This window comes from Pusillimonas caeni, from assembly GCF_003545815.1.
Taxonomy (GTDB): Bacteria; Pseudomonadota; Gammaproteobacteria; order Burkholderiales; family Burkholderiaceae_B; genus Pusillimonas; species Pusillimonas caeni.
Window position 1 is genome coordinate 1 of record NZ_PDUW01000012.1, and the last position, 96,250, is coordinate 96,250.

Annotated in this window: 81 protein-coding genes, 1 tRNA gene and 2 pseudogenes; 26 read left to right on the top strand and 58 right to left on the bottom strand. The window is 64.2% G+C overall.

Annotated elements, in window-relative coordinates; genetic code table 11:
- The coding region (locus CSC67_RS21475; protein WP_209304356.1) for a hypothetical protein at positions 1 to 328 on the top strand (328 nt) is incomplete at its 5' end.
- Between the two features lie 230 nt (positions 329 to 558).
- Positions 559 to 2,022 carry a ribonuclease G gene (rng, locus tag CSC67_RS19445; RefSeq protein WP_118996127.1) on the top strand — a complete coding sequence of 488 codons (1,464 nt, stop codon included), beginning with the start codon at positions 559 to 561 and terminating at the stop codon, positions 2,020 to 2,022.
- Positions 2,023 to 2,114: 92 nt separating this feature from the next.
- Here rng and CSC67_RS19450 read toward each other — a convergent pair whose 3' ends face one another.
- Positions 2,115 to 2,618: a hypothetical protein gene (locus CSC67_RS19450; protein ID WP_118996128.1), complete on the bottom strand. Its 504-nt coding sequence runs from the start codon at positions 2,616 to 2,618 to the stop codon at positions 2,115 to 2,117.
- A 70-nt stretch (positions 2,619 to 2,688) separates the two neighbouring features.
- Complete coding sequence (gene msbA / locus CSC67_RS19455; protein WP_118996129.1) at positions 2,689 to 4,413, bottom strand: lipid A export permease/ATP-binding protein MsbA; 1,725 nt, start codon at positions 4,411 to 4,413, stop codon at positions 2,689 to 2,691.
- Between the two features lie 155 nt (positions 4,414 to 4,568).
- Here msbA and CSC67_RS19460 point away from each other — a divergent pair, with 155 nt between their 5' ends.
- The 3 genes from CSC67_RS19460 to CSC67_RS19470 are packed head-to-tail and all read left to right on the top strand — an operon-like array spanning position 4,569 to position 6,571.
- Positions 4,569 to 5,537 carry a glycosyltransferase family 9 protein gene (locus tag CSC67_RS19460; protein ID WP_167752973.1) on the top strand — a complete coding sequence of 323 codons (969 nt, stop codon included), beginning with the start codon at positions 4,569 to 4,571 and terminating at the stop codon, positions 5,535 to 5,537.
- A gap of 3 nt (positions 5,538 to 5,540) precedes the next feature.
- Positions 5,541 to 6,305: a YdcF family protein gene (locus tag CSC67_RS19465; RefSeq protein WP_118996131.1), complete on the top strand. Its 765-nt coding sequence runs from the start codon at positions 5,541 to 5,543 to the stop codon at positions 6,303 to 6,305.
- Positions 6,302 to 6,571 carry a YkgJ family cysteine cluster protein gene (locus tag CSC67_RS19470; RefSeq protein ID WP_425337671.1) on the top strand — a complete coding sequence of 90 codons (270 nt, stop codon included), beginning with the start codon at positions 6,302 to 6,304 and terminating at the stop codon, positions 6,569 to 6,571. The genes CSC67_RS19465 and CSC67_RS19470 overlap by 4 nt, the downstream gene beginning before the upstream one ends.
- A gap of 64 nt (positions 6,572 to 6,635) precedes the next feature.
- On the opposite strand, the gene CSC67_RS19475 is transcribed toward CSC67_RS19470, so the two are convergent.
- The 8 genes from CSC67_RS19475 to hrpA form a co-directional block, all read right to left on the bottom strand.
- Entirely contained in the window at positions 6,636 to 7,781 is a 1,146-nt protein-coding gene (locus CSC67_RS19475; protein ID WP_118996133.1) for a glycosyltransferase family 4 protein, read from the bottom strand.
- Positions 7,782 to 7,798: 17 nt separating this feature from the next.
- Complete coding sequence (locus tag CSC67_RS19480; RefSeq protein ID WP_118996134.1) at positions 7,799 to 8,959, bottom strand: glycosyltransferase family 4 protein; 1,161 nt, start codon at positions 8,957 to 8,959, stop codon at positions 7,799 to 7,801.
- Positions 8,952 to 9,689, bottom strand: a complete 738-nt coding sequence (locus CSC67_RS19485) for a polysaccharide deacetylase family protein (protein ID WP_118996135.1) — start codon at positions 9,687 to 9,689, stop codon at positions 8,952 to 8,954. Before CSC67_RS19485 ends, CSC67_RS19480 begins: the two co-directional genes overlap by 8 nt.
- A complete protein-coding gene (locus CSC67_RS19490) occupies positions 9,686 to 10,432 on the bottom strand; it encodes a glycosyltransferase family 2 protein (RefSeq protein ID WP_118996136.1) in 747 nt (248 codons plus the stop codon). Before CSC67_RS19490 ends, CSC67_RS19485 begins: the two co-directional genes overlap by 4 nt.
- Positions 10,429 to 11,274 carry a polysaccharide deacetylase family protein gene (locus CSC67_RS19495; protein ID WP_118996137.1) on the bottom strand — a complete coding sequence of 282 codons (846 nt, stop codon included), beginning with the start codon at positions 11,272 to 11,274 and terminating at the stop codon, positions 10,429 to 10,431. The genes CSC67_RS19490 and CSC67_RS19495 overlap by 4 nt, the downstream gene beginning before the upstream one ends.
- Positions 11,271 to 12,368: a glycosyltransferase family 4 protein gene (locus CSC67_RS19500; RefSeq protein ID WP_118996138.1), complete on the bottom strand. Its 1,098-nt coding sequence runs from the start codon at positions 12,366 to 12,368 to the stop codon at positions 11,271 to 11,273. The genes CSC67_RS19495 and CSC67_RS19500 overlap by 4 nt, the downstream gene beginning before the upstream one ends.
- Entirely contained in the window at positions 12,365 to 15,838 is a 3,474-nt protein-coding gene (gene dnaE / locus CSC67_RS19505) for a DNA polymerase III subunit alpha (RefSeq protein ID WP_425337672.1), read from the bottom strand. Before dnaE ends, CSC67_RS19500 begins: the two co-directional genes overlap by 4 nt.
- A 70-nt stretch (positions 15,839 to 15,908) precedes the next feature.
- Positions 15,909 to 19,769: an ATP-dependent RNA helicase HrpA gene (hrpA, locus tag CSC67_RS19510; RefSeq protein WP_118996140.1), complete on the bottom strand. Its 3,861-nt coding sequence runs from the start codon at positions 19,767 to 19,769 to the stop codon at positions 15,909 to 15,911.
- A 54-nt stretch (positions 19,770 to 19,823) separates the two neighbouring features.
- Between hrpA and argA the strand changes: the two genes are divergently transcribed.
- Together argA and CSC67_RS19520 are read left to right on the top strand one after the other, a co-directional pair.
- Positions 19,824 to 21,203, top strand: a complete 1,380-nt coding sequence (argA, locus tag CSC67_RS19515; protein ID WP_118996141.1) for an amino-acid N-acetyltransferase — start codon at positions 19,824 to 19,826, stop codon at positions 21,201 to 21,203.
- Between the two features lie 91 nt (positions 21,204 to 21,294).
- Complete coding sequence (locus tag CSC67_RS19520; protein WP_118996142.1) at positions 21,295 to 21,567, top strand: oxidative damage protection protein; 273 nt, start codon at positions 21,295 to 21,297, stop codon at positions 21,565 to 21,567.
- 27 nt (positions 21,568 to 21,594) lie between these two features.
- Here the strand turns inward: CSC67_RS19520 and phoU are convergent, their stop codons facing one another.
- The 12 genes from phoU to alr all read right to left on the bottom strand — a co-directional run bounded on the left by phoU (position 21,595) and on the right by alr (position 34,017).
- Positions 21,595 to 22,320, bottom strand: coding sequence for a phosphate signaling complex protein PhoU (gene phoU / locus CSC67_RS19525; protein WP_118996143.1), 726 nt, complete (start codon positions 22,318 to 22,320; stop codon positions 21,595 to 21,597).
- Positions 22,321 to 22,434: 114 nt separating this feature from the next.
- Positions 22,435 to 23,124, bottom strand: a complete 690-nt coding sequence (gene rpiA, locus CSC67_RS19530) for a ribose-5-phosphate isomerase RpiA (RefSeq protein WP_118996144.1) — start codon at positions 23,122 to 23,124, stop codon at positions 22,435 to 22,437.
- Positions 23,125 to 23,127: 3 nt separating this feature from the next.
- Positions 23,128 to 23,484 carry a Spx/MgsR family RNA polymerase-binding regulatory protein gene (locus CSC67_RS19535; protein WP_118996145.1) on the bottom strand — a complete coding sequence of 119 codons (357 nt, stop codon included), beginning with the start codon at positions 23,482 to 23,484 and terminating at the stop codon, positions 23,128 to 23,130.
- Complete coding sequence (locus CSC67_RS19540; RefSeq protein ID WP_118996146.1) at positions 23,481 to 24,284, bottom strand: ABC transporter permease subunit; 804 nt, start codon at positions 24,282 to 24,284, stop codon at positions 23,481 to 23,483. The genes CSC67_RS19535 and CSC67_RS19540 overlap by 4 nt, the downstream gene beginning before the upstream one ends.
- Positions 24,271 to 25,194 (bottom strand): ABC transporter permease subunit, encoded by a 924-nt coding sequence (locus tag CSC67_RS19545; protein WP_118996147.1) that lies wholly within the window; start codon positions 25,192 to 25,194, stop codon positions 24,271 to 24,273. The genes CSC67_RS19540 and CSC67_RS19545 overlap by 14 nt, the downstream gene beginning before the upstream one ends.
- On the bottom strand, positions 25,191 to 26,318 hold the full coding sequence (locus CSC67_RS19550; RefSeq protein ID WP_118996148.1) for an ABC transporter ATP-binding protein: 1,128 nt from the start codon (positions 26,316 to 26,318) through the stop codon (positions 25,191 to 25,193). Before CSC67_RS19550 ends, CSC67_RS19545 begins: the two co-directional genes overlap by 4 nt.
- A 1-nt stretch (position 26,319) precedes the next feature.
- A complete protein-coding gene (locus tag CSC67_RS19555) occupies positions 26,320 to 27,417 on the bottom strand; it encodes a polyamine ABC transporter substrate-binding protein (protein WP_425337673.1) in 1,098 nt (365 codons plus the stop codon).
- A 75-nt stretch (positions 27,418 to 27,492) separates the two neighbouring features.
- Positions 27,493 to 28,191, bottom strand: coding sequence for a 3-deoxy-D-manno-octulosonic acid kinase (locus tag CSC67_RS19560; protein WP_167752972.1), 699 nt, complete (start codon positions 28,189 to 28,191; stop codon positions 27,493 to 27,495).
- Positions 28,188 to 30,692 carry an ABC transporter permease gene (locus CSC67_RS19565; RefSeq protein ID WP_118996150.1) on the bottom strand — a complete coding sequence of 835 codons (2,505 nt, stop codon included), beginning with the start codon at positions 30,690 to 30,692 and terminating at the stop codon, positions 28,188 to 28,190. The genes CSC67_RS19560 and CSC67_RS19565 overlap by 4 nt, the downstream gene beginning before the upstream one ends.
- Positions 30,693 to 30,702: 10 nt before the next feature.
- The gene (gene radA, locus CSC67_RS19570) at positions 30,703 to 32,058 is read right to left on the bottom strand and encodes a DNA repair protein RadA (RefSeq protein ID WP_118996204.1); all 1,356 of its coding nucleotides are present in this window, start codon (positions 32,056 to 32,058) and stop codon (positions 30,703 to 30,705) included.
- Between the two features lie 22 nt (positions 32,059 to 32,080).
- Entirely contained in the window at positions 32,081 to 32,800 is a 720-nt protein-coding gene (locus tag CSC67_RS19575) for an SDR family oxidoreductase (RefSeq protein ID WP_118996151.1), read from the bottom strand.
- An 83-nt stretch (positions 32,801 to 32,883) separates the two neighbouring features.
- The gene (gene alr, locus CSC67_RS19580) at positions 32,884 to 34,017 is read right to left on the bottom strand and encodes an alanine racemase (protein WP_118996152.1); all 1,134 of its coding nucleotides are present in this window, start codon (positions 34,015 to 34,017) and stop codon (positions 32,884 to 32,886) included.
- 30 nt (positions 34,018 to 34,047) lie between these two features.
- Here alr and hpnC point away from each other — a divergent pair, with 30 nt between their 5' ends.
- From hpnC to CSC67_RS19600, 5 genes and pseudogenes are all read left to right on the top strand, one after another.
- Positions 34,048 to 34,932, top strand: coding sequence for a squalene synthase HpnC (gene hpnC, locus CSC67_RS19585; RefSeq protein WP_118996153.1), 885 nt, complete (start codon positions 34,048 to 34,050; stop codon positions 34,930 to 34,932).
- Positions 34,929 to 35,792 (top strand): presqualene diphosphate synthase HpnD, encoded by an 864-nt coding sequence (hpnD, locus tag CSC67_RS21410; RefSeq protein ID WP_167752974.1) that lies wholly within the window; start codon positions 34,929 to 34,931, stop codon positions 35,790 to 35,792. The genes hpnC and hpnD overlap by 4 nt, the downstream gene beginning before the upstream one ends.
- On the top strand, positions 35,789 to 37,246 hold the full coding sequence (hpnE, locus tag CSC67_RS19590) for a hydroxysqualene dehydroxylase HpnE (RefSeq protein ID WP_167752975.1): 1,458 nt from the start codon (positions 35,789 to 35,791) through the stop codon (positions 37,244 to 37,246). The genes hpnD and hpnE overlap by 4 nt, the downstream gene beginning before the upstream one ends.
- A gap of 106 nt (positions 37,247 to 37,352) precedes the next feature.
- A pseudogene (locus tag CSC67_RS19595) lies at positions 37,353 to 37,742 on the top strand (type II toxin-antitoxin system HicB family antitoxin).
- A gap of 526 nt (positions 37,743 to 38,268) precedes the next feature.
- Positions 38,269 to 39,939: an ATP-dependent nuclease gene (locus CSC67_RS19600; RefSeq protein WP_118996154.1), complete on the top strand. Its 1,671-nt coding sequence runs from the start codon at positions 38,269 to 38,271 to the stop codon at positions 39,937 to 39,939.
- 267 nt (positions 39,940 to 40,206) lie between these two features.
- Here the strand turns inward: CSC67_RS19600 and CSC67_RS19605 are convergent, their stop codons facing one another.
- The 5 genes from CSC67_RS19605 to alaC all read right to left on the bottom strand — a co-directional run bounded on the left by CSC67_RS19605 (position 40,207) and on the right by alaC (position 46,231).
- The gene (locus CSC67_RS19605; protein ID WP_118996155.1) at positions 40,207 to 41,316 is read right to left on the bottom strand and encodes an HNH endonuclease; all 1,110 of its coding nucleotides are present in this window, start codon (positions 41,314 to 41,316) and stop codon (positions 40,207 to 40,209) included.
- Positions 41,317 to 41,937: 621 nt separating this feature from the next.
- Positions 41,938 to 42,321 (bottom strand): fluoride efflux transporter CrcB, encoded by a 384-nt coding sequence (crcB, locus tag CSC67_RS19615; RefSeq protein ID WP_118996156.1) that lies wholly within the window; start codon positions 42,319 to 42,321, stop codon positions 41,938 to 41,940.
- Between the two features lie 15 nt (positions 42,322 to 42,336).
- Positions 42,337 to 43,746, bottom strand: a complete 1,410-nt coding sequence (thrC, locus tag CSC67_RS19620) for a threonine synthase (RefSeq protein ID WP_118996157.1) — start codon at positions 43,744 to 43,746, stop codon at positions 42,337 to 42,339.
- Entirely contained in the window at positions 43,743 to 45,047 is a 1,305-nt protein-coding gene (locus tag CSC67_RS19625) for a homoserine dehydrogenase (RefSeq protein WP_118996158.1), read from the bottom strand. The genes thrC and CSC67_RS19625 overlap by 4 nt, the downstream gene beginning before the upstream one ends.
- Positions 45,044 to 46,231: an alanine transaminase gene (alaC, locus tag CSC67_RS19630; RefSeq protein ID WP_118996159.1), complete on the bottom strand. Its 1,188-nt coding sequence runs from the start codon at positions 46,229 to 46,231 to the stop codon at positions 45,044 to 45,046. Before alaC ends, CSC67_RS19625 begins: the two co-directional genes overlap by 4 nt.
- A 278-nt stretch (positions 46,232 to 46,509) precedes the next feature.
- On the opposite strand from alaC, the gene CSC67_RS19635 reads away from it, so the two are divergent.
- The 7 genes from CSC67_RS19635 to CSC67_RS19665 all read left to right on the top strand — a co-directional run bounded on the left by CSC67_RS19635 (position 46,510) and on the right by CSC67_RS19665 (position 52,951).
- The gene (locus tag CSC67_RS19635; RefSeq protein ID WP_118996160.1) at positions 46,510 to 46,956 is read left to right on the top strand and encodes an Mth938-like domain-containing protein; all 447 of its coding nucleotides are present in this window, start codon (positions 46,510 to 46,512) and stop codon (positions 46,954 to 46,956) included.
- Positions 46,953 to 47,423, top strand: a complete 471-nt coding sequence (locus CSC67_RS19640; RefSeq protein ID WP_118996161.1) for a peroxiredoxin — start codon at positions 46,953 to 46,955, stop codon at positions 47,421 to 47,423. Before CSC67_RS19635 ends, CSC67_RS19640 begins: the two co-directional genes overlap by 4 nt.
- Before the next feature lie 49 nt (positions 47,424 to 47,472).
- Positions 47,473 to 49,089 (top strand): PhoH family protein, encoded by a 1,617-nt coding sequence (locus tag CSC67_RS19645; RefSeq protein WP_118996162.1) that lies wholly within the window; start codon positions 47,473 to 47,475, stop codon positions 49,087 to 49,089.
- A 21-nt stretch (positions 49,090 to 49,110) separates the two neighbouring features.
- Positions 49,111 to 50,133 carry a 4-hydroxythreonine-4-phosphate dehydrogenase PdxA gene (pdxA, locus tag CSC67_RS19650; RefSeq protein WP_118996163.1) on the top strand — a complete coding sequence of 341 codons (1,023 nt, stop codon included), beginning with the start codon at positions 49,111 to 49,113 and terminating at the stop codon, positions 50,131 to 50,133.
- 17 nt (positions 50,134 to 50,150) lie between these two features.
- The gene (locus tag CSC67_RS19655; RefSeq protein ID WP_118996164.1) at positions 50,151 to 51,119 is read left to right on the top strand and encodes a bile acid:sodium symporter family protein; all 969 of its coding nucleotides are present in this window, start codon (positions 50,151 to 50,153) and stop codon (positions 51,117 to 51,119) included.
- Positions 51,120 to 51,294: 175 nt separating this feature from the next.
- Entirely contained in the window at positions 51,295 to 52,158 is an 864-nt protein-coding gene (locus CSC67_RS19660) for an MBL fold metallo-hydrolase (RefSeq protein WP_245220305.1), read from the top strand.
- 106 nt (positions 52,159 to 52,264) lie between these two features.
- On the top strand, positions 52,265 to 52,951 hold the full coding sequence (locus tag CSC67_RS19665; RefSeq protein ID WP_118996166.1) for a cysteine hydrolase family protein: 687 nt from the start codon (positions 52,265 to 52,267) through the stop codon (positions 52,949 to 52,951).
- Between the two features lie 8 nt (positions 52,952 to 52,959).
- On the opposite strand, the gene CSC67_RS19670 is transcribed toward CSC67_RS19665, so the two are convergent.
- The 9 genes from CSC67_RS19670 to CSC67_RS19710 all read right to left on the bottom strand — a co-directional run bounded on the left by CSC67_RS19670 (position 52,960) and on the right by CSC67_RS19710 (position 60,562).
- Positions 52,960 to 54,345, bottom strand: coding sequence for a replicative DNA helicase (locus CSC67_RS19670; protein WP_118996167.1), 1,386 nt, complete (start codon positions 54,343 to 54,345; stop codon positions 52,960 to 52,962).
- A gap of 130 nt (positions 54,346 to 54,475) precedes the next feature.
- On the bottom strand, positions 54,476 to 54,931 hold the full coding sequence (gene rplI / locus CSC67_RS19675; RefSeq protein WP_118996168.1) for a 50S ribosomal protein L9: 456 nt from the start codon (positions 54,929 to 54,931) through the stop codon (positions 54,476 to 54,478).
- A 15-nt stretch (positions 54,932 to 54,946) separates the two neighbouring features.
- Positions 54,947 to 55,219, bottom strand: coding sequence for a 30S ribosomal protein S18 (gene rpsR / locus CSC67_RS19680; protein ID WP_118996169.1), 273 nt, complete (start codon positions 55,217 to 55,219; stop codon positions 54,947 to 54,949).
- Positions 55,220 to 55,324: 105 nt separating this feature from the next.
- Positions 55,325 to 55,642, bottom strand: a complete 318-nt coding sequence (priB, locus tag CSC67_RS19685) for a primosomal replication protein N (protein ID WP_118996170.1) — start codon at positions 55,640 to 55,642, stop codon at positions 55,325 to 55,327.
- Positions 55,643 to 55,664: 22 nt separating this feature from the next.
- Positions 55,665 to 56,039: a 30S ribosomal protein S6 gene (gene rpsF / locus CSC67_RS19690; protein WP_118996171.1), complete on the bottom strand. Its 375-nt coding sequence runs from the start codon at positions 56,037 to 56,039 to the stop codon at positions 55,665 to 55,667.
- A 215-nt stretch (positions 56,040 to 56,254) separates the two neighbouring features.
- The gene (folE2, locus tag CSC67_RS19695; RefSeq protein ID WP_118996172.1) at positions 56,255 to 57,061 is read right to left on the bottom strand and encodes a GTP cyclohydrolase FolE2; all 807 of its coding nucleotides are present in this window, start codon (positions 57,059 to 57,061) and stop codon (positions 56,255 to 56,257) included.
- Positions 57,062 to 57,150: 89 nt separating this feature from the next.
- The gene (dxs, locus tag CSC67_RS19700; protein WP_118996173.1) at positions 57,151 to 59,052 is read right to left on the bottom strand and encodes a 1-deoxy-D-xylulose-5-phosphate synthase; all 1,902 of its coding nucleotides are present in this window, start codon (positions 59,050 to 59,052) and stop codon (positions 57,151 to 57,153) included.
- Positions 59,053 to 59,351: 299 nt separating this feature from the next.
- Positions 59,352 to 60,263 carry a polyprenyl synthetase family protein gene (locus CSC67_RS19705; RefSeq protein ID WP_118996174.1) on the bottom strand — a complete coding sequence of 304 codons (912 nt, stop codon included), beginning with the start codon at positions 60,261 to 60,263 and terminating at the stop codon, positions 59,352 to 59,354.
- 2 nt (positions 60,264 to 60,265) lie between these two features.
- The gene (locus CSC67_RS19710) at positions 60,266 to 60,562 is read right to left on the bottom strand and encodes an exodeoxyribonuclease VII small subunit (RefSeq protein WP_118996175.1); all 297 of its coding nucleotides are present in this window, start codon (positions 60,560 to 60,562) and stop codon (positions 60,266 to 60,268) included.
- A gap of 345 nt (positions 60,563 to 60,907) precedes the next feature.
- Between CSC67_RS19710 and CSC67_RS19715 the strand changes: the two genes are divergently transcribed.
- Positions 60,908 to 62,038, top strand: a complete 1,131-nt coding sequence (locus tag CSC67_RS19715; protein WP_118996176.1) for an aromatic ring-hydroxylating oxygenase subunit alpha — start codon at positions 60,908 to 60,910, stop codon at positions 62,036 to 62,038.
- Between the two features lie 178 nt (positions 62,039 to 62,216).
- Here CSC67_RS19715 and CSC67_RS19720 read toward each other — a convergent pair whose 3' ends face one another.
- Together CSC67_RS19720 and CSC67_RS19725 are read right to left on the bottom strand one after the other, a co-directional pair.
- Positions 62,217 to 63,158 (bottom strand): sulfurtransferase, encoded by a 942-nt coding sequence (locus tag CSC67_RS19720; protein WP_118996177.1) that lies wholly within the window; start codon positions 63,156 to 63,158, stop codon positions 62,217 to 62,219.
- A 51-nt stretch (positions 63,159 to 63,209) separates the two neighbouring features.
- On the bottom strand, positions 63,210 to 64,097 hold the full coding sequence (locus tag CSC67_RS19725; protein WP_118996178.1) for a DMT family transporter: 888 nt from the start codon (positions 64,095 to 64,097) through the stop codon (positions 63,210 to 63,212).
- A 183-nt stretch (positions 64,098 to 64,280) separates the two neighbouring features.
- Between CSC67_RS19725 and htpX the strand changes: the two genes are divergently transcribed.
- Positions 64,281 to 65,168 carry a protease HtpX gene (gene htpX, locus CSC67_RS19730; protein ID WP_118996179.1) on the top strand — a complete coding sequence of 296 codons (888 nt, stop codon included), beginning with the start codon at positions 64,281 to 64,283 and terminating at the stop codon, positions 65,166 to 65,168.
- Here the strand turns inward: htpX and CSC67_RS19735 are convergent, their stop codons facing one another.
- A complete protein-coding gene (locus CSC67_RS19735) occupies positions 65,169 to 65,954 on the bottom strand; it encodes a dienelactone hydrolase family protein (protein ID WP_118996180.1) in 786 nt (261 codons plus the stop codon).
- 60 nt (positions 65,955 to 66,014) lie between these two features.
- Complete coding sequence (gene polA, locus CSC67_RS19740; protein ID WP_118996181.1) at positions 66,015 to 68,735, bottom strand: DNA polymerase I; 2,721 nt, start codon at positions 68,733 to 68,735, stop codon at positions 66,015 to 66,017.
- Between polA and CSC67_RS19745 the strand changes: the two genes are divergently transcribed.
- Positions 68,734 to 69,417, top strand: a complete 684-nt coding sequence (locus tag CSC67_RS19745) for an LOG family protein (protein ID WP_483414396.1) — start codon at positions 68,734 to 68,736, stop codon at positions 69,415 to 69,417. The two genes, polA and CSC67_RS19745, sit on opposite strands and share 2 nt — an antisense overlap.
- Positions 69,418 to 69,441: 24 nt before the next feature.
- On the opposite strand, the gene CSC67_RS19750 is transcribed toward CSC67_RS19745, so the two are convergent.
- Both CSC67_RS19750 and CSC67_RS19755 read right to left on the bottom strand, forming a co-directional pair.
- The gene (locus CSC67_RS19750; protein ID WP_118996183.1) at positions 69,442 to 71,031 is read right to left on the bottom strand and encodes a phytoene desaturase family protein; all 1,590 of its coding nucleotides are present in this window, start codon (positions 71,029 to 71,031) and stop codon (positions 69,442 to 69,444) included.
- Between the two features lie 26 nt (positions 71,032 to 71,057).
- The gene (locus CSC67_RS19755) at positions 71,058 to 71,837 is read right to left on the bottom strand and encodes a cyclase family protein (protein ID WP_118996184.1); all 780 of its coding nucleotides are present in this window, start codon (positions 71,835 to 71,837) and stop codon (positions 71,058 to 71,060) included.
- Between the two features lie 184 nt (positions 71,838 to 72,021).
- On the opposite strand from CSC67_RS19755, the gene CSC67_RS19760 reads away from it, so the two are divergent.
- Positions 72,022 to 73,026: an AraC family transcriptional regulator gene (locus CSC67_RS19760; RefSeq protein ID WP_118996185.1), complete on the top strand. Its 1,005-nt coding sequence runs from the start codon at positions 72,022 to 72,024 to the stop codon at positions 73,024 to 73,026.
- A gap of 26 nt (positions 73,027 to 73,052) precedes the next feature.
- On the opposite strand, the gene CSC67_RS19765 is transcribed toward CSC67_RS19760, so the two are convergent.
- From CSC67_RS19765 to scpB, 10 genes and pseudogenes are all read right to left on the bottom strand, one after another.
- Positions 73,053 to 74,588 (bottom strand): flavin-containing monooxygenase, encoded by a 1,536-nt coding sequence (locus CSC67_RS19765; RefSeq protein WP_118996186.1) that lies wholly within the window; start codon positions 74,586 to 74,588, stop codon positions 73,053 to 73,055.
- 20 nt (positions 74,589 to 74,608) lie between these two features.
- A complete protein-coding gene (locus CSC67_RS19770) occupies positions 74,609 to 75,397 on the bottom strand; it encodes an SDR family oxidoreductase (RefSeq protein ID WP_118996187.1) in 789 nt (262 codons plus the stop codon).
- Positions 75,398 to 76,148: 751 nt separating this feature from the next.
- Complete coding sequence (gene typA / locus CSC67_RS19775; RefSeq protein ID WP_118996188.1) at positions 76,149 to 77,969, bottom strand: translational GTPase TypA; 1,821 nt, start codon at positions 77,967 to 77,969, stop codon at positions 76,149 to 76,151.
- 2 nt (positions 77,970 to 77,971) lie between these two features.
- Positions 77,972 to 78,721, bottom strand: coding sequence for a tRNA pseudouridine(55) synthase TruB (truB, locus tag CSC67_RS19780; protein ID WP_118996189.1), 750 nt, complete (start codon positions 78,719 to 78,721; stop codon positions 77,972 to 77,974).
- Positions 78,722 to 78,757: 36 nt separating this feature from the next.
- Positions 78,758 to 79,171, bottom strand: a complete 414-nt coding sequence (gene rbfA, locus CSC67_RS19785) for a 30S ribosome-binding factor RbfA (RefSeq protein WP_118996190.1) — start codon at positions 79,169 to 79,171, stop codon at positions 78,758 to 78,760.
- Between the two features lie 2 nt (positions 79,172 to 79,173).
- Positions 79,174 to 82,050, bottom strand: coding sequence for a translation initiation factor IF-2 (gene infB, locus CSC67_RS19790; RefSeq protein ID WP_118996191.1), 2,877 nt, complete (start codon positions 82,048 to 82,050; stop codon positions 79,174 to 79,176).
- A 65-nt stretch (positions 82,051 to 82,115) separates the two neighbouring features.
- Positions 82,116 to 83,600: a transcription termination factor NusA gene (gene nusA / locus CSC67_RS19795; RefSeq protein ID WP_118996192.1), complete on the bottom strand. Its 1,485-nt coding sequence runs from the start codon at positions 83,598 to 83,600 to the stop codon at positions 82,116 to 82,118.
- Positions 83,597 to 84,088 carry a ribosome maturation factor RimP gene (gene rimP, locus CSC67_RS19800; protein ID WP_118996193.1) on the bottom strand — a complete coding sequence of 164 codons (492 nt, stop codon included), beginning with the start codon at positions 84,086 to 84,088 and terminating at the stop codon, positions 83,597 to 83,599. The genes nusA and rimP overlap by 4 nt, the downstream gene beginning before the upstream one ends.
- 318 nt (positions 84,089 to 84,406) lie before the next feature.
- Positions 84,407 to 85,996 carry a pseudouridine synthase gene (locus tag CSC67_RS19805; protein WP_118996194.1) on the bottom strand — a complete coding sequence of 530 codons (1,590 nt, stop codon included), beginning with the start codon at positions 85,994 to 85,996 and terminating at the stop codon, positions 84,407 to 84,409.
- Positions 85,997 to 86,085: 89 nt separating this feature from the next.
- A pseudogene (scpB, locus tag CSC67_RS21615) lies at positions 86,086 to 86,865 on the bottom strand (SMC-Scp complex subunit ScpB); the annotation flags it as partial.
- A 70-nt stretch (positions 86,866 to 86,935) separates the two neighbouring features.
- Here scpB and CSC67_RS19815 point away from each other — a divergent pair.
- Positions 86,936 to 87,012 (top strand) — tRNA-Met (locus tag CSC67_RS19815).
- A 757-nt stretch (positions 87,013 to 87,769) separates the two neighbouring features.
- Here the strand turns inward: CSC67_RS19815 and CSC67_RS19820 are convergent.
- Entirely contained in the window at positions 87,770 to 88,810 is a 1,041-nt protein-coding gene (locus CSC67_RS19820; RefSeq protein ID WP_118996196.1) for a CobW family GTP-binding protein, read from the bottom strand.
- A 91-nt stretch (positions 88,811 to 88,901) separates the two neighbouring features.
- Here CSC67_RS19820 and CSC67_RS19825 point away from each other — a divergent pair, with 91 nt between their 5' ends.
- The gene (locus CSC67_RS19825) at positions 88,902 to 90,059 is read left to right on the top strand and encodes a GNAT family N-acetyltransferase (protein WP_245220306.1); all 1,158 of its coding nucleotides are present in this window, start codon (positions 88,902 to 88,904) and stop codon (positions 90,057 to 90,059) included.
- Between the two features lie 44 nt (positions 90,060 to 90,103).
- Here CSC67_RS19825 and phaR read toward each other — a convergent pair whose 3' ends face one another.
- The 5 genes from phaR to CSC67_RS19850 all read right to left on the bottom strand — a co-directional run bounded on the left by phaR (position 90,104) and on the right by CSC67_RS19850 (position 95,086).
- Positions 90,104 to 90,673, bottom strand: coding sequence for a polyhydroxyalkanoate synthesis repressor PhaR (phaR, locus tag CSC67_RS19830; protein ID WP_118996197.1), 570 nt, complete (start codon positions 90,671 to 90,673; stop codon positions 90,104 to 90,106).
- 92 nt (positions 90,674 to 90,765) lie between these two features.
- Complete coding sequence (gene phbB, locus CSC67_RS19835; protein WP_118996198.1) at positions 90,766 to 91,503, bottom strand: acetoacetyl-CoA reductase; 738 nt, start codon at positions 91,501 to 91,503, stop codon at positions 90,766 to 90,768.
- Positions 91,504 to 91,543: 40 nt separating this feature from the next.
- Positions 91,544 to 93,178: a class I poly(R)-hydroxyalkanoic acid synthase gene (gene phaC, locus CSC67_RS19840; protein WP_118996199.1), complete on the bottom strand. Its 1,635-nt coding sequence runs from the start codon at positions 93,176 to 93,178 to the stop codon at positions 91,544 to 91,546.
- A gap of 103 nt (positions 93,179 to 93,281) precedes the next feature.
- On the bottom strand, positions 93,282 to 94,136 hold the full coding sequence (gene pgeF / locus CSC67_RS19845; protein ID WP_118996200.1) for a peptidoglycan editing factor PgeF: 855 nt from the start codon (positions 94,134 to 94,136) through the stop codon (positions 93,282 to 93,284).
- Positions 94,124 to 95,086: an RluA family pseudouridine synthase gene (locus CSC67_RS19850; protein WP_118996201.1), complete on the bottom strand. Its 963-nt coding sequence runs from the start codon at positions 95,084 to 95,086 to the stop codon at positions 94,124 to 94,126. The genes pgeF and CSC67_RS19850 overlap by 13 nt, the downstream gene beginning before the upstream one ends.
- Positions 95,087 to 95,174: 88 nt before the next feature.
- Between CSC67_RS19850 and CSC67_RS19855 the strand changes: the two genes are divergently transcribed.
- Positions 95,175 to 95,981: an outer membrane protein assembly factor BamD gene (locus CSC67_RS19855; protein ID WP_167752978.1), complete on the top strand. Its 807-nt coding sequence runs from the start codon at positions 95,175 to 95,177 to the stop codon at positions 95,979 to 95,981.
- The last annotated feature ends 269 nt before the right edge of the window (positions 95,982 to 96,250 follow it).

Genomic DNA, 96,250 nt, shown 5'->3' on the forward strand with positions numbered 1-96,250 from the left:
ATCGGTTGTTTCGTTGTTAAAGAGCAAGTACTGCGTTACTGCAAAGAAACGAGATTATGAAGCAGTTTTTTTAGCTTGTCAAGTGAACCGGTTTTGTGTGGGACCTTCTGGTCTAGCACCGCTACCGCCTTCACCAACCTGCCCTGCCCCGCTCTCGCCGGCTTTAAAACCCAAGGCGCCAACAACACACCCTGCTTTTAAAACCGCCTTGCGGCATCGCGGCCCGAACATCACTTTCCTGAATCACGTTCCTGCATCAAACTACCCCTTGGGGTTAACCCTGATGCAGGTGGCTGCGAAAGAACGTAACTATAGCAAGCATTTTTAGCCCGTGCAACTGCAAATCCGCCCCTTCCACCCGCCTGCCCGCCCCAAAACCGCCCCCGCCGCCCTTAACCCCTTGATCGGATACAGGAAATATTTTTTTCATCGCAATGAAATATTTTTTTTGCTCCGACGATCTCTTTATGGACGCCCTTTATGGCCGGCTTTTTGTTGTATCTTGCAGGGGTCGGCTTTTACAGTGCTATTGGCCGGCAGCGCCCATAGAGAACAGACATGACCGAAGACATACTCATCAATGTAACGCCTTTTGAAACACGCGTCGCCATCGTCGAACAGGGCGCGGTGCAGGAACTGCACGTCGAGCGCAGCATACAGCGAGGCCACGTGGGCAATCTGTATCTGGGCAAAGTGGTTCGGGTGCTGCCGGGCATGCAAAGCGCCTTCGTCGACATCGGTCTGGAGCGCGCCGCCTTCATCCATGTGGCCGACCTGCGCCAGAATCGCAGCGAGCGAGCCGCCGGCATGGCGCACACCCCGATCGAAAAGCTGCTTTTCGAGGGCCAGCCGCTGATGGTCCAGGTGATCAAGGACCCCTTGGGCACCAAGGGGGCCCGGCTTTCCACGCAGATCAGCATTGCCGGGCGCATGCTGGTCTATCTGCCCCACGATCCCCATATAGGCATTTCCCAGAAGATAGACTCCGAAGAAGACCGCATTTCCCTGCGCGAGCGGGTGCAGCGCCTGCGCCCGGCCGAAGAGAACGGCGGCTTCATCGTGCGCACCCAGGCCGAAGGCGCGACCGACCAGGAGCTGGAAGCCGACATCTCTTATCTGCGCATACTCTGGAGCAGCATCCAGGGCAAGGCCAAGACGCAGCCGGCCCCCGCCCTGCTGCACAGCGACCTCACCCTGGCCCAGCGCGTACTGCGCGACATGGTCGGCCCGGAAACGGGCACCATTTTCGTGGACTCGCGCAGCACAGCCCAGAAACTCGTGGAATGGGCCGGCACCTACACCCCCTCGGTGGTGAACCGCATCAAGCACTACAGCGGCGAAAGGCCTTTGTTCGACACCGCCAACGTCGACGAGGAAATCGCCCGCGCCCTGTCGCGCCGGGTAGAGCTGAAGTCAGGCGGCTATCTCATCATCGACCAGACCGAAGCCTTGACGACGGTGGACGTGAACACCGGGGGCTACGTCGGCGGGCGCAACTTCGACGACACCATATTCAAGACCAACCTGGAAGCCGCCGTGGCCCTGGCCCGCCAGCTGCGGCTGCGCAATCTGGGCGGCATCATCATCCTGGACTTCATCGACATGGATGACGCCGAGCATCGCGAGGCTGTGCTGAGCGAGCTGAACAAGGCCTTGCGCAAGGACCGCACGCGCATGACGGTCAGCGGGTTCAGCCAGCTGGGCCTGGTGGAGATGACCCGCAAGCGAACCCGCGATTCGCTGGCGCATCAATTGTGCGAAGTCTGCCCTACCTGCGACTCGCGCGGCGTGGTCAAAACGGCTCGAACCGTGTGCTACGAGATTCTGCGCGAAATCCTGCGCGAATCGCGCCAGTTCAATCCCAAGGAATTCCGCATCCTGGCCTCGCAGGCCGTCATCGACCTTTTTCTCGAAGAAGAAAGCGCCCACCTGGCCATGCTGGGAGACTTTGTCGGCAAGCCGGTTTCGCTGGAGCTTGAGGGCTCTTACTCGCAAGAGCAATACGATATTGTGCTGATCTGAGCCACGGGTGACGACGCAGCCTGGACCTCAGGCGTTCATACCCCGCTCAAACGCTAAAGAGCTTGAACCGACACCCCACCGTCCTGACAGCGTCAGCGGTCGCGGGAACCCTCTTTTTCTTCCGGCTTCTCGGGCGGCGTCTCGCCCGGGCACAGGTCGGGATGCAACAGGGCGTTGTAGATCGCCCTGACCCGCTCTTTGCCGGGCGCGTAATAGCTGTAGAGCCGCGCCCGCGTGGACGGCTCGTCGCCCTCGCGCAAGGTGACGCCCAATATCTTGGCCGATGAATTCTGCAGCAGGGTCAGGCCCAGCACCAGCTGCTTGTCCCAGTCTTCGGGCGCGGCGCCCTCGACCAGGGGCTGGGTGACGCGCGCATAGCTGGGATGCTGCTCGTCGACCTTGAACTGCAGGGTCGAGCCGCAGCGGGCCTGCTGCTTGAACACGGCTCGCTGGATCTGGACGAAATCCATGGGCAGCTTGCGGTCTTCGCGCATGTACGGCGCGGTCTCAAGCTGGTAAAGGCCGATGCCCTGGTTCGGGCCGGCGCATCCAGCCAGCAGCAATGCCGTGGCAATCGACAGGGAGGCTTTCTTCATGGCGCGAGGTTCCTTGCTGTGTTCTGGTGACTGTGGCTGTTCGAGGAATGATTGTATCGGCGGCATCGCCTCAGGTCGCGTCCCGGAACTGCATGCGATACAAAGAAGCGTACAGGCCGCCTTGGGAAAGCAATTCGTCATGGCGGCCTTGTTCGACGATGCGCCCGCCGTCCAGCACGAGTATCTTGTCCGCCTTCTGCACCGTGGACAGCCGGTGCGCAATGACCAGCGTGGTGCGTCCGGACATCAGGCGCTCGAGCGAAGACTGCACCTGATGCTCGGATTCGCTGTCCAGAGCCGAGGTGGCCTCGTCCAGGATCAGGACGGGCGCGTTCTTGATGAGCGCCCGCGCAATCGCCAGGCGCTGGCGTTGGCCGCCCGACAGGGTATTGGCGTTTTCTCCCACCTGCGTGTCCATGCCTTCGGGAAGGCTGTCGACGAACTCGGCCAGGTTGGCGGCTTCGAGCGCCGCGCGAACCTCGTCGCGGCTGGCCTCGTGCAAGGAACCATATCCTACGTTCTCGGCCACTGTGCCGTCGAAAAGCACGACATCCTGGCTGACCAGGGACAATTGCGCGCGCAAGCTGCGCAGGGTGCATTGCTCGACGGGCACGCCGTCGAGCAGGACCTGCCCGCTGGTAGGCATGACGAAGCGCGGCAGCATGTTGACCAGCGTGGTCTTGCCGCTGCCCGAACGCCCCACCAAGGCCACCGTCTGGCCCGGCTCGGCAACGAAGGACACGTCGGAAATCGTATCCGCCTGAGCGTCGGCAAAGCGGTGGACGATGTTGCGGAATTCAACCCGGCCCTGAGCCTGACCGGTGAAGCGATGCGTGCCGCGGTCTTCTTCGGGATCGTAGTCGATCAGCGCGAAAACGCTCTCGGCGGACACCAGCATGCGCTGCATGGCCCCCGCGATGTTGGTCAGCCGCTTGAGCGGATCGAAGATCTGCCCCAGCGCGGCCATGAAGGCGGCAAAGCTGCCCACCGTCAGGCCTTCGGTATTGGCCTGGTACAAGGCCACCGCAATCACCGCCGACACCGACAGGCCCACGAAGAACTGGGTGATCGGCGACATGGCCGCATCAGCTGAAACCGCCCGCATCGCGAAGCGCCGCAGGCGGCCGTTGACGTACTGGAAGCGGCTGGACTCGCGCTCGTAGCCGTCGAACAGCTTGATGACGCGCTGACCGTCGATGGCCTCGCCCACCACCCGGGTCAGCTCGGCATTCATGTTGATGGTGTCGCGGTTGATGCGGCGCAGGCGCTTGATGAAGATGCGCGATACATGCACCGACAGCGGCAGCATGACCAGCACGATCAGCGTCAATTGCCAGGACATGTAAAGCAGCACCGCAAGCAGCGCCACCACGATCATGGTTTCCCGGATGATGACGGTGATGACTTCAGTCGCCAGGCTGGTGACGTTGTTGGCGTCGATGGTGAAGCGGTTCAGCAATCTGCCGGTGTCGCCGCGCTTGAACTCGGCATCGGGCAGGCCCAGCAGACGCTCGAACATCTCGCGCCGAATGCCCAGCAGCATGTTGTTGGCAACCCACGCCAATACATAGTTGCTGGCGAAAGTGCACAGGCCGCGCACCAGCATCAAACCGATGACGGCCAAAGGAATGGCCCAGATGTAATAGGGCTTGGCCCCTGTGAAGCCCTCGTCGAGCAAAGGCTTCATGATCACGGCCAGGCCCGGCTGCGTGGCGGCGCTGACGCTCATCAGCAAGGTGGCGACGACGGCGGCCTTCCAGTAGGGACCCAGACGGGAATAGATACGTCGCCACATCTCGAAACGAACGGGCGCCGCATGCGAGGACTGGCTGGAAGGGACTGAACTCAATGACTGACTCGCTTCTGTATGGGTAAACCAAAGAACGTATCATTTTAACGTTCTTGAAAAACGGTTAATAATAGACGCCAATCCCATTGACTGCCCGCTCCATGCCCAATTATTCCGCCCTCTACGTGCGCCTGCCCAACTGGATAGGCGATGTATGCATGAGCCTGCCCTGCCTGCACGCTCTGCTGAACACGAAGGTGCCTGTGGTGGTGTGCGCGCGCCCCTGGGCCAGAGACCTGCTCGCGGCGTTCCAGCTGGCCGGCTTCATTGAAATGAGCGGGCGCTGGCGCGAGGACCGGGCCCGCGTGGCCAGTTTCCGCAAGAAGGCCCGCCATACGCATGCGCGCGGGCTGATCCTGCCCGACTCACTGTCCAGCGCGCTGGTATTCAAGTTCGCCGGCATTCCCGGCGCGGGATATCGCGACGACGGTCGCAGCCTGCTGCTGCGCTGGCCCATTTCCAAGCCGGGCCCGGGCACGCATGCCGCCCAATCGTGGTTCCAGCTTGCCAGCCAGGCGCTCGAGCGCTGGAAGCTGCCCGTGCTGCCCGCTACCCTGCCCACCACATTGGGGCTGGAAACCACCGCGCAGCATGAAGAGCAGGCGCAGGAAGCCATCAGGGCGGCTGGCCTGACTCCGGGCGGATTCATTCTGATCGCGCCCACGGCGACGGGCCTGCATCGGGGACGCGTCAAAGTCTGGCCGCATTTCGACGCGCTGGCCCGCGAACTCCAGCAGCAAGGCCACGTCGTCGCCATGTGCCCGCCCGCATCCGAACGCGAGGCGGCGCTGCAGGCCGCCCCCACCGCGCTTTGCCTGCCGCCCTTGGGGCTGGGCGCTTTTGCTACACTGACCCGGCTGTCGGCCCTGGTGATATGCAACGACTCGGGCGTCTCGCATCTGGCGGCCGCCGCCAATGCGCGCCAGCTCACCCTTTTCGGCGTCACCGACACGCAGCGCACGGGGCCCTGGTCTCCGCACGCCACCTGCCTGGGTTCGCTCAATCGATGGCCCGGGCTGCCCGAAGTGCTGGATTGCGCGACCCGGCTCACAACAGAATCCGTCCTGTAAAGCATGTCTTTTTCGAGCTTTTTCGCCAACCTCATCATCCCGCTGAATTTGTGTGTGACGCTGCTCGTCATCGCCGTCGTCCTGCTTATGCTGGGACGGCGGCGCATCGCGGCCGCGCTGATCGCGCTCAGCGTGGCATGGGGGCTTTTCTGGTCGCTGCCGGCCTCCACACTGTGGGCCGGGGGCAGGCTCGAGCAGCTTTACCCCTATACGCCCCCTTCCGAGCTGCCGGCGGCCCAGGCCATCGTCGTGCTGGGCGGCAACACGGCGGGGGGACGCCTCAACTGGTTTCAGCCCTACGACCGCGAGAAAGCGCTGACGCGGACCGACTCGGCGGCCATCCTGTACAAGGCCGAACGCGCGCCCTTGATCCTGCTGTCGGGCGCCGCGCTGGAGGGCTCCCAGAGCGAGGCCGAATTCATGGCCAGCGCCCTGCGCAGGGACGGCGTTCCGTCCGAAGCGCTGCTGCTTGAAAAAAAGAGCTTCACCACCTATGAGAACGCGCTGTATTCGGCCCCCATCCTCAAAGAGCGCAATATTTCACGCGTGCTGCTGGTGACGTCCGCCCTGCATATGCCGCGCGCCATGGCGGTCTTCAGCAAACAGGGCCTGACCCCCATCGCCGCGCCTTCGGCGCCCCAGATCGTGGTGCCGAACGATCCGGATTTTTCCTTCTGGCTGCCGGACGAACGCACTTTTTTCGCAGCCCGCTCCATCATCAAGGAGTACGCCGGCCTGCTCGTCTATTGGCTGCGGGGCTGGATTTGAACGAAGCCGCCGCCTCGTGCCGCGAAGGCTGCGGAGCATGCTGCACCGCGCCGTCCATTTCCAGCGCGATTCCGGGCATGCCTTTCGGAAAGCCCGCCGGAATGCGCTGCGTACAGCTGGACGATAGCGAACGCTGCATGCTGTTCGGACGGCCCGAGCGACCCGCGGTGTGCGCCTCGCTGCAGCCGAGCCGGGCCATGTGCGGACCGGGGCGCGAACACGCCATGCGCTGGCTGACGCGACTGGAGCAGGAAACCCGGCCCTGAGCCCTGGGCGGCAGCCCCCTTTCGGATGCACCCCGGCGGCTTTGCGGACCCGCCTCCTTGCAACCTACCGCCGGCCGTCTCCGCCAACGGCCACCCTGCTGCGCGCCTCGCGATAGATTTCCTCCATGCGCCGCAAAAAGACGGGCACGGAAAAGGCCGCTTCGATTCTTGCCCTGGCCGACGCCCCCATGCGGGCAAGTGTCGTCTTGTCCTCGTGCAGAATCGACTCGAGGCGTTGTGTCAGCGCCGTCAGGTCTCCCGCCGGCGCGATCCATCCCTCGGCGCCTTCGCGCACCCCTTCGGGCAGTCCGCCCGCGTCGGACACCAGGCCGGGCAAGCCCATGGCCATGGCTTCGTAAAGGGCATAGGAGGCCGCCTCTTTGTACGACAGCACGAACCCCACGTCGCAGGCGCCCAGGACCGGCCGCACGTCCTTCACGAGCCCCGGGAAGACTATTTGGGCGGCATCCAGTCCGAGCCGGGCAAGCTCGGCCAGGGTGGATGCCGAAGGAGGATCGCCGGCGACCACCATGCGCACTCGCCGGCGCTGCGGCGCGGGCAGCGCCGCGACGGCCCGGGCCAGCAGCATCCAGCCTTTTTCCAGGTCGGTGCCTCCGGTACTGCCGAAGACCACGGCGTCGTCCGGTAGCGCGCCGAACAATGACCCGCGATATGCCTGGCGCTCGCCCGCGTCGGGCGGTGCGAAGAACATAGCATCCACACCATGATGCACGGCATGGACGGGACATCGGCCGTAGGCCGAGGCGCGCAGTTGCGCCGCCACGTATTCGCTGACGCCGATCGCAAGATCGGTGCCCAATCGGGCGCGCAGGCGATTGCCGACACTGTCCACCTTGTTGGTGTTGTGCTTGGTCCACACGATGGCGGGACGATGCCGCAATCCCAGGCGCGCCAGCATCACGTGGCGATGGTCCGCGCTGCCGTTGACGTGCACCACGTCGAAGCGCTCGCGCGCCAGGAAGCGCCTCAGGCGCAGCACCTCCTTGACGAGGGTCAGCGGCCGCGAAGTGTAAAGCCCCGGCAGGACCCGGATTCCCTCCATGGCCTGCGCCTGCTGGAACAGGCGACCGGTGGCAGGCGAGGCCAGCGTCAGGTCGCAATGCCCTCTCAGCCCTCGCAGCAGGCTGAGAACATAAGTGACGTGGCCCCCGCCGTTGCCATGGTGTATGTCGGTAATGAGGATTTTCATGCGAAATGACAGATGGGTCAGCCGTTCGTGGACGAAGCGGTCTCGGCCAGCACGTCGCGGTACAACGCTTCGTACTGCTGCGCCACGCGGGGCCAGCTGTGGCGCGCCACGACGCGCGCCCCGCCTTCGCGCAGGCGCCGGCGCAATGCCGGCTCGTCCATCAAGCGCCGGATGCCGGCGGCAAGCTGTCCGGCATCTTCGGGATGGTTCAGGATGAGCGCCTCGTCCCCCTGCGCCAGGTATTGCGCGAAGCCGCACCACGGCGCCGGGCTCAGCACCACCGGCAGCCCGAACGACATGGCTTCGAGCGGAGCCATGCCGAAGCTGTCGTTCAAGGTGGGATGCACGTAGACGTCGGCCGCTTCGTAGTATTGCGCCACGTGGGGCGTCTCGCCCAGCAGGCGCACCCTGGACACCAGGTCGTCCGCATTGCGCCGAGCCACATGTTCGCGCACGGCCGCATTGCCGCCGACGACCAGAAGCTTGACGTCCTGAGGCAGTTGGTCCAGCGCCTCGAGCACGGCGGGCAGGCCCTTGCGCAAGGGGTTGCGCGCCACCAGCAGACAGACGAGATCATTCTCGGCATAGTCCAGCGCCTGGCGGGTGGCTGCCCGCCTTGCCGCGTCGCCCTCGGAAGCCGGCATCACGCCGGGGGGAATGATGGGCACCGACGGCAGATCGGCGTAAGCCTGCCGCAGCTGCTCGGCAATCAGGCCCGATACCGCGACGGTACGGTGGCCGGCCCGGGGCGCGACGCGGCGCGCTTCGAGCTGCAGGTAGGTCTGGACCCGAAGACTGACGCGGGATAGTGCGCGCTTCAGCCAGGGCAGCGGCCGCACGCGCCAGTTGTAGCGCACCGGCGTGACATGGACCACCTCGATATGGCCGCACCAGCCGTTCATGTGCGAATGCACGATGTCGTAACCGCTGCGCGTGCGCCGGCGCGCCCGCACCGCGAACAGCAGCACGCGCATCCAGCTGGGCCAGTGCTTCCAGCTGCGCAGCGAGACATAAGGCAGGCGCAGGTCGCAGGCATCGTCGTATTCGCGGGCGAAAACAGTCACCTCGTGCCGCGACGAGAGCTCGCGCATCAACTCCACGCCATAGGCTTCGGCGCCGCCGAAACGGCTGCCGAAACGGTCCACGACGAAGGCGATCCGAAGGCGGCGCTCAGGCATGTCGTCTTTTTTCCTCGAGGCGGGTCAGGCATTTCTGCAGGAAACGCACGATGTGGGTGGAGCGCGCGACAGTGACTCGGGGCAGGCCGAAGAGGTCGTCCGCAGGCCCCGCCAGCCCGCCGCCGGTGGTGGTGGCGTTGAGGTAGCCGGCCTGCCTCACCATGTCGCGCAGAGCGGGGGTTTCGTGGCCATAGGGATAGCAAAACGCCGTCACCTCGGCGCCCAGGGCTTCTTGCAGCTCGTGACGCGACCGGTGGATCTGTTCGAAGGCCGCGGCCTCTGGAAGTTCGGGCAGATCCGGATGGTCGAGGGTATGCGAGCCCGCTTCCTGGCCGCCCGCCACCCACTCGCGCGCCTGCTCAAGCGACATCAGGGGCGCGGGCGGGACGCCGTTCGCACGGTCCCACTCGTTGCTGCCGCCAAAGCGATGGGCAAGGAAATAATTGGTGGAGGTGAAACCCATGTCGCGCAATATGGGCAAGGCATTGGCCAGCACATTGACATAGCCGTCGTCGAAGGTAATGCCGAATACCTTGCCCTGCCTGTGCCCTTGCAGATAAGGCATGAGGTCGCGCATGGACAGGCCGCGGTAGCCCAGCCGGCGCATCCACGCCATCTGGCGCCGGAAGCTGGCCGGATGCACGGTCAGGCCCCTGTAGGGCGTACCGCGCGGCGACGGCTGGCCGATCTGGTGATACATGAGGATGGGAATCATGTCGGCGCCCTTCATTCGCCCCTGCCCAGAAAATACAGCTTGGCGTAGCGGAAGAAGCTGCCCGCCGATGCGGTCGCCGCCAGAATGAAGCCCTCGCGGCCGTCGAGAAAGCCCCTGCGTAGCAAGTAAATGCGGATGAAGGTCCAGATTGCATGGCCCACCGCGCCCGGTACCGAACTGCGGCGCCCTTTTGCGTGCATCATGCGCGCCGCGTCGGTCGAATAGCGGTTGACCTTGGCGATGAGGGCGTCCATGTCGGCATAGGGATAATGCAGGAAATGAGCGTCGAGCGTGGCGACCGGCCCCTGGGCCTGCACACGTTCGTGGACGGCCGCGTCGGTGAAGCGGGCCGTGCCCCGCTTGAACAGCCTCAGGACATGGTCGGGCCACCAGCCGCTATGGCGGATCCATCGGCCGCAGAAATTGGACAGGCGGGCGATCTGGTAGGCCTGCGCCGCGGGCTGCCGGATGGCCTGAGCGATGGCCTGCGCCAGCTCGGGCGTGACCCGCTCGTCGGCGTCCACGGACAGCACCCAATCCTGTGTGGCCAGGTCGAGCGCACGGTTTTTTTGCGGGCCGAAACCCGGCCAATCGGTCGTCTCGACCACGCGCGCGCCCTTCTCCCGGGCGATGGCGCAGGTGCGGTCGCCGCTGCCCGAATCGACCACGATGATCTCGTCGGCAAACGCCACCGAATCGAGGCACGCGCCGATGTGCGCTTCTTCGTTCTTGGTGATGATGATGACCGAGAGCGTCATGCCCTTTGCCTGCGTGCGCGCTTCCAGAGCTTGAACCGGTTGAACACCGGCGCGATGACCGGGTGCGCGGCCACCTGGATGCGCCGCCCCACTGAATCGCCCGTGGTGTTGCGCACGGCGAAGCGATGGATGTGGGCCGGGTCCGAGCCCGCCCGGTTCTGGCCGAAGGCGTGCGTGGTGTACAGATACTTGAAGCCGGCCTGCTGGGCCGTGCGCACGTAGTCGGCGTCGAAATAGCCCTGGGGCCAGCAGAAGTGCTCGGAGACCGAACCCAGGTTCTCGAGCAGCGCCTGGCGCGATTGCTGGAGCTCTTGCGCCATGAGCGCGTTCTTTTCGTGGGCGCGTTCGCTTTTGTCCCAGCGGGTATGGGTGTGGGTATGGCTGTGAAACTCGATCAACCCGCTTTCCTGCATGGCCTTGATCTCGCTCCAGCGCAGGATCACGCTGTCGGAATCGCCTTGCGCGATGCGCCGCTCGCATTCGGCATGGCTCGGCGTGTCGGGCAGAGGCTGCCCCTGCCCCGCTATGGGGCGCACGGGGCCGTCCTTGACCCACGAGGTAACGACAAAGATCACCGCCTTGTATCCATACTTCTTGAGCAGCGGAAAGGCATGGACCCAGTTGTCCAGATAGCCGTCATCGAAAGTGATGAGTATGGATTTGTCCGGCACCGGTTCGCCGGCCAGGTGGGCGGCGAACTCGTCGGTGGTGAGCGAGCCGTAGCCGTGGCGGGAGAGCCAGGCCAGCTGGTCTTCGAAATGCTTGGGCGAGACGGTGATGGCGCCGTCGGAAGGCGACACGTGGTGGTACATCAGGACGGGAACCGTATGGGCTTTTTTCATTTTCGTTCGCTCAACCAGCGCTCGTAGCAGGACTCGACACGTTGCACCATGGCCTGGGGCGTGAACCGGCCCTCGTCCAGCACGCGGCGCTGCCCCGCGCTGCCCATGCGACGCCGCAGCCCCGGGTCTTCGATGAGGGTGCGCAACGCCTCGGTGAGGGCCTTTTGATCGTGCAGCGGAACCAGCAGGCCGGTCGTCCCATTTTCCATCATTTCGGGCACACCGTCGACGTCCGTGCCCACCACCGCCAGGCCCGCGGCGGCCGCTTCGACGAATACCGTGCCCGAGGCCTCCTGCTCGGTGGCCAGGGCAAAGAGGTCGAACCCCGCCAACAGATTGGGAACATCGCTGCGCCGTCCCAGCAGATGGATGCGCTTGCCCAGGCCTTTTTCGGCAATGTGGGCCTGGACCTCCTCGAAGACGGGCGAACCGCCTCCCACGAACACCAGGTGCAGGTTGGGCCGGCTTCGGATCAAGGGCTCCATGGCATCGATCAGCGCGCGATGGCCTTTTTTGGCCCGCATGACGGCCACGCAGCCCACGACGATGTCGTTCTGCGCCAGCTTGAGCTCATCGCGAAGCGTAGAGGGCTGGTCCCACTTGACCAGGTTCACCACGGGATAGACCGTGGCCACATGGTCGGGCGGCACGCCCCGCTCGATGAGATGGTTGCGCACGAAGTTGCTGGCGGTGGTGACGCGGTGCGGAATGACGGTATACGACAGCAGCGACCCCACCCGCTTGGCCAGGTGGCGCGTGCGGACGATGAGCGGAGTGCCCGCCAGGCGGCCGGCCGTGCCGGCCAGTATGGTGTCGCGCCGGCTATGCGTATTGAGCACGTCGAAGCGGCCTTGGCGCAGCACTTTGCGCAGCCGCGCCACGCCCTTCACGAAGTTGGCCGGTCCGTCCATCAGCAAGGTGTGCACGGTGAAGCCGTCATCGCGCAGGCGCTGGGCCAGAACGGCGTGCGGCTGGCAGATGGCTTCCATATGGTGGCCGCGCTCGCGCATGGCCGTCATCATCTGGTAGATGTATTGCTCCTGGCCGCCGAAGCTGGTCGCCGCCTCGGAGTGGACGATGCGCAAGGGCTTCATTGATAGGCGATCTCCACGCTGTCGGCGGACACCCAGCCATGCAGCTTCTCGAACATGTCGTCGGCCATGCGCACCCGCCAGTCTTCGCCCAGGCGCAGCACGCACTGATAGTCGTCGCGCTCGAGGCAGACTTCGACCCGCACGCCCGACGCCTGCTCCTGGTCGGCGGCGCGGAACGGGTCCAGCACCTGCCGCAGGCGCTGCACGTCGGCATTGCCGTTGAGGGTGATGCGCAAAGCGCGGGCGCGCGCCTCGCGCGCCAGCTGCAGGTCGTAGATGTCTTCGGCCGACACCCGCAAGCCGCCGGAATAGTCGTCGTTGCTGACCTTGCCGTGGATGATGACGAGGCGATCTTCTTTGAGGCGGTTGCGATGCTGCTCGTAAAGCTCGTTGAACACCGCCACCTCGACCTGGGCCGAGCCGTCGTCGAGCACCGCATAAAGCATCTTGCCCCGCCGCGTCATGCGCGGGCGCACCGAGGCCAGGACGCCGGCGAACCACTGCAGGCCGCGGGCCGGTTCCAGGCGGGCCAGGGGCTTGGGCGCGAAGCGGCGCACTTCGTCGCGCCAGGCATCGAACAGATGCGCGCTGAAGAAAAATCCCAGCGCCGCCTTTTCTTCGGTCAGCTTGGTTTGCAGGTCCCAAGGCGCCACCTTGGCCAGCTCGCCCTCGACGATGTCGTTGCTGTCGTCGTCGAACAGCGAGACCTGATTGGCGCTGCGCTCGGCCTGCTCGGCCGCCTCGATGGCATTGCCCAGCGTGGCCAGCAGCGCGGCGCGGTTCTCGTCGATGGCGTCGAAGGCGCCGGCCCGGATCAGGGCCTCGATGGTGCGCCGATTGACCGTGTGGCGGTCGATGCGGCGGCAGAAGTCGAACAGGCTGGTGTAGGGGCCGCCTTCCTGGCGGGCGCGGATGATTTCCTCGACCGCCGACTGCCCCGTGCCTTTCACAGCGCCCAGGCCGTAGCGCATAGTGCGCGGCGGGCGCCCTTCCTGGGTATGCCGGTCGGCCACGGGCTCGAAGCGGTAGTTGGAGTGATTGACGTCGGGGGGCAGCACCTCGACCCCATTGACCAATGCGTCCTTCCAGAAGATCTGCACCTTGTCGGTGTCGTCCATGTCGGAGGACAGGGTCGCGGCCAGGAACTCGGCCGGGTGGTACACCTTGAGCCAGGCGGTCTGGTAGGCGATGAGCGCGTAGGCCGCCGAGTGGCTCTTGTTGAAACCGTAGCCGGCGAACTTCTCCATCAGGTCGAACAGCTTCACGGCCAGGTCGGCGTCATAGCCTTTTTCGACCGCGCCCTTTTCGAAGATGGCGCGGTGCTTGGCCATTTCTTCGGGCTTTTTCTTGCCCATGGCCCGGCGCAGCATGTCGGCGCCGCCCAGCGTATAGCCGCCGATGATCTGCGAGATCAGCATCACCTGCTCTTGATAGACGATGACGCCGTAGGTGCTGCGCAGCACGGGTTCCAGGTCTGTATGGAAGTAGTCGACCTCGGCGCGGCCGTGCTTGCGGTTGACGAAGTCGACCACCATGCCCGATTCGAGCGGCCCCGGACGATACAGGGCCAGCATGGCGATCACGTCTTCGAAGGTGCTGGGGCGCAGATTGCGCAGCAGCTCTTTCATGCCGCGCGATTCAAGCTGGAAGACCGCGGTAGTGTTGCCCTCGCTGAGCAGCTGATAAGTGCCCAGGTCGTCCAGCGGCAGCGACATGATGTCGAAGTCGCGCTTGTCTTCGTTGAACTGGCGCACATAGCGCACGGCCCAGTCCAGAATGGTGAGGTTGCGCAGGCCCAGGAAGTCGAACTTGACCAGTCCGGCCGCCTCGACGTCGTCCTTGTCGAACTGCGAGACAGCGCTGGTGTCGGTGCCCGGCTGGCAGTACAGCGGGCAGAAATCGGTGAGCTTGCCCGGGGCGATCAGCACGCCGCCGGCGTGCATGCCGATGTTGCGCGTCAGGCCCTCCAGCGGCTTGGCCAGGTCGACCAGGGCGCGCACCTCTTCGTCCTGGTCGTAGCGTTCCTTGAAGGCCGGCTCGTCCGACAAGGTGCGCTCCAGGCTCCAGGGATCGGCCGGATTGAAGGGAATGAGCTTGGAAAGGCCGTCGCACAACATGTAGGGCATTTCCAGTACCCGCCCCACGTCTCGCACCACGGCCTTGGCGCCCAGCGTGCCGAAGGTGGCGATCTGGCTGACGGCCGCCTTGCCGTACTTCTGCTTGACGTACTCGATCACCCGCTCGCGGTTGTCCTGGCAGAAGTCGATATCGAAGTCGGGCATGGAAACCCGCTCGGGGTTGAGGAAGCGCTCGAACAGCAAGTCGTACCGGATGGGATCCAGGTCGGTGATGCCCAGCGAATAGGCCACCAGCGAGCCCGCGCCCGAGCCCCGGCCCGGGCCCACCGGCACGCCGTTCTGCTTGCCCCAGTTGATGAAGTCGGCCACGATCAGGAAGTAGCCGGGGAAGCCCATGTCGATGATGGTCTTGCATTCCCACTCGAGCCGCTCGCGATATTGCGGATAGCGTTCATTGCGCTCGGCCTCGTCCGGAAACAATTGCCGCATGCGCACGTCCAGACCCTCGTGCGACAGCTGCACCAAGTAGTCGTCCAGGGTGACGCCGTCTGGCGTGGGGAAGTCGGGCAGCTGCGGTTTGCCCAACTGCAGCTCGAGCGTGCAGCGCTTGGCGATCTCGACGGTGTTGGCCACGGCCGAGGGCACGTCTGCGAAGCGCCGCTGCATCTCTTCGGTGTCGAGCAGATACTGGTCGTTGGTGAACCGGCGCACGCGTTTGGGGTTGGCCAGCTGCTCGCCCTGGGCGATGCAGACCCGCGCCTCGTGCGCGCGAAAATCATCGGCATGCAGAAACTGCACCGGATGCGTGGCCACCACGGGCAGGCTCAGCTCGGCGGCCAGGCGCATGGCGGCCTGCACGTAATGCTCGTCGCCATTGGCGGCGCGCTGAAGCTCGATGTAATACGCCCCCGGAAAGGCCTCCGCCCACTGGCGGCCGAGACGGCGCGCCAGTTCGACGTTGCCCGCTTCGAGCGCCTGCCCGACGTCGCCCGCGCGGGCGCCCGACAACACGACCAGGCCTTCGAGGCCCATCAGCCACTCGCGCTTGACCTCCGCACGGCTGCCCTGCTGGTTCTCGAGCCAGGCGCGCGTGAGCAGCTCGCACAGATTCAGATAGCCGGCATGGCTGCGCACCAGCACGAGCACGCGGTGGGGCTTGTCGCGATCCTCGTCGTTCTCGAGCCACAGATCGCAGCCCGCGATGGGCTTGACCCCGGCGTTGCGGGCCGCCTTGTAGAACTTGATCAGGCCGAACAGGTTGCACAGGTCGGTCAGCGCCACGGCCGGCTGGCCGAAGCCCGCCACCTTCTTGACGAGTTCGGGAATGCGGACGATGCCGTCCACCACCGAAAATTCGGAATGGACGCGCAAGTGGACGAAAGAATCAGGCATGGCGGAGTTCATGAACGGGATTGTACTTAAGGAAGCCCGGAGCAAGTCGCTCGGCAGGCTTGTCCGGGCTTCAGCGCTGCATGGCAGCCCACGCTTTCTGCAGACGCTTTGCGGAAACCGGCATGGGGGTGCGCAGCTCCTGGGCGAACAAGGCCACGCGAAGCTCTTCGAGCAGCCAGCGGAATTCGTCCAGGGCGGCATCGGGCGCCCCTTTCAGGGCGCTGCGGGCGCGCTGGTATTGCGCCAGCAGCGGCGCCATTTCGGCCATCTGGCGCTGGTCGCGCGCCGGGTCGGCGCGCAGCTTGTCGATGCGCGCCTGAGCGGCCTTGAGGTAACGGGGAAAGTGAGACAACTGCGAGTATGGCGTGTCGCGGATGAAGCACTTGCCCATCAGGCCCGACACCTGGCCGGCGAGATCGGCGTAGGCGGCCGGATGCGCCTTGGCTTGCGGCAGCTTTTTCTGCAAGGCCGACCACTCGGCCAGAATGGTCGCCGCCAGGCGCGCCACTTCTTGCGCCAAAAGCCCCAGGCGCGTACGGCCCTCGGCCACCCGCGCCTCGAAGGCGGCGCGGTCGTTGGGCCAGGGCTCGGTCAGGCAGGCGCGCTCGACCGCGGTGTCGATGATCTGGTCCCGCAGTTCTTCCTGGGTGCCCAGGCTCATGTACAGCATGCTCATGCGGGTCAGGCCGTCCAGATTCTTCTCCAGGAACTTGACCTGCTCGCGCAGGGCCAGCCTGAACAGCCGCAGCAGCCCCGCCTTGTGACGCCGCTTCGCCTCACCCGGGTCGTCGAAGACATCGAGGTCGCAATGCGTCTTGCGATCTATCAAGGCGGGGTATCCGATGAAGGACTGCCCCTTGCGCCGGATTTCCATCAGCTCGGGCAACTCGCCGAAAGACCAGTCGACCAGGTTCTCGTGCGCCAGCACCTGGCCCACGTTTTCGTCACGCGCCGCGACTTTCTGGAAAGAAGCCTGCGCCTGGCTGCCGTGCTCGGCCTTCAACTGGTCCAGGTTGCGGCCGCCGGACAGCATGCGGCCGTGCTCGTCCACCACCTTGAAGTTCATGAACAAATGCGCCGGCAGCGTCTCGAGCTTGAAATCGCCGGGCGCGGGGCGCACCTTGACCTGCTCCCACATATCGCTGCGCAAGGCGTCCAGCAGGCCCATGGGCGGGTCGCCGGCGCGATCGAACCAGCGCTCGTAGAAGCCGGCCGCGTAATCGGGCAGCGGCACGCAGTGGCGCCGCATTTTCTGCGGCAGCGACTTGAGCAGCAGATGGACTTTCTCCTTCAGCATGCCCGGAACCAGCCATTCGCAGCGCATGGGGTCTATCTTGTTCAGCGCAAACAGCGGCACGGTCAGGGTGACGCCGTCCCGTGCCGAGCCGGGCTCGAAGTGGTAGTCCAGGGCCATGTCGACGCCCTGCCAGGACACTTTCTTGGGAAAGACGTCGGTGGTCACGCCGGCGGCCTCGTGGCGCATGAGGTCGTCACGCGTCAGACGCAGGGCGTCCAGGTCGGCCTTGTCGAGCCCCGCCGCCCATTTCTCGAGCGTGGCCGCCTGATGGACGTCCGGCGGGATCTGCTTGTCGTAGAAAGCGAAGATCAAGGCGTCGTCGACGAGAATGTCGGGCCGCCGGGTCTGGTGCTCGAGCTTCTCGATCTTGGCGATGAGCTGCCTGTTCTGGTTGACGAAGGGCAGGCGCGTATCGATTTCGCCCTGCACCAGCGCGTCGCGGATGAAGATTTCGCGCGCCTGGGCCGGATCGACCTTGCCGAAATGGATGCGTCGCCCGGTGTAGACCGGCAGGCCATACAGGGTGGCGCGCTCGTTGGCGACGACCTGTCCGGTTTTGCGGTCCCAGCGCGGGTCGGACCAGGTCCTGCGCAGCAGGTGGGCGCCCGCCCTCTCGAGCCACGGCGGCTCGATGCGGGCCACGCAGCGTGCATACAGACGGGTGGTCTCGACCAGTTCGGCGGCCACGATCCAGCGCCCGGCCTTCTTGACCAGGCTGGAGCCCGGATGGATCTGGAAACGTATCTCGCGCGCCCCCAGGTAGCCGCCCCCTTCCTCGTTCTTCAGGCCGATATTGCCGAGCAGCCCTGACAGCAGGGCCATATGGGTTTGCTCGTAGGTGGCCGGCGCGGTGTTCACGCGCCAGCGCTGTTCGCCCACCAGGGCGGCCAGCTGGCCGTGCACGTCGCGCCATTCCCGCAGCCGCGGCGGTGAAAGGAAATTCTGACGCAGCAGGGCCACCAGCTTGCGCTGCGAGCCCTTGTGGGCAACCTGCTCGTGATACCAGTTCCAGAGCTTCAGATAGCCCAGGAACTCGGATTTATCGTCGCGGAACTTGGCATGGGCCGTCTCGGCCGCCTCGCGCTCGTGCATGGGCCGGTCGCGCGGATCCTGCACCGACAGGGCGGCCGCGATGATCAGGATTTCCGCCAGGCATTGCTGCGCCTGCGCCTCCAGAATCATGCGCGCCAGGCGGGGGTCGACCGGCAGTTTGGACAGCGAGCGGCCGGTCGGGGTCAGCTGGTTCGCGCCGTCCAGCGCGCCCAGTTCCTGCAGTTGCTGATAGCCGTCGGCGATGGCCCGGCCCGTGGGCGCCTCGACGAAGGGAAAGGTCTCGATGTCGTCCAGCTTGAGCGCTTTCATGCGCAATATCACCGAGGCCAGGGAGGAGCGCAGGATCTCGGGGTCGGTGAAGGCCGGCCGCGACGTGTAGTCGGCTTCGCCGTACAGGCGGATGCAGACGCCCGGCCCGATCCGCCCGCAGCGGCCGGCCCGCTGATTGGCCGAAGCCCGGCTGATGGGCTCGATGCGCAGCTGCTCGACCTTGTTGCGCCATGAATAGCGCTTGACCCGCGCCAGGCCGCTGTCGACGACGTAGCGAATGCCGGGCACGGTCAGAGAGGTTTCCGCCACGTTGGTCGCCAGCACCACCCTGCGCGCATTGCCCTGCGGACGGAAGATGCGCTCTTGCTCGGCCTGCGACAGGCGGGCGAAAAGCGCCAGCACCTCGGTGCCGGGCGGATGATGTTTGCGCAGCGCCTCGGCCGTTTCCCGGATCTCGCGCTCGCCCGGCAGGAACACCAGCACGTCGCCGGCGCCATGCCGGGCGCATTCGTCCACGGCGTCCACCACCGCGTCGACGAGATCGCGCTCCTCGTCCTGCGAGGCCGCGGCGCCCTGGCGGGGGCCGCCGCGCTTTGCTGCGGCCTCATTCGACTCATCCTCGCGCAGCACGGGCCGATACAGCACTTCGACGGGATACAGCCGCCCCGACACCTCGATCACGGGCGCAGGCCGATCGCCGACGGCAAAATGGCGGGAGAACCGGTCCGCGTCGATGGTGGCCGAGGTGATGATGAGCTTCAGGTCGGGACGCCGGGGCAGCAGCTGCTTGAGAAAGCCCAGCAGGAAGTCGATGTTCAGGCTGCGCTCGTGCGCCTCGTCGATGATGATGGTGTCGTAGCGGCGCAGCAGCGGGTCGCGCTGCGACTCGGCCAGCAGAATGCCGTCCGTCATGAGCTTGATCGCGGTGTCCGCCCCGCTGCGGTCGCTGAAGCGTATCTGGTAGCCGACCCAGTCGCCCAGTTCGGAGCCGAGTTCTTCGGCGATGCGGCGGGCGACCGAGGTGGCGGCCAGCCGCCTGGGCTGCGTATGGCCGATCAGGCCCTTGCGCCCCCGGCCCAGCTCCAGGCAGATCTTGGGCAGCTGGGTGGTCTTGCCCGAACCGGTCTCGCCGCTGACGATGACCACCTGGTGCGCGCCGATGGCCGCCGCGATGTCGTCGCGCCGCGCGCTGACGGGCAGCTCTTCAGGATAGCGGATGGGCGGCAGCGGACGCGCCGCCCGGGGCTCGGGACGGCCGGACCGGGCTGCGCTTCTGTGTTGGTTTACCGACAAATCGACGGGCTCTTGCATGAAAACTCAAATAAAACGGGTACCCGTCATTATAATTTTGCATTAGCGCAATAAATGGGAACCCTCGTGCAGAACGACCTGGCCCTCAACGACCCTGAAACCCTCTCGGCCCACGATGCGCCCGAGTTCGCCCCGGCGCAGTTCGTGCGCTGGTTCCGCGAAGTGGCGCCCTACGTCCACGATTTTCGCGGCAAGACCTTCGTGGTCGCCTTTGGCGGCGAACTGGTTTTCGACGGCGCCCTCAATGCCTTGATACAGGATCTTTCGCTGTTGTCGGCGCTGGGGGTCAAGCTGGTGCTGGTGCACGGGTCGCGCCCGCAGGTCAACGAACAGCTTAAATTGAAAGGCTACTCGACGCAATTCGGCCGCGGCACCGAACCCACCTCGCCCGAGGCGCTCGAATGCGCCAAAGAAGCGGCCGGCGAAATCCGCCTCGACATCGAGGCGGCCTTCAGCCAGGGCTTGCCCAACACCCCCATGTCCCATGCCCAGATAAGGGTCATATCGGGCAATTTTGTTACAGCGCGCCCGGTCGGCATCATCGAGGGCGTCGACTACCAGCATACCGGCGCGGTGCGCAAGCTCGACATCGACGCCATCAAGTCGGTGATGAACCAGGGCGCCATCGTCCTGCTGTCGCCGCTGGGTTTTTCGCCCACGGGCGAGGCCTTCAACCTGGCCATGGAAGACCTGGCCACCAGCCTCGCCGTGGCCCTGCGCGCCGAAAAACTCATCTTCCTTACGCAGGACCGCATCGTGCGGCACGAGGACGGCTCGGTCGACACCGAACTGGCCCGCGAGGACGCCGACGCCCTGCTGGCCACCGATACGCTGGACGAGGACACCGCCTTGTTCCTGACCCACGCCTCGCGCGCCGTCAAGCGCGGCGTGGCCCGCGCCCATCTGCTGCCCTATACGCTGGACGGCAGCGTGCTGCTCGAGATCTTCACCCACGACGGCGTGGGCACCATGGTGGTCGAGGACACCCTCGACGACCTGCGCCCCGCCACCATAGACGACATCGGGGCCATCGTGCGGCTGATCGAGCCGCTCGAGGCCGACGGCACCCTGGTGCCGCGCGGCCGGGCCGTCATCGAGCGCGAGGTCGAGCTCTTTACCGTGCTCGAGCACGACGGCGTAATCTATGGCTGTGTCGCCCTCAAGCCCTATCTGGACGAAGGCATGGTGGAGATGGCCTGTCTCATCGTCCACCCCGAGTGGCAGGGCTCCGGCGAAGGCGAAATGCTGCTGCGCCATGCCGAAAGCAAGGCTCGCGCCATGGGGGCCCGCCGCCTGTTCGTACTGACCACGCGCACCTCGCACTGGTTCATGAAGCGCGGCTTCGCGCGGGGCGGCGTCTCCGACCTGCCCAGAGAGCGCCAGACGCACTACAACCGCTCGCGCAACAGTCTGATCTTCATCAAAAGGCTGTAAGGTCCGCGCGGCAAGCCGCTTGAAGCGGTTTTATACCGTGCAGCTTGTACAATGGGGCCATCGATCAAACGTACTTTTAGGTAGGAATGTCATGGCACGCATGGTCCACTGTGTAAAACTCAAGCGCGAAGCCGAAGGCCTGGACGCGCCGCCCTATCCCGGCGAACTGGGCATCCGCATCTGGCAGAACGTATCCAAGCAGGCCTGGGCCCAGTGGGTCGAAACCCAGACCCGCCTCGTCAACGAAAACCGCCTCAACCTGGCCGACGTGCGCGCCCGCAAATATCTGGCGCAGCAGATGGAAAGCTTTCTGTTCGACGACGCCAACGTCGAAGCCCAGGGCTACGTACCGCCGTCCGCCTGATCCCTTCAGCCGTCCTCGCGGGCGGCGTCAGGCGTCGTTTTCTTCTTCGTAGGTTTCGCCGCGCGCGGTGCGCTCGGTGGCCTTGACGCCGGTGTGTCGCACATCGTCGCCCCGCACCATGTAGATGACGCGCTCGGCCATGTTCTTGGCATGGTCGCCGATGCGCTCGAGCGAGCGGGCGATGAAGATCAGGTCGATGGAGCGGGTGATGGTGCGCGGGTCTTCGATCATGTAGGTGATGAGGTGGCGCAGCGAGGCCTTCCACTCTTTGTCGACCTCTTTGTCGTTGCGCACGACCTGGGCGGCGTGGATGGGGTCTTCGCGGGCGAAGGCGTCGAGCGACTGGCGCAGCATGGACACCACGTACTCTCGCATGTGGCGCAGTTCGACGGCCGGTATGTAGCGGCCTTCGGACTCGTGCAGCCGCCGGGCCACCTTGGCGATTTTTTCGGCCTCGTCGCCGCAGCGCTCCATGTCGGTCAGCATTTTGGACACCGACAGCAGCAGGCGAAGGTCGCCGGCGGTGGGCTGGTTGCGCGCAATGATGAGGCCGATGCGCTCGTCGATCTCGACTTCGAGGCGGTTGACCTCTTTTTCGCGCTCGCGCACGCGGTCCACCAGGGAAAGGTCGCCCGAAATAAGCGTTTCGACGCCGTCGTAGACCATGGTCTCGACCAGGCCGCCCATTTGCAGGAACAAGGACTTGGTGGTTTCGAGATCGGTGGAAAACTGCCTGTTGGTGTGCTCGGTCATATCGGCCTTCGTCGCGGAAAACTTTGAAATCAGGGTCTGCAGCCGGGTTTGCCACCTACTGCTGCAAACATGATAATCCATTCAAAGGAAAAAGCTTAGCCCCCGATTATGACGCTATTGTGAAACCCGGCCGGCATGCAGCCGGCGCACCCCGTCCTGACCGGAAACCAGCGCCACGTCGGCGCCCGCAATGGCGAACAGGCCGCAGGTGACCACGCCCGGGATATCGTTGATGCGCGCCTCGAGCGCCGCCGGATCGGCGATGTCCAGGCCTGAAACATCCAATATGCGGCAGCCGTTGTCGGTGACGAAGTCCTTTCTTTCGCTGGGCCGGCCGCCCAGCTGCGCCAGGCGGCGCGCCACGGCCGCCATGGCCATGGGTATGACCTCCACCGGAAGCGGAAAAGCGCCCAGTTTCTCGACCAGCTTGGATTCGTCGACGATGCACACGAACTGCTGCGCGACCGAGGCGACGATCTTCTCGCGCGTCAGCGCCCCGCCGCCGCCCTTGATCATGTTCAGCCCCGCATCGATCTCATCCGCGCCGTCCACGTAGGCCGGCATGGTTTCGATCTGGTTCAGGTCGAAGACCGCGATGCCGGCCTGCGCCATGCGGGCCGAACTGCGTTCGGAGCTGGAGGCTGCGCCGCGGAAACGGTGCTTGTGCGGCGCCAGGGCGTCGATGAAGAGATCGACGGTGGAACCGGTGCCCACGCCCAGAATCGAATCCGGACCGAGCAGCGGCAGCACGTAATCGACGGCCGCCTGTGCCGCATTGCGCTTGAGCGTGTTCTGATCGAGCATGGCCTACCCCTCGAGTTCGTCGTATTTCTTGGCCGAAAAGCCGACGCTTACCCGGCCGTCGGCATCGACGCGCACCGGCCGGCGCACCAGGGTGGGAAACTCCGCAATCAAGGCCAGCCATTCGGCATCGTCCTTGGGAGACTTGCGCGCCTCGGGCAGATTGCGCCAGGTCATCGAGGCGCGATTGACGAGTTTCTCCCAGCCGCCCAGTTCATTCTTCCAGCCGGCAAGAACGGGACCCGGCACCGGCTCGTCCCGGTAGTCGGTGAACTCGTAGGGCTGGCCGTGCTCGTCCAGCCAGGCCATGGCCTTGACGCAGGTGCTGCAGCGTTTCAATCCGTAAAGTCGTATGGCTTTCATGTTTCCTCTTTGCGCCATTGCACCTTGCTTGCCACGATCACGCACAATCCCACGATCAGGATGAACAAGGTTGCCAGGGCGTTGATTTCAGGTTTGAGTCCCAGGCGCACCCGGGAGAAGACTTCGAGCGGCAAGGTGGTATAGCCCGGCCCCGACAGGAAGGAGGCGATGACCACATCGTCCAGCGACAAGGTAAAGGCCAGCAGCCAGGACGCCATGAGGGCCGGCGCGATCAGCGGCAGCGTGATGACGAAAAACACCTTCAGCGGCGACGCGCCCAGGTCGAGCGCCGCCTCCTCGAGCGAACGGTCCAGGTCGCGGATGCGCGCCTGGATCACCACCGCGACGTAGGCGATGCACAGCGTGACATGACCCACCCAGATGGTGAACATGCCGTTGCCGGCCGGCCAGCCGATGAGCTCGCCCAACTCGACGAACATCAGCAGCAGGGAAATGCCCAGCACCACCTCGGGCATGGCCAGGGGCGCGCACAGCATGCCGACATACAGGCCCGAGCCGCGGAACCGCCCCATGCGCACCAGCACATAGGCGGCCCAGGTGCCCAGCGCCACGGCCGCCGTCGCCGTCAGGGCGGCGATCTGCAGTGACAGCCCGGCCGCCGACAGCAGCGCCTGGTCGCTGAACAGTTCGTGATACCAGCGCAGAGAAAAGCCCGTCCATGACGTCATCATGGCCGAATCGTTGAACGAGAACAGCATCAGGCAGGCGATCGGCACATACAGAAAGCCGTAGCCCAACGTCAGGACGAAGGCACGCAGGAAACGGTCAGGCTTTGCCACGGCGCCTCTCCGAATCGAACTGCCGCGCCTGGTTGTACTGCAGCAGAGCCAAAGGCACGATGAGTATCAACACCATGACGCAAGTCACCGCCGCGGCCATCGGCCAGTCAGTGTTGTTGAAGAATTCCGTCCACATGAGGCGGCCCATCATCAAGGTGTCCGCGCCGCCCAGCATCTCGGGGATGACGTATTCGCCGACGGTGGGGATGAAGACCAGCAGCGAACCGGCGATCACGCCGGGCAGCGACATCGGCAGAGTGACCCGCCAGAATGCCTGGAAAGGCTTGGCGCCCAGGTCGTAGGCCGCCTCGAGCAGGCGCATGTCGAACTTGACCAGGTTGGCGTACAGCGGCAGGATGAAGAACGGCAGATAGGCGTAGACCAGCCCGATGTACACGGCGAGGTCGGTGCGATAGATCTCCAGCGGCGCGTCGATCAGTCCCAGCGCCATCAACGCATTGTTCAGCAGGCCGTCGCTGCGCAATATGCCCACCCAGGCATAGACGCGCAGCAGCAGCGAGGTCCAGAACGGCAGGATCACCCCCAGCAGCATCAGGTTGCGCGCCTTGGGGTTGGCCCGGGCGATGTAATAGGCCATCGGGTAGCCGATCAGCGCGCAGCACACCGTGGTCACCAGCGCCATCTTGACCGAGCTGATGTAGGTGGCGATGTACAGGCTGTCGGTGAACAGCAGCAGGTAGCTGCTCAGGTGCACGCCCAGCGTCAGCGTCTCGTTCTCGAGCGTGGCCAGCGGGGTGTACGGCGGGATGCCGAAGCGCAGGTCGGCAAAGCTGATCTTCAGCACCAGCAGAAAAGGCACCAGCAGAAACAGCGCAAGCCAGGCAAAGGGCGGCACGATGGCCAGCTTGCGCATTGCGGGCAGGCGGTCGTGCGTAAACAGGCGCCTCATGATGCGAGCACCACGGCGCTGTCGCTGGACCAGTGGATGAATACCTCTTCATCCATGCCCGGCGCATCGGTTTGCGCCAGAATCTGGCGCGGCACGGCGGACTCGACCATCGTGCCCGAATCCAGGCGCAGCTGATAGCGGGCATGGCTGCCCATCCAGGCGACGTGGCTGACGACGCCGCGCGACCAGTTGTAGTCGGCTTGCGGCTGTTCGCGCCCCACTCTGATCTGCTCGGGTCGCACCGATACGTGCACCTGCATGCCCAGCGGCTCGCTGACGCCATGGTTGACGTACATCGGCCGGGACAGCTCGTCGCTTTCGATCAGCACGTGGTCCGGCTCGTCCACCGTAATGGTGCCGGTGAACAGATTGGTGCTGCCGATGAAGCCCGCCACGAAGCGCGAGCTGGGAAATTCATAGACTTCTTGAGGCGTGCCGCACTGGACGATCTGCCCTTCGGTCATGACCGCCAGCCGGCCGGCCATGGTCATGGCCTCGTCCTGGTCGTGGGTGACCATGATGCAGGTGACGCCGACCTGGTCCAGGATGCGCACCAGCTCGATCTGCGTCTTCTGCCGGATCTGCTTGTCCAGCGCCGACATGGGCTCGTCAAGCAGCAGCAGCTTGGGCCGCTTGACCAGGCTGCGGGCCAGGGCCACGCGCTGCTGCTGGCCGCCCGACAGCTGATGCGGCTTGCGGCGCGAATAGCCGGCCATCTGCACCAGGTCCAGCGCCTCGAACACCCGCTCGTGGATCTCGTTGCGCGGGACGCCTTCCTGCTTCAGGCCGAAGGCGACATTGGCCTCGACCGTCATGTGGGGAAACAGCGCATACGACTGGAACATCATGTTGACGGGCCGGCGGTAAGGCGCCAGCGCAGTGATGTCCTCGCCGTCCAGGTAGATGCGGCCGGAAGTGGGCTCTTCGAAACCGGCCAGCATGCGCAGCAGCGTCGACTTGCCGCAGCCCGAGCTGCCGAGCAGGGCGAAGATCTCGCGGCGCCTGACCGACAGATTGACCGACTGCACGGCCACGACGTCGCCGTAGATCTTGACCACGTCGTCCACGCGGACGAATTCGTCTTCGTCGGCCGGCCAGGCGGAAGGTGTATTGCGGTTGTCCATGTCAGCGCCCCGACCGAAGTTCGGCCCACAGCCTATTTTGCACGCGCAGCACGTGCAGGGGCAGGGCCTTGATGACGAAAAGCTGGGCCGCCACGTCGTCGGGCGGATAGATCATGACGTTGTTGGCCACTTCCGGATCCACGTACTGGCGGGCGGTCTTGTTGGCGTTGGGATAGAACATGGTGTTGGTGATCGCCGCGTGCACTTGCGGGGTCTCGATATAGTTGATGAAAGCATGGGCCTCGTCGACGTGGGTTGCGCCCTTGGGGATGGCCATGGTGTCGAACCAGGCCGGTGCTCCGCCCTCGGGCAGGTAGTAGTCGATCTCGTAGGGCTTGCGCGCCTGCCTGGCGCGCTCGCGCGCGATCAGCACGTCGCCCGAGAAACCGTAGACCATGCACAGGTCGCCCGAGGCCAGTTCGTCGATGTAGCCCGAAGAACTGAACTGGCGCACATAAGGCCTGATCTGCTTGAGCAAGTCGACCGCGGCGCGATAGTCGTCCGGATTGGTGCTGTTGGGATCCTTGCCCAGATAATGCAGCGCGGCCGGGAACACCTGCGCGGCCTCGTCCAGTATCGCGATGCCGCAGCCCTTGAGCTTGCTGGCGTATTCGGGCTTGAACAGCATGTCCCAGCTCTCAAGGGGCGCGTCCCGGCCCAGGATCTCGCGCACGCGAGTCACGTTGTAGCCCAGGCCGTTGGTGCCGTAGCCCCAGGGCACGAGATACTGATTGCCCGGATCGACCGCCGACAGAAGCTTCATGATCTCGGGATCGAGATGCCTCCAGTTGGGTATCCTGCTTTTGTCCAGCTTCTGGAACAGGCCCGCCTCGAGCTGGCGCGCGGCATAGTGGGTAGAAGGCACCACCACGTCGTAGCCCGATTTGCCCGTCAGCAGCTTGGCCTGCAGGGTGTCGTTGCTGTCATAGACGTCGTAGCGCACCCGGATGCCGGTCTCCTTCTGGAAACCCGACAGCGTGTCGGGCGCGGTGTACTCGGCCCAGTTGTAGACGTTGACCACGCCGCCCTGCGCCCAGGCGGCGGGCGCCGCCAATGCGAGCACCGTCAACAGCCATGACGCGACCCTGTTCCAACCCACGATGAATGCCTCCGGAAACGATCCACCCGAAAAGACGTGATGATAAAGCTTTTTGCGCCGGCGCCGGCCGCCGAGCTAGGCGGAAAGCTGCCGATAGGCCCGCTGGATCTGCTCCCAGCAGCCCAGCCCCCGCTCGCCGGCCGCCTTGAGCATCGAACGGCGCAGACGCAGCAGGTTGGACTGCCTGTGCCCCGCCCGCACAGGCCCGTGGCGGGCGCGGTCGAAATCGATGAGCCAGGCCTGGTTCGACTCGTCCAGCAAGATGTTATAGGCATTCAGGTCGGCATGCCAAACCCCTGCCTCGTGCATGGCGAAGATGGCCTCGGCCACGGCTTGCGGCGCCTCCAGCGCCTCGGCCAGGGTGCGCACACCCGGAATGCGCTCGATCAGGATGGCGGCGCGATAGAACGGGCCCGATTTCCAGTAGGCGCCCGCCAGCGGCGCCGGCACCCTCAGTCCCCGGTCGTGCAGAAGCCGCAGAATGCGGAACTCGGCGAAGGAGCGCGTGGACGAAGCGCCGGTCCACAGGTAGCGGTCGCGGCTGACGCGGGCCGCCAGGCCGCCGCGCCGATAATGGCGCAACACCGCCGAACCGAAATCGCCCGAGGCGAACCAGGCCGACTGCCGCCCGCCGACGGCCACCGGAGCCGCCTTCAGCGCCGGATTGCCGGGGTCGAACAGGGACTGGGCCGGATGGAGGACGCGCGCCGGATCGAAACACAGGGCCCCCGACTCGAAGGCCAGCAATCCGGCGCCGGACGTCGCCGCGTTCACGCGGCCTCCCGAAGCATGCGCAAGGGAGGGGTGCGCAGCACGCCGCGCAAGGCCAGCCCCCCGCCCAGGCAGGAAATCAGGGCGCCGCCAACCACGCCTGCTACCCAGGGCCACCATGGCCACCCAAGCGAAAACTCGAAAACCCGCTCGGCCAGCAGGCGCGCCAGCAGTATGGAGCCCAGCGCCGCCAAGGCGCCCGACAGGCCCCCGAGGGCGATCAGCTCGATCAATTGGGTGCGCCGCAGCCGCGTCGCACCCGCTCCCAGCACGCGCAGCACGGCGACTTCGTGAATGCGTTCATCGCGCGTGGCCGCGAAAGCGGCGGCAAGCACCTGCACGCCTGCCAGCACGGTGAAAAGAAACAGCAGCTGCACCGCCAATACCGCCTGCTCGACGATGCGCCGCACGTGGCCCAGGATGGCGCCCACGTCGACCACCGTCAGGTTGGGAAATTCATCCACCAGCCGCTGGTTCAGTTCCAGCCGGTCCGGCGGCAGATAGAAAGAAGTGATGTAGGTCGCCGGCGCGCCCTCCAGGACCGTCGGCGACATCAGCGCAAAGAAATTGACGTCGAAGGAGTCCCATTTGACCTCCCTCAGGCTGGTGACCGTGACCCGGACCGCCTGGCCGGCAATGTCGAAGGACAGCGTATCGCCCATTCCTATCGCCAGCGTCTGGGCCAGGCCGGTCTCGAGCGACACCTCGCTGCCCTGGGGATCGAGCCAGCGCCCCGCCACCAAGCTGTTGCTGGCGGGCAGCGCAGCCATGTGCGAAAGGTTGAACTCGCGCTCTACCATGCGCTGCGCGCGCTCGTCCTCGTAGCTGTGCGCATCGACCGGCACGTCATTGATGGCCAGCAGCCTGCCCCTGACCATGGGGGCCGGAGCGGGTGCGCGTATACCGGCCACTTCGAGCCGGGCGCCCACCGCCTGGCGCTGCTCCGGCTGGATGTTGATGAGGAAAGTATTGGGCGCATCGGCCGGCAGGGTGCCCCGCCAGCCGTCGAGCAGGTCGGTGCGGGTGAGGGTCAGCAGCAGCATCACCATCAGGCCGACGGACAAGGCGCATACCTGGGCCGTGGCCAGGCCCGGGCGCCGCATCATGCCTCTCAAGGCGAATCGCAGCGAGGAGGCGTTGCGCAAGCCGCCCGCCAGGCCGCCCAGCAGGCGAATGGCCGCGTAAGCGACGCAAAAGAACACCGCCAGGCCCGCCAGGAACCCGCCCGACACCAGCAGGCTCATCCGGGCATCGCCCGACATCCACCATGCCAGCAGGAAAAACGCCAGCAGCCCCGCGGCATAGGAAAGCGCGGTGCGCGGCGCCCACCGGCCCGCTGCCTGGCGCAGCACCCGCATGGGCGGCACACGGTACAGGGCCGAAAGAGGCGGAAGCGCAAAGCCGGCCAGGAGCAGCAGCGCGGCCACGCCGCCATGCCATGCGGGCGTCCATGACGGCTTGGGCAGGTCCACGTCGAGCAGCGCCGCCACGAGTTGCGCCAGCCCCGCTTGCACCAGAAAAGCCAGCGCCACGCCCAGCGCGGCGGCGCACAGGGCCAGCAGCAGGAATTCGATGCAGAACATGGCCGCGATCTGCCTTCTGCCCGCCCCCATGCAGCGCATCACCGCCACGCCGTCGCGATGGCGCCGGCTGAATCGGCGGGCCGCCAGGGCCACCGCCACCGCCGCGATGATCACCGTCAGCAAGGCCACCAGGGTCAGAAACTGATAGGCGCGGTCCAGCGAACGCTGTATCTCGGGGCGCGCCTCGCCGGGTTCGGACAGTTGCTGGCCGCGCGCCAGGCGGGGCTCGAGCCACAGCCGGTAGGCGTGCACCGCCTGGGCGGGGCCGGCGAACTTGGCCGTATCGCGCACGCGGCTGGCCGGGCCCAGCAGGCCCGTCGCACCCAGTTCGTCCAGGCGCATCATGACCCGCGGCGCCACATTGATGAACTGTACGGCCCGGTCGGGCTCGTAGGCGATGACCCCCTCGATGCGTAAAGAAGACTCGCCCAGTTCGATCGTGTCACCCACGTCCACGCCCAGAAGGCCGGTCAGTTGGGGGTCTATCCACACGCTTCCCGGCGACGGCCCCGAAGCGACCGCCCTGCCCGGCGGGGCCGCCTCATCGCGCAACAGCAGTTCGCCCCGCAGCGGGTACGAGGCATCGACCGCCTTGAGCGAGACCAGCCTCATGCCCTTCTGCGTACTGGCCATGGACGACATCGTCCGATACAGGGACACTTCCAGCCCTAGCGCGGCCGCCTGGTCGATCACTTCCTGCGCAATGGGTTCGTCCGCCCGAAGCACCAGGTCGCCGCCCAGCATCTGGGCCGAACTGCGATCCAGGGCGGCCGACACGCGATCGGACAGAAAGCCCACACTGCCGACCGCCGTGACGGCGATCAGCAGGGCCAATGCCAGTAGGCCCAGTTCGCCCGAGCGCCAATCGCGCTTCAGGGCGCGCAGTCCGGGGGCAAGGTAGCGGGTCCATATCCGCGTCATGGGCAGACCCTCATCCTCGCAAGCGTTCGATGGCGGCGTCGATTCGGTCGACGGGCCAGATCTCCAGGCCTTCGATGGCCTGACGGGGCGCATTGGCCTTGGGCACCAGGGCCAGCCGGAAGCCCAGCTTGGCCGCTTCCTTCAGGCGTTCCTGCCCGCGCGGCGCCGGCCGGATCTCGCCCGCCAGGCCGACTTCGCCGAATGCGATCAGGCCCTCGGGCAGCGGCTTGTCCCGCAGCGAGGACATGATGGCCAACAGAACCGGAAGGTCGGCCGCGGGCTCGGTGATCTTGACCCCGCCCACCGCATTGACGAATACGTCCTGATCGAACGTGGCCACGCCCGCATGCCGGTGCAGCACGGCCAGCAGCATGGCCAGCCGGGTGCTTTCCAGCCCCACCGAAAGCCGGCGCGGGTTGGGCACATGGGCGCCGTCGACCAGCGCCTGGATTTCCACCAGCAGCGGCCGGGTGCCCTCTTGAGTGGCCATGACGCAGGAGCCCGACACATTGCGGTCATGCTGGGAAAGAAACAGCGCCGAGGGGTTGTTCACGCCGCGCAGGCCGCGATCGGTCATGGCGAAGACGCCCAGTTCGTTCACCGCCCCGAAACGGTTCTTGATGGCCCGGATCAGGCGGAAGGACGAATGCGTGTCGCCCTCGAAATACAGAACGGTGTCCACGATATGCTCGAGCACGCGCGGCCCGGCCAGCGCGCCGTCCTTGGTGACGTGGCCGATGAGCACGATGGCGGTGCCCGTCTGCTTGGCCAGGCGGGTCAGTTGGGCCGCGCATTCGCGCACCTGTGAGACCGAGCCGGGCGCGGCGCTGAGTTCGGATGAATAAAGCGTCTGGATGGAGTCGATGACGGCGACGCGGGGCCGCTCCTCGGTCAGTGCCGCGACGATGGCCTCGAGCCGGATCTCGGCCAGGAGCTTGACCTCGTCGGTGGCCAGGTCCAGCCGCCGGGCCCTCAGCGCCACCTGCTCGGCCGACTCCTCGCCGGTCACATACAGCACCGGCGTGACCCGCGAGAGCGACACCAGGGCCTGGAGCAGCAAGGTCGACTTGCCTATGCCCGGGTCGCCGCCGATCAGGATGACGGCGCCCGTGACCAGGCCTCCGCCCAGCACCCGATCGAACTCGGCGATGCCGCTGGGCTGGCGCGGCAGTTCGCGCGCCTCGATCTCGGCCAGGTTCCGTATCGGACTGGCGCCCGCCAGGGGCGCGAAGCGGTGCGGCTGGGTCGGCGCGGCAAGGGTTTCGGTGAGGGTGTTCCATTCGCCGCAATGCGGGCACTTTCCCTCCCACTTGGGGGTGGTGCCGCCGCATTCGCTGCAGACGAAGGTGGTCTTGGCCTTGGCCATGCCTGCTTTAGCCTTGGCCATGCTAACGACGGCCCGCCAGGCTGCCGCCGCCGTCCACGCCCAGCACCTGCCCGGTGATGAAGCCCGCCTCGGCCGACAGGAAGAAAGTGACGGCCGCCGCCACCTCGGCAGGCTGGCCCAGCCTGCCCATGGGTATCGATTCGAGCGCCGCCTTCTCGGCCTCGCTGCCCACCGGGCTGTTGGCCCGGAACAGCTCTGTTTCCACCGGCCCCGGCGACACCGCGTTGACCGTGATGCCGAAGGGCGCGAGTTCGATCGCCCAGGTGCGGGTGCAGGCGATGAGCGCGTTCTTGGCCGCCGCATAGCTGGTGCGGTTGGGCGAGCCGTGCACGACGCGGCTGCAGATGTTCACGATGCGCCCTTCGTGGCGCGCCTTCATCGAGGCGACGAAGGCCTGCGTGACTTGCACCGCAACGCGCACGTTGAGGTCGTAGACCTGGTACAGCGAGCCCAGGTCGATCTCGCCCAGCGGTTCGGGCTTGACGATGCCCACATTGTTGACGATGGCGTCGACCGGATACTTTTCGCGGATCACGCGCAGCATGTCCTCGGTTTCGCCGGCGTTGGACAGGTCGCACGAATACAGATAGCCGGGAAAATCGATGTCCTGCGTATGGCGGGCCAGGCCCACCACGTGGCAGCCCAGGTCGGCCAGACGCCGGCTGATGGCCCAGCCTATGCCCTTGGTGGCGCCGGTGACCAGCACGCATTGATTCTTCACGATGTATTCCTTTCGTAAATTGGAGCTTGCATGGATGCGGGGCCGGCGAACGGCGGCGTGTAGCACGCCCTGCCGGGCAACGCCTATTCGGCCTGGACGGAAACCGGCACGCGCGGTGCCAGCGCGCATAATAACTCGTACCCGATCGTGCCGGAAGCGTGGGCGACCTGATCGACCGAGGGCCCGTCATGGCCCCACAGCACCACGGACGACCCGATGCCCGCCTGCGGCACGGGGGTTAGATCCACGATCAGCATGTCCATCGAGACCCTGCCCAGCAGATGGGTCGGCCGCCCGTCCACCGTCACGGGCGTACCGTTGGGCGCATGGCGCGGGTAGCCGTCGGCGTAGCCGCAGGCCACGACGCCCACCCGCATGGCCTGCGGCGCCACGAAGGAGTGTCCATAGCCCACCCCCTGCCCGGCGGCCACGTCCTGGACGCCTATGATTTGCGAACGCAGCGTCATGGCGGGCTGCAGGTCCAGATCGTGGGCCGACTGATTGGGAAACGGCGAAGAACCATAAAGACAGATGCCGGGACGCACCCATTGCTCGAATTCCGGCGGCGTCCACAGCCAGTAGCGCGGCGTCAGCGTGGCCGCCGAATTACATAGGCTGACAGGGCCGGGAAGGTCGCGGGTCGCTTCAAGAAAAACGCCGAACTGGTCCTCGGTGACGCTCACGTTGTCGTCCGCGCGCGCAAAGTGGGTCATCTTGCCTACCGTATCGAGCACGCCGCGCCGCTGCTCGGCCAGTGCCTGATGATAGGCGTCGGCGTACTGGTGCGCCGCAAAGCCCAGGCGGTTCATGCCCGTGTTGAGCTTGACCAGCGCGTGCAGGGGCCGGCCGGGCCCCGTTGCCTTCAGCATGTCGAACTGCTCTTGGCAATGCAGTGTGGTCCATAAACTATAATCCCGAAACGCGGCAATATCGGCGGGCTCGAAAAAGCCCTCGAGCATCAGGATGGGCTTGCTCCATCCGGCTTCGCGGCATCTCACGGCCTCGTTCAGATCGAGCATGGCCAGGCCCTGCGCCTGCTCGAACGCGCGTACCGCATTGTGAATGCCATGGCCATACGCATTGGCCTTGACGACAGCCCAGATATGGGGGGCAACCCGGTTGTCCTGCTGGCTGAAACTGTTCAATTGCCTGGCGACGACCGCCAGATTGTGCTTTAACGACGGCAACGAAATCGAAGCCGAAATTGGACGTGGCATAAAACTCCCCTAATAGCGAAAGTCTAATCCATGTCGACACCCGATGTGAAACGGCGGGAGCACTACGAAAACTTCCCGGTCGCCTCCCTGCTGCTGCCCCGGCGCCTGCGCGCGCCGGTCTCGCATATTTATCATTTTGCCCGCAGCGCAGACGACATCGCCGACGAAGGCGACGATGCGCCGGCTGTGCGTCTGGAGAAACTGGCCGCTTACCGCCGGGCCCTGCTGGCCATGCGCGACGGACAGCCCGGCATGCCGGCCGACGCCCCCCTGCACGACGTCTTCGCCCCCCTGGCGTACACGGTGCACGCCTGGCGCCTGCCGCTGCAGCCCTTTCTCGACCTGCTCTCGGCCTTCGAACAGGACGTCACCACCCATCGCTATCCCGATGACGCCGCCCTGCTGGATTATTGTTCGCGCTCGGCCAACCCCGTGGGGCGGCTGATGCTGCATCTTTACGATGCGTGTGAACCGGAAAACCTGCGCCGGTCCGATGCGGTCTGCACCGGACTGCAGTTGGTCAATTTCTGGCAGGACGTGGCGATCGACTGGCGGAAAGCGCGCGTCTACCTGCCGCAGGACAAGCTCGCCCGCCACGGCGTGGACCAATCACATATCGCGGCCGGACGCTGCGACGCCGCCTGGCAATCCCTGATGCGGGAACAATGCGCCCAGGCCCGCGGCCTGCTTTTGCAAGGCATGCCGCTGGCGCGGCGCCTGCCGGGACGTATCGGCCTGGAACTGCGCCTGGTCGTGCTGGGCGGCCTGCGTATCCTGGAGCGCATGGAACCATTACACTACGACGTATTCCAAAACAGACCCACGCTGCGCAAGCGCGACTGGCTGCTGCTTTCATGGCGGGCGCTGCGCGACGTCGCGCGCCCTCACCCTTACCCGGCTTCGACCACGCAATGAGCCCCGACGAATACTGTCAGAACAAGGCCGCCCAAAGCGGCTCCAGCTTCTATTACTCGTTTCTCTTCCTGCCGCCGGAGCAGCGCAAGGCCATCACCGCCCTGTACGCCTTCTGCCGGGAAGTGGACGACGTCGTGGACGAATGCAACGACCCGTCGGTGGCCCGCGCCAAACTGGCCTGGTGGCGCAGCGAAGTCGAACGCATGTTCGAAGGCAAGCCCGACCACCCCGTCACCCGCGCCCTGGCCCCCCATCTGGCCGAGCGCCGCATCACCGCCGAGCGCATGCAGGCCGTCATCGCCGGCATGGAAATGGACCTCGACCAGACCCGCTACCTCGACTGGCCCGGCCTGCGCACCTACTGCTGGCATGCGGCCGGCGTCGTGGGCGAGCTGTCGGTGGGCATATTCGGCTACACCGACGACAGCACCCTCGTCTATGCCGACAAGCTGGGCCTGGCCTTCCAGCTGACCAACATCATCCGCGACGTCGGCGACGACGCCCGCCGCGGACGCATCTACCTGCCCATCGACGAACTGCAGCGCTTCGACGTCAAGGCCTCCGAGATCCTGAACAGCCAGCACTCCGACCGCTTCGAAAAACTCATGCAGTTCCAGGCACAGCGGGCGCGGCAATACTATCGCGAAGCCATGCAGGCCCTGCCCGAAGCCGACCGCCGCAACCAGCGCCCGGGCCTGGCCATGGCCGCCATCTATCACGCCCTGCTCGACGAGATCGAGCGCGACGGCTGGCATGTGCTGGAGCAGCGCGTCTCGCTCACGCCCATCCGCAAGTTCTGGCTGGCCTGGAAAACCTGGGTCAGCGGCGGCCGCGGCCTGGTCAAGCAACTGGCCCGATGAAGGTCGCCGTCATCGGCGCAGGCTGGGCCGGCCTGAGCGCCGCCCTGGAGCTGCACCGCTTGGGGCACGACGTGACGGTATTCGAAGCCGGCCATAGGCTGGGCGGCCGGGCGCGCGGCGTGCATTCGCCACGGTTGGATGCGGTTATAGACAATGGGCAGCACATTATGCTGGGCGCTTATACCGAGACCCTCGTGCTGATGCGCAGGCTGGGGCTGGAGCCCGACGATTTGCTCTACAGCATGCCGCTGGCCCTGCAGTCCGCTGACGGGCGTTTTGAGCTACGGGTGCCGAACCTGCCCGATGCGCTGGCCCTGCCCGCCGCCCTGCTGAGCGCAAAAGGCATCAGCTGGCCCGAGCGCCTGCGGCTGGCCACGCTGATGTCGGGCCTGGCACGGCGCGGATGGAAGGTCGACGCAGGTTCGGTCCGCCTGACCGTCGCCCAATGGCTGGCGCGCGGCCGGCAGTCTGCGCGCCTGATACGCAGCTTCTGGGAGCCGCTTTGCCTGGCCAGCATGAACACCCCCATAGACCAGGCCTGCGCCCAGCTCTTCGCCAATGTGCTGCGCGACAGCCTGGGCGCCGGGCCTCGCGCCTGCCAGGTGTTGATCTCGCGCGTCGACCTTTCGTCCCTGTGGCCTGAACGGCTTCCAGCCAACATACGTGTGCTGCGCGGGCATGCGGTTCGCCGCCTGGACTTTGGCCTGGGGCCCATGGAAGCCCTACGCGCCCTAGAAACCCCTGACACCCGGACTTCAGACGCACCGGATGCCCGCGCAGCAAGCTCGCCTGAGCTCCATCGCCCGGACGCCGTTGGACATCATGGCGTGCTAGTGGATGGCCAGCCTCTCGATGCGGTGGTAGTAGCCACCAACGCCCAGCCCGCCCGCCGCCTGCTAAGCCGGCTGCCTGCTACCGAAGACTCGCAGAAATATCTGGCCATGCTCGACGTCTTCGAGCCCATGCCCATCGCCACCCTGACCCTGGAGCTCTCGGCCCTATGGGACATGCCCCACTCCATGTTGATGCTGGCCGACTCACCCACAGACGGCCGCTTTGGCCAGTGGCTGTTTCACTGCAATGTGTTCCTGTCCGAGCCGCCGCCCACCAGCCGGCTGAACATCGTGATTAGCAACGCGGCGGGCCTGCGCGACCACAGTGAAGAACAGGTGGTACAGGGCGTACTGGCGCAGATTGCCGAACAGGCCGCCGGCATGCCTTCCATGCCTTCAGTGCGCAACCACGAGCTGATCACCGAAAAGCGCGCCACCTTTGCCGCCGTGCCGGGCCTGAAGCGGCCGTCCAACGTCACGCCCTGGCCGCGTGTATATGTAGCGGGCGACTGGACGGACACCGGCTACCCGGCCGTGCTCGAAGGCGCAGTGCGCAGCGGCCTGGAGGCGGCGCAGGCGGTGTGCGGAGTTAATAACAACAGCCGGCAAGACGTTAATTAAGCTGCTGTCCGACGCGTATTCGCTTTGGCCCTGGACAAAAATGCCCCCCATGCATTCCTACACTGTTATGATGCGTACCACACACTCATGAATAGCAGTGACCTCCGTGAAATACCCCATCGCTATTGAGCTGGGTACCGACACTACCGCCTGGGGCTAGTCGTACCCGACCTGCCCGGCTGCTTCGCCGCAGCGGACGACGGCGTAGACGAAGCCATTGAAAACGCCAAGGAAGCCATCGCCGCCTGGATCGAAGAAGCCATTGCCAATGGCGAATCCATTCCCAAGCCGTCCAGCATTACAGCGCTGCAAAAAACCGGCGAATATGATAGCTGGATCTGGGCCATTGCGGAAGTCGACCCTGCCCTGATCGACGACACCACCGAACGCGTCAACATCCCTGCCCCGCAGGATTCTCGCCTTGCTCGACCAGCGGGCGAAATCCGCCGGAGAAAGCCGGTCGGGTTATATCGCCTGGATGACGCTAATGCATTAAGCATGAAAGCCTGAAGGCCGCTTCTTCAAGAGCCAGGCCGGCCCGGGAAGCTGGAGCCCTACCAGTAATACATCAAGGATATGTGCTTCTATAGAAAATGAACAGGCCGGCCCTGCTTCTTCAACAACGATGCGGCCCGTTTATCGAATGAAGCAAATATTTCTCCATCCATCCAACCAAGCGCCAATGCCATTGGCAAAATCGTCCCTCCTTTCGAGTAAGACAATGTCCGCTCGCGACCCAAAAGCGACGGTGGGCATCGCGTCTCAAAGCGGTCAGCGTCTGTCGCTCAGTAGGCCAATACTCAGGAAGCTTTTCGTCAGACGCTCAGATTCCAAGCTATAGTTCGCCTTAGCAAATATGCCGGGATTTGCGGGATTTTTATGCTTGACCAAGTGCATATTGAGTCATTAGTAAACGCAGACTGCAAGCTGTATTCGGAGGAAAGCCGTGTGCAGCTTACTCCGCATGTTCTGCGGTATACACACCATTCAACTAATAATTCGCTACTTCGGAAACGATAAAAGTGATTTCATCCTTTCAGCTTAAGTTCGGACGATCCCCAGACACTCCCGGCGAAACAATTGCTGCGACACCAGTAACGGTGTTCGTCGGTCCGAACAATTCCGGTAAGAGCCGCATCCTACGGGAAATTGAGCATTTCTGCCGAACGGGTCAGAAACATGCCAATGATTCGCTCCTAGCCGAGCTAACCTTTTCTGGACTAACTTCGGAGCGAGCAGCCCAATCAATTGAACGAATTTGCCAACCTCCTCAGCCAGGTGAGGCGCAGCAGTTGGATCATGTCTTCGTAGGTAGCAAGTACGGCAGAAACCAGGTGCCAATTGCATCGCTCAAACAATTTGTAGAGGCCCCGACGTCGAACATTTCGGCGTTCTGTCAGTGGTATTTAACGCACCTAACACTGATGCTTGACGGCAGCAGTCGCATTGGGCTCGTTAGGCAGCAAGGAGCTGGCGATCTTCAGCATCCCCCCGAGAGTAGTTTTCAAATGCTCTTCCGAGATGACGCCAAACGGCACGAAGTGCGGCGTATCGTCTTTGACGCTTTTGGCCGCCACTTTGTCTTGGATCCTACCAATCTGGGGCAACTGCGAATCCGGCTCTCTGATAGAGCTCCACGAGACGACATGGAGGAGAGGGGCATTCATGCGGATGCGGTCCAGTTCCACTCGTCTGCGCAGATCATTGATGAGGCGAGCGATGGCGTGAAGGCTTTCACAGGCATTGTCACAGAGGTCATGGCCGGTGATCCAAGTGTGGTGCTGGTTGATGAGCCTGAAGCCTTCTTGCATCCGTCGCTCGCCTCCAAGTTGGCGCAAGAAGTTGCTCGCGCGGCTCTATCGGCAGATAAGAGGATATTCGCGTCTACGCACAGTCCTCAGTTCGTAATGGGGTGTATCCAATCGGGGGCCCCAGTGAACATTATTAGGCTCACATACAGAGGTGGAGTAGCCACCGCACGAATCCTTCCAAGCGACGAACTATTGGAGCTCATGAGGCATCCTCTGCTGCGCTCGACTGGACTGCTAAGTGGTCTTTTCTACGAGTTTGTGATTGTCACTGAGTCAGATGCCGATAGGGCGTTCTACCAGGAGGTTAACGAACGTTTACTTCAGTTCAAGCCCGAGTGGGGTATTCCGAATTGCCTATTTATTAACGCCCAGAACAAGCAGACAGTTCAGACATTGCTTAGACCATTGCGTAAGCTCGGAATTCCTGCTGCGGGCATTGTGGACGTGGACATTTTGAAAGAAGGCGGGGTGAACTGGATGAACTTGCTGATGAGTATGGACGTTCCTCATCTTTCCCGCGGGGGCTTTGCCACGTTGCGAACGGCAGTGAAGAATGCAATGGACGCTACCGGCAAAGACATGAAACGGCAGGGTGGCCTGGCGATCCTTAGCGACACAGACAGGCAGGCGGCCGAGGATCTGCTCAATCAGCTAAAACAGTATGGGACCTTTGTCATCCCGGGTGGCGAGTTGGAGTCCTGGATGAAACATCTTGGCGCTACTGGTCACGGCCCAGCGTGGCTGATCGACATCTTTGAACGTATGGGCGAAGATCCGAGCAATCCCAATTACGTCCGACCATCTGAGGATGATGTATGGGTGTTTATACGTGATATCAGAGGCTGGTTAGTAGACCCGACGCGAAGAGGCATTCCGGCATAGCCCGCCATACTTTGTGGTCGACTAGGTCAACCAATATCCACCTTAACGGCGGCTTTTCCTGAAGTCAATGGTTGTTTTGGGCCGTCTGAAGTCTATTACCGCGGTCACAACCGATCCTTTGCAGCCGGTCAGCATAGGTTGAAACCACAGTCAAAAGCAGTCGGTCGAACCAGCCGTTATCGACGGGAATCCGCCTCTACGAGGGAATAGTTCAGACCAACTTCCAAGGGGAGGCTGCGGTTTTCAACTAGACCCAGCGCCCTAAGGTTATTTGTCTCTCATACGTCCACTATCAGCCAGATGGCGGATGTAGGGCGTAAGGCTATCCACATAAGCTGCAATAAACTCCTCAAGGTCAATGTGATCGCTACCCGCGAAACGACGCTCCATAGCCTCCCTCGATTTGCCCAAAACCTCTTCTAGGTGCTGCTCCTGCTGCCGCTGTATCTCAGGGCGGATGACTGTGTGCCAGGCGTCGGAAACTACTTGCGAATCGTAGAACTGATATTCATAGATTTGTTTAACCCCTGACTCATCAAATTCCAAGTCGAAATCAACAGTAATTTCCTGACCTTTGGTTGGATCTATCGCATACGAATGCTTGAAATCATCACCCTCGTAATTTGCGCTCAACGAGATAACGATCCGAACGACGCCAAAGTATTCAAGGTATGCTTGGACCGTCCGCTCGGCCTTATTTCCCTTCACGCAAATACAGTGGACGGGCACGCCGACAGGCCTGTTGATGAGTAGGTCATGGTGATAGTAATAGCCGAAGCAGGGTTCACCATCATTGAAGATATAAGCGTTCGCTCGCTCGCAGATTTTGGGGTTGATACCGTTTACGGATAGCAACGCTAGAGCCGTTTTCACGAACGACTTGCCAACGCTTAAGCCGCCGAAGCTAAATTCAAAGTTGAAATACCCATCAGGGTATTTAGTCTGTGTCGTTGCGCTAGCTAAGGTTTTTTCGACATCCAGCGTGGGATAGGAGCGTTTCAAGCCAGTCGCGATCTGACGAGCCTGATTCATGTCATTGGCGCTGATTTGAAAGTGAACGCTATCCTCCCTAACTTCCTTCTTTATCACTGGCGCGAAGAATTTCAATGAACTCTTGGTGTAAATCAACTTTTCGCCGGCAGATGTTTCTATGACCTCGGCGCGATTCTCTCCTCGGTCACGCACGACACGAAAAAACAAGGCCAGCTTGTTCAGTTGCTTGGCTAGATCTGCATCCCATGCCTCACCAGCCTTACCGTTGCAAGCACGACATATGAAACCTTTAACTTCACGCATTCCGCCGATTGAGTTCGGGATGATGTGTTCACCAGAATCGTTTTGAGGCGTCATAGGCTCACTGCACAGGTAGCAATCCATACTTCCAGGTTTTCTAAGTCTTCGGAGCCGATTTTATATGGGGTTCAACGTACCTTAATGCTACCCGCAATCTCGTTCGTAGTAGGAATAAGGCGCGACATATTTGGAACATCTGCAAAGATGTATGCGAGCGCATATTGCGGAAGCTCGCAGTTAAACGCAAGCATACCCAGATTGAACGGCCGGTTGTGGCCGAAAGCAGTCAACCAGTCACTGCCACTATAAGCCAGGCCTGGATCAGCGACTATTAATCCAACGCTGCGTATCCCGGATAAACCAGGGAAGATTCAGTTTTTCCCCCTCGCCGGACTCTATGGTCAAACGCTGACCCGATGAACGAAGGGTATTGTTCGTACTCTGCGCCGTGGGCGATGACTGGCTTCGATAGTCCAGATCGGCTTGCCGGGGCCCATTACCCGCGCAGGCGACAATCGACGTGCACGCGACCACAGCTAGGACTAGCTGCAGTGCTGAGCGAAAGTTCTTCATCATGTACTGGCTCCTGGAGTGATGAATGTCGCCATTGAACTGGTAAAAGACGGCGACGATCTTGACGGCCTGCCCGGTGAGGGCGCCCTCGATGTTGATGGGCTTCCATCCATAAGAAGCTCCATCAAGAAATCACCGCAGCGCATTCACCGTCAACAGCCCCATCCCCGTAAGCACCAGCGCCCCGAACAAGCTCAGCCCCGAATACCCGATCGCCAACAAAAACTCGCCGCGCTCGACCAGCCCCACCGTCTCGGCTGAGAAAGTAGAAAAAGTCGTCAACCCGCCCAGGAACCCGGTAGTCACCAACAGCCGCATCCAGCCCGGCGTCTCGGGAAAGAGCAGGAAACAGCCCAGGGCCAAACCGATGAGATAGGCGCCCACAAGGTTGGCCATCAAGGTGCCCCAGGGCAGCGTAGACGCGGCGTGATTGAGCCATAGGCCCAGCAGCCAGCGGGCGATGGCGCCCAGCGCCGCGCCGATACCGACTGCAAGAACATTGCTCAGTATCGACACGGTGGGCCTCCTTGCTTACAGCTCGGCGTGCTGCCGGATGTAGTCTTTGACGAGGCCTGCGTCGCAAGCCATGACTTGAACGCGCTGGGGCAGGCCGGGCAGGTCTTGCAGGTGCTCGGGCACGGGGGCGATCTGCCCGGTGGCTTCGCGGATGGTGTCCGCGAACTTGACGGGCAGCGCGGTTTCCAGCACCAGCATGGGGGTGTCGGGGTCGGCGTGCTCGGCGGCGACCTTGACGGCGTCGGCGGTATGCGGGTCGATCAGCACGCCGGTGTCGTCGTAGACCGAACGGATGGTCTTGAGGCGGTCTTGATGGGTGCTGATCCCGGCGATAAAGCCATAGCGGGACTCGAACTGCGGCTTGAGTTCGCTGAGGTCGAATTCGCCCTGCTGCTCGAGCTGCTTCCACAGCTGGGCCACTTTGCCGGCGTCGCGGCCGACCAGGTCGAAGACGAAGCGCTCGAAGTTGGACGCCCGCGAAATGTCCATGGAGGGGCTGGAGGTGGCGTGCGTCTGGGCGGCGGAGCGCGGCCGGTAGACGCCGGTGCGGAAGAACTCTTCCAGCACGTTGTTCTCGTTGGTGGCCAGCACCAGCTTGGCGATGGGCAGGCCCATCTCGCGTGCCAGATGACCCGACAGGATGTTGCCGAAGTTGCCTGTGGGCACGGCGAAGGAAACCTGCTGGCCGGGCCCGGTGGTGGCGCGCAGCCAGCCCCAGAAGTAGTACACGATCTGGGCGGCGATGCGCGCCCAGTTGATGGAGTTGACCGCGCCCAGCCGGTAGGCGGCCTTGAATTCAAGGTCGCCCGCCAGCGCCTTGACGATGTCCTGGCACTCGTCGAACACGCCCTTGACGGCCAGGTTGTGGATGTTGGCGTCTTGCAGCGAATACATCTGGGCGCGCTGGAAGTCGCTCATGCGGCCGTGGGGCGACAGCATGAAGACGGCCACGCCCTTCTTGCCGCGCAGCGCGTATTCGGCCGCCGAGCCGGTGTCGCCCGAGGTGGCGCCCACGATGTTCAGGGTGGTGCCGCGCTTGGCCAGCACGTATTCGAACACCTGGCCCAGGAACTGCATGGCCATGTCCTTGAACGCCAGGGTCGGGCCCTGCGACAGGCCCAGCAGGCTGGTCTTGCCATACAGGGGCTTGAGCGGCACCACGTCGGGCGAATCGAATATGCCCGGGGCGTATGCCGCCTGGGTGAGGCGGTTCAGGTCTTCGCGCGGGATGTCGTCGATGAACAGGCCCAGCACCTCGGCGGCCAGCGATGCATAGTCGAGCGCGCGCCAGGCTTCGAGCTGTTCGGCCGACACCTGCGGCAGGGTCTCGGGCAGGGCCAGGCCGCCGTCCGGCGCCAGGCCTTCGAGCAAAATGTCTGAAAACGGCAGCGGGTTCATCCCCCCGCGGGTCGAGCGGTATTTCATAGCAGGTGCTCCATGCGCAGGCGGGTGACCTTGGACTTGACGAAGGGCAGGTACTGGATCTTTCTCAGCGCGTCTTCGACGTTGCCTTCGCGGGCTTCGTGCGACAGGAAGATGATGTCGGCGTCGTTGTCGCCATGGGGCTCCTGGAACATCGAGCCGATGGAAATATCGGCGTCGGCCAGAATGCGAGCCAGATCGGCCAGCACGCCGGGACGATCCTCGACACGCAGGCGCAGGTAATAGGAAGACACGACGTCGTCCATCGACAGCACGGGAATATCCACCACCGATTCGGGCTGGAAGCCCAGGTGCTGGACGCGGTGCGCCGGTTTCACGTCGAGGGCGCGCGCCACGTCGACGAGGTCGGCCACGACGGCCGAAGCGGTGGGCATTTCGCCGGCACCCTGGCCATAGTAAAGCGTAGGTCCCACGGCATCGCCGCTGACCAGCACCGCGTTCATGGCTCCTTCGACGTTGGCCAGCAGGCGCTCGGCCGGAATCAGCGTGGGATGCACCCGCAGCTCGATGCCCCGTTCGCTGCGGCGGGTGATGGCCAGCAGCTTGATGCGGTAGCCCAGGCGCTCGGCATGGGCGATGTCTTCGCGGGCGAGATGCGAGATGCCCTCGGTGTGGGTCTTGTTGAACTGCACCGGAATGCCGAAGGCGATCGAGGCCAGCAAGGTGAGCTTGTGGGCGGCGTCCACGCCTTCGACGTCGAAAGTGGGGTCGGCTTCGGCATAGCCCAGCAGCTGGGCTTCGGCCAGGGCCTCGTTGAAGGACAGGCCGCGCGAGCGCATTTCAGACAGGACGAAGTTGCTGGTGCCGTTGATGATGCCCGCCACCCACTGAATCTGGTTGGCGGCCAGGCCCTCGCGTATGGCCTTGATGGCCGGTATGCCGCCGGCCACCGCGGCCTCGAACGCCACGGTAACGCCCTTGGCCTCGGCCGCGGCGAAGATCTCGTTGCCATGGCGGGCCAGCAGTGCCTTGTTGGCGGTGACCACGTGCTTGCCGTGGGCAATGGCTTCCATGATCCATTCGCGCGCAATCGTTTCGCCGCCGATCACTTCGACGACCACATCGATGTCGGGGTCGCGCACCACGCGCATGCCGTCCTGCGTAATGTAGGCTGAATCGCCGACCAGGGCCTGGGCCTTCTGGACGTCGCGTACCGCCACCCCTGCCACTTCGATGCGCCGTCCGGCGCGCCGCTCGATCTCGCCGGCGTTGTTCGTCAATACCTTCCAGGTGCCGCCGCCGACGACGCCCAGGCCCAACAGACCTACTTTCACTGCTTTCATTTACTCAATCCGTCCTTTCGGAACATTTCTTTGATGCCGCGCACCGCCTGGCGGATGCGCTGCTCGTTTTCGATCAGGGCGAATCGAACGTAGTCGTCACCGTACTCGCCAAAGCCCACGCCCGGCGAGACGGCCACTTTCGCCTGCGCCAGCAGCTTCTTGGAGAACTCGAGCGAGCCCAGCTCTTGATAGAACTCGGGGATCTTGGCCCAGATATACATCGAGGCCTTGGGCACATCGACCATCCAGCCGGCCTCGTGCAGGCCCTTGGCCAGGACGTCGCGCCGGTTGCGGTACAGCTCGGCCACGCGCTGCACCTCGTCCTGCGGCCCCTCGAGCGCGGCGATGGCCGCCACCTGTATGGGCGTGAAGGTGCCGTAGTCGTGATAGCTCTTGATGCGGGCCAGCGCATTGACGAGCTCGCGGTTGCCCACCATGAAGCCGATGCGCCAGCCGGCCATGTTGTAGCTTTTGCTCATGGTGAAGAATTCGACCGCCACGTCGCGCGCGCCCTCGACCTGCATGATGGAAGGCGCCACATAGCCGTCGAAACAGATGTCCGCGTAGGCCAGGTCGTGCACCACCAGAATATTGTGCTCTTTGGCCAGCGCCACCACCCGCTCGAAGAAGCTCAGGTCGACGCACTGCGCCGTGGGGTTGCTGGGAAAGCCCAGAATCATCATCTTGGGCTTGGGAATGCTTTCGCGCACCGCCCGCTCGATTTCCTCGAAGAAGTCCACGCCCGGCACCATGGGCACCGAACGGATGTTGGCGCCTGCGATCACGGCGCCGTAGATGTGGATGGGATAGCTGGGATTGGGTACCAGCACGGTGTCGCCGCGGTCGAGCGTGGCCAGCATGAGGTGGGCCAGGCCTTCTTTGGAGCCGATGGTGACGATGGCTTCGGAATCGGGGTCGATCGAGACGCCGTAGCGGCGCTCGTACCAGCCCGAGATGGCCCGGCGCAGCCGGGGAATGCCTTTGGACACCGAGTACCCATGCGTATCGGGGCGGCTGGCCACCTCGATGAGCTTGTCGACGATGTGCTTGGGGGTGGGACCATCGGGGTTGCCCATCGACATGTCGATGATGTCCTCTCCTCGACGACGCGCCTCCATCTTGAGCTCGCCCGTAATATTGAAGACATAGGGAGGCAGCCGCTCTATTCGAGGAAAATTCGTCATGATGGGAGTCCTTCGGGGTCCGGAGAAAAGCTGAAAAAGGCTGAAAGGGAAAAGATAACCTGTTAGTTTAAACGATCGCGATGGCGCCGTAAAAAGGCCGGCCGGCCGGCGCCCGCCGGCATGAAAACGACCGCCGCGCCGGCCCGTTCAGGCAGCGTGGCGACCAGGCGGACGATACGGCGGAACGCCTTCCGGCAGAAGGCGGCGCCGCCACGTCCAGCCGCCCCTCTTCCGCCCCATAATTGCGCTATGATCGGAATGAAGATGGGAGTTACCGAGTGCAATTACAGTCCGAGTCCAACCCCGCGCTGAATACTGTTACAGCCTACGGAGAGGATTACATCGAAATCAACGCCGTGACCTACAGGCATGCCGTCTGCTTCGGCCCCGAAGGCGAAGTCCGCCGCTGGTCGGCGGACGACCCCGGCGCCATCAGCACGGCCTCGCTTCGACAGGCCGCGGGCCTGGCCGAATCCCGGCCCGACCCCATGGCCTTTCTCGACGGCGCACCGCCCTCCCGTCCCCCCGACGCCCCCGAAGTCCTGCTCATCGGCACCGGCTCCAGGCAGCGCCTGCTGCCGGCCGAGACGGTGGGCGAACTGCTCGCCATGGGCATAGGCGTCGAAGCCATGAGCACCCAGGCGGCTGCTCGCACCTACAACATCTTGATGGCCGAGGGCCGGCGCGTCGTCGCCGCCCTGCTGCCACTGGAGCCCACACAATGAGTCAAGTCACCGTCGGCGCCCCGCTGCCCGATTTCACCGCAGCCAGCACAGAAGGCGACATCACCAAGGCCACGCTGGCCGGCAAATGGACCGTGCTGTATTTTTATCCCAAAGACCACACGCCGGGCTGCACCACCCAGGCGCAGGGTTTTCGCGACCACTACGCCCAGTTCCAGAAGGCCGGCTGCCGCATCATCGGCGTCTCGCGCGATTCGCTCAAGACGCACGGCAACTTCATCGAGAAGCAGGGCCTGCCCTTTCCCCTCATTGCCGACACCGACGAAACGCTCTGCGAACTGTTCGGGGTCATGAAGCTGAAAAATATGTACGGTAAACAGGTAAGAGGAATCGAGCGCAGCACTTTCCTCATCGACCCGCAAGGCGTGCTGGTACGTGAATGGCGCGGCCTGCGCGTGCCCGGGCACGTCGAGGCGGTGCTGCAGGCGCTGCACGAAGCCGCGGGCTGACGCGGCGCCACGATCCGTACCAACGACCACCACCAGGAGCCTACGCCTCATGCCGCTGCCCAAGTTGCCTACCCGTATGGGAACCGTGCTGTCCACCGCCGATGTCGCCGTCGAAGCCGACGTCGCGACCGTCCCGGCCCCGGTCGAAGTTCCCGCGGCGCGCCAGCCGGCCGAAACCAAGGCAACACCGCCCGCCGCGCAGCCCAAAGAGCCGCGCCTGGCGGTCGTCAAGCCCAAGGGGGCCAAGAAGACACGCCTGCCCACCGCCCGGCGCAAGCTTTTCGTGCTGGACACCAATGTGCTGCTGCACGACTCGAACTCGCTGTTCAAGTTCGAAGAGCACGATATCTTCCTGCCCATGATCGTGCTCGAAGAGCTCGACCACCAGAAAAAAGGCATGTCCGAAGTGTCGCGCAACGCGCGCCAGGTCAGCCGCTTCCTGGACGGCCTGGTCGGCGCGACCGGCGACCTGGCCCAGGGCATGGCCCTGGACGCCCTGGGCAATCAGGAAGCCCTGGGCTCGCTGTACTTCCAGACCAGCGCCCTGTCGTCCGAACTGCCCATAGAGCTGCCCATGGGCAAGGCCGACAACGTCATCCTGCACGTCGTGCATGCGCTGCAGGCCGTCTACGCCAAGCGGCAGGTCATCCTGGTGTCCAAGGACATCAATATGCGCCTCAAGGCGCTGTCTCTGGGCCTGGAGGCCGAAGACTACTACAACGACCATGTCCTGGACGACTCCGATCTGCTCTACGACGGCGTCATGCCCCTGCCGGAGAACTTCTGGACCAAGCACGGCAAGGACGTCGAGTCCTGGCAGCAGGGCGGCACCACTTATTACCGCGTCAAGGGGCCGCTTTGCGCCGAGTTCATCGTCAACGAGTTCGTCTACTTCGAAGGCGAATTGCCCTTGTACGCCCAGGTGAAGGAAGTCAGCGGCAAAAGCGCCGTGCTGGCTACCCTGCGCGACTACAGCCACGGCAAGAACAACGTCTGGGGCATCACCGCGCGCAACCGTGAGCAGAATTTCGCGCTCAATCTGCTGATGAACCCCGATTGCGACTTCGTCTCGCTGCTGGGCCAGGCCGGCACCGGCAAGACCCTGCTGGCCCTGGCGGCCGGGCTGACGCAAACGCTTGAAACCAAGCGCTACAACGAAATCATCATCACGCGCGCCACCGTGCCGGTGGGAGACGACATCGGCTTCCTGCCCGGCACCGAAGAAGAAAAGATGCTGCCCTGGATGGGCGCCCTCGAAGACAACCTCGAAGTGCTGCATCTGGGCCCCGGCAACGAAATGAGTCCCGGCGGCGGCGGCCAGGAATGGACCAAGAACTCCACCATGGAACTCATCCGTTCGCGCATCAAGGTCAAGTCGCTGAGCTTCATGCGCGGCCGCACCTTCCTGAATAAATTCCTCATCATCGACGAAGCGCAAAACCTTACGCCCAAGCAGATGAAGACCCTGGTCACGCGCGCGGGGCCGGGCACCAAGATCGTCTGCCTGGGCAACATCGCCCAGATCGACACGCCCTACCTCACCGAGGGCAGTTCGGGCCTTACCTACGTGGTCGACCGCTTCAAGGGCTGGCCGCATGCGGGGCATATCACGCTGCAGCGGGGCGAGCGCTCGCGCCTTGCCGACTATGCCAGTGAAACGCTGTAGCCGGAACCCGTGGGGCGGCGCATGAGCACGCCGGCGCGCGCCGCCCCGCCCTTGGGCATCACCATGGGCGATGCCGCGGGCATCGGCCCCGAGATCATCCTCAAACTGTTCGACGCGGGGCTGGACGTCCCCGCCGTGGTCTATGGCGACGCGGGCGTGCTGCGCCGCACGGCGCGCGATCTGGGCCTTCAGCGCATCCCCATCGTCCAGACCGATGCGGTCGACGCCCTGCCGGCCGCCCCTTCCGCCGATTCGCTCACCGTGGTCAATCGCTGGCGGGCCCTGCCGCCCGACCTCGTTCCCGGCCGGCTCGATGCGGCCGCCGGCCGAGGCGCTTATGAATACCTGTGCCACGCTATAGACGACGCCCTGGCCGGCCGCCTGCGGGCCATCGTCACCGCTCCGCTCAACAAGGAGGCCATGCAGGCGGGCGGCGCGGACTTTCCGGGCCACACCGAGATCCTGGCCGAGCGCACCGGCACGCCGCACTACGCCATGATGCTGGCCAACCGCGAGCTGCGCGTCATCCTGGTCACCATACATATGGCGTTGGCCGACGTATTCAGGCACATCACCGTGCAAGGCGAACTGGACACCATCAGGCTGGCCCATCAGGCCTGTCTGCAGGCAGGCGTGAAACAGCCCCGCATCGCGGTCGCAGGCCTGAACCCCCATGCCGGCGAGAACGGCCGCTTCGGCCGGGAAGAAATCGACATCATCGAGCCGGCCATCCGCCAGGCCCGGGCGCAAGGCCTGGACGTCAGCGGACCGTGGCCGGGCGACACCATTTTCATGCGCGCCCGCAGGGGCGAATTCGACATCGTGGTGGCCCAATATCACGACCAGGGCCTGATACCCGTCAAATACCTGGGCGTTGAGGAAGGCGTGAACGTGACGGTGGGCCTGCCCTTCGTGCGCACCAGCGTCGACCACGGCACGGCCTTCGACATCGCGGGTCGCGGCATTGCCGACCCGGCCTCGCTTCGGGCCGCCTTCGACATGGCCGTGGCCATGACCGCCCCCCTCTCCACGCAAGCTGGATAACACCCCTCTTTCAAATCATGCTTCGCATCGACCCCTTTCTGGTCAAGCTGCTCGTCGTCGTACTGCTCGCCAGCCTGCTGCCGGCGCGCGGCGGCGCCGCCGATCTGCTCGGCTGGCTGACCACCTTCGCCATCGCCCTGCTGTTCTTCATGCACGGCGCCCGTCTTTCACGCGAGGCCATCGTGTCGGGCATGACGCATTGGCGGCTGCATGTCGTGATCTTCAGCATGACTTTCCTGCTCTTTCCCCTGCTGGGAGTGCTTGGCGCGCCGCTGACCAGCGCTTACCTGACGCCCGAGTTGCAGTCGGGCCTGCTCTTTCTGTGCTGCCTGCCGGCCACGGTGCAGTCGGCCATCGCCTTCACGTCGATGGCGCGGGGCAATGTGCCGGCGGCGGTATGCAGCGCCTCGGCCTCGAGCCTGCTGGGGGTGTTCGTGACGCCGGCGCTGGCCGGCCTGCTGCTGCTCGACTCCGGGTCGCAAGGGGATGGATTCCACTACGACACGATCGGCAAGATCATGCTGCAGTTGCTGCTGCCCTTCGTTGCGGGCCATCTGTCGCGCCCATGGACGGGCGCCTGGATGGCGCGGCGCAATGCGTCGCTGAAGCTGCTCGATCAGGGAACGATACTGCTGGTGGTGTACACGGCATTCTCCGCGGCGGTGATCGACGGCCTGTGGGCGCGCACGCCGATCGAGGCCTTGGTGGCGGTGGTGATCATCAGCATGGTTCTGCTGGCGCTGGTGATGGGCATCGGAATGGGGCTGGGGCGGCTGATGGGCTTCAGCCTGGAGGACCGGATCACGCTGCTGTTCTGCGGCTCGAAGAAAAGCCTGGCGACGGGGATACCGATGGCGAATATCCTGTTCGCTTCGCATGCGGTGGGCTCCATCGTGCTGCCCTTGATGGTGTTTCACCAGATACAGCTGATTGTCTGCGCGGTGATCGCCGGCGCGTATGCGCGGCGGCCGCAGCTTCGGCCATGAGCCGGTTCCGTCCCTGGCCTTGACAGCATTCTAAAGATCGCTTCAGACTCATCCTCAATATGTATTCATATCGCCCACGCAGCGTCCGAAGAACCCGCCGCGCAGAGCAGCCATCAAGAACGAAGAAGGTAGAGACAAGGTGCAGACTCCCATCAGAAGCTTTCAAATTGGCGCAGTGAATGTCGAGCTTTTGATCGAATCTTCCGATCCGCTGCTGCATCCGGGCGAGCTCTATCCCGATTCCAGTCCTGAACTGATTGCCCGGCAAAGCTGGCTCACCCCCCATTTATACGATGCCGCCTCCGATCGCCTGGTGATCTGCATGCAAAGCTTTTTATTGCGCAGCGCCGGAAAAATCATTCTGGTCGACACCTGTGTGGGCGATTGCAAGCAACGGCCCCGGCCCGAGTTCGACGGCGCCGTATGGAACTGGCTGGAGCGGCTCGAGCAAAGCGGCGTCTCGCCCGAAGAAGTCGACGTCGTCCTGTCCACCCATCTGCACGTCGACCATATCGGCTGGAATACCCGGCTGGTCGACGGAAAATGGCGGCCCACCTTCCCCAATGCCCGCTATCTGTTCGTCGACAAAGAATACGAATACTGGAGCAGCGACGCAGGCCGCGTGGCGCTGCAGCGTACCGGCGACTATGTCGCCGACAGCGTGACCCCCATTTTCGAAGCGGGCCTGGCCGACATCGTCGACTTCGATCATCGGATCGACGACGCGCTGCGCCTGATTCCCACGCCGGGCCACACTCCCGGCCATGTGTGCGTGGAGATCGACAGCGAAGGCAAGAAGGCGATCATTACCGGCGACCTGCTGCATCATCCGCTGCAATGCCGATTTCCCGACTGGAGCACCCGTTTTTGCTTCGACGCCCATCAGGCGCGCCAAACCCGCCTGGCCTTCATGAAGCAGCATGCCCATGAAGGCACGCTGCTGTTCCCGGCGCACTTCCCGAGCCCTACAGCAGGATATCTGCGCTTGGTCCAGGACGAAGCCGAATTACGCTACCGATATGAATTCGTGGATGAATAGCTGCAATTTCACTAATGCTTTTTTATTTTCCCTCGCGCTCGGACAGCAACGAGACAAAATACCAGAGTTGAGCCTACGCCCCATATCGACCACTTGAAGAGACAGCATGGCAAGCACATCTGTAAACCCGGTCCTGCAAGCCCGTCCCGAGCCTTTCAGGTTGAACCCCGATCGCTGCGCCATCGTCGTGAACGATATGCAGAACGCCTTCTGCTCGCCGGGCGGCTACCTCGAGCGCATCGGCTTCGACATCAGCGGCGCAAGGCAAGTCATCGAAGCGGTCGGCCGTGTTTTCGGTTCGGCCCGCGGCGCCGGCATCCCCATCTTTCATTTCCAGAACGGCTTCGCACGCGACTTGAGCGACATTCCCGAAAATTCGCCATGGTGGTTCAAGTCGCCCGCCATGCGCCATTTTCGGCAGCACCCCGAGCTCGCCGAACCCATTCTGGTCGAAGGCAGCTGGGATTTCGCCATCGTCGACGAGCTGTCTCCGCGGCCCGGAGAAGTGGTGATCCGCAAGTCTCGGCCCAGTTGCTTTGCCGGCACCAGCCTGGACAATCATTTAAGAGCCAGGGGCATCGACACGGTATGCGTCGTGGGCATCGCCAGCAACGTAGGCGTCGAATGGACACTGCGCGAGGCCGTCTCCAAGGAATACTTCGCTATTCTCGTACGCGACGCAACCATGCCCGCCGGGCCGGATGAAGTACAGCGCACGGTCGAACACAACGTCGAGAACTTCATCGGCTGGACCACCACCAGCGCGGAGTTCGCGGCCGCGCTGAGCCGATAGAGAACACCCTAAATCGTCATGCCCGGCGTGAAATTGAGGAAGCGCGTGCTGGAACCCTGGAACGTAAGCCGCACCATTCCGATGGGGCCGTTACGCTGCTTGCCGATGATGATCTCGGCCGAGCCCTTGTCGGGAGAGTCGGGGTTGTAGACTTCGTCCCGATAGATGAAGAGGATCAGGTCGGCGTCCTGCTCGATGGCGCCCGATTCGCGCAGGTCGCTCATGACCGGGCGTTTGTTGGGACGCTGTTCCAGGCTCCGATTGAGCTGGGACAAGGCGATGAGGGGGCAGTTGAGCTCCTTGGCCAGGCCCTTGAGCGAGCGGCTGATCTCCGAAATTTCAGTCGCCCGGTTCTCGCCCGCGGAGTTGGCCGACATGAGCTGCATATAGTCGATGATGATCAGGCCCAGCTGGCCGCACTGGCGCGCCAGGCGCCGGGCCCGGGCGCGCACTTCCATCGAACTCAGCGCAGGGGTCTCGTCGATGTAGATCTGAGCCTCTTGCACTTTCTGCACGGCATGGGTCAGGCGCGGCCAATCGTCGTTGGTGAGCTTGCCGGTACGCATGCGGTGCTGGTCGAGCATGCCCACCGAACCCACCATGCGCATGGCCAGCTGCACAGCGCCCATTTCCATGGAAAACACAGCGACGGGCAGGCCCTGCTCGATGGCGACGTGCTCGCCGATGTTCATCGAGAACGAGGTCTTGCCCATGGAGGGGCGGCCGGCGACGATGATGAGGTCGCCCGGCTGCAGGCCGGAGGTCATGCGGTCCAGGTCGCTGAAGCCGGTGGGCACGCCGGTGATGTCGGAGTCGCCCTCGCGATGGTAGAGCTCGTCGATGCGCTCGACCACCTGGGACAGCAGGGGCTGGATCTCCTGGAACCCGGCGGCGCCGCGCGAGCCCTCCTGGGCAATCTGGAACACACGCGACTCGGCCTCGTCGAGCAGCTGGCGCGCCTCCTTGCCCTGAGGGTTGAAGGCCGCGGCCGAGATCTCGTCGGCGACGGACACCAGCTTGCGCAGCATGGAGCGCTCGCGCACGATTTCGGCGTAGCGGCGGATATTGGCCGCCGAGGGGGTGTTGTGGGCCAGGGCGTTCAGGTAGGCCAGGCCACCCACTTCGTCGCCCTTGCCGGCGCTGGACAAAGACTCGTACACAGTCACCACGTCGGCCGGGCGCGCCAGGCCGATCAGGCGGGTGATGTGCTGCCAGATGATCTTGTGGTCGAAGCGATAGAAATCTTCTTCGCCCAGCACGTCGGTGATGCGGTCCCAGGCCGCGTTGTCCAGCAGCAGCCCTCCCAGCACCGACTGCTCGGCCTCGACGGAATGCGGCGGCACCCTCAGGTAGTCGAGCTGGGGATCACCCGATAGTTTCTTAGCATCCAACATGTTTGTCCCGGGAGCCGTAGCCCCTCGTGGGCCCGGCATGAACGAAAAAGCCGGCTCGCGCCGGCTCGTTACTGCGTGGCGTGGTACATGGCCGTGAACGGCCAATGTACCATGGCGAAGCGAAAGCCGATCAGGCCATTTCGCCTTGCACCTGCACCGTGATGTCGGAGACGACGTCGGCGTGCAGCGCGACCTGGGCGGGAAAGTCGCCCACGGCCTTGATGGCGCCGTCGGGCAGGCGGACCTGCGACTTCTGGATGCCCTCGAAGCCCTCGGCTGCCAGCGCGGCGGCGATGTCCATGGTGGTGACCGAACCGAACAGACGGCCGTCGACGCCGGCCTTTTGCGTCATCTTGAGGGTCAGGCCATTGAGCTTGGCGCCGGTGGCTTCGGCGGTGGCCAGCTTCTCGGCCTGGGCCTTCTCGATCTCGGCGCGGCGCGCCTCGAACTCTTTGAGGGCCGCATCGGTGGCACGGCGGGCGATTTTTTGCGGGATCAGGTAGTTGCGGGCGTAACCGTCGCGAACACGGACGACTTCACCGAGATTACCCAGATTGGCGACTTTTTCGAGCAGAATGACTTGCATGACGATAGCCTCGGCTTATTTGTGGTTGTCGGTGTAAGGCAGCAGGGCCAGGAAGCGCGCGCGCTTGATGGCGGTGTCGAGTTGGCGCTGGTAGTGAGCCTTGGTGCCCGTCAGGCGAGCGGGAATGATCTTGCCGTTTTCCTGGATGAAGTCACGCAGGGTGTCCAGGTCTTTGTAGTCGATCTGCTCGACGCCCGCGGCCGTGAAGCGGCAGAACTTGCGACGCTTGAACAGCGGGTTTTGCTGGTTGAACTTGCGCTTCTCTTTGCCTTTTTTGAAGAAAGCCATAATGTGCCTCTTGTCTGTTGCCCGGGCACTGCCCAGGCTGTGTATTTACAATGCGTCGAACCGATGCCGGCCCGCGCGATTCAGTTTCGTCCGTTCGGAAAGCGTCTAGACCACGGCGCTGCCGCTGCCCGCATAAGCCCGGCTCGCCTTCTGTATGTGGACCACCAGCTTGCCGGACCCTTTGCGGGTAGGAGCCAGAAAGCCCTCTATGGCCAGTTGGGCGCCAAGCGGGGTATCGGCCAGCAGCAAGGCGATATCGCCCAGAGCCACCGCCGAGACTGTCATGCTGATGCGGCGCTGGAGGCCCGCCTGCATGACGTCGGACTCGTGCTCCAGCTGCATTTCGATGGCCGGCACGCCGGCCGGGGTGTATCGCAACGGCTTGAGTTCAAGAACGGTGGCCGTCAGTGCAAGCTGGTTCACGCCGGGATTCCGAACGACTGGGTTATTCCTTGTCGGTGCTGGCGGACTCGGTCGTGGCCTTGCGGGCCTCTTCGCGCTCGACAGACTTCATCATGATGGAAGCCGAGGTATCGGCCTTCTTGGTCTTGATGACCAGATGGCGCAGCACCGCGTCGTTGTAGCGGAAGGAATGCTCGAGTTCGTCGAGCGTGGCCTGGCCGCACTCGATGTTCATGCAGACGTAATGGGCCTTGACGAGCTTCTGGATGGGGTAGGCCAGCTGGCGGCGGCCCCAGTCTTCGAGGCGATGCACCTGGCCGCCTTCGTTCGTGACGACGGACTGGTAGCGCTCGATCATGGCGGGCACCTGCTCGCTTTGATCGGGATGCACGATAAACACTACTTCGTAGTGACGCATGTAATACTCCTTGTGGATGTCTTTTGGCACAGCGCCAAAAGGTCAGCCCGCCGGCACAAGCCCTGAGTATTCACCCCCAGACGCCTGGCTCGGTCGAGCAAGAAACCAGCTAGTTTAGCACAATTTGCCGCGCAACTGCTTGGCGCCATGTGTTTTTTGCCGCCGGCCCGCCATCTGGGCGAACGCCCCCTGCGGGACCGGCAGGCCGAACCGTGTCAGCCTTCGACGACGGCGTAGGCCGAATGATTGTGTATGGACTCGAAATTCTCGGCCTCGACACGGAAGCTCTGCACGCCCTCGATATTCTTGATGGCCATGGCGACGTCGCGCACCAGGTCTTCGACGAACTTGGGATTGTCGTAGGCGCGCTCGGTAACGTATTTTTCGTCGCCGCGCTTGAGCAGGCCCCAGAGTTCGCAGGAGGCTTGTCCCTCGATGCGTTGAATGAAGGCCGGCAGGTCCACATTGGCCGGATCGCTCAGCACGGCGCTGACCGTGACGTGCGAACGCTGGTTGTGCGCGCCGTATTCGGAGATGGCCTTCGAGCAGGGGCACAGGCTGGTGACGGGCACCACCACGGTGAGCTCGAATCGGGTGGCTTCGCCCTCGGCGGAGCGCGCCAGCCACTTGACCTCGTAATCCATGAGGCTGGAGACGCCCGACACCGGCGCCACCTTGTCGATGAAATAGGGAAAGACGGCCGTGATGTCGCCCTGCTTCGCATTGAGCAGCGGCAGCATTTTTTCGGTCATTTCGCAGAACAGGACCGGGGTCATGGGAAGCCGGCGGTACTGCTCGAGCTGCGCCACGAAGCGGGACATGTGAGTGCCCTTTTCTTCGGCGGGCAAGGCAACGGTGAGCTCCCAATTGGCGACGGTGGGCAGCGCTTCGCCATTGGAGCAGGCGACCAGCATGGGATGCCGCACACCGCGCACCCCGACGCGCTGGATGGGCAAACGGCGGGTATCGACACTGCTCTGCACATCGGGCATCGCCATGGCCGAATCGGTAACTGAATTCATAACTTGACCTGGATGGGCCGGGCTGCAAAGCCCGACCATTGACGAGATAAACAACTGTTCATTATGGAACAGTTTAGTCGCTAATGCCCTTATTCCCCTAATGAGCTTGCGACTTTATCCTTTTTTCGGACGGCCGGCGCCGGGAAACGGGCCATGATGCTGCGCTCGATTCCATCCGCATCCAGCCCCACGGACCGAAGCAGCGCGCCCTGCTCGCCATGGTCGATGAAGCGGTCGGGCAGCCCCAGTTGCAGCACGGGAATCGCCACCCCCTGCTCGCTGAAGTATTCGAGCACGGCGCTGCCGGCCCCGCCCATCAGGGCGGCTTCTTCGACAGTCACGACGGCATCGTGACTGCGCGCCAGCTCGTCGAGCAACCCGGTATCCAGCGGTTTGACGAAGCGCATGTCGGCCACGGTGGCGTTCAGTCTCTCGGCGGCTTCGAGTGCGGCCGGAACGAGCGTGCCGAAACCCACGATGGCGATGCCCTGGCCCCGGCGCAGGATGCGTCCCTTGCCCAGGGGCACGGTATCGAAACCCGCTTCGACCGGCGCGCCGCGCCCCGCGCCGCGCGGATAGCGCACAGCGGCCGGCCCCTCGTGCCGGTAACAGGTCGTCAGCAGCAGGCGCGCCTCGTTCTCGTCCGAGGGCGCGGCCACCACCATATTGGGAATACAGCGCAGGAAGGCGATATCGTAATTGCCGGCGTGGGTGGCGCCGTCTGCGCCGACGAGCCCCGCCCGGTCCAGGGCAAAGGTGACGTCCAGGTTCTGCAATGCCACGTCATGGATGAGCTGGTCGTAGGCGCGCTGCAGGAAGGTGGAATAGATCGCCACCACGGGTTTCATGCCGTCGCAGGCCAGGCCGGCGGCGAAAGTGACCGCATGCTGCTCGGCGATGCCGACGTCGAAATAGCGTTGCGGAAAACGCTTGTGGAATTCGACCATGCCGCTGCCCTCGCGCATGGCGGGCGTGATGCCCACCAGGCGGCTGTCGTGGTCGGCCATGTCGCACAGCCAGCGCCCGAATACCTGGGTGAAGGTTTGCCGCGGCGGCGTGGAGGGCTTCTGGATGCCCACCGAGGGATCGAACTTGCCCGGCCCGTGATACAGGACGGGGTCGGCTTCGGCCAGCTTGTAGCCCTGCCCCTTGCGAGTGACCACGTGCAGGAACTGCAGGCCGCCCAGCGAACGCAGGTTTTCGAGCGTGGGGATCAGGGCGTCGAGGTCGTGGCCGTCGATGGGTCCCACGTAATTGAAGCCCAGTTCTTCGAACAGCGTCGCGGGCGACGCCACCAGGCCCTTGGCATGGCCCTCGAAGCGCCGCGCCAGCTCGAGCACCGGGGGCATGTGCTGCAGCACGGCGCGGCCCATATTCTTGGCGGCGGCATAGAAGCGCCCGGAGAGCAGGCGGGCGAAATAATGATTCAGCGCCCCCACCGGCGGAGAGATCGACATGTCGTTGTCGTTCAGCACCACCAGCATATTGACGTCCGGTGTGACGCCCGCGTTGTTCAGCGCCTCGAAGGCCATGCCCGCGGTCATGGCGCCATCGCCGATGACGGCAATGTGCTGGCGCTGTATGCCCTTGTTGCGGGCCGCCACGGCCATGCCCAGGGCGGCCGAGATCGAGGTGGACGAATGCGCCGTGCCGAAGGCGTCGTAAGGCGATTCGCTGCGCTTGGGAAAACCCGATATGCCGCCCAGCTGGCGCAGCTTGGCCATGGCTTCGCGGCGCCCGGTCAGGATCTTGTGCGGATAGGACTGGTGGCCGACGTCCCATACGATGGGGTCGTCGGGCGTGTTGAACACATAGTGCAGGGCTATCGTCAGCTCGACCGTGCCCAGGTTGGACGACAGATGCCCTCCTGTCTTCGAGACCGAATGCAGGACGAATTCACGCAACTGGTTGGCCAGTTCTTCCAGCTCGTGCCGGTCCAGCGACCGCAGGTCGGCGGGGGACTCAATGTGTTCGAGAGAGACAGTAGTCATACGTATGGGACGTGTATCGGGTTTAACAGGCCTAGGGCCTGTTGACGCTAAAAGGACAGCCGCACTGGCCGGCCAAGGCCAGGCAGGCTAGGCGCGGGCGAGGCCGCGTGGTCGATCCACGCAACGAGCTCGCAACAACGCATGCCTGGCCTTGGCCGGCCAGCCCGAAGGGTGAGCGCGCAAATAGCCGCCCCTCTGCGTTGCGAATGCTCGCCGGGGAACCACCCCGACTGCGCGTCGCGCCTTGATGGTCAGCTATTTGCGTGCTCATGCGACTGTCCTTTTAGCGTCAACAGGCCCTACCGGTTGCGTCCGACGATATAGTCGGCAAGCTCAGCAAGGCGTGTGCCGGCCGGGCCCAGCGGCAGCACGGCCGCGTGCGCTTCCTGGCGCAGCGCCTGCAGCAGTTCGCGCGACCCTTCCAGGCCGAGCAGCGAGACGTAGGTGGGCTTGTTGCCCGCCGCGTCCTTGCCTGCGGTCTTGCCCAGGGTGCTCGTGTCGGACACCACGTCGAGCACGTCGTCCACCACCTGGAAGGCCAGGCCGATGGCGTCGGCATAGGCCTCCAGCCCCTGGCGCGCGGTCGAGCTGGCGCCCGCCACGATGCCGCCCAGCAGCACGCTGGCCTCGAGCATGGCGCCGGTCTTCATGCCGTGCATGATCTGCAGCTGCTCCTGGCTGAGGTCCAGGCCTACGCTGGCGCAATCGATGGCCTGGCCGCCGGCCATGCCCAGGCTGCCCGCGCATCGCGCCAGGGTTTCCACCGCCTGCACCACCAGGGCCGGGGCGACGGGCATTTGCGACAGCAGTTCGAACGCCAGGGGCTGCAAGGCGTCGCCGGCCAGCATGGCGGTGGCTTCATCGAATTGCACGTGCACCGTGGGGCGCCCGCGGCGCAAGGCGTCGTCGTCCATGCAGGGAAGATCGTCGTGCACCAGCGAATAGGCGTGGATGAGCTCGACGGCCGCGGCGGCGTGGTCCAGTGCAATGCCCTGGGCCGAGGTGACCGACTTGCCGGCGGGCACGCAGGCTTCGCCCGCGGCATACACCAGCGCCGCCCGGACTCGCTTGCCGCCGCCCATGACGGAATAGCGCATCGCCTCGTGCAGGCGCATGGGCACCACCGAGGATTCGGGCAGGAAACCGTCCAGCACGGTTTCCATGTGCTGTACCCGTTCAGCGAACCAGGTGGGAAAATCGCTTCTTCCCATGCTCAGCACTCGCCGCGCGAGCCGCCCTCGGCCTCGTCCAGGGGTCTGAGCAGGTTGCCCTGCAGTACTTTGATCTGCTGCTCGGCGGTATCGAGCAGCTTCTGGCAGATGCGGGCCAGCTCCACGCCTTTCTGGTAGGCTGCCAGCGACTGATCCAGAGGCAAGGAGCCGTTCTCCATTTGAGACACCAGCGCTTCGAGCTGCGCCAGGGCGCTTTCGAAGTCTTGCGGCAAGTCGCCTGGCGCGGAGCTGCCGGCAGCGGAGCCGGCGTCGCCCGGTGTCCTGCTGTGATCGACCATGAAGAGTTCCAAAAAAGAAATATCCGGCTTGCGCCGCAAAATTGGGTTGGCAATACCCGAATTGTACGAGATGCGGCGGGACCGCTTGTTAATTTTCGTGCCAGGCCTTGTTTTATAAAGAAAAATCTACGGTACAATCGAATGTTCACTTCCAATCTCTTTACAATTCGGCGATTGCCGTTTTTTTCTTCGCATCGGACTTAGGCTTAATAACTCTCGCTTTGGTTCATGGCAGGCTCGATAGATCCGAGCCCGAGCCGCGGCAGGCGAAAGCCGGGAACTACCCGGTTCTTTGAGGGCCCAAGCATTAAGCGTCCGTTTTTCAGCACAGCGGGGGAGGAATCCATGACCGACATTGGTCGGGAGGCGCAATTTGCGCTGGCGCAAACGCAGCTGTCTGTCAGCAGCTACTTCGACGAGGCGATATTCGCCCGCGAACAGGCGCTGATCTTCAAACAATCGTCTCTTTATGCGGGGCACGAAAAGCACGTCCCCGAGCCGGGCGACTGGCGCACGCTGCCGCACGAGAAAGGCGGCCGGGTCTTGGTGCGCGGTCCCCAGGGCGTCGAACTCATGTCCAACGTCTGCCGCCACAGGCAGGCCATCATGCTGGGCTTCAATCAAGACGGTGCCGGCAACCTGCGCCAGACGGGCGGCAACATTGTGTGCCCGGTGCATCGCTGGACGTACAGCGTGCAGGGCAAGCTGCTGGGCGCGCCGCAGTTTCCCGAGACGCCCTGCATGAACCTGCAGCGCTTCACGCTCAAGAACTGCCACGGCCTGCTCTTCGAAGGCCCTCGCGACCCGGCGGCCGATATGGCTGCGCTGTTCGAGCGCCCCGAGTTCGACTTCTCGGACTATGTGCTCGACCATGTGGAGATCCACCACTGCAACTACAACTGGAAGACCTTCATCGAGGTCTATCTCGAAGACTACCATGTGGGCCCCTTCCATCCGGGCCTGGGGCGTTTTGTCACCTGCGACGACCTGAGCTGGGAATTTGCCGAGTGGTACAGCCTGCAGCGCGTAGGCGTGCACAATGCGCTTGCCCAGCCGGGCAGCGATGTGTACCGCCAATGGCACGATCGGCTGCTTGATTTCCGGGGCGGCGAAACGCCCGACTTCGGCGCGGTGTGGGTCACTTATTTTCCCACCCACATGATAGAGCTGTATCCGCACGTACTGGTGCTGTCCACGCTGCATCCGGTCGGCCCGCAAGAAACCGTCAATGTGGTCGAGTTCTACTACCCCGAGGAAATCGCGGCTTTCGAACGTGAATTCGTCGAGGCCCAGCGCGCGGCATATATGGAAACCGCCGTCGAGGACGACGAAATCGCCGAGCGCATGGATGCGGGGCGCAAGGCCCTGATGCAGAGGGGTGTCGACGAGTCCGGTCCCTACCAGTCTCCCATGGAGGACGGCATGCTGCACTTCCATGCCTGGTATCGCCGCATGATGGAGGGGCGGGCCGCCTAAACTGTGGCCCGCCGGGTCGCTTTGATGGAAGTGCCTGAAAGCGATCCCGGCGCCGGAAGAGAGGCGTCGGGTCTACTGTCGGTCTACTGTTTCTGAGTTCTAAAACGCCGGCGCTGGCGCGGGTGCCAAGGGCGTCGCGGAGGCATGTCGGAAGGCTCAAACCGCTATTCCTCAACAGCTATTCGCCCGTCGCCACGGGCCTTTGGGGGTCGCTGCACCATTCGCTCCATGAACCGGGGTATAGCGCCGAACCGTGCAGGCCGGCCAGTTCCATGGCGAAGAGGTTGTGGCTGGCGGTGATGCCCGAGCCGCATTGATGCACGATCTGCTCGGGGCGGCGGCCGTCGAGCAATGCCAGGAATTCTTCCTGCAGCTGCGCGGGCGGCTTGAAACGGCCGTCGGACTGCAGATTGAGCGAATTGGGGCGGTTCAGGGCGCCCGGGATATGGCCCGCTACCGGGTCCATGGGTTCGACCTCGCCGCGAAAGCGTTCTGGCGCACGGGCGTCCACCACGGTGAAGACGGGGTCCTGCAGATTGGCCAGCACCGCCCGCGCATCGACGGTCGGCATGCCTTGTTTCCCCGCTTCGCGCCCGTCTTCCAGCCGGCCTGCCCCGCCCTCTGTGCCGTCGCCCCGCGACGTCGTCGCACGGGCAGTCTGCGAGGCAGGTTCGGAACCCGGCTTTGCCGCTCGCGCGCCGCCGTGGGCAACGCCCGCTTCGACCAATCCGCCTTCGGACAGCCAGGCCTGCCAGCCGCCGTCCAGCACGGCGGCGTGCTCGTGCCCGATCCAGCGCAGCATCCACCACAGGTGGGCGGCGAACATGCCGCCGCTGGCGTCGTAGATGGCCACCTTGGACTCGGGACGCAGGCCCAGGCCGCGCATCAGGGAAGCGAAGCGGGACAGCTCGGGCAAGGGGTGGCGCCCGTTGTTGCCGGTGCGCTGCGCCGAAAGCTGGCGCTCGTGATCGAGATACAGCGCGCCGGGGATGTGCCCCTCGTCGTATGCCCTGCGCCCGGCGTCATGGTCGGCCAAATCGTGCCGGACGTCGAAAACGAGCCAGGGCTCCTGCGCCATGGCATTCTGTAGCTGGGCTGGGCTGATGAGAATATCGGACAAAACTTGCTCCTGCGTTCGAGTGGGTGGGAAGCCGAAGGACAATCGCGGGGCTCAGGCCGGTTTGCGGTTCGGACGAGCCGCTGTGCGCCGCTTGCGGCTTTCAGTATAGGTGCGCCACGTGGACAGCAGGCCCGAACCGATGATCAGGGCCATGCCCGCCCAGGCAAGGACGTCCGGCCGGTCTCCCCAGAAGACGATGCCCAGCATGGCCGCAAAAATAATGGTGGTGTATTGCAGGGCCGCGGTCAACAAGGTCGACCCGGAGCCGAAGGCGCGCGTCATGGCCAGTTGGCCCACCAAGCCCGAGAGGCCCAGGCCCACCAGCCCCAGCCAGGCGGTCAGGCCGGGGGTGTTCCAGCCTTGCGCCAGCAGCCCGGCAATGCTGGTGAGGCAGACGCAGCTGGAAAAGATCAGCACCGTGCGCCACTCGGGCTCGCCCACGCGGCCCAGCTGGCGCACCTGCAACATCGCGGCCGCTCCAAGGCCGCCCGAACACAGGCCCATCAGGCCGGCCAGGAAATGTTCCTGGCCTATGCTGGGACGCAGCACGCCGATCACGCCCAGAAAGCCCAGCATGACGGCCAAGCTGCGCAGCCCGTCGCGCTGGGCGCCGCCCGACACCAGCATCCAGCCCGTAATGAACAAGGGCGACGTGTAGTTGAGGCTGACCGCCGTGGGCAGGGGAAGATTGGACAGGGCATAAAAGCTCAGCCACATGGCCGTGATGCCGGACAGATTGCGCCACAGATGCAGTTTCCAGCTGGGCGGACGCAGCTTGCGGCCTGTCCCGAGCGCCCAGACGGCCAGCAGCAGCACCGAGGGAACGCCCCGGAAAAGGACGATCTGGGACAGCGATGCGCCGAAATCCGCCGCCACCTTGATGCAGGCGCCCATCACGGCGAACATGGCACAGGCCAGCAACATCCATAACGACTGCATCCAGGGCCCCCGCAACCGGTCCGAGCAAAGACGCTACTATACTTGCCTCCCGCACATTTTTGCGATGCGCGGTGTCTTGCGGTCGCGGCGATTTCTTCCAGCCGGGCACTTTAACCCGCGCATATTGTCTCCATATAATTCCAGACAACTCCAAAACTACAGTTCGCAATAGGAAATCAGCCCATGAAACGCATATTTCTCTTTCTGATGACCAACATCGCCGTCCTGGTCGTGTTGAGCATCACCATGAGCGTCTTCGGAGTCGGACGCTATCTCACCGCCAATGGCATGGACCTGGGCCAATTGCTGATCTTTTCAGCCTTGGTGGGTTTCACCGGCTCGATCATTTCCCTGTTGATGAGCAAATGGATGGCCAAGCGCAGCACCGGCGCCCGCGTCATCGACCCTCAGGCGCCCGCCAACTCCCGCGAGCGCTGGCTGGTGGACACCGTCCATCAATTGGCCGACCGCGCGGGCATCGGGCATCCGGAAGTCGCCGTCTACGAAGGGGCGCCCAACGCCTTCGCGACCGGCGCCTTCAAGAACAACGCGTTGGTGGCGGTCTCGACCGGGCTGCTGCAAAGCATGACCGAAGAGGAAGTGACGGCCGTGCTGGGCCACGAAGTGGCCCACATCGCCAACGGCGACATGATTACGCTCACGCTGATACAGGGCGTGGTGAACACGTTCGTGGTTTTCCTGGCGCGGGTCGTGGGTTATTTCGTTGATCGCGCGGTGCTCAAGAACGACCGGGACGGCGTCGGCATCGGCTACTTTGCCACCGTCATCGTCTGTGAGATTGTCTTCGGCATCCTGGCCTCGATCATCGTGGCCTGGTTTTCGCGCCAGCGCGAGTTCCGTGCCGACGCGGGCTCGGCCAAGCTGCTGGGCGCGCGCGAACCCATGATCCGCGCCCTGGCGCGGCTGGGCGGCGTACAGGCCGGCGAGCTGCCCAAGACCTTCGAGGCCTCGGGCATATCGGGCGGCGGCGCCATCAGCGCCCTGTTCGCCACCCATCCGCCCATCGAAGTGCGCATCCAGGCGCTGCAGCAGCGCTCGCCGGCGGCCTGATCATAGCCGCGTCTTGAACCACTCCAGCGCCTTGGCCCAGCCGTCCCTGGCGTCCGCTTCGCGGTAGCTGGGGCGGTAGTCGGCATAGAAGGCATGGCCCGCGTCGGGATACACGACGATGCGGGAAGCCTGGGCCGCCGCATTGCCCTTGGCCAGCTCGGCCTCCATGCGGCGCACGTCCTCGAGCGGAATGCTGGCGTCCTGTCCGCCATACAGGCCCAGCACCGGCCCTTTGAGCGTCTGGGCGACGTCCACCGGATTGCGCTTTTGCAGCGGGCCGTGCCCCGTGGCCAGCTTGCCGTACCAGGCCACGCCGGCCTTGGCGGACGGGTTGTGCTCCATGTACATCCAGGTAAGGCGCCCGCCCCAGCAAAAGCCCGTCACGCCCAGGCGGGAGGCATCGCCGCCCTCTCCTGCGGCCCATTTGGCGCAGGCGTCCAGGTCGGCAAGCACCTGTTCATCGGATACCTTCGAGACGATGTTGGCCACGAGGTCGGGCACGCTGTCGTAGGCGCCGGGGTCGCCCTGGCGCTGGTAGAGTTCGGCCGACACGGCGAAATAGCCTTCGCGCGCAAAGCGCCGGCACACATCGCGTATATGCTCGTGCAGGCCGAAGATTTCCTGGATGACCAGCAGCACGGGCGCGTTGGACGCGTCCTGCGGCCGGGCGTAGTAGGCGTCGATGGCGCCATCGAACGTCGGCAATTTGAACGAGCCCTCGTCCAGCCCCTGGGCCGGAGTGTGGATGGTGGTCTCGGCTTGGCCTGTAATGGGTGAAAAAGACATCAACAACCTCCTTTGAAAATACCTTGGCCGGGGCCTTGAAGCTGGAAAGCCCTGATCGGCTCAATGAGCCTGTTCCCAGTTGTCGCCCACGCCCACTTCGGCCACCAGCGGCACGGCCAGTTCGGCCACATTGCACATCAGTCCGGGCAGATGGGTGGTGACGAGCTCGATTTCGCCCTCGGGCACTTCGAGCACCAGTTCATCGTGAACCTGCATGATCATGGCCGTGTCGAGCCCTTCGGCGTCGATCCACTGCTGCACGGCCACCATGGCCATTTTAATCAGGTCGGCGGCCGTACCCTGCACCGGCGCGTTGATGGCCGCGCGTTCGGCCGCGGCAAGGCGCGGCCCCTTGGCCCCGCGTATGTCGGGCAGCCACAAGCGGCGCCCGAACACTGTTTCGACATAGCCCTGCTCGCGCGCCTTGAGCTTGGTCTGCTCCATGTAGGTGGCCACCCCCGGGTAGCGCGCAAAATAGCGGTCGATGTACGAGCGGGCGGCATCGCGCGTGATGCCCAGGTTGGACGCCAGGCCGAACTCGCCCATGCCGTAGATCAGGCCGAAATTGATCGCCTTGGCGGCGCGGCGCTGCTCGGACGAGACCTCGGCCAGCGGCGTGCCGAAGACTTCGGACGCCGTGGCCATATGGATGTCCTCGCCTCGGGCAAAGGCGCTTTGCAGGTTTTCGTCTCCGGACATGTGGGCCATGACGCGCAGCTCGACCTGGGAGTAGTCGGCCGAGGCGATCTTGCCCCGCGCCGGCACGAAGGCGCTGCGCACCCGCCTGCCTTCGGCGGTGCGCACCGGAATATTCTGCAGATTGGGGTCGGACGATGCGAGCCGGCCGGTGATGACGGCCGCCTGCGAATAGCGGGTATGGACGCGCCCCGTGCCGGGGTCGACCATGCGCGGCAGCTTGTCGGTATAGGTGGACTTCAGCTTGGACAGGCCGCGGTATTCCAGCAGCGTCTGGGGCAGCGGGTAGTCGAGCGCCAGCTTGGTCAGGACGTCTTCGTCGGTGGACGGGGCGCCGCTGGCCGTCTTGCGCACCACCGGCAGCTCCATGCGCTGGAACAGGATTTCACCCAGCTGCTTGGGCGAATTCAGGTTGAAGGGCTGGCCGGCGAGCTCGTGCGCCTTCTGCTCGAGCCGCAGCATCTGCTGCCCCAACTCGTGGCTCTGGGCGTTGAGGACCTGCACGTCGATCTTCACGCCGCTGCGTTCAATGGTGGTCAGCACGCCCGACACCTGCATCTCGAGCTGGTAGATGCGCTCGAAGCCGGGCTCGGCGGCCACCTTCGGCCGCAACACCTGATGCAGCCTCAGCGTGTAATCGGCGTCCTCGCAGGCGTATATGGCCGCCTTGGCCAGCTCGACCTCGTCAAAACAGATCTGCTTGGCGCCCTTGCCGCAAAGCTCTTCGTAGGTCACGCCGGTGAGGCCGAGCCAACGCTGGGCGAGCTCCTGCATGTTGACCCGCCGGTGCGATTCGAGCACATAGGACTGCAGCATGGTGTCGTCGGTGATGCCCGCGAGGGTGATGCCCTCGTTCTTGAAGATGTGCGTGTCGTACTTGGCGTTGTGCAGCAGCTTGGCCGCTTTGGGATCTTCCAGCCAGGGCCGCAGGCATTCCCAGACCTCGGCAATGGGCAGCTGGCTCGGGCTGTCCGGCCCCCGATGCGTGAGGGGCACATAGCAGGCCCTGCCCGGCTCCACCGCCAGTGAAAGGCCGACGATGCGGGCCTGCATCGGGTCGAGCGAGGTGGTTTCCGTATCGAGCGCAACCAGCTCCGCGCCGCGAAGGCGCTCCAGCCATGTATTCAGCGTCTCGCGGTCCTGGACGGTCTCGTATTCCACCTGCGTCGGCGCCTCGGGCAGTTCGGGCGCAATACGCGCGTCCTGTTCGGGGATGCGCTGTGCATCCCCGCTGAGTTCGCGCAGCCAGGTCCTGAAGCCGTACTCGTCGTACAAGGCCATGAGGGTTTGCCGGTCGGGTTCCTTGGGAACAAGGTCGGCCAGGCTTTCATCGTCGAAGAAGGGGATTTCGCAATCGAGCTTGATGGACACCAGCCGCCGGGTCATGTCGAAGTCGGGTATCGCCTTGCGCAGGTTGTTGCCCGCCACGCCTTTGATCTCGTCGGCATGGGTCACGAGGTTATCGAGGGTGTCGTAGGCGTTGAGCCATTTGGCGGCGGTCTTGGGCCCCACCTTTTCGACCCCCGGGATATTGTCGACCGCGTCGCCTGTTAACATCAGATAGTCGATGATCTGGTCGGGCCGCACGCCGAACTTGCGCATGACGCCCTCCACGTCGAACTTCTCTCCGCTCATGGTGTTCACGAGCTCTACGTCGTCGTTCACCAGCTGGGCCATGTCCTTGTCGCCGGTGGAGATCACCGTATGCACGCCCAGCGCCATGGCGCGTCGCGCCAGGGTGCCGATGACGTCGTCGGCCTCGACGCCCGACACGGCCAGCACGGGCCAGCCCAGGGCCGTCACGACTTTGTGTATGGGCTCGACCTGGGTGCGCAGGTCGTCGGGCATGTCGGGGCGATGGCCCTTGTACAAAGGATAAATATCGTCACGAAATGTGCCGCCTTTGGCGTCAAAAACACATGCTGCGTAGTCCGCCTTGTAATCCTGAAGCAGTCTACGTAACATGGAAACGACACCATAAAGGGCGCCGGTTGGTTCTCCCTTCGCGTTACGCAGATCGGGCAAGGCGTGATAGGCGCGATAGAGATAGCTGGACCCATCAACAAGCAACAAGGTTTTTTTCATGACTGTAAATAAAATAGTGCGTGCGTCAGCAGCGAAGCAGATTCCCGAGATTATGTCAGAGATGCAGGCCGCCGCCGACACGCTGCAACAGGTGGGCTGGGGCGTCAGCATTTTTGGCAGCGCCCGCATCACGCCCGACTCTCCCTACTATGCATTGTCCGAGAAACTGGGCCAGCGCCTGGCGCAGGCGGGGCTGCCGGTCATCGCGGGGGGCGGCCCGGGCATCATGGAGGCCGCCAACAAGGGCGCCTTCACCGCCGGAGGCACCAGTATAGGCCTGAATATCAGCCTGCCCCGCGAAACCACCAACAACCGCTACCAGACCCACAGCCTGCAGTTCGAATACTTTTATTCGCGCAAGGCCACCTTCTTCATGCACAGCGCGGCCTACATCGCCATGCCCGGCGGCTTCGGCACAATGGACGAGCTCTTCGAGGTGTTGACGCTGGTGCAGACCCGCAAGGTGCCGCCCGCCCCCATCGTGCTGATGGGCACCGAGTTCTGGAGCGGCCTGTTCGACTGGATGAGGCAGCAGCTTCTGACTCACAAGCTGATCGGCCCCAACGACCTCGAACTCGTCACCATCAGCGACGACGTCGACGAGGTCATGCAGCATATCGAAGCGTTCTGCTCCGATTACGCCGAACACCTGGGCCGCGGCGCCATCCTGCCCACCGAATAGCGCCGGGTCGGCCGCCGCAACGCGCTATTTGCCCGCCAGCGCCTGGGCGACCAGATAGCCCGAGCCGCCGCCCAGCCCCGGACCGGGATGGGTGGACGCCCCGATGTGAAAAACATTCTTATAGGGTGTTTTATGCGCCTTGGCGCCGTTGGCGCCGGCAAAGGGACGCAGCCAGAAGAACTGGTCGGGCGAGCATATGCCCGAATAGGGGTCGCCCCCCACCAGATTGCAGTTCATGGCCTGGAGATCGCCCGGAGAATAGGCACGCCGCCCGACGATCAGGCCGGACAAGCCCGGCAGCACGGACTCCAGTCGGGCTTGCACGCGATCGGCCATGGCCTCGCGCACCGCTTCGTTCCACGAGCCGTCGGCCGGCACGTCGATCTGCCCCGCCGCATCGCCCTTGAGGCGCGAGGGCATTTCCTGCAGTTGCAGCCACAGTATCCATTTGCCGTCGGGCGCGCGCGAAGGATCGACCGCCACCGGCTGGCCGATGGCGACCGTGGGCGCGCGCGGCAACAGGCCGTTGTTGGCCTCGGTGACCGACATGCACACCGACTCCATGCTGTCCGCGAGGTGCACCAGAGGCACTTTGAGCATCTCGGGATCGCGCCAGGGCGCAGGACCATCGAGTGCGAAGTGGATCTGCATGCAGCCCCGGCCGAAGGCATAGGCCCGGGCGCGATCGCGCACCGCTTCAGGCGCCTGGGGAAGCAGGCGCCCGTACAGCTGGGGCGGTGTGACGTTGCACACCACCGCCTGGGTCGCCGTATAAGTAAGATCGCCGACCTTGACCCCCGTGGCGCGATCGCCCGAGACCAGGACTTCGGTGACCTCGGCGCCCGTGAGCACCCGGCCCCCGTTTCGCTCGATCAGCGCCTGCAGGGCCTGCACCAGTTTCTGGCTGCCGCCCTTGACCACCGGCATGCCGCCCGCCACCACCGCCGCGAAAGTAAGCTTGCCGATCAGCGCCGATGTGGCATCGTCGGGGCCCAGGCCGGTATGAAGCACCCAGGGGCTCATCATGGCGCGGCTGAGATCGGACGAAAGAGCGCGCTGCCCCCAGCGGCGAAAGCTTTCCAGCGACTCGGCGGCATAGCCCAGCAGCCCGTCGGTGCCGCGCTTGCGCCATTCGGAAAACAACAGGCGCCCCACCTTCCAGTCGTAGGGCGAATTGCCCAGCAGGCCGAAGGTCAGCGCCGCGTCCTTGCCGAAGAGCTGCCCGGCCATGGCGCCAAAGGCCTGTCCGTCGCCCGGCGCGACGGCCTCGATGCGGCGCACGGCGTCGTCGACGTCCTGGCGCAGGGCAAGGGTGCGGCCATCGGGCATGGCTACGCCCGTCGTGTAACCGTTTGACACGAATTCGATGCCCAGGCCCGCCAGGTCGTCCTTTAGCTCAGGATATGCGGCGCCGCCCAGGAACAGGGGATACCACGAGGACAGGACCTCGTGGTGAAAGCCCGGGAAGAGTTCTTCGGTGCGTATGCATCCCCCCGCCCTGTCGTTGCGCTCGAGAACCAATACCGACTTGCCCCGTTTAGCCAGCAAGGCAGCGCAAACCAGCGAGTTCATGCCGCTGCCGACGACGATGATCTGGGCTTCGGTGTTGTTCATGCGTCCTCCTGTGCGTCGATGGGCGGTCAGGGTACCAGGGCCAGAACGCGCAGCGGACTGCCCGAGCCGGACTGGATCTTGAGCGGCGCGGAGATGATGACGGCGCCCGTGGGCGGGAGCTGGTCGAGGTTGTTCAGGCATTGCAGCCCGTACTTGCCGGCCCCGTGCATCAGTGTGTGGCAGGGATAGGGCACCGGCCACCCGAAGGACTGCCCCGCGTCGGTATTGATGGTCTCGACGCCGAAGCCGTGCACATTGCGCTCTTTGATCAGCCATTCGACCGCTTCCTGGCTGGGGCCGGGCGTATGGGCGCCGTCTTCGCGCATGTTGACGTACGAAGCGGGGTCGCTCAGGCGCTTGGACCAGCCGGTGCGGAACAGCACCCAGCTGCCCTCGGGAATGCGGCCGTGTTCGGCCTCCCAGGCCTTGAGGAAGTCGGGCGTCAGCACCCAGTCCTCGTTCTGGCTGACCTGTTCGGTGGCGTCGACGACCACGGCGGGCGCAATGAAGTTGCTGGGGTCGATGGTGTCGACCGAGTTGTTGGGCACGTCCTTGCCGGAGATCCAGTGCACGGGCGCGTCGAAGTGGGTGCCGGTATGCTCGCCACAGGTGAAGTTGTTCCAGTACCAGGCCGGCCCCGCGTCGTTGTACTGCGAGATGGTCTCTATCTTGAAGGCGGAAACCTGCCCGAACTGCGGGGGAAGCTGCAAGGGAGGAAAGTCAGGCGAGAGCGTGTGGGTCAGGTCGATGACCTTGAAATCGCCCTTGGCCATGAGGTCGACGAAATTAGAGGTGTTTGTACTCATTGCGGTCTCCGTTGTAGATTCTGTAGGATAAGGATAAAGGCGCTTGGCAATCGGCGCCTTCCGGGTTTTTATGTATGGCTTCTATCCGCACTTAGTTTAAACTTAAATAATCCATGCAGTCATCTGCGCGATCCACGCGTCTTCCGCTGCACCGGCGCGACCCCTTCCCTGGAGGTCTGCTTCCATGAACCTGCCGTCTTTCCCAGCCCGCCGCGATGCCTTTCCGCTTCGCCTCTTTCATTCGCACGACCTGGACGAAACCCGCAGCACTGTGGGGCGCGTCTTCAAGCCCCACGACCTGGGCGTACTGGGGCGGCGCCAGAAGCTCGACGCCTTCATGGACCATCTGCCGCTGGGCAGGGCTTCGATCAACCGGCTTTGCTATGGGGCCGACGTCAGCATAGAACCCGATTGCCTCGGCGACTTCCTGCTGGTGCAGATGCCCATGCAAGGCAGCGCCGTCATCCGTTGCGGCGACCAGCAAATCACTTCGGGGCCGCACAACGCATCGGTCATCACCCCTTCCCTGCCGCTGCACATGCGCTGGCAGGGCCGGTGCGACCAGCTCATCGTCCGCCTCGAACGCGCAGCGCTCGAAGCGGCCTGCAGCGCTCAGCTGGGCCATGCCCTGTCCCGCCCCATCGAGTTCCAGCTGGGCATGGACCTTTCCAGCCGGCAAGGCGCCGCCTGGAAGTCCCTGGTGCAGTTTCTCGCTTCGTCGTCCTTCACGGGCGACGCGGCCGGAAACGCGCTGGTCGGGCAGCAAGTCGAACAACTGCTCGTCACCACATTGCTCACCCAGCATCCGCACAGTTATTCCGAAGCCCTGTCCAGGCCGGTACAGGCGCCGCCCAGGCATTATGTGCAGCGCGCCGAAGACTACATCCTGGCCCGCTACGCCGAACCCATCACCATCGAAACCCTGGCCCGCCACGCGGCCATCAGCGCCCGCAGTCTGCACAAAGGGTTCCAGCAGCACAAAGGCATGTCGCCCATGGGCTTTCTGCGCCTGGTTCGCCTGCAGCGGGTCCGCGAGCGGCTGCTGCAGGCCAGCGCCCATGCCGAGCCCGTCAGCATCACCCGCGTAGCGCTCGAAGCCGGCTTCAGCCATCTGGGCCATTTCACCCAGGCCTATCGCAGGCAGTTCGGCGAAACCCCCACCCAGACGGCAACGCGCCGCGCCAACTGAACGGGCCCGAGCGGCCATGGCGCAACTCAAGCCGCCGGCCGGCCGCGCAAATCGGGCGCGGGCCGCTCGGCTGACTTGGAACGCATCCGCTGGCGCTTCAGCAGCCCACGGGTCACCGAGCGATAATCCTTGGCGTTGGAAGGCAGCAGCCACTGCTTGAAGCGCGTGGCCGCCGACACATTCAGGCCCATCTCGTTCAGCATCTCGTCGATGTTGTGCATCGAGAACGGAATAATATTGGTGCCTCGGGCGTGCTTGCCCTCGGTGCGCTCCTGCATCCAGCGCAGCCGCTTGCGCACATGGGCGCGCCTTTCCTCCAACGCCGGAAGACGGATGTCTCCCATCAGATAGGCTGCGATCCACAGCGCCGCCACCTCGGCGCTCAGTGGGCTGTAGAACGAAGAGTTGTAGCCGCAGAAGAACAGATTGGGCACCTCCAGCGGATGAATCTGGCGATACAGCATGAAATTGCCTTCATCGTCCGTCAGCCTTTGCTGCAGCGCATCCGAGAAGAACGGCACCACCTGCTGGAAGCCCGTGCCGCAGATCACGATATCGGCCGGCACCCGCCTTCCGTCGCTCAGATCGGCGACGGGCCGGCCGCCCTCCTGGCCCAGGCGGACGATCTCGCAATCACGCGCGACCTCGCTGCGTCCCTGCTCGACCTGGCGATACAGGGTGTCGGTGGCGAGGCTGACCGTGCTGCGGGCGATGCGATCGAACGTGCCCTCGGGCACCAGGCCCAGCTTGTCGAGCTTGAGCTGCCGTGTCGCGACCGATTGCAGCGACTTGATCATGCCGTCGCGCACCCCTTTGCCCGGGCCATGCAGGAAGCGCTCGAAGCCGCGCTGCTCGATGTAGGGAAACAAGCCTTCGCCCATGCGCGTCAACATCAGGTACTTGTAGTTGAGCACGTTGAGAATCTTGCGCGGCATCTTCCACAGCAACTCGCGGGCAATCACCTTGGTGGACATGGCCACCTCGCCCACCGCCGCCGCCACGTCGCAGGACGACTTGCCATAGCCCACCACCAGCACGTGCTTGCCGCGCGCCTCTTCCACGTCGTGAAAGTCGGACGTTGCGCACAGGCGCCCGCCGGCCGCCTCGAAGGCCTCGCGTCCTTCATAGGGCGGAATGAAGGGTTTGGAGAAAATGCCGTTGGCCACCACCAGGCTGTCGGCTTCGTGCTCCATCGTTCCGCCGGTGTTCACATCACGCAGCCTCAGGCGCCAGCCCTCGTCCCCCTTGGGCTCCGCCGACAACACCTCGGTATTCAGGCGTATGGAGCCGTTGAGGTCGAAATGCCGCGCGTAGTCCTCTAAATACTGCTGCACCTGTTCCCCCGAAGGCCACTCGGGATAGGACGCGGGCATGGGAAAATCGGTGTAGCAATAGGTGCCCTTGTTGTTCTGGGTGCGCAGGCCCGGATAGCGCCGCGTGGCGCTCCACACGCCGCCCACGTCGGGCGTTTTCTCGAACACGGTCACTTCATGGCCGAACTGCGACAACACCTTGGCCGAGGCCAGGCCGGCGAAGCCGGCGCCTATGATTGCAATCTTCATGTCTGTCTCCTGATGTATTTTTATTGAGCCAGCAAGGGAATGGCGGGGACGCCCTGTTCCGGCCCCATGGCGCTGTAGCCGCCGTCGACTGGCAGATCGGCGCCGGTGATGAAAGACGCCTGCTTGGAGCACAGAAACACCACGCCCTGCGCCACTTCCTCGGGGTCGCCCACGCGGCCCAGCATGTGGAATGGCGCGGCCACCTTGTCGGTCTTGGCCCTGTCGCCCTGCGTCAGCTCGTCCATGACGCGCGACCAGGTCCAGCCGGGCGACACGGAGTTCACCCGGATGCCGTCGCGCGCCAGGTCCATGGCCATGCTGCGCGTCAACTGCGCCACGGCGGCCTTGCCGACCGGATACAGCCAGCGCCCCGTCTGCGCGACCTTGGCGCTGATGCTGCTGAAATTGACGATGGCGCCGCCGCCCCGGGCGATCATGTGGGGACGGCAGGCCTTGCTCATCATCACCGCGCCCACCACGTTGACGGCCAGGCTCTGGTTCCAGTCCTGCCGCGAGGATTCGAGGCCGTCGTCGACGTAGCTGCAGGCCAGGTTGACCAGGATGTCGATGCCGCCCAGCTCGGCCACGGTGCTCGCCACGCAGGCGTCGATCTGGGCGTCGTCGGTGATGTCGGTGGCGATGAAGCGCGCGCCCTCGCCCAGGCCCGCGGCCACGCGCTGGCCCCCTTCTTTATCGATATCGGCAATCACCACTCGCGCGCCGCCCGCGTGCAGTGCCGCGGCAACGGCGGCACCGATAATGGTTGCGCCGCCGGTGACGATGGCCACCTTGTCCTTGATTCCGTCCATGGTCTGTCTCCTTTCCCGTTACGGTGGAACGGGTTCTTTTTGATTGAAGTGTGTTTACAGACCATTATGGGCAGCGCCTGCGCGGCGACTATCCCGTGCGCGCCAATTGCTATCCCGAAAATGCAATGGGGCGAGTTCGGGGTGGCTCGCAGGAATATCCCGCGTTCGGGCTACTCCAGCGGGACTGATTGGCGCAGTGGTTTTTCGGTCTTAAATGCCGTGGGTGCTTGCCGCCATGCTTTTTTGGGTGCTTAAGCGCCGTGGGTGCTGCTGCCATGCTTTTTTTTGGGTGCTTAAACGCCGTTGGCGGTGAGAGCATTTGGGCCAGGCGGTCGGGCGGACCGAGGCAGCGCCCTCCAACGCCTGGCCCAAATGCTCTCACCACCAACGGCTTATGCTCAGGGCAAACCATACAGCCGGCGTTCTGTTGTTTGGTGGGGAGTATCCCGTGAATTCCGGAGCTCACCATGTTCGCGATAGGCCGCGATCTTGAGACTCGCCTCGCCCGCGGCCAGCCGCAACGGCAAGCCGTCGGGGGCGAGGCTGTTTAGGCCGGGCGTTGGAGGGCGCTGCCTCGGACCGCCCGACCGCCCGGCCTAAACAGCCTCGCCTCCGACGGCGTTCAAGAACTCAGACTGAACGCCCGGATGACAGCCTCGACGACGCTCAAAAACCCGGGACAAAAACCGAAACAAAAAAAGCACGGCCAATTAGCCGTGCCTTTTCCATACGAACTATTCCGTTCCCGGAATCAGCTAGCTTCCCGCATTGCGCGGCGTCGCTCATGCTCTTGCAAATGACGCTTGCGCAAGCGTATCGATTTCGGCGTCACTTCGACGAGCTCATCGTCCGAGATGAACTCCACCGCATACTCGAGCGTCAAGCGGATGGGCGGAACCAGATCGATGTGCTCATCCTTGCTGGTGGTGCGGATGTTGGTGAGCTTCTTCTCTTTGATCGGGTTGACGACCAGGTCGTTGTCGCGGCTGTGGATGCCGATGATCATGCCCTCGTACAGCGCCTCGCCGGGGCTGACGAACATGCGGCCCCGGTCCTGCAGCTTCCAGAGCGCGTAAGCCACCGCGGCGCCGTCGTCCTGGCTGATCAGCACGCCGTTGCGGCGCTCGCCCACCCCGCCTTCGCGCATGGGCGCATAGTCGTCGAAAATATGGCTCATCAGGCCCGTGCCCCGGGTCAGGGTCAGGAACTCGCTTTGGAAGCCGATCAGGCCGCGCGCCGGAATACGGTATTCCAGGCGGGTGCGCCCGCGCCCGTCGGACTGCATGTCCTGCAGGTCGCCCTTGCGCCGGCCCAGCTCTTCCATGACGGCGCCCTGGTGCCCTTCCTCCACGTCGACGGTCAGCAACTCGTAGGGCTCGTGGCGCACGCCGTCGACCTCCTTGAGCAGCACTTGCGGCCGCGACACGGCCAGCTCGTAGCCTTCGCGGCGCATGTTCTCGATCAGGATGGTCAGGTGCAGCTCGCCTCGCCCCCGTACCTCGAAGACCATGTCGTCGGCCGTGGGATTGACGCGCAGCGCCACATTGGACTTGAGCTCGCGCTCGAGCCGGTCGCGCAGCTGGCGGCTGGTGACGAACTTGCCCTCGCGCCCCGCCAGGGGCGAGGAATTCACCATGAAGTTCATGGTCAGCGTGGGCTCGTCGATGCGCAGCATGGGCAGGGGTTCGGGAGTCGCCGGGTCCATGACGGTGCAGCCTATGCCGATGTCCTCGATCCCGTTGATCAGCACAATGTCGCCCGCCTCGGCCTCGTCGACCAATTGCCGTTCGAGGCCGTGGAACTGCTGCACCTGGTTGATGCGGCCCTTGAAGCTTTCTCCATCGGGGCCGAACTGAATGGCGACGTCCTGCCCGGCGCGCACACGGCCGCGGTTGACCCGTCCGATGCCGATCTTGCCGACGTAGCTGCTGTAGTCCAGCGAGATGATCTGCAGCTGCAGAGGGGCCTCGGCATCGTCGTCGCGCTGCGGCACGTACTTCAGGATGGCGTCGAACAGGGGCCGCATGTCGCCGCTGCGAACGTCGTCGGTCAAGCCGGCAAAGCCTGCCAGGCCCGAGGCGTACACAATGGGGAAATCCAGCTGCTCTTCGGTGGCGCCCAGCTTGTCGAACAAGTCGAAGGTGGCATTGATGACGTGGTCGGGGCGTGCGCCCTGACGGTCGATCTTGTTGACGACCACGATGGGCTTCAGACCCAGACCCAGCGCCTTGCGGGTCACGAAGCGGGTCTGCGGCATCGGGCCTTCCACGGCGTCCACCAGCAGCAGCACACCGTCCACCATGGACAGCACGCGCTCGACCTCGCCGCCGAAGTCGGCGTGGCCCGGGGTGTCGACGATATTGATATGGGTGCCCTCGTACTCGACCGCACAGTTCTTGGACAAGATGGTGATGCCGCGCTCTTTCTCGATGTCACCAGAGTCCATCACGCGTTCGGACACCTGCTCGTTCTCGCGGAACGTGCCCGACTGGCGCAGCAGTTGGTCCACCAGGGTGGTCTTGCCGTGATCGACGTGAGCGATGATGGCTACATTGCGCAAAGCGCGTTTCATATTCAATCCTTAGTTTTGAGGTTTTCCGGCCACAAGCCATGGGGCAGGTCTTGCGGCGCGATCAGCACGGACTGGGGTTGGGGCATTTGCTGCAGCGCCTCCAGGCCCACCGCATCATCGAGCCGGAACGGCCCGACCTGGGTTCGCCGCAACGCGGCGAGGTGAGCGCCGCAACCCAGAGCGCGGCCGATGTCCTGCGCCAGGGTGCGAATATACGTACCCTTGCTGCAATGCACCAAAATACGTGCATCACGGCCGTCGAAATCCAGCAGTTCCAGGCGATGTATTGTTACCTGCCGCGGCGGCCGTTCCAGTTCGATGCCCTGGCGCGCATACTCGTACAGCGGCTTGCCGTCGCGCTTGAGCGCCGAATGCATGGGCGGGATCTGCTCGATGGGCCCGCGAAACCGCTCCAGCACCGCTTCGAGGCGCGCCCGATCGACAGGCGCGGCATCGGGAGGCTCTTGAAACACGATATGCCCGGTCAGGTCGCCCGAGTCCGTTTCCTCGCCCAGCCGCACCGTCGCCTCGTAGACCTTGTCGGCTTCCAGCATGGCCGCCGAGATCTTGGTGGCGCGGCCCAGGCAGCACACCAGCAGTCCGGTTGCAAACGGGTCGAGCGTGCCGGTGTGCCCGGCCTTGCGCGCGTCCAGCGCCCGCTTGGCCCTTTGCAGGGCGTGATTACTCGACAAACCCTCGGGTTTGTCCAGCAACAAGACACCATCGAGCATCTGCCCGCGTCGGGAAGCCATCGTCTCGTCTCTCTTTGAACAGCAACGACAGCCCCATCAGGAGCGCTCGTCGGGGTCCTCGGGTTCGGCAGGCTTGGAAGCGGAGTAGCTCTGCGGCCGGTTTGCCTCGTCGATGAGGCGCGAAAGTTCCATGCCCCGCACCAGCTGCGCGTCGTGGACGAAGTGCAGCGTGGGGACGGTGTGGATGTGCAGCATCTTGAACAGCAGCGAATGCAGCCATCCGGCCTTTTCGTTCAGCGCCGCCTGCGCGGCCTCGGGCTCGGCGCCCATGACCGTGAAATGGACCTTGGCGTGGGCGTAGTCGGCGGACAGATCGACGCCCGTGAGGGTGACCAGGCCGGCGCGCGAGACGTCTATCTCGCGCTGAATGAGGCCGGCCAGATCCTTCTGGATCTGGTCGGCCAGCCGCGTGTTGCGGCCCGCGCTCGGTCTGGACTTGTGTCGACCCATGCTTACAGCGCCCTCGCGAACTCTTTGATCTCGAAGATTTCGAGCTGATCGCCCACTTCGATATCGTTGTTGCCCTTGAGGGTGATACCGCAATCGAAGCCGGACTTGACCTCTTTGACGTCGTCCTTGAAGCGGCGCAGCGAATCGATGTAGCCGGTCCAGTGCACGACATGGTTGCGCAGCAGGCGGACCTGCGCGTCGCGGCGCACCACGCCGTCGGTGACCATGCAGCCGGCGATATTGCCGATGCGCGACACGCTGAACACTTCGCGGATCTCGACCATGCCGATGACTTCTTCGCGCTTTTCGGGCGCCAGCATGCCGGACATCGCACTGCGCACCTCGTCGATGGCGTCGTAGATGATGTTGTAGTAGCGCAAGTCGATGCCGTTGCTTTCGGCCAGTTTCTTGGCGCTTTGCTCGGCACGGACGTTGAAGCCGATGATGACGGCATGCGAAGCGATGGCCAGGTTGACGTCGCTTTCGGAAATTCCGCCCACCGCGGCATGCACCACCTGGACGCGGACCTCGTCGGTGGACAGCTTGAGCAGCGACTGCACCAGGGCTTCTTGCGAGCCCTGCACGTCGGTCTTGACGATGAGCGCCAGCGTTTGCGTGCCCTCGCCGATGTTGTCGAACATGGACTCGAGCTTGGCAGCCTGCTGGCGCGCCAGCTTGACGTCGCGGAACTTGCCCTGGCGGAACAGCGCGATCTCGCGCGCCTTGCGCTCGTCGCTCATGGCGATGACCTCGTCGCCCGCCGCGGGCACCTCGGTGAGGCCCTGGATCTCGACGGGGGTGGCGGGGCCGGCGCTATTGACCGGTTTGCCGTTCTCGTTGAGCATGGCGCGCACACGGCCATAGCTGGCGCCGGCCAGCACGGCGTCGCCGCGCGACAGCGTGCCGCTTTGCACCAGAATGGTGGCGACCGGGCCACGGCCCTTGTCCAGTCTCGCCTCGATGACGATGCCCTTGGCGGGCGCGTCGACCGGAGCCTTGAGTTCGAGCATCTCGGCCTGCAGCAGCACGTTTTCGAGCAGATCGTCGATGCCCTGGCCGGTTTTGGCCGACACCGGCACGAAAGGCACGTCGCCGCCGTATTCTTCGGGCACGACCTCTTCGGCCACGAGTTCTTGCTTGACCCGGTCGGGATTGGCTTCGGGCTTGTCTATCTTGTTGATGGCCACGACCAGGGGCACCCCAGCCGCCTTGGCGTGGTGGATGGCCTCTTTGGTCTGCGGCATGACGCCGTCGTCGGCCGCCACCACCAGGATGACGATGTCGGTGGCCTTGGCACCGCGCGCCCGCATGGCGGTAAACGCCTCGTGGCCCGGGGTGTCGAGGAAGGTGACCACGCCGCGATCGGTCTTGACGCTGTAGGCGCCGATGTGCTGCGTGATGCCGCCCGCTTCGCCCGACGCCACCTTGGCGCGGCGGATGTAGTCCAGCAGCGAGGTCTTGCCGTGGTCGACGTGGCCCATCACGGTGACGACCGGCGCGCGGGGCTGGGCCTCGACCTCGCCCAGTTCGCTTTCGGCCGCGTCGAGGAAGGCCTCGGGATCATCGAGCTTGGCGGCAATGGCCGTATGGCCGAGCTCTTCGACCACGATCATGGCGGTTTCCTGGTCGAGCACCTGGTTGATGGTGACCATCTGGCCCAGCTTCATGAGGTGCTTGATGACCTCGGCGGCCTTGACCGACATCTTGTGGGCCAGATCGGCCACGGTGATGGTTTCGGGCACGTGCACTTCACGGGCGATGAACTCGGCGACTTGCGGTTCTTTGCGCTCGACCTGAGCCTGCTTGTTACGTCCGCCGCGGGCGCCCTTGCCGGACTTGCCGGAGGCGCGCCAGCCGTCGCGGCTGGGGCTGGATGGGGTGGCGTCAGCCCGGGCGGCCGGCTTCTTGCGGCCGCTGTCGTCGCTCCAGGCGGTGGAGACCTCGGAACCCTTGACGGTTTTCTTGACTTCGCCGGCCTTGCCTTCTTTCTTGGCCGCGCCCTTGCCGGCGGGCTTGTGCAGGGTGCCGGACAAGCCGGGCTGCTCGGGTTCGGGGGCCTTCAGCACTTTGCGCGGACGGCTCAGCATCTGGCGCAGAGCGGCTGCCTCGGCCTCGGCGGCGCGGCGGGCCCGCTCGCGGTCTTCGTCGCGCGCCGGACGGTCTTCTTCCTGCGGCTTGGCTTCGGCGGCCGCGGCCTTTTCCTGGACGGGTTCGTCCTGCTCGTCGGCGGAAGCGGCAACAGGCTCGGCGGATTCAGGTGCAGCCGTCTTCGGAGCCTCGGGCTGCGGATCGGGCGCTTCGGGCGCGACGGCTTCAGCGGGCTCGGCTTCAGGGGCGGCGGCCTGCGCGGAGGGCTCTTCGGCCTCGGCCCGAGGCTCGGCGGGCTGGAGCTCGGCTGCCTCGGCCGGCGCGGCCGCGGACGGCTCGTCCGCCGGCTCTGCGGCCGGAGATGCGGCAACCGGCGCCTCGCCGGCCTGGGCGGGCGGAGCCGCGCTTTCGGGAGCGGCAGCCGGCGCCTCGGCCTGGCTGACGGGCTCGGCCGGCGGCAGCTCGGCCTTGGCGGCCTCGGCCAGGAGTTCGGCGGGGTCGCGCTTGACGAACACACGCTTCTTGCGCACCTCGACCTGAATGGTGCGCGAACGTCCCGAACTGTCCGCCTGGCGGATTTCGGAAGTCTGGCGGCGGGTGAGCGTGATCTTCTGCCCCTCGGAAGCCCCGTGGGCGCGCCGTAGAGACTCGAGCAGCTTCGCCTTGTCTGAGTCGGTGACGCCATCGTCAACCGACTGGAGTTCAACGCCTGCGGCACGCAACTGCTCCAGCAGCACGTTGGCAGGCATTTTCAGCTCGACTGCGAACTGGGCGACGGTGTTACTCGACATTCGACTCTCTCTTACTTACAACTACGATTTCAATAAATTGGCGGTTCAGTTCGGCATGATCACACTCATGCTTCGTCGCCGAACCAGTGCGCGCGCGCCTTCATGATGAGGGCGCTGGCCGCTTCTTCGTCCAACTGGGTGATTTCCGACAGCTCGTCGGTGGCGAGCTCGGCCAGGTCGTCCAGGGTATAGATGTCGTGCTCGCCCAGCTTGACGGCCAGTTCGGGCGTCATGCCTTCGAGCTCGAGCACGGCCGGATCGACCTTTTGCACCTGTTCTTCCTGGGCGATGGCCTCGGTAAGCAGCGCGTTGCGGGCGCGGGCGCGCAGCTCGTTGACCGTGTCCTCGTCGAAGGCGTCGATTTCGAGCAGTTCCTGGATGGGCACGTAGGCGATCTCTTCGAGGCCGGTGAAGCCTTCGTCGATGAGGATGTCGGCCACCTCTTCGTCGACGTCCAGGCGGGTGATGAAGGCCTGGCGCAGCTCGGAACGCTCTTCTTCCTGGCGATTCTGGCTTTCTTCGGGCGTCATGATGTTGATCTGCCAGCCGGTGAGCTCGGAAGCCAGCCGCACGTTCTGTCCGCGCGCGCCGATGGCCTTGGGCAGGTTCTCGGCATCGACCACGACGTCCATGGCATGCCTGTCTTCGTCGACCACGATGGACTCGACGTGGGCGGGCGCCAACGCGCCGATGACGAACTCGGCCGGGTCGTCCGACCACAGCACGATGTCGACCTGCTCGCCGCCCAGTTCGTTGCGCACCGCGGTGACGCGCGAACCGCGCATGCCGACGCAGGTGCCGATGGGGTCGATGCGCTTGTCGTAGGCCACGACGGCGATCTTGGCGCGCACGCCGGGATCGCGGGCGGCCGCCTTGATTTCGAGCAGGCCCTGCTCGATTTCGGGGACTTCGTTTTCGAACAGCTGGCGGATGAACTCCGGCGCGGTGCGCGACAGGATGACCTGCTGGCCGCGGGCCGTGTGATCGACCTTGTGCACCCAGGCGCGAATGCGGTCGCCGACCCGGATGTTTTCTTTGGGGATCATCTCGCTGCGGGGCAGGCGCGCCTCGATCTTGCCGGTTTCGATGATGGCATCGCCTTTGTCCATGCGCTTGACCGACCCCGAGACGATGGTTTCGCCGCGCTCGAGGAAGTCGTTGAGCACCTGCTCGCGCTCGGCATCGCGAATGCGCTGCAGGATGGCCTGCTTGGCCGCCTGCGCGCCGATGCGGCCGAATTCTTCGGGCTCGAGCGGCTCTTCGATGTACTCGCCCACCTCGATGCCGGGCACGAGTTCCTGGGCGTCGGAGTAAAGCTCCTGCTGATCGGGCTCTTGCAGGCCCGCATCATCGGGCACGACCAGCCAGCGCCGGAAGCCCTCGTGGGCCCCGGTCTCGCGATCTATGGACACGCGGATATCGGCTTCTTCTTTGAAGCGTTTTTTCATGGCCGATGCCAAGGCGCTTTCCAGCGCGCCGAAGACCACTTCGCGCGCCACGTTTTTTTCACGCGCCAGGGCGTCAACCAATAGAAGAATTTCGCGACTCATCGCTTTTTACCCTTGAAATCAAGAACGGGATCCAATTTGGCACGATCGACATCGTCGAAGGTGAAGTTCAATACCTTGACCTCGCCGGACTTGCCTTCCGGCTCGAGCTCGAGCCCGAATTCCGGGCCGGCGGCCTGCTCGCCGGCGTCTTCGGGGGCATGCAATATGCCCGAATAGACCTTGCGGTTGTCGACGGCCCGGCGCAGCCTGATCTCGACGCGCTGGCCGGCAAAACGAAGGAAGTCGGCCACGCTCTTGAGAGGGCGGTCGACGCCGGGCGAACCCACTTCGAGACGCTTGTAGTCGATGTTTTCGACTTCATATACGCGCGACAGCTGTTTCGACACCTGCTCGCAGTCTTCTATGCGTACCCCGTCGGCCCGGTCTATGGTGACGCGCAACAGCCCCAAGGGCGCGCGTTCGACATCGACGAGCTCGACATCCATGCCGGCGATGGCCTGTTGCGTCAGTACGAATAGATCTGCCATAAATTCAAAAAAAAAGGGCTGTCATCCAGCCCACTATTGTGGCACCTCGCGCGCCTTGCCTCTATACCGGCAAGGCGCCGGATGCACTAGAAAATGTGCCGCTATATTTCAGTGTTGTCTTTCAGTGCCGCGCCAAAGATCTTGCGCTGCAATCCACCGTCGCAAACACATATAGCTGTAAAGCCCTATATTCTAACAGAAAAGGGCAAAAGCTCGTGGTTTCTCACGAACTTACCGCTAAATATGCCCCCACGCCGCGCAGGCTGACGCTGCTTGCCGCCCCCACGCCGCCGCGAAGCCCGCGCCTGCTGGCAACGCCTAGCGGCCGCGGCCGCCGATGATGCCCAGCCGCGATTCGTGGGCCGAGGCGCTGCGCGGCTGCCAGTCGTCGCCGCGTGCCTGGCCTTTGCCCCGGCCGCCGGCCTTGGGCTCGCCCTGCCTGGCCGCCGTCTTGCCGGCGGCGCCTTTGCCCTTGCGGGGCGTCCTTCTTTTTTCAGCGGCCGGAGCGGGACCCTGCGCCGCCTTCGCGGCCGGGGCCGCCTTGCGGCGCCCCTTGGGCTTCTTGAGGCCGGCTTCCGGATGGCCATTGGGCAGCCCGCCGCTGAACATCAGACCCGTGCCATAGGGGTCGGAGGGGAAGGACTGATTCACCGCGCCCCCCTTGGCCGGCCGGCCGCCCGCGAGCTTGCCGCGCCGGCTGATGCGTGCGCCGTTCAAGCCGTTGCGCTCCATGGTGCCGAAGCCCGGCGGCAGCGCGTTCTCGTTGGAGACCGGCTGGCGCGCCTTGCTGCGCCCGCGCCGCCCTTCGCCGTCCTCGCCGTCGGGGCTGATCAGGCCCAACTGGACCATCAGGGCGGTGACCAGCGTGGAATCAAGCTCTTCCCAGCGTCCACGGCGCAGATTGCGCGGCAGCACAACCTCGCCGAAGCGAGTGCGGATGAGGCGGCTGACGGTGACCCCGGCCGCCTCGAACATGCGCCGCACTTCGCGGTTGCGGCCCTCGTGCAGGGTCGCTCGATACCATTTATTGCTGCCCTCGCCCCCCAGATACTCGAGCGTACCGAACTTGGCCGGCCCATCGTCGAGCTCGATGCCCTCTACCAGACGGGCCTGTTGTTCGGCAGTCAATTCGCCCAGCACCCTGACCGCGTATTCGCGCTCGGCGCCATAGCGCGGATGCATGAGCCGGTTCGCCAGGTCGCCCGAAGTCGTGAGAATGAGCAGGCCCTCGGTGTTCAGGTCGAGCCGTCCGACGGACAGCCACTTGCCCACCTTGATCTTGGGCAGGCGCGCAAATACCGTGGCGCGCCCTGCCGGATCGTCGTGGCTGACGATTTCGCCCGCCGGCTTATGGTACAGAATGACGCGCGGCGGCTTGGAAGCGTTGGGCCGCGCGATGAGCCGTCCGTTGACCCGCACCTGATCCTGTGCGCCCACCCGCTGGCCGATGTGGGCGGGCTCGCCATTGACGGAAACCCGCCCCGCCACGATGAGCTCTTCCATTTCGCGGCGCGACCCGATGCCGGCGTCGGCCAGCACCTTGTGCAGCTTGGGCGTCACGGCATCGCTGCTGAGATACTTGCCCAGGCGCTGCTCCATCTTGGCCGCCTTGTCCAGGTAGGCCAGCGCGTGCTCGGCCTCTTTCTCGGCCCCGGCCTTGGATGCGCCTCGGGCGCGCGGCGCACGAGGGGCGGGACTGGCCTCCGGGGCGGGCGCTTCGCTTGCGCCCTCGGCGGCCGCTTCGTTTACCGCGTCGCCGCGCCGGCGGCGAAAAGGCGTGCGCAATTTGCGCCCTCTTCCCCGGGCCGAGCCGGTCTTGCCTTCGGCCTGCGCGCTCGCGCCGGCTTCGGAACCCTGGTTGGCGGGCGACTCGGTGTCGGCCGCAGTGGGATGTTCTGCTTGATTCATATTGTCAGAAAAGCTCCGTATCAATCTTCTTTGTCGTGCTCGGCGGCCACGCGCTCGGCGGTTTCGCCCGTAGCTTGTGCGTCCAAAACAGGGGGTTCTTCCGCCGCCCCGCCTTGGCCGGCAGCTTCGGTTTCGCTCGGGGCCTCGATGTCCCCCGGCGTCGTCATGTCGCTTGAAGCCTCCGCCCCGCCGGGAGCGGCCGCTTCGGCGAAGGTATCCGCCCCGCCGGGACTTTCTTCATCCGGCGAGGCCTCTTCGGGCTCGTCGCCCGAAGCCTCGCCCAGGTCTTCAGGAGCGCCGGCCATGGCCTGGGCGACCTCCTCGAAATTCAGGCCCGCCAAGGCGGCGACGCCTTCGTGGGTTTCGAGTTCGGGCAGTTCGTCCAGCGCCCTGAGCCCCAGGTCGTCGAGGAACTGCCTGGTCGTACCCAACAAAGCCGGCCGGCCGGGCGCATCGCGATGGCCTAGAACCTCGATCCAGCCCCGCTCTTCGAGGGTCTTGACGATCTGGGACGAGACCGTCACCCCCCGGATGTCTTCGATGTCGCCCCGCGTGACGGGCTGGCGCCAGGCGATGATAGCCAGGGTTTCGAGCACGGCACGCGAATAGCGCGGCGGCTTCTCGGGATTGAGGCGCTCGAGATAGCGCTGCATTTCGGGCCGGCTTTGGAATCTCCAGCCGCTGGACAGGCGGACCAGCTCGAGCCCTTTGTCGGCCCAGGCGTTTTGCAGGCTTTCGAGGTGCCGGCGCATCTGGCTGCCGTCGGGCGCCGAATCGCCGAAGAGCCTGCTCAATTGTTCGATCGACATGGGCTCGTCGGCGCATAGCATGGCCGCTTCAAGCACTCGTATTATCTCTGTTTCTGTCATCAAGTTGCGGGCGGCGCGGCCGCCTCATTTGCATTGCAGGAATAATTGCGTTAATATTTTGTTTTCCAGACGCGGGGTGGAGCAGTCTGGCAGCTCGTCGGGCTCATAACCCGAAGGTCGTAGGTTCAAATCCTGCCCCCGCAACCAGTATTCAAGATGGGCCAAGCGCGAAAGCACTTGGCCCATTTTCATTTGGGCTTTGTGCAGCGCGACGCCGGTCAAAGAACGCCCTTTCAAAGAATGGCCCGTCATCGCACGACCCGTCGCCGAACGGCCTTCCAAAGAACGGCCTTCCAAAGAACGGCCTATTAAAGAACGGCCGCCTATTAAAGAACGGCCCATTAAAGAACGACCCATTGCCGCATGAGCCGCAGCTGAACGCACTGCCACGCCATCCGGCGGCAGCGGGACGGCGCATGTACAGGAACCACATCCTATCGAGAACATATTGGCCAAATAGCTTTCAGCATTAAGCTTTGATCGCAGACTTGCTTGGCGTGCGGACGGGCCGCGCTTGCCGCACGAGGGATCCGCCGAAAGAGTAAAAGCGCGGATGCAAGCGTGGCAGACGGATATATCGGCACAGAGCCCTTTTGGGCCCGCAAAGCACTATGAGCGTATGTGTCAAACACCACCCTGGCCGGGCCGGATTGAAAAATCCAAAGCCGGGTGTCAATTATTTTTGAATTTGCTTATAACCCGCCTGAAGTGCACGGCCCGCGCAAGCGGCGGCATAAAAGACAGGCTGTGTCGGAGAGCTTTGCAGGTTCGCCTTCGGCAAACAGCAGCTTCAATCACGACGAAAATATTAGCGATATTTAAGCCCTATTACACCATCGCGCGCCGCATATTGCAATCTTTTGCGCTGCAAAATCCGTATTTTTTACAACGGCTAGCTGAACGGCTAGCCGGTTTCTATGCCTTCTTCATGCAGAATGGCCCGCAAGCGCGTGGAAAAGCTCGCAGCATCGGCGCCGCTGACGATGAAGACCAGGACCGGCCGCAATTCGCCGGACCGGCCAGGCGCCGTATCGGAGAGCTGTTCGATCGGATAAAGCTGGCGATGCACGCCGTGTACGGCGCTGAAGCTTTCTTCGCCCTTGAAGCGCAAAAGGCCTTTGAGCCGCAGAAGATCCACCCCCGGCAACTCGTGAACGCGACCCATCGCCCGGCTGAAAGCGGAATGGGAGACTTCCTGCAGAACGGGCAAGGTAAGCACCTGGACGGCGCCATGAAGAAGCCTTCGCGCCGCGGGTCCGGCGAGATCGGCCCCGCGTTCGGAAAAAAGCCGCGCGGCATCGCGGCCTATGGCATCGCCCACTGTCGCGGCGGCCAGCAGTTCGTCCAGGCTGGGCAGCGATTGCTGATCGAACATCCGGGCCTGGGCGTTGACCGCCCGTATGGCGTCGACCAGAGCCTCTTTGGCTTCAGGCGAAGCCAGGTCGCCCTTGCTGAGCACCACCGCGTCGGCCTGCACCGCCTGCTGCAAAGCCTGTGGGTGGACCCTGAGATGGTCCGCGCCATGCACACAATCGGCCACCGTAATGCATCCCGCGTAGACGTAGCGGTCGCGCAGAAAGCCCTCGTACTTGAGCGTATGCATCACCGCCGCCGGATCGGCCAAGCCCGTGGTTTCGATCACGATGCGCGAAAAGGGAGGGATCTCTTTGTGCAGGGCCGACAGGAACAGTTCTCGCAAGGCCTCTACCAGATCGCCGCGCACGCTACAGCACACGCAGCCCGACTCCAGCAGAATGACGTTGTCGCTGATGTGCCTGACCCGCTCGTGGTCGATGCCTATCGTGCCCACCTCGTTGATCAGCAGCGCGATCCGGCGCACGGCCTCGGGGTCTGCCCTTTCGGGGGCCAGGATCCGGTTGAGCAGTGTCGTCTTGCCGCTGCCCAGAAAGCCGGTGACCACGGTGACAGGAATTCTGTTGCTCATTGCTCGCACCCCCGCTGGAAAATCACTACACTTGAATGGGCTGCCTTGCGGCCGCGTAATTCTCGATTCACATTTTGCCTTGGTCGCCGCCTTGTCCGAACACTTTGCTCTGGTTGAACATATCAGCGATATTAACGCCGAACATTGGAACAGTCTGACCGAAGGTCACCCCTTGGCGCGGCACGAGTTCCTTCTGGCGCTGCAGGAAACCGGATGCGCGGCTCGCGAGACGGGATGGACGCCGCACTTCCTGGCCCTGTACCGCGATCAGCGTCTCGCCGCGGCAATGCCGCTGTACCTCAAGTTCCATTCGCGCGGCGAATATGTGTTCGACATGGCCTGGGCCCGGGCCTTCGCCCAACACGGCCTGCAGTACTACCCCAAGCTGCTGTCGGCCATTCCCTTCACCCCCGTACCCGGGCCCAGGCTGCTGGCCCGCCGCCACGAAGACCGCGTCCTGCTCGCCCGCCACGCCATCGCCCTGGCCGACCAGAACGAGCTCTCTTCCCTGCACGTGCTTTTTCCGACGCCGGCCGATCTCGCCGCCCTGGAAGAAGCCGGCTTCATGGTGCGCGAGAGCATACAGTTCCATTGGCACAACGAGGGCTACCGGAACATCGACGACTTTCTTTCCCGGCTGAGCCAGAAGCATCGCAAGAAGCTCAAGCAGGACAGAAAGAAAACCGCGCAGGCGGGATTGCATTTTCGCTGGCTCGAAGGGTCCGGCATCGACGAAAACGCGCTGGCGTTTTTTTACGAATGCTATGTGCGCACCTATTTCGAGCATGGCAACCCGCCCTATCTCAGCAAGCGGTTCTTCGAGCAGCTGCTTGCGCACATGCCCGAGAACCTGCTGATCGTCATGGCGTGCCGGGGCGATGAACCGGTTGCCTGCGCCCTGAACGTGCGCAGCCACGACACGCTTTACGGACGCTACTGGGGCACGACGCAGTTCGTATCGGGCCTGCATTTCGAAACCTGCTACATGCAGGCCATTGAATATTGCATCGCCAGGGGCCTGCAGCGTTTCGAGGGCGGCGCCCAGGGCGAGCACAAGCTGTCGCGCGGGATGCTGCCCGTCCGTACGCACTCGGCCCATTGGATTCGCGACGCCCGCTATGCCCGCGCCATCGCCGAGTTTCTGGAGCAGGAAACCGCGATGATGGACGACTACGCCGACGTCCTGCAAGAACACAGCCCCTACAAGAAAAAGGCCCTCGACCTGTTGAACAGCGAGAGCCTCGACTAGGGCCTGTTAACAGGCCCTAGATAGTTTGCGCTTCGGGCGCGGCCCTACTTCTTTTTATCGGGATCGGACGCCCCCGTGGGCGGGAAAGGAAAGACGCTGAACATCGACCGGGTCTGGTCTTGCATCTGGTCCTGCATCTGCACGAACAGATTCTTGCTTTGATCGATGTAGTTGTTCATCATGTTCTGCAGGATGGGAGTCTGCACATTCATGAACTGGGTCCAGGCCTCGGGCCCGAACTGGTTCCCGTACAAGCCCTTCGATTGCTCGGCCATGCGTTCCTGGATCTCCATGAAGGCCTGGATGTTCTTGTCGAGAAACGACCCCATCACGCCTTGCATCGAATGCCCATAGAAGCGAATGATCTGCTGCAGCGCCGTGGATGAAAAAATGGGCACGCCGCCGCTTTCTTCTTCGAGGATGATCTGCAAGAGAATGCTGCGCGTGAGGTCTTCGGCCGTCTTGGCGTCGACGACCTGGAATTCCTCGTGCTGAAGCACCAGCTGCTTGACGTCGGCCAGCGTGATGTAGGCGCTGGTTCGCGTATCGTAGAGCCGCCGGTTTGGATATTTTTTTATCAGTCTTGGCGAGTTGGCCGTCTGGGATTGCGTCATGTCTGTCTGGCGGAAGCGTTTGTATATGGATTGAAGAAAGCGCCGCGCTACGAGAGCGCGGCTTTATCTGCGGACCGCGTCGGCATTCGCCGTCAGCCCATGTGCAGGCCGCCGTTCAAGGAGAAGTCTGCACCCGTGGCAAAGCCCGATTCGTCGGAGGCCAGCCACGCCACCATGGATCCGATCTCGTCCGGTGTGCCCAGGCGCTTGACGGGAATGGTGCTGACGATTTTTTCGAGCACGTCGGGACGGATGGCCCGGACCATGTCGGTACCGATATAACCCGGCGAAATCGTATTGACCGTGACGCCCTTGCTGGCGACCTCTTGGGCCAGCGCCATGGTGAAGCCGTGGATGCCCGCCTTGGCCGTGGAGTAGTTGGTCTGGCCGAACTGCCCTTTTTGGCCATTGACCGAGCTGATGTTGATGATACGCCCCCACTGGTTTTCTATCATACCCTCGATAACCTGCTTGGTGACGTTGAACAGGCTGTTCAGATTGGTGTCGATGACGGCGCGCCAGTCGTCCTGGCTCATTTTACGGAACAGGCCGTCCCGCGTGATGCCGGCGTTGTTGACCAGCACCGCCACCGGCCCATGCTCGGCCTTGACCTTTTCAAAGGCGGCCACGGTGGATTCCCAGTCGGAGACATTGCCGACCGAAGCATGGAACTTGTATCCCAGCGTGGCCTGTTCGCCGAGCCACTGTTGATAGTCGCGGCTGGGGCCGCATCCCGCGACGACCGTATAGCCTTCCTTGGCAAGGCGTTGGCATATGGAAGTACCGATGCCCCCCATGCCGCCTGTGACGTAAGCCAATTTCCCGCTCATTTTGCTTCTCCTTGACGCGAACAATTCTTATGGCCGCACGCTACTGCGATCGTACCGTGACGTAACGGCCCGGGGCCGGCTCGATGGGCGCATAGCGCGCGTTGCCCAGCTTGCCCGACGCTTTCTTGCGCGGACCCGAGTGCGCTGCAAGCCACTGCGACCAATCGGGCCACCAGCTGCCCGGGTGCTCGGTGCACTGGGCATGCCAGAGGTCGGGATCGCCCGGCATGTCGGCATGGGGAACCGCGCCGGGCGCCGCCCAATAACTGCGCTTGCCTTGCGAGGGCGGGTTGACGACGCCCGCAATGTGGCCCGAGGCGCCGAGCACGAAGCGCATGGGGCCGCGCAGCAAGGCGGTGCTGGCGTAGGCCGAGCGCCAGGGCACGATGTGGTCCTCGCGCGACCCGTATATGTAGGCGGGCATCGAGAGCGAGCCGAAATCGAGCGCATGGCCGTCGATCTTGACATGACCGGGCGCCTTGAGGCGGTTCTCGAGGTAGGCGTTGCGAAAATACCAGGTGAAGAAGGGGCCGGGCAGATTGGTGCCGTCCGCGTTCCAGAACAGGAGATCGAAGGCCTGGGGCGCCTGGCCCTTGAGGTAATTGTCGACGACGTAATTCCAGACGAGCTCGTTGGGTCGCAGAAAAGAGAACGTCGTGGCGAGCTCGCGCGCCGACATCAGGCCGCCCCGGTTGAGCTGGCATTCGCGCGCCTCGGCGTGGAACTCGTCGACGAAGACGTCGAGCACCCCCGTGTCGCTGAAATCGAGCAGCGTGGTAAGCAAGGTGAGCGAAGCGACGGGGTCCTCGCCGCGCGCCTTGGCCAGAGCCAATGCCGAAGCGAGCAGCGTGCCGCCGACGCAGAAGCCCAGGGCATTGATCTGTTTCTGGCGGGTGATGTCGCGCACAGCCTGCACCGCCTCGAGGACGCCCTCTTGGAGGTAGTCGGCCCACGTGGCGGTGTCGATGCCGTCATCGTCGGCCGCCTGCGGATTGCGCCATGACACCATGAACACCGTAAAGCCCTGTTCGACGGCATGACGCACGAAGGAATTGTGCGGCTGGAGGTCGAGTATGTAGAACTTGTTGATGCAGGGCGGCACCATGAGCAGGGGAAGCTGATGGACCGTCGAGGTAAGCGGCGCATACTGGATCAGTTGCATGAGCCGGTTTTCGTAGACCACCTGTCCCTCGGTAAGGGCCAGGTCCTGACCGACCTTGAAGCGGGTTTCGTCGGTCTGTGTGATGCGCCCCTTCTGGATGTCGGCCCACAGGCTGTTCAGGCCGGCCCGCAAGGATTCGCCGCGGCTGTCGAGCATGCGCTGCTGCACATCGGGATTGGTGGCCAGGAAATTGGACGGCGACATGGCCTCGACCCATTGCATGCAGGTAAAGCGCAAGCGCTCGCGGGCACGTTCGGGAAGCTGCGCCGCGTCGACCATTTGCTGTATGGCCTTGCCGGACAGCAGGTAGGCGTGTGCCATGACGAGGCTGTAGGGATTGGCGGCCCAGGCGTTGCTTTTGAATCGCCGGTCGGAGGGGGGAGCTAGCGTGCCTTGCTGCGCCTGAAAGAGCATGTCGGCCCAGCCTTTGGAGAACTCTGCCTGAATGCTGGCCAGCTTGTCGGGCGAGACGCTGACCGGAACAGGCCATTCAGGTGAAGATGGGGCATGCATCGCAGATCCTACACAAAACTCTTTGGCTGAATGGTCTCCTGCCAAAAGGGCACTGTCAATCAGGGTAAGTCGCTAGGACCTTTCAATACCAAAGATGACAAGGCTAGGCCGAACGGCCCATGGCCAGCCAGGCCAGCGTCGCCATGCGTCCCGTCCGGCCGTCGCGGCGATATGAATAAAAAAGGTCGGAGCGAGCATGCGTGCACAAGCCGCTGGCCTGCACCTGATGGACGCCCGCGCGCTGCAGGCGATGGACGGCCAGTCCCGCCAGGTCGGCTTGCCATTTGCCCGGACGGCCGGGTGTGAAGAAAGCCTCCACGCCGCCCGGACCGCCGTCCGCCCGATGCCTCCCCGCGGCCTTCAGGTCGTGCTCGACGAAAGCGGACCGCACCTCTTCGCCCACTTCGAATGCGGCTTGACCGATGGCGGGCCCGACCCAAGCGCGCCACTGCGCGCCGGCCGGCGCCCGCTTGCGCAAGGCCGCCAGCATGTTCTCCAGCACGCCGCCCGCCAAGCCGCGCCAGCCCGCATGCGCCACGCCCAGTACCGATCCGTCCAGATCGGAAAGCACGATCGGCAGGCAATCGGCCGTCATGATGCACAGCACGCGCCCGGGCGTCGAAGTGACCGCCGCGTCGGCCTCCGGCGGCAGCTCATCGCCGCCGCAAGCATCGGAGTCGGCATCGAACACCTGGATGCCGTGCACCTGCCTGAGCCATATCGGCGGCCGCGGCAGCAGGGCCGCCAAGCGCTCGCGATTGCTGCGCACGGCCTGCTCGTCATCGCCGACATGCTCGCCCAGATTGAAGGTATCGTAAGGCGCGGCGCTGACGCCGGCCTGGCTTGTGCCGCTCGCATCAACGGCCGCGGCGCTCAGGCGCAAGGTGGTGAAATAGCAAAGCCCCGGCCAGTCGCTTCCTGTGGCGACGGGCATGCCCCGCCAGGTCACGATTCCCATGCGATCTCCTCGAGCGCCGCGGCGAAATCCGCCGGCAGGGCCGCCGAAAAAGAGAGGCGGCGGTCCGACCCGGGATCGTCGAAACTCAGGGCGCGGGCGTGCAGCATCTGCCGCTGCATGCCCGCCGACGCCTTGCCGCCGTACAGCACATCGGCGACGAGCGGGTGCCTGAGGCTGGCCATGTGGACCCGTATCTGATGGGTTCTGCCGGTTTCAAGACGGCATATCACCTCGGTGACCGGGGCGCCTGAACGCAGCCGTCCCGCTCGCCGCGGCTCGTAATGGGTAACGGCCTGTTTGGGCGCAATGGGACGGTCGGTGGACATGCGCACCGGCACTCGCGCATCGCGTCCGATGGGCAGGTCGACCGTGCCGGCGGCACGCAGTTCGCCATGCACCAGGGCGATGTACTCGCGGCTGACCGTGCGCGCCTGAAGCTGTCTTACGAGATGGGTCTGTGCCCGCTCGTGCCGCGCCACCACCAGCAGGCCCGAGGTATCCTTGTCGAGCCGGTGCACGATGCCCGCGCGCGCCACGTGGGCCAGCTCGGGAAAGCAATGCAGCAGGCCGTTGAGCAGCGTGCCGCTCCAGTTGCCGGCGCCGGGATGGGTGACCAGGCCCGCGGGCTTGAAGACGACGATCCAGTCGGCGCTTTCGTCGATCACGTCGAAATCGACCGGCTCGGGCGCGAAGGCGAGCGCCTCGGGCGGCTGCTGGCGCCACACCGTGATCTCGTCGCCCGGATTGACCGTCTGCTTGGCGCGCGTCTGGGCGCCATTGACCAGAACGTGGCCGCCTTCGATCCAGCCTTGCAGGCGGCTGCGGGAATGCTCGGGCATGAGCCTGGCCAGCACCTTGTCGAGACGTTCGGGCGCGGCCTTGGAAGGCTGGCGGAAACACAGGGGTTCCGGCGAAGTTAAACTGTCTGGATCGCTATTTGTGTCAGGCATGGCGACAAATCATATAATCTGACTGCATGCTAACACCAAGGACTCTTTCGTGATTCGCTCCGACTCCCAAACCTCTCGCTTTTCCGGCCTGAAACACTGGTCGCGCGCCCTGGGCGCGCTGGCTGTCGTCCTGGCGGTATCCGGCTGCGGCTCGTTCAAGTCCGAAGTCGACCCCACCGCGGGATGGAGCGCGGAGCGCCTTTACGAAGACGCCCGCACCGAAATGAGCGACGGCAACTGGAACGACGCCCGCACGCGGCTCGAGGCGGTCGAGGCGCGCTATCCGTTCGGCGGATATGCGCAGCAGGCCCTGATGGACCTGGCCTACGTCAACTGGAAGGACGACGAGCCGGAACAGGCCCTGGCGGCCATCGACCGCTTCCAGCAGCAGTACCCCAATCACGCCGGCACCGACTACATGCTGTATCTCAAGGGCCTGATCACCTTCACGCCCCCCAGCGCGGTGTTTTCCCGCATTACCCGCCAGGACCCGAGCGAACGCGATCCCAAGGGCCTGCGCGAATCGTACGAGGCCTTCAACGAGCTGATCAACCGCTACCCGGACAGCCGCTACACCGAAGACGCACGCAAGCGCGTTGCCTGGCTGGTTACGACTCTGGCGCAGAACGAGGTGCATGTCGCCCAGTACTATTACGAACGCAAGGCCTATGTGGCGGCGGCCAACCGCGCGCAAACCGTGGTCACCGACTTCCAGGGCGTGCCCGTGGCTGAAAAGGCGCTTTACATCATGTATTTGTCTTACGACAAGCTCAACATGCCCGACCTGCGCGACGACGCCAAACGCGTGCTGGACGAGAACTTCCCCAACAGCAGGTACTACGAGCAAGGGCTGGACGAGCCGGTCAATGGCTGGAATCCGATCAACTGGTTCTAGAGCGGTGTGGTTGTTGGTTCTTGCGGCGCCGCTCGGGGTATTGAGCGGCGCCTTTGCTTTGTTGCGCTGGGTTCTTTAGCGAAGCCGCCGTTGTGTAATGAGATGGTCAGCCCGCCCCTCGGCGAGGGCGGGTACGCTGTAGGGGGATTTCCCCCTGGAGATAAGGAGACCATCATGGCGACGATCAAGCTGATAGGCATTGACCTGGGTAAGCGCTGTTTTCATCTTCACGGTCAAGATGAGAGCGGCCGGCAAGTACTGCGCAAGAA

Excerpts from the sequence above, each read along its gene's own strand:
- CSC67_RS19765 (WP_118996186.1), bottom strand. The coding sequence starts at position 74,588 with ATGAAGATTGCAATCATAGGCGCCGGCTTCGCCGGCCTGGCCTCGGCC.
- rbfA (WP_118996190.1), bottom strand. The coding sequence starts at position 79,171 with ATGGGTCGACACAAGTCCAGACCGAGCGCGGGCCGCAACACGCGGCTG.
- argA (WP_118996141.1), top strand. The coding sequence starts at position 19,824 with ATGGGAACCCTCGTGCAGAACGACCTGGCCCTCAACGACCCTGAAACC.
- rimP (WP_118996193.1), bottom strand. The coding sequence starts at position 84,088 with ATGGCAGATCTATTCGTACTGACGCAACAGGCCATCGCCGGCATGGAT.
- hpnD (WP_167752974.1), top strand. The coding sequence starts at position 34,929 with ATGAGCCCCGACGAATACTGTCAGAACAAGGCCGCCCAAAGCGGCTCC.
- phaR (WP_118996197.1), bottom strand. The coding sequence starts at position 90,673 with ATGACGCAATCCCAGACGGCCAACTCGCCAAGACTGATAAAAAAATAT.
- CSC67_RS19520 (WP_118996142.1), top strand. The coding sequence starts at position 21,295 with ATGGCACGCATGGTCCACTGTGTAAAACTCAAGCGCGAAGCCGAAGGC.
- CSC67_RS19820 (WP_118996196.1), bottom strand. The coding sequence starts at position 88,810 with ATGAGCAACAGAATTCCTGTCACCGTGGTCACCGGCTTTCTGGGCAGC.
- thrC (WP_118996157.1), bottom strand. The coding sequence starts at position 43,746 with ATGAAATACCGCTCGACCCGCGGGGGGATGAACCCGCTGCCGTTTTCA.
- hrpA (WP_118996140.1), bottom strand. The coding sequence starts at position 19,769 with ATGCAAGAGCCCGTCGATTTGTCGGTAAACCAACACAGAAGCGCAGCC.
- radA (WP_118996204.1), bottom strand. The coding sequence starts at position 32,058 with ATGGCCAAGGCCAAGACCACCTTCGTCTGCAGCGAATGCGGCGGCACC.
- pgeF (WP_118996200.1), bottom strand. The coding sequence starts at position 94,136 with ATGGGAATCGTGACCTGGCGGGGCATGCCCGTCGCCACAGGAAGCGAC.
- hpnC (WP_118996153.1), top strand. The coding sequence starts at position 34,048 with ATGTCGACACCCGATGTGAAACGGCGGGAGCACTACGAAAACTTCCCG.
- CSC67_RS19770 (WP_118996187.1), bottom strand. The coding sequence starts at position 75,397 with ATGGACGGAATCAAGGACAAGGTGGCCATCGTCACCGGCGGCGCAACC.
- CSC67_RS19500 (WP_118996138.1), bottom strand. The coding sequence starts at position 12,368 with ATGAAGCCCTTGCGCATCGTCCACTCCGAGGCGGCGACCAGCTTCGGC.
- CSC67_RS19480 (WP_118996134.1), bottom strand. The coding sequence starts at position 8,959 with ATGCCTGAGCGCCGCCTTCGGATCGCCTTCGTCGTGGACCGTTTCGGC.
- CSC67_RS19805 (WP_118996194.1), bottom strand. The coding sequence starts at position 85,996 with ATGAATCAAGCAGAACATCCCACTGCGGCCGACACCGAGTCGCCCGCC.
- CSC67_RS19475 (WP_118996133.1), bottom strand. The coding sequence starts at position 7,781 with ATGAAAATCCTCATTACCGACATACACCATGGCAACGGCGGGGGCCAC.
- CSC67_RS19715 (WP_118996176.1), top strand. The coding sequence starts at position 60,908 with ATGACCGACATTGGTCGGGAGGCGCAATTTGCGCTGGCGCAAACGCAG.
- phoU (WP_118996143.1), bottom strand. The coding sequence starts at position 22,320 with ATGACCGAGCACACCAACAGGCAGTTTTCCACCGATCTCGAAACCACC.
- truB (WP_118996189.1), bottom strand. The coding sequence starts at position 78,721 with ATGGCTTCCCGACGCGGGCAGATGCTCGATGGTGTCTTGTTGCTGGAC.
- infB (WP_118996191.1), bottom strand. The coding sequence starts at position 82,050 with ATGTCGAGTAACACCGTCGCCCAGTTCGCAGTCGAGCTGAAAATGCCT.
- dnaE (WP_425337672.1), bottom strand. The coding sequence starts at position 15,838 with ATGCCTGATTCTTTCGTCCACTTGCGCGTCCATTCCGAATTTTCGGTG.
- CSC67_RS19550 (WP_118996148.1), bottom strand. The coding sequence starts at position 26,318 with ATGGACAACCGCAATACACCTTCCGCCTGGCCGGCCGACGAAGACGAA.
- rplI (WP_118996168.1), bottom strand. The coding sequence starts at position 54,931 with ATGCAAGTCATTCTGCTCGAAAAAGTCGCCAATCTGGGTAATCTCGGT.
- CSC67_RS19670 (WP_118996167.1), bottom strand. The coding sequence starts at position 54,345 with ATGTTGGATGCTAAGAAACTATCGGGTGATCCCCAGCTCGACTACCTG.
- pdxA (WP_118996163.1), top strand. The coding sequence starts at position 49,111 with ATGAGCACGCCGGCGCGCGCCGCCCCGCCCTTGGGCATCACCATGGGC.
- hpnE (WP_167752975.1), top strand. The coding sequence starts at position 35,789 with ATGAAGGTCGCCGTCATCGGCGCAGGCTGGGCCGGCCTGAGCGCCGCC.
- CSC67_RS19745 (WP_483414396.1), top strand. The coding sequence starts at position 68,734 with ATGACTGTAAATAAAATAGTGCGTGCGTCAGCAGCGAAGCAGATTCCC.
- htpX (WP_118996179.1), top strand. The coding sequence starts at position 64,281 with ATGAAACGCATATTTCTCTTTCTGATGACCAACATCGCCGTCCTGGTC.
- CSC67_RS19725 (WP_118996178.1), bottom strand. The coding sequence starts at position 64,097 with ATGCAGTCGTTATGGATGTTGCTGGCCTGTGCCATGTTCGCCGTGATG.
- CSC67_RS19665 (WP_118996166.1), top strand. The coding sequence starts at position 52,265 with ATGGCAAGCACATCTGTAAACCCGGTCCTGCAAGCCCGTCCCGAGCCT.
- CSC67_RS19465 (WP_118996131.1), top strand. The coding sequence starts at position 5,541 with ATGTCTTTTTCGAGCTTTTTCGCCAACCTCATCATCCCGCTGAATTTG.
- CSC67_RS19705 (WP_118996174.1), bottom strand. The coding sequence starts at position 60,263 with ATGGGAAGAAGCGATTTTCCCACCTGGTTCGCTGAACGGGTACAGCAC.
- CSC67_RS19565 (WP_118996150.1), bottom strand. The coding sequence starts at position 30,692 with ATGACGCGGATATGGACCCGCTACCTTGCCCCCGGACTGCGCGCCCTG.
- CSC67_RS19850 (WP_118996201.1), bottom strand. The coding sequence starts at position 95,086 with ATGCCTGACACAAATAGCGATCCAGACAGTTTAACTTCGCCGGAACCC.
- CSC67_RS19450 (WP_118996128.1), bottom strand. The coding sequence starts at position 2,618 with ATGAAGAAAGCCTCCCTGTCGATTGCCACGGCATTGCTGCTGGCTGGA.
- rng (WP_118996127.1), top strand. The coding sequence starts at position 559 with ATGACCGAAGACATACTCATCAATGTAACGCCTTTTGAAACACGCGTC.
- alaC (WP_118996159.1), bottom strand. The coding sequence starts at position 46,231 with ATGACGAATTTTCCTCGAATAGAGCGGCTGCCTCCCTATGTCTTCAAT.
- CSC67_RS19490 (WP_118996136.1), bottom strand. The coding sequence starts at position 10,432 with ATGACGCTCTCGGTCATCATCATCACCAAGAACGAAGAAGCGCACATC.
- CSC67_RS19760 (WP_118996185.1), top strand. The coding sequence starts at position 72,022 with ATGAACCTGCCGTCTTTCCCAGCCCGCCGCGATGCCTTTCCGCTTCGC.
- CSC67_RS19545 (WP_118996147.1), bottom strand. The coding sequence starts at position 25,194 with ATGAGGCGCCTGTTTACGCACGACCGCCTGCCCGCAATGCGCAAGCTG.
- CSC67_RS19735 (WP_118996180.1), bottom strand. The coding sequence starts at position 65,954 with ATGTCTTTTTCACCCATTACAGGCCAAGCCGAGACCACCATCCACACT.
- polA (WP_118996181.1), bottom strand. The coding sequence starts at position 68,735 with ATGAAAAAAACCTTGTTGCTTGTTGATGGGTCCAGCTATCTCTATCGC.
- CSC67_RS19535 (WP_118996145.1), bottom strand. The coding sequence starts at position 23,484 with ATGAAAGCCATACGACTTTACGGATTGAAACGCTGCAGCACCTGCGTC.
- rpsF (WP_118996171.1), bottom strand. The coding sequence starts at position 56,039 with ATGCGTCACTACGAAGTAGTGTTTATCGTGCATCCCGATCAAAGCGAG.
- CSC67_RS19640 (WP_118996161.1), top strand. The coding sequence starts at position 46,953 with ATGAGTCAAGTCACCGTCGGCGCCCCGCTGCCCGATTTCACCGCAGCC.
- phaC (WP_118996199.1), bottom strand. The coding sequence starts at position 93,178 with ATGCATGCCCCATCTTCACCTGAATGGCCTGTTCCGGTCAGCGTCTCG.
- nusA (WP_118996192.1), bottom strand. The coding sequence starts at position 83,600 with ATGAGTCGCGAAATTCTTCTATTGGTTGACGCCCTGGCGCGTGAAAAA.
- CSC67_RS19460 (WP_167752973.1), top strand. The coding sequence starts at position 4,569 with ATGCCCAATTATTCCGCCCTCTACGTGCGCCTGCCCAACTGGATAGGC.
- CSC67_RS19485 (WP_118996135.1), bottom strand. The coding sequence starts at position 9,689 with ATGAAGGGCGCCGACATGATTCCCATCCTCATGTATCACCAGATCGGC.
- folE2 (WP_118996172.1), bottom strand. The coding sequence starts at position 57,061 with ATGAATTCAGTTACCGATTCGGCCATGGCGATGCCCGATGTGCAGAGC.
- CSC67_RS19605 (WP_118996155.1), bottom strand. The coding sequence starts at position 41,316 with ATGGATTGCTACCTGTGCAGTGAGCCTATGACGCCTCAAAACGATTCT.
- CSC67_RS19750 (WP_118996183.1), bottom strand. The coding sequence starts at position 71,031 with ATGAACAACACCGAAGCCCAGATCATCGTCGTCGGCAGCGGCATGAAC.
- dxs (WP_118996173.1), bottom strand. The coding sequence starts at position 59,052 with ATGACTACTGTCTCTCTCGAACACATTGAGTCCCCCGCCGACCTGCGG.
- phbB (WP_118996198.1), bottom strand. The coding sequence starts at position 91,503 with ATGAGCGGGAAATTGGCTTACGTCACAGGCGGCATGGGGGGCATCGGT.
- CSC67_RS19495 (WP_118996137.1), bottom strand. The coding sequence starts at position 11,274 with ATGAAAAAAGCCCATACGGTTCCCGTCCTGATGTACCACCACGTGTCG.
- CSC67_RS19625 (WP_118996158.1), bottom strand. The coding sequence starts at position 45,047 with ATGAAAGCAGTGAAAGTAGGTCTGTTGGGCCTGGGCGTCGTCGGCGGC.
- msbA (WP_118996129.1), bottom strand. The coding sequence starts at position 4,413 with ATGTGGCGACGTATCTATTCCCGTCTGGGTCCCTACTGGAAGGCCGCC.
- CSC67_RS19645 (WP_118996162.1), top strand. The coding sequence starts at position 47,473 with ATGCCGCTGCCCAAGTTGCCTACCCGTATGGGAACCGTGCTGTCCACC.
- CSC67_RS19655 (WP_118996164.1), top strand. The coding sequence starts at position 50,151 with ATGCTTCGCATCGACCCCTTTCTGGTCAAGCTGCTCGTCGTCGTACTG.
- rpsR (WP_118996169.1), bottom strand. The coding sequence starts at position 55,219 with ATGGCTTTCTTCAAAAAAGGCAAAGAGAAGCGCAAGTTCAACCAGCAA.
- CSC67_RS19710 (WP_118996175.1), bottom strand. The coding sequence starts at position 60,562 with ATGGTCGATCACAGCAGGACACCGGGCGACGCCGGCTCCGCTGCCGGC.
- typA (WP_118996188.1), bottom strand. The coding sequence starts at position 77,969 with ATGAAACGCGCTTTGCGCAATGTAGCCATCATCGCTCACGTCGATCAC.
- rpiA (WP_118996144.1), bottom strand. The coding sequence starts at position 23,124 with ATGCTCGATCAGAACACGCTCAAGCGCAATGCGGCACAGGCGGCCGTC.
- alr (WP_118996152.1), bottom strand. The coding sequence starts at position 34,017 with ATGCCACGTCCAATTTCGGCTTCGATTTCGTTGCCGTCGTTAAAGCAC.
- CSC67_RS19755 (WP_118996184.1), bottom strand. The coding sequence starts at position 71,837 with ATGAGTACAAACACCTCTAATTTCGTCGACCTCATGGCCAAGGGCGAT.